Genomic DNA, 115,343 nt, shown 5'->3' on the forward strand with positions numbered 1-115,343 from the left:
AAGAACAAAACCACCGGTTTTGAGGATGTAGAACTTATTCACAGAGCTTTAGGTGAAGTAAATAAGAAAGAAATCGATATATCTGCTGAAATTTTAGGAAAGGAACTCCAATCACCCATAATTCTATCTGCAATTACCGGGGGCCATCCTGCTGCTCTGGCCATTAACCGGGAATTAGCCCGTGCTGCAGAAAAAATGGGAATTGGCATGGGTGTGGGAAGCCAGAGGGCGGCGGTTGAAAATCCAGAACTCTCCTCCACCTATACCATAGCCCGGGAAGAAGCACCTTCTGCCCTTTTAATAGGGAATATTGGTGCTCCTCAAATAGAATATGCACCGCAAGCAGTGGAAATGATTGATGCTGATGCCCTGGCGGTTCATTTAAATCCATTACAGGAATCCATACAACCAGAAGGGGATCTTGATGCAAGGGGTTATGCTAAATCTATTGGTGAAATTGTAAAAACCGTGGATGTGCCGGTGGTTGTTAAAGAAACAGGAACTGGCATTTCACAAGAAGATGCTTTAATCCTGGAAGGTAAAGGCATTGATGCTATTGATGTAGCAGGTTCAGGAGGAACCAGCTGGGCAGCAGTGGAAACCTACCGGGCAGATGATAGTTATCTGGGAGAACTTTACTGGGATTGGGGTATACCTACTGCCATAAGCACGGTTGAAGTATGCCAATCAGTCAATATTCAGGTTATATCCTCTGGGGGAATAAGAAGCGGTCTTGATGCTGCTAAAGCTATAGCCTTAGGTGCAGACGGAGTTGGAATTGCCCTGCCTGTTTTAAAAGAAGCATATATGGGATATAAAGAAGTAATTAAAGTCATTGAACGGTTTCAGGAATCTTTAAAGTCAGCCATGTTCCTGGTGGGAGCTTCCAATTTAGAGGAACTTCAAAACTCAAGTTTAGTTATTCGGGGAAAAACAAGAGAATGGCTCAAGGAAAGAGGATTCCATACTGAAGACTATGCCCGGAGGCTATAATTTTGAGTGTGGAAGTTATTGCCATGGGGGGATATGAGGAAGTTGGAAAAAACATGTCTGCGGTTCGGGTAGGTGATGAGGTTATCATATTCGATATGGGCATTCACCTGGATAGATTACATATCCATGAGGATACTGATATTTCAAGAATGCATAGCCTGGATTTAATTGAGAAGGGCATTATACCGGATGACACCCTTATGAAAGACGTGGATGGTAAGGTAAGGGCTATTGTATTTACCCATGGGCATCTGGATCATATAGGTGCGGTGGCTAAATTGGCTCATAGGTATGGGGCCCCTATTATTGCCACACCCTATACCATGGCTCTTATTGAAAGTACCATAAAAGGAGAAAAAAAATTTAAGGTTTCTAATCCTCTCCAATCACTCAAACCGGGAGAAAAATGTCAGATATCTCCTGATATAACTCTGGAATTTATTAACTCTACTCATAGTATTCCTCATGCGGTGATTGCTGCTTTACATACTTCTGAGGGAATAATAGTTTATGCCCTTGACTTTAAATTTGATAATCATCAGAAGATTTCTCCTCCCCCGGACTATAAAAGATTGAAGCAACTGGGTAAAAAAGGAGTCCTGGCCCTTATTGTAGAAACCACCCGGGCAACAGAAAAAGAGGAAGTTAAAACCCATTCTGAAAAGGTGGCCAAGATAGTACTGGAAGATGTTATGAAAGGCCCGCTACAGGAAAAGGAAGGAATGATTATAACCACTTTTTCTTCTCATATTGAACGTATTCAGGCCATAAGTGACATAGCTAAATACAGCGACCGTAAATTAATGCTTCTGGGTCGTTCTATGGAACGATATTGTAGTCTGGCCGAATCCATGGGGATTTTGAAACTTCCAAAAAATGCAGGTATGTATGGCAGCCCTAAATCAGTCAATAAGGCACTCTCCCGAGCAGAAGATAAGAGGGAAGAATACCTGCTGGTTACTACTGGCCATCAAGGTGAAGTGGATGCTCTTTTACCTAGAATAGCCAATGCTAAAACTCAATTTAATATTCAAAGAGGTGATAATGTGATAATATCAGCACCAATTATTCCCAGCCCGGTAAATTTCGCTAACCGGAATCTGATGGAGAGGAGAATGGTCTCCAGTGGAGCCCGGATATATGCTAATGCCCATGTCTCAGGGCATGCTGGTATAGAAGACCATAGAGACTTTATAAGAATGCTTAAGCCCATGCATATCATACCTGCCCATGGTGACTTGAATATGCTGGGGGCATATGCCGAACTGGCAGAAGAAGAAGGATATAAACTGGGTAATGATGTTCATGTTTTAAGAAATGGCCAGGCTCAAGTGTTTAATGGAGGGGTTTGATGGAAGTTATGGAAATTTTAAAAAAATATTCAGAAAGTATAGACCATGAAATTGAGGAAGCACTATCTACTATAACTCCTCTTAACCTTTATGAGTCTTCAAATCATCTTATTAAGGCAGGCGGGAAAAAAATAAGGCCTGCTCTGGCGGTACTTACTTGTGAAGTTGTAGGGGGAAAAGCAGAATATGCTCTTAAAACTGCTGCTGCTATAGAACTTATACATACTTTTTCACTTATCCATGATGATATCATGGATAAAGATGATATGAGGCGGGGTAAATCCTCGGTTCATGTTTTATGGGGGGAACCTATGGCCATCCTGGCGGGAGACACCCTTTTTTCCAAGGCTTTTGAAACAGTTATAAGGACCCGTATAGATGACTCATCCTATAAAAGAGTCATAAAAGCTTTAGATACGGTGGTTGATTCTTGTATTAAAATCTGCGAAGGTCAGGCCTGCGACATGAGCTTTGAAGGAAAATTTGAGGTAAGTGAAGCAGAATACATGAATATGATTTATAAAAAAACCGCGGCCCTTATTGCTGCTGCCACTAAAGGAGGGGCCATAATTGGCGGGGGAAACCCGGAAGAAGTAGCTGCATTGGAAGAGTATGGTAAACTAATTGGACTGGCCTTCCAGATCCAGGATGATTATCTGGATGTGGTAAGTGACGAGGAATCCCTGGGAAAACCAGTGGGAAGTGATATTGTTGAGGGTAAAATGACTTTAATGGTGGTTAAAGCCCTGGAAAAAGCTTCTCCTGAGGATAAAGAAAAACTAATCTCCATCCTTAAGGAAAATAATCCTGATGGAGTAGGTGAAGCAATAGCTATCTTTGAGAAATATGGCTCCTTGCAATATACTCATAAAGTTGCTCTGGATAACGTGAGAAAAGCTAAAGAACTACTCGATATCTTTGAAGACTCTGAAGCTAAAGATGCTTTAATTTTACTGGCAGATTATGTCCTGGAAAGACAAAATTAGATCATTATTTTCTATAATCAGGTGATTTTATATGAGCAACATGGAAAGGGTGGTATACCAACACGCCCTTATAAATGCAATTAAACATAAGGGAAAAGCCAACCAGGGTGCAGTAATAGGATCCATAATGAGTTCCCAGCCAGATTTAAGAAAAGAGGCTAAAGAAATTGCAAAAATTACCCGAACCATTTTAGATAAAGTTAATGCTATGGATCTAAAACAACAAACACTGGAACTGGAAAAAATTGGGGGTAAAATTGAAGAAAAAAAGAAGGTTGAACAAAAAGGACTCATTAACCTTCCCCAACCACACCGGGGTGTCGTTTTAAGGTTTGCACCTAACCCCAGTGGCCCATTACATATAGGACATGCCCGGGCAGCGGTATTAAATAGTGAATATGTGGATAGATACCAGGGAAAACTAATTTTAAGGATAGAAGATACTGATCCCCGCCGGGTTGATCCAGATGCTTACCAGATGATAAGTGAAGATTTAAGTTGGCTAGGGGTCGAATATCAAGAAACATTCATTCAGAGTGATAGGATCCCCATATATTATGACTATGCCGAAAAACTCATAAATAAAGGGGCCGCTTATATGTGTAATTGTCCCGGGGGAGAATTTAAGAAATTAAAAGACAATTCCCTACCCTGCCCCTGTCGGGATTTAACTGTGGATGAGAATTTAATTAAATGGGCTCAAATGGAGAATATGGCTGAAGGTGAAGCTGTATTAAGAGTAAAAACAGATATTGCTCATAAAAATCCAGCCATAAGAGATTGGGTGGCCATGAGGGTGGTGGAAGAAGATCACCCCCGTACCGGAACTCGCTATAAAATTTATCCTATGATGAACTTCTCGGTGGCGGTGGATGATCATTTAATGGGCGTAACCCATGTTTTAAGGGGTAAAGACCACCTGGCCAATTCTGAAAAACAAAAATATCTCTATGACCACATGGGATGGGAAGTACCGGCTTTTATACATTATGGAAGACTTAAAATGGATGATGTGGCCTTAAGTACATCTAAAGCCAGACAGGGAATAGAAGAGGGTAAATACAGTGGCTGGGATGATCCCCGGCTGGGTACCATCCGGGCCATAGCCCGAAGGGGTATAAATCCCCAGGCTATACATGAATTGATGCAAGAAATTGGGGTTAAGATATCAGATTCTATAATCAGCTGGAAAAAGATTTATGGACTCAACCGTAATATTCTGGAGGAAAAATCCAACCGTTACTTCTTTGTAGGAGATGCACAGGAAGTACAAATTAAAAATGTACCTGAAGAAGTCTTAGGAGTAGTAGAAAGACCACTGCACCCTGATTTTTTAAAAAGAGGGTACCGAAAAATCCCCTTCACGGGAAATGTTTATCTTAATGCCGATGACTTAGAACAAGATCAAATACTACGGTTAATGGATGCGGTAAATGTGGAGGTTAGAAATGGTAAAGTGGATTATCACAGCCACACCTTCGAGGAAGCTCGAGCTTTGAAGGCCCAAATTGTACAATGGGTGCCTTCTGATAGTAATATCTCCACTGAAGTGGTAATGCCCGATGCCAGCATCATAAAAGGATGGGTTGAACCGGATTGTGATAAATTAACTAAAGGCGATGTTATTCAAATGGAACGATTTGGATTTGCCCGACTTGATAAGATACTTAATGATAAATTAATATTCTATTATGCCCACCCCTGATTAATTAAATGTAAAATATAGAAGGTAGTAAACATGGTAGTAAAAATAAATGAAAACTATTTATTACTTAAAAGTAGTTATATATTTGCTGAAATTGCCCAGAGAGTAAATAAATTCCAGGAAGAAAACCCGAAAGCAGAAATAATTCGCCTGGGTATTGGTGATGTAACCAAACCATTACCTCCTACGGTTTTAAAGGAATTTAAAAATGCAGTGGATGAAATGGGACAACCGGATACCTTCCGGGGGTATGGACCAGAACAGGGTTACTCCTTTTTAATCCAGGAAATAATTAAAAATGACTTTCAATCCCGGGGTATAGAACTGGATTCAGACGAGGTTTTTATCAGTGACGGGGCCAAGTGCGATACCGGTAATATCCAGGAAATATTTGGTCTGGATAATGTGGTGGCTGTAACTGATCCGGTGTATCCTGTTTATGTGGAGACCAATGTAATGGCAGGTAGAACCGGACCTATGGATGAGGAAGGGCGCTACCAGAAACTGGTATACCTTCCCTGCACTGCTGAAAATGATTTTGTCCCCTCACTACCAGAAGAACCAGTGGATTTAATCTACCTCTGCCTACCTAACAATCCCACCGGGACGGTCTTAAACAAAGAAGAACTGAGTCGTTGGGTAAACTATGCCCGGGAAAATAAATCTATAATCCTCTTTGATGCGGCATATGAAGCCTACATTCAGGAAGATAATATACCTCACAGTATCTATGAAATCGAAGGTGCAAAAGAGGTGGCCATTGAATTCAGGAGCTTTTCCAAGAATGCCGGTTTTACTGGAACCCGGTGTGCCTACACCGTGGTACCAAAACAGGTAATGGCCTATGATTCAGAAGGTAAGGCCCAGGCCTTAAATCCACTATGGAACCGCAGACAAACCACAAAATTTAATGGGGTTTCCTATCCAATTCAGCGGGCTGCAGAAGCAGTATACACTCCGGAAGGACAATCTGAAATAAAAGAATACATTAACTATTATATGGAAAATGCCCGGATTATCAGGGATAGTCTGGAAAAAATAGGTTTGAATGTTTATGGTGGAGTTAACTCCCCTTACATCTGGATAAAAACACCAGAGGGTATGGACTCCTGGGAATTCTTTGATCTGCTATTAAATGAGGTCCATGTGGTGGGAACTCCCGGGTCAGGATTTGGACCTAGTGGGGAAGGTTATTTCAGGATAACTGCTTTCAACACCCTGGAAAATACTAAAAAAGCCATGGAAAGGATATCTAAATTATCCTTCTAATTTATTTTTAAATACATATCTTATTTTTTTAGGGTTTAAAAAAAATTATTTCTAATGATAAAATATCTTTTAAAAAAAATAAAAAAAAAATTTAATTTTTTTTATCAGGTGGCCGTTTCTGCACTCATATAATTATATGCTACTGCAGCCAGCACTGCTCCTACTAGGGGCCCTATGATGTAAATAGGGAAAAATTCCCATAAGTTGGCACCACCCAGTAACAGCTGTCCCAGATAAGGACCAAAGGTACGGGCGGGGTTAATGGATGCACCGGTAATATTACCTATAGTGGTAATTACTCCGGCCACAGTTAGACCTATAATCAGACCAGCAAATCCAGGAGTTGCTTTTCTATCCACGGCCACACCCATAATAGCAATCATGAGCAGGAATGTTCCGATGGCCTCCACCAGTATAGCTTGCATGTAACCTATACCTGGGAATGGTGCTGTGGCACCTAAACCTCCAATGGCCAGGGCATCTGGACCAACACTTGCAAAAAAGAGGAAACTGGCCAGTGAGGCACCTGCCAGCTGGGCAATTATGTAGGGTATAACATCACCTGATGGGAACTTCTTAATGGCCCACAGGGCAATGGTAACTGCCGGATTGATATGGCAACCCGATACCCGTCCAAATGCATAAATACATGCTGCTACTGTTATACCGAATGCTAGACCAATAGCTAACCAGTCTCCCAGACCACCCAGTACTCCTATCCCTATATTAAATTCATTAGGGGTGGGTTGCCCGGCACTGATCATTAAGGTTATAACCGCTGCTCCAGCACCAAAAAATACCAGCAGGAATGTTCCTATGAACTCTGCAAGCATCCTTTTAGAAAGTGAAACCATTTTAATCCCCTTTTAGTCCTTCATAACATGGTGGACAGAGTATTCGAGGTATGGTTTTTTCCATTTTCTCTGAAGGGAATGGATATCCTCCTTCCCATATGTCCACTTCTTCTCTTATGGCATGGTCCATGCAAAGTCCCATTCCACAGACTATACAAACGGCCACAGCATCAGTATCTTTTCCCATCTGGGCACATATGTAACATTTCATATTTTTTCACCTCAAAAAAATTATAAAAAAGTAGATTTTTATACCGCTTCTCTCCACTGGCAGTGGTTGTGACGGAAATCTACTAAAGAGGCTGCAGCACAGTTTTTACATGTTCGGGCTGGTGAAGCAGCACTTTCTTTGTGCAGAGCAATGATGTTGGTCATCAAGGTGGCGGTGACCGGTTCGCTGGTTAACAGACATGGATAGTCAGATAACCTCATCAGGGAGGAGTACCTTACGGTGATGGCACAGGCCGGGTAGGTGTAGCGTTGTGGGTTCATGATAACTTCATTTTGATGTATGGGCTCTAAATCCACTTTAAATCCACTTACCTTTGGTTCTAATGGACCTTCAACACCATTTCTTAATTTACGTGCTTCATCCAGGTGTTTCCATCCTCGGAAAATCATATCCATGAAGTCACTGTTGTGGAGTTCTGCGGCTGCTCCCCGGGTGGGGTAGAGCTGTACGTAATTGTGGAATCTTTTGGTGAGTAAATCTACCACCATAGGTGCATTGAATCCATCTAATTCCAGTATGTATTCTACTGCACAGGCTGAAGCTCCGGTAGCCAGGGTTAAAACATCATACTCGCTTTTGAAGTTATTTAAGTTATCATTTAGTGTTTTATCCATTACGGCAGTGGTTGCTTCTATTATGCCCATTATAACATCGTCTTTACACATATTAAAGGTGGACTGGGCGATGTGGTGAGATATATCACCTACACAGTAGGCCGGTACAGTTAAAATGTTTCCATAGTGTACTCCATCATCTACGGCCGCTTTTATGGTTTTTTCCATTTTAGTACGGTATTGGCTCATATATTTACGCACATCAAAGGAACTGTGTCCTAGAGAATCCATGAGTTCAGCCTGGGCAGTTACCGGTTCCTGGTATATCTTTTTAACCATGGCCACTTCTTTTTCCACTGCTTCTGCTGCGGTGGCACCTCCTTCTAATTCATTGGCAAATACTTCTCCAATACCATAAGAAGTGTTCATACCCCATGATTTGGCGGATAATATGGCCTGTTTGTGCATTTCTGGAATGTCTGTTTCTCTTAGAATTCTATTTACGGTGTTACTGGTACTACCTGGCATTAATGCAAAATCAACCACACAGGTGGGTCCATAAAATCCACCGTATCTTCTAACAGATTCTTTACCAATTAAAGCTTCTGCTTTTCCTATAGCCTCTATAAAGGCCTCCATACTTTTTTCAAAAGCAGAATCTTCATCAGATAATATCTCTAAAATCACTGGTGTTTGATAGTGTTCTACAAAAGGATCGTCTTCAGGTCTTATGGTGTCAGTTAGACCGTCTAAAATAGTGTAGTGAGCTTTAACAGAGTCAACATGTAAATCAATTACAGATTGGCTCTGGTCCCCCACGGCCTTCATACCCTGCACCACATCAAAGTAGGCCTTGGTGTCTTTTATTTTGAAATCAGAACCCCTTTTATTCTTTATTGTTTCAACATCTGCTTTTTGAGCCTGCATGGCTTCCTTTATCATTTTCTCATATATTTCAGACATTAAATCACCTCTTTAGTAGAACTTGCAGTCATATTTATTGGACTTTACAAATTCTACTTATATTTTTGTTTTTGATGACTATATAATATTTTGATTATTGACAAGTAGAGGGGTTTTTTAAGGCCATTTTATTTAATAATTCTGTTTTTGGTGAAAATAGCCTCATTTATATCGGGAATCTTAAAAAAATCGTAAAAATAAAAAAAAATAATGGGGGTTTAAAGTTTTCCTCTTTTAAATGTTTAGTTCAATTGATTACTTCTTAATCATATTATATGATTTTATTATTCAGAGAGGATAGGAACCATCTTCATCATGTACCTCCCCTCCTTCTAGAGGGGGATTGAAAACACATAACAGTTTCAGATCATTTTTAAAGGCCCGCAGATAATGACGGTCGTTTTTATCCAGAGCATACATGGTACCGGGTTTAATAGTATATATTTCGCCCTCCCTGGTGGTTTCTATCTCACCTTCTCCTTCAACACAGTATACTGCTTCTAAGTGGTTTTTGTACCATATTAAGGTTTCAGTACCGGCTTTAATTATAGTTTCATGAAGGGAAAAACCCATTTTATCTTCTTTTAAAAGAAGACGCTTGCTTACCCAGTTACCATTTTGGGCAAAAACCTCCCGGGAGGTTCCTTCAATATCTTTAATGGTTTTAACTATCATGATTGAGACCTTCCACCATGGCTTCTCTTCTTTCCAGAACAGAGGCAATAGAATCCTCAATAATTTGCAAACCTTCCTGCAGCAAGTCATTTTCAATGGTCAAAGGAGGCAATAATTTAAGCACATCATCCTGGGCTCCGGCCAGTTCAATTAACAAACCTCTGGAAAATGCTTCTTCAGATATATCTCCACAAAAACCTCTAAGAGGAACTTTAAGTCCACATATCATTCCTTTTCCCCGTACTTTAGAATCGATGGTGGGGAATTTGTTTGATATTTCATTTAATCTTTCTTTTATTATCTTTTCTTTATTTTGAACGGTTTGGGAGAGACTATCATTTTCCCAGTAACTTAAAAGTTCACGGGATGCTACAAAGGCCAGATTATTACCTCTAAATGTACCGGTATGTTCTCCTGGCTTCCACTGATCCAGTTCACCTTTTAAGAGTACCATGGAAAGGGGTAAACCTCCTCCTATAGACTTGGAAAGGGTTATAATATCCGGGTTGATTCCTGCATTTTCAAAACTAAAAAAAGTACCGGTTCTACCATTTCCCACCTGAATATCATCCACAATTAACAGAATATCAAAGTCACGGCAGATTTGTTCAATATCCTGCAACCATTTATCACTGGCCACATTGATTCCACCTTCAGCCTGTATGGTTTCCAGGATTATAGCCGCCGGCAGATCCACTCCACTGCTCTGGTCTTCTAAAAAGGTTCTTAAATACTCGGCTGTATTTACCTCTTCTCCAAAATACCCATCAAAAGGCATGAAACTCACATTGGTACGATTAATAAAGGCTTCATCCCGGTAAAATGCATTGGCAGTTACAGCCATGGAGCCCATGGTTAATCCATGGAAGGCATTGGTAAATGATATGACGTTAGACCTGCCCTTCACCATCCGGACTAATTTAAGGGCGGATTCAACAGCATTGGTCCCGGTAGGTCCGGTGAACTGGATTTTATATTCCATATGTCGTGGTTGAAGTATGGTGTCATAAAACTGATCCAGAAACTGCTTTTTGGCGGTGGTGGCCTTATCCAGGCCATGGATTATACCATCCTTATTAATGTAATCCACCAGTGCTTTGGATACCAGGGGATTATTATGCCCATAATTTAAGGTTCCAGCACCTGCAAAAAAGTCTATATATTCCTTTCCCTGCTCGTCACAAAGGATGGATCCTTTTGCCTTTTCAAATACAGCAGGGAAACTTCTAACATAACTTCTAACTTGAGATTCATGTTGTTTGAAAGTTTTCATCAAATCACTCTTATTTTATCACCAAGGGGTGATGTCATAATATATCTTAAACTAATCTCCTGATTTTTTAAGGGGTCCTATTATGAGGAGGGGTTCTTCTTCATGACCGGATTCACCAAAAAGGTCACTACTTAAGAATTCCACTTCTTTTAAATTAGCCTGCATTTTCCGGGCTAATTTTTCAAATAAAGCCCGGGATGCATGATTGGAAGGACTTACCGTTGTTTCCAAAAATCTTATATTTTCAAGTCCTTTTCTCTCTATTAATTTCATTAATAGCTTGTGGCCTAAACCCTTACCTCGCATAGAGGAGTCAACAGCAACCTGCCAGATAAAAAGAGTATCTTCTTTATGAGGATGGATATAGGCGGAAACATATCCTACTATTTTCCCCTGGTATTCAGCCACCACACTGCTTTTATTAAAATGTGTACATACCAGTAAATAACTGTACAAAGAATTAATATCCAGTGGGGGTGAATGGGATACCAGCTGGTAAATCGAGTTACCATCCCTTAGTTCTGGTTTTCTAATAATTATTGGCCGTATTTTCTCATTATCAGGACCCATATACTTATTTCCATTTTCATCTTATAAAAAGGATTCGATTAAAAATAGGCTTAAATATGGCTTTAATTAAAATTCTGGTCATAAATTTGGCTTATTTATATATTTTTCTATTAATTATAAAAAAAGATTTTTTTAAAATAAAAAAAGAAGAAAAAAGAAATTAATTCTTATTTTCCCCTTACATGTTCAGCTAAAGCTCCAGGATTGGTTTGCGCCAGGCCGCTTACAGCAGCACCAAAACCACTTCCACTTAAACCATGTGCTGCAGGCAATCCACCAGCTTTTGCACTTACATGGTCAGCTAAAGCTGCAGGATTGGTTTGCGCCAGGCCGCTTACAGCAGCACCGAATGTTTTACCATCTACACCATGTGCTGCAGGCATACCTCCTTTAGCTGCAGATGCGGCACCAGCCAACATCATCACTACTAAACTCAAAAGTAATATTTCTTTTATCAAATTAGTTCCCCCCCAAAAATTTGTATATAATAATTTGTATCCAATTTTATTAAAACTTTACCTTTCTATCTGGGGACAGGATTATCTAATTTTTTCGAAAAAAAACGTTTATCAAATTAAAGTCATAAAACAAGAGTAAATCTTTTTATTCAAATAGAATAAGTATAAAACGCTATTTTCATTAAAAAATTAAATAAATAAGTAGTAGATTATAGTTTTTACTTTCTTTTAGTAAAAACAGGTCATCTAACTGAAGGGGATATAATTACTAAAGAAATAGGAGGTATTTCATTTAGTCTCATTGGAATAGGGCCTTACTTTCTCAACCCTAATTCCACTACCATTTCTTCAGTTTTATCCATATCTGGAATGAGATAAACAATTCCATTAATGGTAACCCATTCTCCAGTAATTACCGCGGTTTTAGAATTTTCTATATCATATCCCTGAATCAGTGTATCAATCAAAGTGGCTTCTAGAGGGGGGATGTTGGTTCTTACATTTTTACGCAGCTGGTTTAAAATAGCAGGGGCATTACTGATATTTGATGGGTTTAATGTTTCCTGTATAATAGATTGTATTGCTTTTTGATGCCTTCTTACTCTTCCCGGGTCTGCATCTTCATCAAACCTAAAGCGAAGATATGCTAAAGCTTCTTCACCATTTAATCTACTTATACCAGATTTTCCATGTAATTCTGGAACAGCACTAGCAACATGGGGCTCCACATCCAGGGTGATACCTCCCAGGGTATCCACCATTTCTTTAAATTCTTTAAAATCTACCAGAATATAATAATCAATTCTTATATCCAGGAAGTTCTCCACAGTTTCTATGGTAGTATCAATATCTCCATAGGGATAGGCTGAATTTATTTTATCCACCCCTCTTCCAGGAATATCAACCCGGGTATCCCGTGGTATGGAAAGAAGAGAAACCTCTGTGGTGTTTTTATCAATGGATAAAACACTCATTGAATCTGTATTTCCCCTCATTTGCCCGGTACGGTCATCTGAACCTAATAATAATATATTTATTCTCTCACTGGACTCTGATTCATTAATAAATACTAAAAAGGATAAAGCTACTCCTATAATTATTATTAATGATAAAATTCCCAGTAATTTTTGCCAATTTTTCATCTAATAACTCACCTTAAAAATTTCTTTAAATGTAATACTTTAAAATTAAGATTTATTTTATTTAATTTACTAATTAATTATAGTTTTGGATATCAGAGATACATTAAAAAATATTATTACTTTATTAATTACAGAGTGAGTTTTTTTTCTGTGCCGGAAAAAATTGGGGGAGCTCTCCATTTAATGTTCAATGTTAATCTATTATTTATGCTAAACGGAATGACTTTTTGATATAACCGGAACTTAAGTATATTTTGAATAATATTTTATAGAATTAAGTAAATAATAGATCTTAGATTATTCAGGAATCTATTACCTCATATTAAGGCGAATGTTTTAAAAAATTTTCTGGGGGAGGAATTTTCAGTATGAATAAAAAGGATGATGAACACTTTGATCTGGTTTTTGATAATAGTTTCCGCATTAATTCCAGTATTTCCAGAATAAATCAAAAAATAGAAAGTTTAAGCGGGAATAAAAATATTAAATCAGATAAAAGAATCAGAATAAATGAAAAAATTATTGGAAAAGATGTTTTAAATAATTCTGGAATGGTGGTGGGGAAGGTAATAGATGTGGTCTTGGATGATGATACCCGGGAAATTAAATCTATAATTATGGGTCAGGGTGGAATGGCAAATATTTTCAAATTATCCACATCTGAAACCATAATCCCCTTTAAAATGGTCCATCAAATAGGGGATAATCTGATACTAAAAAATGATTAATCAAATAATAAATTATCCACTCTCCAGGAAATAGGTACTGGAATAAACCACTTCCACCTTTAAGGTTTTTCCATAAAGTTTTCCTTTTATCATTTCTTCTAGATCTGCAATAGGTGGTAACTCGCCCTCTCCTATAACTCTTAATATAACTTCTTCATTGGCTGATTCAGCATCAACTGAAATAACTTCAAATCCACTTCCACTTAACCAGTTGATAGAGGCCTCATTAACATTCTGGGTTATGCTATTGTTGATAAAAATATTATGGCCTGTATAACCCAGAGGTACTGCAATCAAAACCAGCATTACTATAGCTATGACAATACCGCTTCTTTTAGCACTTAAGGATTGTTTAAGAATGGCTACTTTTGGAAAGCTCATAATCCCAAAAAGCACTGCTCCGGTGAGGAGGATGGCAAAGTAGTTGGTCATAAAAAGTAGAAGACTGCCCAGAGCCAGCGAATAATTTGATGTTGCCATTAAAATACCCACATTGGCCAGTGGAGGCACCAGAGATATGGCAATGGCTACCCCGGGAAGGGTATCTGAAACATCATGGCGGGACATGGCAAAAGCCCCGGCAAAACCAGTTATAAGGGCAGCAAGAAGGTCTAAAAGACGGGGAGAAGTCCGAACCATCACCTGATCAATATTCTGGACTTGAAAAAAATTACTTAAAGGCCAGGCTAAAATAAAACCCACTGCTATGGCAGTTAGTATGCCTCCTATGCTTATAAGTAATGAATGCTTAATGGCAAGACGATCAGCAATACTTATACTAAAAGCAAGTCCCATTATGGGTAACATCAGGGGTGCGACAATCATGGCCCCGATAACCACCGCTACAGAATCTCCTAAAAGCCCATAAGTAGCAATACCTGAAGAGAGAATAAGGAGGCAGAAAAATTTTACCAGCTTTTTTTTAGTCTCTGGGCCCTCAAATAATACCAGATCCCTCATTCGGTTTACTTCTTTTTTATCAACCGGATCACCATGCAGAATGGTGCCAATAGATTCCCACATTAATTATTCACCTTTTTTTTTTAGTTTTATGAAAATTAAATTCATCTGGATCTAATCAGAGGACATATATGACTTAAGCTCAGTAATTACTTTATCTTTTTAGAATCAGGGACCAGAAACTCTGCCACACCATAACCTTCTTTATTATCCCAGGTGCAATGGGAAAGAGTCTCCATAAGTATCATATCCCCTTCAACAGGAATAAGGCTCATTCTAATAACCTTCCCTTCAACCGGATACTCCCCACCTTTATTATCTTTTAATAGCATGGAAAATTTAGAAGGCACTCCCTTATCCATTTTTAAATCTATATCTGCTTTTATAAGGGTATTATTAACTCCGTCCTGATAAAAATATCCAGCATCTATCTCTCCTTCTGCTACAGAAAGTTTGGTGATATTAAATGCTTCTGCGCTGGAAAACTGTGAATTTATCCACATCCACATCCGGGGTGATCCCCACTGGCGTATACCCCGGCTAAGATCCCTTTCACCCAGGGCCTCAATCTCCCATGCTTTTCCATCAACTATAATCGTACCCTCTGCTTTTCCAAACTGTTCATAATGCTCTGATGCAACTTTAGATGATAATTGGGTTTCTTTTTCATCCACACAGTTACTATAATCCATCAGAGGGTTTAAAGATTCCCATATAACATCCATTTTAACTTTAAATTCTGATTTATCCTGAGGATTAAAAAGGGGACCATCATACTGCAGTCTCCATTTCCAGGGACCTGTTTCCTGGTACTCTAAACCGGCAATGCTCCAGGGTCTATCATCACAGGGAACTTCCAATTTAATTCCAGCCATAATTTCAGAAGACATCAAATAAAAGAACATGGACTTTTCATTTTTATTAACTTTATTCCCAATACGCATAAAGACCGTTAAATCATTATTTTGGTCATGAAAATTAAAATAATAGCTTTCATTCCATTCTTCATGCTTTTTTAGTGTTTCTAAATCCATACCATCACCTACCCTCTATTTTTTTTTTAAAGAATTCGTTTCATTTATATAAACTACTCCCTCATTACCATCCACCACCAACTCATCACCGGTTTTAAAAATCTTAGTAGCTCCTTTAACTGCAGTAACAGCAGGTATCCTATATTCACGAGAAATTACCGCTCCGTGGGATAATATGCCCCCTGTTTCGGTAATAAGACCTCCTAATTTTGAAAATATGGCAGTCCAGGCAGGATCGGTATTGCTGGTAATGAGGATTTCATTTTCTTCCAGCTGTGACAATTCTCCAATAGATTCCACCACCCGGGCCACCCCCTGGAATATTCCGGGACTAGCAGCAGCCCCATAAATGGCACTAGGCTTATATTCCATAACGGTATCATCAAATTCAATCCCGTTTTTTAAGAATTTTGGAGGTAGAGATGATTTATAACGGAAAAATTCCTTTTTTCTTTTTAGAATTTTCTCTTTTAAGGAAGAAATAATCCTCTTATCTGGTGAGGATTTATTAAAAAAAGAAAATAACTCTTTTTCATAGAAAAAGAAAACATCATCCCCTTCCGATATTACACCTTTTTGTATTAATCTCCTTCCCATTTCCTGCAACATCAATCTTTGCCGGAAAAGCAAATGATCTAAATAAAAACGCTGATTTTCCCGGAAGGTTAAATAGGTCTGGGCTAAATTTAGCACTATTTTAAATATTCTGGCTTTGAAAAAACCGAAGTTTTGCTTTTTTATTCTTTTTAAAACTTCTTTTTCAGTTTCAAACCTATTTTTTTTACTCTCTACTTCTTTTTTTCGCAAATCCAAATCTGATGATGATAATAATTTTATTACCTCTAAAATGTAAGCTTTATCTTCCCTCCAGCGGGGATAAAGTATTTCCCTGGTATTGGAACGGTGACCATAGTCCTTAATAAATTGATTAAAACTTTCTTCAAATTCGGAATTAGAAGAAATTAATTCAGTTAGCTGGGTTTGAGTTAAATAACTTAAATCAGAAATTGAATTTATCATGCCCTGTAAATTTGAATCCTCTCTTAAAATTTTAGCCATATCTGAAAATCGGATATTCATTTCTATTGTTTTATTATCCTCTAAACCAGATATCAAACCAGCATAAAGGGAGCCATCTTTATCTTCCAACCAATCAACCAGCCAGTTTTTTATCATTAAATTGGTGGCTATGGAATGGGAGACCATACCGTACCTTATCAGCTGGTAGTGTTTTATTCCTGCATTTTCAATGTCATTATAAAGCTTCATAAGCTGGGCGCTATTTAATACTCCTAAATCAATCTCATCAAAATCTTCACATTTTTTCAGGAATCCATGGGCCCATTTTCTATAGGCTTTATCGGTCCGGTGCATCATACCATCTGGATCCCTGATGGCTACTAAAATCTGGGAAAGCAAGGTTTTATGTAAAATAGAAGGATATTTTGATATTCGTTCCTGATCATCCAGGGGGAAATAATTTAATAATTCTTTGGACCGGGCAAATTTAGGGTAATAAGAAAAAGCTTTTTCTAAAACCCAGCTATTAAAATAAACCCTGGATTTATGGAGTTTTAGCAGTTTGGAGTCTGTTATCTCAGCATAACCCATTATCCGGGCCCCTTCATGGTTCACATAATCAGTGAGCATTTTACCCATCACATCAAAAAAAAGCGGGGTGGTGGCATCGGCCCAGTATTCATCTCCATAAGCCCGGGTCCATAAAATATCATCCTTATCCCTGCTGAGGGTGGTCACGGGCCTTGATTGGAGTATATATATGTCCTTTTTTCCATCTTCCAGGGCCCATTCAATATCCTGAGGAGCCCCAAAAAAGCTTTCCAATTCCAGAGCTCTTTTTAATAATTTTTTAAGAACTTCTCCATCAAGACTAGGTTTTTCCTGATCCTCTTTTTTTAGTTTCACTAAAGTATTTTCACCATTTTTAAGGAAATATCCCTTGTTTTTGGATTTAATCTTCCTTTCCAGCACTTCACCATTTCTACTTAAAACAAAAGTATCCGGGGTGACCAAACCAGAGGCAATAGCTTCACCCAGACCCCAGGTGGATTCAATAACTATATCTTCACTTCCATTTACCGGGTTGGCGGTGAAGGTTACTCCACTTACGGTGGCATTCACCATCTTTTGTACCAGTACTGCTATACCAGCAGAGGATTGTGCCGTATCCAGGTGTTCAATAGAGGAGTCGTGCCGGTATTTAACTGCCCGGTTATTCCAGTAAGATGCCCAGCAATCACTAATTTTTTCTAAAATATCTTCTTTTCTTATATTTAAGAAAGTATCCAGTTGTCCAGCAAAACTGGCATCATCCAGGTCTTCTGATGTTGCAGATGATCTTACCGCATAGTAACCTGGTGGAAGACTTTCTATTTTATTATTAATTTCTACCAGTATGGCATCTGGCACTCTTTCTGTCTTAATTAAATTTCTAATGGAGGCACATCCCTCAGACAAGGATTTATCATTATTAAAATCAATAGATGCAAGTATTTTCGATATTTCAGCTTCTAACTTCTGCTTAATAAAAAAATCATAGGCATCCACCCCTACTACAAATGCGGGTGGAATATTAAAACCAGCTTTTGACATTTTACTTAAATTGAGTGCCTTTCCTCCAATTTTTTCCAGAGGAATATCCTTTGCTTTAAGTTCCATGACGTAGTTCTTCTTATTAACCATATTATCGCTGCCTGAAGTTATCCGTAAGCCCTCTATATTATTCTAAGATAAAATTACTTTTAAATAGTATTAAAGTGATTGGTTATGGTTTTGTTAAATCAAATTTGATTCACTGGAAATTAGTTCATTAAATTAAACTAATTGAAGCCTTTAAATAACTAAATAATTTAAGTCGGTATTTATTTCTTATTAATAATTATTAGGTTTTATTCTGGATTAATAATACCCTTTTTAAATTTTAAGGTCTTCTGAGGTTTCTTTATAGTTAATCTTATATACTACCTCCACCTTATTTAAGTTAAATTTAATATTATTCAAATAAAATTGATATTTGGAAATGGAGGTTTATAATGCATTTACCTGATGGAATCCTGCCTCTAGGGCAGTCATTGATTTACTGGATAATAACCGGAATAACCCTGATCATATATCTCTATAAACTATCTAAAGTTGAAGATAAACATAAACTAATGATAACCACTTCACTTCTGGCTGCTGCTGCCTTTGCACTTTCTTCCCTTTCCATACCCACTCCCCTGGGCATACCCATCCACTTTTTCATGATACCTCTGGTGGCTCTAATAGTAGGGCCATTTAGCGCCGCTACAGTAGCAGTAATAATACTTTTAATTCAGGCTTTTTTCCTGGGAATGGGCGGTATTGTTGCTTTAGGTGCTAATGCGGTGACTATTGGTTTACCCCTGACTCTGGCCACCTGTGCATTTTATAGAGTATTGAGGAGTATTGATTTTAGGCTGGGAGTCTTCTCAGGTACTTTCATGGGGGTTATTATGGCCACCTTCATTCAGACTGTGATTTTATTAATTGCAGGAATATTCAGCTTAGAAGTTATATTAGCCACTTTAATACCATTCTACTTACTGGTGGCCGTTTTAGAGGGATTAGCCAACGCAGCCATATTATCTTTATTATCCCGGGTACGTCCGGAACTATTAAAACTGGAAAAAATATAGATGATGAGATGAGAATGATTAATTTATGTAGAGATAAATGTTTTAAAGTTACAATTCTCTTTTTTTTTATTTTGATAAATTCATTTTAAAAAAATAAATTATTTATTTCCCCTCCATACTAATGTATTAATGATAGGTTTACATAAAATTTTAAAAGTTACCTAAAAGTTGATAATATGGCCAAAGAAATAAAACAATTAGTAGTGGGTATAACCCGAGAAGGAGAAATAGTGGTTAAAAGTGGAAGAGGTAAAATGTATCCGGTAAAAAAATCTGCGGATTTGAAATTCGACTGCGAGGATCTCTTCCAGGACTTAGATAAAGAGCTATTTGCCACCATAGATACAGAAAACCAGCCATGGGAATGTATATCCATTGAATAAATTAACAAACAATTTAAGGGTATCCACCCTTAACCTGGTTTATTTTTGATATTCCTATATTTAGGCAGTTGGAGCTGGATGATTTAGTGATTTTTTAAAACCATTTTATTTTTTTAAAGGACTTATCTAAATAAAAAGAAAAAAAGAAGGAATTTAAACCGTTATGGTTACAGTGGCTGACGGATAGGAGTTGGATTGCTCTCCCAGGGTTTCATCACCTCTAGTTATTTTAAGACTCATAGGCCCTGTTCCTGCTGTTGTCCAGGTACTGACAGTTAAAATACCGGATATTTTTCCTAAATTAACTGTTTGTTCACCATTACCAGATAATTCCTTGTATCCAAATTCACCACTTGCAGATCCACCCCAGTTACCATTATAATTTACCGTGACTAAAACATCCTCTGTGCTGGAAGCATTTGTACCTGATGTATCAGAAGTAGTTGTATTTTCAGTGGTGGTACACCCGGATACAGCCACAATACAACAAAGTAACATAACTAATCCTATTTGCCATATCTTGTTATTTTTCACCATATCACCTCCTTTATTAGAATATTAATCAGATTAATATGATTTATATTATTTAAGAATATATTTTTTTGTATTAACTGGAATAATCAGTACGACTGATTAAATACCTACTGGTATTTCTGCAAATATTAGGAGGATTTATTTTTTTTATTCTTTTTGGTAATATCATCCATGGACACCTCTAACAGATTGGAGGTGGCTACATAAAAGTAAATTACAGCCAGGATTGAAATCACCACCACCGGTACCATAATAACCGGGAATGATATAAAATTCATTCTTCCTAACTCTTCTAAGAATGCAGCACTCTGGGGTGGGCTCTGCAGTATGATAACGGCCAAAACAAAATTCAAAATAGCACTAAGGCTAAAGGAAGCCACAAAAAATAAGTTGGTACATAAAACAATATTATTAAATTTCCGATACAAAGATTTCTCATATACTTTTTCTTCAATAAGATTAACATTCAATAACTTTTCATTTAAAAAAAGAGATATTATTAATGGTTTTTTAGTTTTCATGCTAATTAGGAATGCTAAAGCAAAAATAGTTGGAATTAGGGCTTCTTTAAAGGCAAAATACAGTGCACTGGCCCCAAATAAACCCAGAATCCCGGTTAATATTACACTGCTAAACCCGAGTATAGCAAATAGATTCATTTTCCGGGTTTTCAAATACCGGTACATTCCCAGACCTAGAGGGAATCCCAGGGCCATAAAAAGGGCCAGATAATAACCCAGCATATCCGGACCAGATAGCTTCATTAAAATAATGGAGGGAATTACTACTCCCAGTATTATATCTGCCAGGGGGTTACGGGAACTTAAGTTATCTTCCTCTTCTTTTAATTTTAGTGATATCATTTCTCCTGATTCTAACATGATCTAAAACCTATAATTTTTTAATAAATACGTTTAATTTAAGACATCTGGATTTTTTAGATGCCTCCTAAAATCAAAACACCTGCTAAACTGACAATTCCCAAAACCAAAAATATTAATTGGTACTTCCAGTGCTGATAAGCACTCTTAACATTTTTTATATCCTTTTCCAGATGCAACCATCCAGCAATAGAATCTATCAGACTTTTAAATAAAAAAGAAACCCAGAAAAAGAAGTAACTGCCTTCCTGGACGGCGATGAATATTAAAGCACAGGTGAATATGTGTATAAATAAGGTGGATATTCTCTCTACAATCCCCAATGGTATGGTTAACAGGTTGTTACGATTAAGCTCATATCTTTCCAGGGTATCTGGGGTGATATTTTGGGGTTTAATCAGGGTCAGGATACTTATTATTCCTATAAAAAGGCTTTCAATTGCTCCAAATCCAATCCCAAAGGCTAAAACATCTATCCATGTAGCCTGGTATAATAGGGGTGTAAATAATACCAGTATCAGTACAAAACCGCACTCAAATACTCCGGTTAACAATCCAATATAACTCCAGGATAAGGGACCTGACAGTTCAGGGGATAAATGGTCATTTAAATATTCCAGAACTTTTTTATTGGTTTTGCTGGCCCATAAAAACTTCATGGCCACAGATATTATCCAGGATAACCCTCCTAAAAAGAGGATAAAAGGGGAAGCGTTCTGGTTTAAAATGTATAAAATGGCTATAATGGCCACAGCTACCATACCCAACCCACTAATGTAAAATAGGGGATTTATATTAACTACTTTTTCCATAAATTCACCGTATTATTTAAATTACCTTAGAGAGCATTATACTTAAATTTTACGTCTTCAAGCGGGGGTTTGGTTCAAAATAACCAAATTAAACAATATTTAAATAACATAAACTATACAATAAAAGTCCATTATACCTTAACTTAAGGATTCTAATTATTCTGGTGATTAAATGGGTTATTTGATTTGTGGTAAATGCAAAAGCTACTATAAACTACAAAAAGGTGAAAAAACCAAAGATTTTAGGGATAAATGCCCTTGTGGTGGAAACGTTAGATATGTAGAAAATCTGGATATTGTGGATCCCCGCTGGAAGCCTATCATCCTGGCTAAAAAACCTACTAACAGGGAAATAATAAAAAATAAAATAAATAACTTGCTTTCTATCCCGGCCCATTTAAAAAACAGGCTTTCTAGATTTGCTAATGATTTTAAAAACCGGTTCCAGAGACCATCCTATGGGAATACCTACTATAATTCCCCTTATGGTAGGGGTTTAAGTCTGGAGTCTATAAAAAATGAGTTTAATCTGAATAATATCCAATGGTCGGTGGTCATACCGGTAACTGTAGCCATAACCATCATATATGCTTTTACTCCCGGTATATTCACATTACTGATTTTTGCACTTTTAATCATGGCGGGGTACTTATTTAAAGATCAGGTGCTGGGTATTAAGAATGCTCTTATTACCGGAGCTATTTCCTTCTTTTTAGGCGGTCTTTTAACCGGAGCATATCTCTTTTTAATCCCTCTAACTTTAGTGGGGGCTATTAATGGGGCGGTTTGTGGTTGGATTGGGGGTTATTTAAGGATGAGGAGATGATGGGATATTTATTCGGAATAAATTCTCCTGATTTTTTTAACTTTGTCAAAGTCAGAGTCAAATGAAACTATTTTTTCTATTTGCAAATCTTTCATTATTTGCACTGATACAGAATCAGCAAAGGATAAGGTTCCATCATATTTCAGGAATATTTCCATTGCATCAAAAATCAGATTTTTATCTAAATAGTGAATCTCATGATTATCTAAGATGTAATTAAACAGTTTTATACCTGTTTTACCCCCAAAAAGACTTCCAATAAGTGTCACGGATTCAGATAAAATTAACTCTGAAATAATTTTTTCTTCATTCTTAATTATGGGAAGAATTTCACCAGCCTTTTGGTGCCACTGATCTTTTTTATTAATTGCGGCAATAAAAAAAGAAGAATCAATAAATATCAAAGCTTTTCTCCTCTTTGTATTTTCTTTTTAAGCTTTACAGCATTGGTTTTTGGCCCATCGCATATTCCATAAATGTCATCTATAGTTACTTTCTTACGGAATTTGATTTCTGCCCCCTTTTCGGTGGGTTTCCATTCTAAAATGTCTCCCGGGCCAACATCAAATTTTTTTCTTATATGTGATGGAACCACAGTTTGAAAACCTTTTGAAATTTTAGTTTCTGAAGTCATAGCAATACCATTTGAAATATTCTTTTTCAAAGTATTTAAATTTTTCAAATAATTTTTTATTTTAATTATCTGCACTGTTTATCAAGCTAATATTTAAAAAAACTTCGTTAAATCAGAATATGGCCAGAGCATTATACTAACATGAGGATTTTAAGATCTCCGTATCTTTTTTTTCTAAAATCTTCTTTTAATTGTTGAGCTACAATGACACCTTTTGCACTTAAACCATAATTTTTGTGCCGGTATTTAAAAACCAATCCTTCAGTGTGCAAGGTTTGGAGAGCTTTATTAACATGTTTCTCATACTTATTAGGTAATTCATCTTTGATGGTCTCTAATCGGATATTTTTATGTTTTGATATGCATTTTTTGCCCAAATAAGTCAATACCTTTTTTTCGTAGATATTTAACCTATAGTCTCTTCAACTGAAAGTTCTGGACGGGGCATGTTTAATAATTCAACATTAAACTACTTTTAAAAATATTGGGGCTGGGGAAAAAAATGACAAGTGTTCTAAAAGGAATTTTTGGTGATACTAAAAGGATTAGTATTCTAGAAGAGCTTGTTGAGAATTGGGGAGAATTTTTAACAATTGATGAAATAGCTAGAATTTCTAATACATCTCCTAAAACCGCTTACCGTCATATTAATGAACTAAATCACATAGGCATTCTGGAACAAAGTGGATTAAAACCAAAACAATTTAAATTAAAAGAAGATGATAAAAGGGCAGTGGCATTATCTATTCTTGAGAGTGAGGAATACCTTTCGTAAAATGGAAATTTCATTAGAAAAAGCTGAAAAGGAAGAAAAAATCAATAATCGAGAATCTTTTGTTGATTTTTATCAAATGGATGGAACTGATTTTGATTCACCTGAAAAAATTTCTTATTCTTTTATTGGGGTTGATTTGAAATGAATGAAAAACAAAATAAAGCAGAAAAAAGAATCCCGGTTGTAATTCCTTCAGAATCCCCAAAAATTTATGCTACAGGGGCTTTTGGAGGCCATAGTGCCCATGATTTTAGAATTTTATTTTTTTCTGAAGAACCACTGGAGCAAGATGAACCATTAAATTCAGGATCATTCAATGTTATGAGGGAAGTGAAGGCTCAATTAGTTCTACCTCCCTTAGCTGCAAAACAATTAGCAACATGGCTGACTAAACAGGTAGATAAATTTGAAAATCAAGTGGGCGTTATACCAGATCCGACAGATAAAAAAAAAGATGGGGATAATAAATAGTGATGAACATTACTGGCAATACCCGGGGGATATGTACAAAATGAATTTCAATCTATAGTCTAATTTTATCCCAGGGGGCTGATTTTCCTTAAATTCTCCACCACACTGGCCACGGCATCAGCAGCACGATTCACATCATCCATGGTGGTGAAGCGACTAAGTGTAAATCTTACTGAACCATGAGCCCTTTCATGATCTCCTCCTATACCCAGAATAACATGGCTGGGATCCAGGGAACGACTAAAACAGGCCGACCCGGTACTTACTGCAAACCCTCGCATATCAAGGTGCAGGGTTATGGATTCTCCTTCTACAAATTCAAAGGTTATATTAACATTTTGAGGTGTTCTATTAGTTTTATGACCGTTTAGAATAGATTGGGGCACTTCTGAGAGAATCCTATCCATTAAGTGGTCACGCATTTTTTTCAAAGCCTGGTTTTCTTCTACTGTGACCAGATGGGCTGCTTTTGCAAAGCCAACTGCACCGGGAATATTTTCCAGACCAGCACGACGGTTGAATTCCTGAAAACCACCATCCATCCACTTTTTAAGGGGAGTTCCTTTCCGGATATAAAGACCACCAATACCTGAAGGGCCATGGATCGTGTGTGCAGACATGGTAATTAAATCTACTGGAATTTTTTTAACATCTAAGGGTATTCTCTTGAAGCTGTGGGTAGCATCAGTATGAAAAATAACTTCTTTTTCCTGACACAGTTCTCCTATGGCTTTAATATTCTGAATAGTTCCAATTTCTTGATTAGCATGCTGAATAGAAACCAGAATGGTTTTTGAGGTGATGGAATCTTTTAAAACTTCCGGATCTACCCTCCCTGTGTTATCAACATCAAGATAGGTAACCTTAAAGCCCTCTTTTTCCAGAGCTTTAGCCGTATTTAAAACAGAATAATCTTCAATTTTTGACAGGATGATATGTGAACCTTTTCTTTTTAATGCCCCTACCACACCTTTAAGAGCTATGTTACTTGATTCGGTGAATCCTGATGTGAAAATAAATTCAGAACTTTCAGCACCTAAAATTTTAGCAATATTCTCCCTGCTTTTTTCCAGCACCTCTTTAGCTTCAACTCCCATTGAATATCCTGATTCTGAGGTGGGTAGGGCATATGTATCAAAAAAATAGGGTTTCATTTTTTCAAAAACCCTCTCATCCAGACGGGTCATGGAAGCATTATCCAGATAGATGTAGTCTTCAAACATTCATACCAACTCTCCTTATATGAACAGGGTTATTTTTGAATCCCGAGCTTCCTGGATGTAAGTACCCACTGCTCCGTACTCATCTATTAGATCCTGGCGCATTTCATCTTTTTCAACCCCCATGATTTCCATGGTCATCTCACAGGCTATTATTTTACCGCCAAGTTCTTTATAATCTGTCATTAATCTTTCCAATGATGCTACATTGGCTTTTTCCATGCGGCTGTTGATCATTTTTTTGCCAAGACCACCCATATTCATCTTAGAGAGAGGTCCTTTTTCCAGTCCATCTTTTTTTAAGCGTTCTAATCCCCAGAAAGTAAAGTATAATGAAGCTTCCATACCCATGGATAGGGCCCCATTACCAATAATAAGTGCACTGTACACTTTGTCCATATCGCCGCTGTGAACAATAATGGTTGTTTTATCCGTCATAATATCCACTCCACTATTTACGGATTTTGATGGTCCATATCCCATTTTTTTCTTTTACATCCACTAATTCCAGACCCAGTGCTTCAACAGCCATGGGAATTTCTTTTTTTGAAGCAGGATGGTTACCGGTTATCTCTATCACATCTCCAGGGGATGCTTTTTTCAGGGCCTTTCTTGCTTCGACTAAGGGCACCGGGCAGGTTTCACCGGTTACATCTATTTTTTGCTTACTCATCAGTTCACCAACTTTTTATTTTTAAGTTGAGTTAATAATGCTTTTTTTATGTTCAATTATAATTTTCTTAAGATAATTATAAGGATTTTAAGTATGGGGGAATAGGTTATTTTATTCCATAAATTAAATTATAACTATAGTTATGTCCTGGTAAACTTTATGGTTGTAATCTTTTTTTGATTTAAAAATTAATACGATTAATTAGAGTTTAATAGGCCCGTAAATTGATCTTAAACCCTCAATGACACATAATCTCAGAATATAATCAACAGATTGGTCATTTTTTTCTGAAATTTCTTTTATTTTATCCAGGTATCCTTTTTCAAGTTTAAAGGTAACTGAGTTTAATTTTTCTGTCATATTAACACCATTGATATTATTATGTAATTACATGCATATAACATTTTAATATCTGATTTTAACAAATCTCTCCGCCTGCACTGGGTTAAGTCGAGAGGGATTTCAATCCTAAAATAGTCTGATTTTAACCAGGTAGCAATTCATCTAATTCTAATGTGTCTTTAAATATTTCAATCCTAAAATAGTCTGATTTTAACAGGTTTAACCGAAGTTGGTAATGCCATGAATACAATATTTCAATCCTAAAATAGTCTGATTTTAACTAGATTTAATCCGGTTTATGAATTATTATATAAGAAATTTCAATCCTAAAATAGTCTGATTTTAACGGGCCTACACCAGCAATGAACGGAGTAGGTAGTTTAATTTCAATCCTAAAATAGTCTGATTTTAACACAACATATCAACCTGATCATCATGAATACCCTTAGTCATTTCAATCCTAAAATAGTCTGATTTTAACCCTACTAGACAAAGGAGATTATTATGAAGTAATAAGATTTCAATCCTAAAATAGTCTGATTTTAACAAATATATGAAAGAATTTAAGGAGGCCTAATATTTTAATTTCAATCCTAAAATAGTCTGATTTTAACAGATTTTTCCAGGGCCGGCCATTAGATGATTATGGTATTTCAATCCTAAAATAGTCTGATTTTAACTTAAGTATGAGTATGTTGCCTGTTGAAGGAGTTCATATTTCAATCCTAAAATAGTCTGATTTTAACGAAGAAATAATCAAACACAATTCTAAATCTTTTTTTATTTCAATCCTAAAATAGTCTGATTTTAACGCTATTAAAAACATTTGCATACGATTAACCAGTAATAATTTCAATCCTAAAATAGTCTGATTTTAACTCTTCCACGCATTTAGCATGATAAGTGTTGATTTCAATTTCAATCCTAAAATAGTCTGATTTTAACTTAGGTAGTTTAAACCATGATCCTTGCATTTTACCCATTTCAATCCTAAAATAGTCTGATTTTAACTGCAATGCCACTGCTTCAGGACTTACCGGACTAACAGATTTCAATCCTAAAATAGTCTGATTTTAACCTTTTTGATTAATAAAAGGATTATGCCTCCAATCCAAATTTCAATCCTAAAATAGTCTGATTTTAACTAATCCCTGGACAATCATTTCTTCATTATACCATGATTTCAATCCTAAAATAGTCTGATTTTAACTGTTGAACTATCCTGATTATTTTTTTTTAATATTTTATTTCAATCCTAAAATAGTCTGATTTTAACAGCTTCGGGGGTGGAGGCTATGACTTTCCATTCTAGATTTCAATCCTAAAATAGTCTGATTTTAACCCATTATTTTCATATCCCAATCAAAAGCATCTATTATTTCAATCCTAAAATAGTCTGATTTTAACTAATACTTTAATCCCGGATGGTGAAGTGCAAATCAGATTTCAATCCTAAAATAGTCTGATTTTAACATGTCTTTTTTTCTCAACTCGTATACGGATGTTTTGATTTCAATCCTAAAATAGTCTGATTTTAACACTCTGGTGATGAATGTGTTGATGCTGCTGTTTTTTATTTCAATCCTAAAATAGTCTGATTTTAACTTTGAAACCAGTGAAGAACACCCCATTAATATTTATATTTCAATCCTAAAATAGTCTGATTTTAACTCAATATTAGTTATAACGTACTCCGGGGGTTTTTGTATTTCAATCCTAAAATAGTCTGATTTTAACTGCTGATGTAGATAAAATACTTAAGAACTTAACCGATTTCAATCCTAAAATAGTCTGATTTTAACATGTTCCGGAATCAATTTATTTGGGTTTAATGTCTGCATTTCAATCCTAAAATAGTCTGATTTTAACTAATGGGTAAAAGTACAGGTGAAGCTCAAGAATTAAATTTCAATCCTAAAATAGTCTGATTTTAACTCACCGTCAAGGACGCTATATAACCAATGATACTGTTATTTCAATCCTAAAATAGTCTGATTTTAACGTAAAGATTCAACAGTAATGTTACACCTTGTTTTACATTTCAATCCTAAAATAGTCTGATTTTAACTTCCATATTAGTCACCGTGACAATCACACCATCCAAATTTCAATCCTAAAATAGTCTGATTTTAACTCCCTTATCATCTCCGTTAAGGGTACTATTTGATTAATTTCAATCCTAAAATAGTCTGATTTTAACGTACCTGGGGGCAGTAGATACCCGACTACCTAAAAAATTTCAATCCTAAAATAGTCTGATTTTAACACTTACAGAGAATTACCATTTTAGTAAGGTTTATATATTTCAATCCTAAAATAGTCTGATTTTAACGAGTCACATCCATAATAACCCCTTCATTTTCTTTTTTATTTCAATCCTAAAATAGTCTGATTTTAACAACAATTCAATCACCACAAAGGGGATTGTGTTCTTTGATTTCAATCCTAAAATAGTCTGATTTTAACAAACCTCCTATCAGAAATACATGGCGCCACAGAAGAATTTCAATCCTAAAATAGTCTGATTTTAACAAGAGGGTAATGAGTTTAGACTTATACAGTTACCTAATTTCAATCCTAAAATAGTCTGATTTTAACTTTACCAGTTGTTAAAGCTAATTTTTACTTATACCAATTTCAATCCTAAAATAGTCTGATTTTAACATGATAACATAAATTATTATCCCTCCATTTTATCTTTATTTCAATCCTAAAATAGTCTGATTTTAACTCGAATAGGTTGTCTAAGTCCCATTCTCTGATTTTTTATTTCAATCCTAAAATAGTCTGATTTTAACCGGGTTAGTAGTGTCTTGATTTGTAGGGGGGGTTGTATTTCAATCCTAAAATAGTCTGATTTTAACTGATTTAACTTTTTGTTTACTATCCTCTTCATCAAAATTTCAATCCTAAAATAGTCTGATTTTAACTGATTTAACTTTTTGTTTACTATCCTCTTCATCAAAATTTCAATCCTAAAATAGTCTGATTTTAACATTATTTAATCAGATTTATGAATTATTATATAAGAAATTTCAATCCTAAAATAGTCTGATTTTAACCCATCCGGACCATTCGCCCCGCCCCAGTATAATTTGATTTCAATCCTAAAATAGTCTGATTTTAACTTTTAAGTCTTTGGTAGTCTTCAGGGAACAAATAGGCATTTCAATCCTAAAATAGTCTGATTTTAACTCTGATAAGGATAAACATAATCAGGTTTGGGTTTCCATTTCAATCCTAAAATAGTCTGATTTTAACTGGCTTTATCATATTTATCAGATAGTTTTTAAAATAATTTCAATCCTAAAATAGTCTGATTTTAACCTCCACCTGTATTATTGTTCCCAGTGCAGGAAGTGAATTTCAATCCTAAAATAGTCTGATTTTAACGTATAAGATACACTTAACACATTACCATCCACATTTAAATTTCAATCCTAAAATAGTCTGATTTTAACATCTCCATATCCACAGGCACATCCACTTTCATTTCCATTTCAATCCTAAAATAGTCTGATTTTAACATAAATACGGTTGATAATAACCTGGTTTTCACTTGTGATTTCAATCCTAAAATAGTCTGATTTTAACTTAAATTGATTATACAAAAAGAAGACGGTGAAGTATATTTCAATCCTAAAATAGTCTGATTTTAACAGGCCCCAAAAATGCCTTTTTTCACCCTAATATAGGCTCTACTTTAACCTTTTCACTACTTAAAATTGTCGATTAGCAATATACTAATTCTTTTATGTGGTTAAACGACTTTCTAAGAAAGGGATTTTTAAGAAAATTAGTAATAAAATAGATCTATTTTCATTTTTTAAGCCAATTAATCTGGAAAATAGATAAAGAATTACTTAGAAATAGTTTAAAAGAGCAGAGACTTAAAATAACAAGAGGTTATTTTAAGTTTATCCTAATAAATCATAGAATAAACGATCTTCTCCTATGGTGTTAAAGGTAAAAAAATCTTTAGTAGGAGTTTATATTTAGATAATACCATCAATGGGTGCTTTTTCAATTCCCAGTACTTTTCTATCAAATGCGTCTTGTGTTCTAAGTCGATAGATTATAACTGAATCTTCTTCTTTATTGATTATATCCATGAGGCCTGATTTTATTTCTGCCAGTTCACTTCTGGTGACTTCTCCTTCAAATACTGAGTTTTGGATCCAGTATAAATGTTTCCTGAGAAAGCCTTTAACCTTATTTACCCGTTCCACATTTATGTCATAAACAATAATCACATACATAAAATCATTTCCTTAAGCATTACCACCACATTACGAATGGTTTATATTCTTTGGTTCCTAGAAGATGTTTAATAAGTTTATATGATTCTAAACGGATTAATCTCTTATAAGAAACTTTCCTATTAAGTTCTCTATGTTTTATAGTTTTTTTTAGCCTTTCATCATATTGTTTGATGAAGGTTTTCCTACCTTTATCATTCAAAAGGCAATAATTGAGATCTTTCTCAAAATCATCTGCATTAATCATCTTCTTATTTACCAGATAAAATATCAGCCTGTCGACTAGGATGGGTTTGAATATCTCACTCAAGTCTAGTGCTAGGGAAAATCTTCTTTGGGAAGGCTCATGTAGATAGGAAATGGTGGGGTTTAGTTGGGTATTATATATTTCAGATAAAACAGTAGAGTAAAGCAAGGAATTTCCAAAGCTTATAAGAGCATTAACCATATTCTCCGGGGGCCTTTTAACTCTTTTTTCAAACTCAAAATCTTCTGGTAATATCTGGTTCATTTTCTGATAGTAATCTGCACGTATTCTACCTTCAACATTCATTACTTCAGTTATCTTGTTGCAACCATCTAAATCATTTAATATGCTGCTTATATGGTTTTCAAGGCTATAATACTTTAAAACCTTGTCCATATTCTTAGCAGCACCTTCTACAAACTTTTTCGCAATGAAAATTCTCTTTTCATGATCAAGATAATGCTCAGCCTGCTTTATAATGAGATCCCCTGATAATAATTTCTCTCGGGGATAAAAACTACCATCATAATAACCATAATAATTAAAAAAATGTACTGCTATGCCCTCTTTGGCCAGAAGATGTATGGCCTGGGAAGAGAAAGTTAATGAACCATAGGCATATATAGCATAAATTTTGTTTATAGGGATTGGCTTTTTAACATCTTTATTAACAAAATAAACTGTATTTTCCTTTCTCTTAAGCAGACCATCTGACATTAAATAATAGTTCTTTTTCATTGCTTCACCAACAAATTAGATTCACCATAATCAAATTTTATACCCAACAAAACTCAAAATAGGCACATTTCCTGCAAATCTTTATTTTTTGAGGTTTTGGAGTTTCATTATTAATAATATTGCCAATATCTTCAATTATGTCCATTAGATCCTTCTCTTTAGACTTATCTAAATTAATAGTGGCTTTTTTCCTTATTTTAGGATAGTTGAGTATACCTTTGATATTTTTAATGCCTTTTTTATTTTTTAGATAATACGTGTAATAGAGAAGCTGATATTCATGTGACTTTTTCATTTTATTGCTTTTTTTAACCTCGTGTAGCTCTAAATAATCTCTTTTTTTAATAAAATCAATACTGATTAGATTATCAATGGTGTATTCTTTTTCATCCTTATAGCTTTTAGAATGAAGTAATTTACCTAAAGATACCAGGTCCGATTCCTGTTCCATCTGTATGTGGTGGGAAAAAAGCCATAGCTTAGTCTTGCAGATGAAGTAGTAGTTGATTTGAGTTCCTATTATTCGGAGTTGCTTTTCGGAGTCTGAAATCATTCTAATTCCTTTTTCAAAATAATAGCTTAATTAATTTATGATATTATGTTTTACATCATCTAAAGATATTTCGGCACCACCTATTATACTTCCAGCCTCATTTTTATCCATTTCTATAAATAATCCATAATCAGCTTCTTCTAGATCTTCTTGAGCTCTTGTGAGTAAATCGAAGAGATCATTTTTGAATTCTCCATTTTTGACAAATTCGAGACCAAACTGTGAAATTAAACCCCTATGTGTTCTTGGATAAATGCCTTTTTGGGATAAAAGTGCTTTGGCAGCAAAAAACATTTCATAATACGCTCTGCTCACGGTATCACCCTTGAAATCATTTTCAAAAATGGTTTTAGTAGCTTAATCATAATTATTCAAATTATTTCAACCATATCATTTTCATTTTTTTTAAAGTCAAAATTAAATCCCTTTTCAATAGAATAAATGCACTTTTCTCCATTTCCAATTTTATCTTTAGGAATTACAAAAAAGAAACCTTTTTTATCAAGTCCTTGAGATTCAACAAAATCTTCAGGATTATTGATCGTTACTTGGAAAATGAATTTATATAGAATAGATGAAAACTCTTTTTGAATTATTTTTTTAGCCCCAATATCCTTTTTAAGTTTTGCTATACATTTAGAGTAACATTCAATTAGTTTAGTCCCATCAACAATATTATTTTTAATTAATTTAACATTGTATCTAGATTCATGATCTTTCAAATATTTTAATTCATTTAAAGTAAAAATAAAGTTATTTTTGTTTCTTTCATAAACTTTTTCAGTTTTATCAATAGATAAGTACTCTATAGATTTATTTTGAAATTCTTTATCATCAATTAAGATATTTAGTCCTGTAGCAATAAAAAATGAACATTGATTGTTCTTTTTTTGAATAATATGGATACCATAATTCTTATCAAGGAGTTCAGAGAACTTTAGTTTATTCCAAGAAATCATATTATCTCTATCTTTAAAAACAAAATTTAGTTCTTTATCATCTTGTATTTTATTTATATTATTAGAAATTAGCCCATAATAATCTAAAATATTCTGATAATTGTAATTTACATTATTATCAAGCAATAATTCAGTTTCTTTGATTTTTGTGTCTATTTCTTCTTTATCATAAATATATCTGTGATCTAATCTATCATTTCGTTTTATATTAGTTATATACACATTTCCTTTTTTATTTTCATCATCAAATCGCTTGTTCAATTCTCTACTTCTATTACATCTTCCACGAATCTGTTCAATTGAATCAAGAGTAGCAAAATCCCGTATAACAAAATCAAAACTAACATCTACCCCTGCTTCCACGCTTTGCGTACTAACTAAAATATATCTTGCATTATTAGAATCCATATTTTTGATTTTATGAATTATTTTTCTCTTCTCTGATGGGATTATACTGGAGTTTAATAAGTCCATTTCAAATCCATAGCTATCTTTTAGCTCATAAAGTTCATCATAAACTAATTTTGACATTTTTATGGTGTTTAAAACTATTAAACCTTTAGTATAACCTATATCAAAGTTTTCTTCTATAATATCTTTAAAATAAAAGGAAAAATCTTCATTTTCACTGTTTAATTCAGTTATTTCATTTTTAAGTTCAGTCCTATCAAATAAGTAATGTGAAAAATACTTTTGGGGTTCATTTATTAAATGAACAGTTTCATAATCGAATGGAACTTCCTTATTTAACTTTAATTCATCAAAATTAGGTAATGTTGCGCTCATTATAATAAAATAGATGTTATAATTCTTTGATATCTCATTAATCAAATAATACAGACTTGTCCAGTTTTTCAATGGAAGAGATTGAATTTCATCCAGAATTATAACAGAATTAGCCAAAGAAGAAAGAGTATACTTATATTTTTTCTTATTTTTAATTATAGAATTAAAAAGAGTCACAAATGTTGTGCAAAGCACGGGATAATCAAAAAAACTGTCTTTTAATATTATTTCAGATTTATCATCATCTGAAATATCTGAAAAAATACTTTCAGAAGCAGAATATATTTTCCTGATTTCTCCTTTATCCTCGCTTAAACCAAAATTATCCTTTATTACATAATAATTTTGCTCTATTATGTTTATAAAAGGCATTGCATAAATTAAACGATCAGCATCAGTATTTTTTAAAATATCCAAGGCTAACTTCATTGAAGTATTTGTTTTTCCGCCACCCGTGGGCATGTTCAGATAAAAAATTTTTTTATTTGGATCCGCTTTTAATGACTTTTTGAGATTAAAAGAAGCTTCTTTAAGCATTTTTGTTCTTAAAATATTAATATCCTTTAAAGAATTGATTTCATCTTTAGAGAATAACTCTTCATTTGAAATCTCTTTGCATTCTTTATTATAACTTAATTCATAGAATTCTTGTCCCATTATATTTGCTAGTTCATCTTTAATTCGATTATTCCAGTTTTTAGAGTATTCTTTCACATATTCAACAGTTTTATTAGAATAAGAACTCCCAATGACATCTGAAGAAACTAAAATTGAATAAATATATGAATAAAAAAAAGCTATCTTAGAATCTCCGTCAATTTCATCTAAAAAAGTATAAAATGAATCTTGTAAATCTTGGTAATCCCTTGAATTTGCAGCATTTTCATTAATATAAACAGAAAATAAATCAAAAGTATCACTGTATTTATCTATATTATACATAAATTTACTTTCAAATAAAATATCTTTTAAAGAAGTGTGGTGACCATAAATTACATAAGAAAGCAGAACAAGCAGTTTATTCTTTTCAGGATCAATTTTTTGGTTTAATAAATAAGACATGTACAATAAAGAACTAATAAACGAGTGTTTAGGTTCAATTAACCCTATAAATTTATCTAAGCCATATTTTTTAAGAACTTTTACTACCTCATCATTTTTTAGTCTATCTACTTGAAAATTGAAAGATATTTTAGCAATGTCATGGAAATCTATCATTTTATATAAATATTTTTTAAAATTAACATATGAAATATCGAGATATTTTTGATGGTAAAAATAATCATAAAAATCCTTTAAAAGAGTTATATCTACTAATCTATTAAAAATAATCTTTGTTTTTATTATATGCTCATTTAAAAGTTCGTTATTATGAGCTAAAATCTTAATTTTATCGCCATTTGCATAAAAGTAAGAATTATTTAAGTCATACTTTAAATCAGTGATATCCATTCGTTTTCACCTATTTCATATAGCTCAAACTTTTCATTTTCATTTAAACTTAATTTACTGAAATAAGCAGTGTCATTTTGATGCATAGAGTAAAAAGATACTGGAATATAGTTAAAATTCACGAAATTATATCTCTTTACAGGATAATCTCTAATTATGTATTCATAATAACTTGCAAGTTTCTTTATATCTTGTTTTAATGTTCCGAATATTGTTGTTTCAGTTATTTTAGAAAATAATTTAACATTATTAATTTTTGTCTTATCCAATGTTCCATATACCTTCTGATCTTTTTTATCTTCAAAAAAATCATTTTCATTGCTATTATCTAATACATAAGGCTTCAATCCTTCAAAATAATTTTTAAATTCATAATTCATGAAAAATTCATTTCTTCCCATGTACAAATTATAAACTGTTTCATTAGCCATTACTCTCTCTAAAAATATTTTTTCTTTATCTTTTAATTCGCTTGGAAAACTTAAATAGACTTTATAAAATGGATTTATAAGAACATCTTCGTGTACATTGAGCATATGTGGTTCATTTCCATAATGAGAATTAAAAGTAACTCTTTTAATTTTCAAATCAAAAAGTGCCTGTATTGAAACTTTAATGTCATACAATTCTTCTATTTTATATTTTCTAGTTTTGTCCTCTAATTCTTCATAATCATCGAATTCGTAACCTAAGATTGCTGCAATCATGCCAATAATTGACGTTTTTGGAGGAATTAAATATGTTAATAGTCCTCCTGTATTTGAAAATGGTTTTGTGAAGCAGCCGAAACTGCTCCATATGTCTATTTCAATTATATTCTTATAATTATTCATTTCAATCGCCATTTAACAAAACAGTAGGCTCTTCTAATGAAATTTGATGTTCATTAATTCCATTAACATCTAAATTAATATCTACATCTGCTGAATCCCTGTATATCATAATTTTTTCAATGAAATCTTTGTATTTTTCTAATTTTTGATTTAATTGTGTAGTATCTATTTCTATTTTTTTTATAGGTGTATCTACATTTTTTCTCTCGTTTCCATTTTTAATTGCAATTAATTCTTTTAATTCTCCAATATTTAAGGCAGTTACTTTTTCTCCTTCCCTTTCATTTTTAAATTTTATCAAAATCAATAATTTAGAATCTGTTTTTTTGCTTGTAGACTTTCTTAGATTTGTACCGTACCAAAGAGATTCTTTAAACATTTTTAAATCACTTTCTTTAAGGAGACCTGGATAATTGTTTGGATTAATTGTAATATCATAGCTTATGATTGCATCATCAACAACAGCTTCTGAACCAGTTGTAGTTTGTTGTCCATCCATTGTTGCAAAAGGTGCACCGATTTGTAGACGCTTTATTTGAGCATTATTAATGTCTTTACCATAGCTTAATTGTATAGGTCCATAAATTTGTTTTGAACCGGTTTCTGTGAAACTAAAAGTTCCTCCAAACATCCTAACATCTGGAGAATTCATTTTCAATGCATCAAAATCATTCCCAAAAATTTCTTTGAAAATATCATCTTTAGTTTGATACTTTGCATCATCTTTTTCAGCATCTTTAGATAATCTAGGATAAAAAAACACGATATCCTTCTTATCTTTAATATTTTCCATAGTTTCATTTATATATCTTCTAACGTTGAATTTTATACATTTATCTGTTGTAAAGACTTTCCCATCAAAATTTCTAGGTGAATTATCAACAAAATCCCCATTAGGATTTCCCATAATGGTTTCTGTCAAATATATTCCCTGATAGTAGTTTTTCACAATTTTTTCACTCATCTTTATCATCCTCCATTTTTTCGGTACCGTATACTGAAGACAAAGCATTTTCAGTGTAATAACCTGTGAAAATTAGTAGAAGGTAATCTTCAAAAGAAAATCCATCCGATTCGTTAAAAAGGGAATTCATATCCTTTTCAAATAATTTAAACATAAATTTACCTTTTTTATTCATTTTTTCGATGTAATAATTGTTTTTTTGTAAAACTTCAGTTACAAATAAATTGCGGACATTATTTCTATTTGCATTAGTAACGAAATTAGAAAAAACTTCAGCTTTTTTATTTTTTGTTCGCTTAGAACCATCAATAAGCCCTAAAAATTGCCCAATAATATAATACTTTAAGGCAGGATCATTTTCAATGGTTTCTAATATAAAATTAGAATCGTCAACAGCAATCTTTTCTAATTCAGAATCCATATTATACTTCAAGCCGATTTCTTTTAACTTTTTAACACTTCCTTCTTTTAGCATTTCATCACCCAAAAGTTCTTTTTTTAACATGAAATAGTAATTTAATCTCCTTAAAATATCAAAATAAAATGAACCCCTTGGATTTTTCTTATTTAAGTTATTATGCTTCTGTAATTTAATTAGAGAGTTAAAAACTATTTCATTTAACATGTTTTTATTTAAAGCGTCCTCATTTAATTCATAAATCAGATTAAATATATTGTGCATATATTTAGCAAAAATAGAAACAGTTTTAGTATCAAAACGATATAATATGCCTGTTTTGCCAGTTAATTTATTAGTATATATTTCATAAAAATGATAAAATTTCTTAGATAAATCGATTTTTTCATCTTCGATTTTGATAAAAAATTGTTTAAAAATAAATTCTAGGTCAAAAATATCCTTAATTTCTGATTTTTCATTTTTGCCTTTCTTAAATGGTTGATCTAGAAGATAAGGTAATTTATTATTTTCATATAAGTTTATATTCTTAAATTTAGCTCTATATGCATTATAATTCTCAATATATTTCTTAATATCGTATCTATCACCCTGTTCTAAAGTATATACAACTAAATCATAGTTAAAACCGTCAGTTTTATCCATAAATTCATTGATTTTCTCGAAAGAATTAATTTCTTTATTTGATATCATTAAAAAATCTTTATAATTACCATTAATCCTTTTAGGGATAATAAATATATTATTTGCTTGAATTTTCTTTAATTTATCTTCAGCAAACATAGAATAAGTTGCACATATTTTACAGAATCTTAACCTTGAATTTTTAACTGCAGTTTTTTCATTTTTGTCATAGTTAAAAGAATAAGAAGGGTTTCCAATAGAATAACTACCAATAGAAGGATAAACTATCCCTATATTGTTACAAAACGCGCAAATTCCGTTTTCATACTCCTGAAAAGATTCTTTTCGTTTTTTTATGAATTTAGAATAATAATATAAAACATCATTAATTAAATCAACATTTAAATTTGAATAGCAAGCTAAATAAAAATTTCCGCCGGACTTTTTAGCATATTTATCTGTTCCTTTGAATTCATTAATTATATTTAAAATAATATTCTTATTCTGAAATAAAAAACTGTAATAATCATTTATTATTTTTTCAATATATTCAAAAGGATATTCCATGAAAAAAGATTCTAATAAAATCCGTTGATTATCATTAATGCCTATACTACCTAAATATTTTTCAATATCATCATAAATTTTCTTAATTACTGCATTAAACTCTTTTAAACCTTCATTAGATTTTTTAGAACGTTCTATTTTACCATAAAACCTCTTTAATTTCTTTTCATCAATTTCACCCCTTGTTTTAAAATCATGATCAATTTTAATAAAAAATGGAGTTAAACCAAGTAAATTAGATTTAGAAGGTATCATAAACTTCTGATCGGTGGTAATAAAAAATACATCATGAAAAATTGAATTTTTGGAGTAATGAGGTTCATATTCTTTCATTTGAGTTATTTTCCCTAAATTAAAACTATTTAGTTCCTTATCAAAATTAATATCTAAAATATAATCATTTTCTTTAACATTTTTTCCAAAGTCATCCTGCTTATTATCATTAAGCCATTTTCCAAATTCTATAAGATCAGAAATCATTTAATCACCCTTATTCTGGTTTCCAAATGTTTCAATCATTCCAAACCCCATACTATTCTTCTCTCCCAATCCACAATCATATGCAAACTCTAAAAGCCTCAAATCTGCCTCAATCTCAAAATTCATCATAAATCCTCTATGAAAATTCCCTTTAATATCAATCCTGCGTCTCTTAGCAGATCTCATATCTGGCCTTATTCTAACCCACCTTTCACCATCAAAATCTCCATAAAAACTAATATACTTATTAATCAAATTCTTCTGAATGCTCTCATAAAATCGCTCATCTCCAGGCCCTAAATCCCATATTTTAAGCTTTCCATCTACTTCACGCTTTATACGGGCCATAACGGGGGACATGGTTTTCATTTTCATGGATTCTTTAAATATTGGCTTCTTTAAAAGCTCAATCTGTTCAACAAGCAGTTTATGGCCTTTAAAATCAACTTCAGAATTTTCAAGATGGCCTTCAACCAGACTTTTTATAAGTTCATTATTGGGAGAACTAACATAAAACTCAAGTTTTCCATCCCTTGAAAGAACCCCTCTTTTTGTGAGCTTAAATTCAGGAACATAAATCTGTGAAAAAGTAAAAAACTTAAAATCCTTTGAAAAATGAAGTTTAGCAGCTAAATCAAGGTCAGATATCTTACGATAAATAATAGCAGAAAGAATATGGTTGTAATTATAAGGAATTAAATAATTACTCCCGGGCGATGCTAGGCTGATTTTTAATCTCATTTTTCTATATTTAATATTCCTATTTTTTGTATCCAAATTTCCATATCTTCATCGTCTGAATCATCTTCTAACTTATCATAAATAGAATTCGACGCAATACTATATAAATGTATATGTTTATTATTCATTAGATAGTTTCAATATTAAATTATAATATAATCTATTGATTATTATGATTATTTACTTAATTTTTAACTTGAGGAATTTTTTTCTACATTTATCTTCGTTAAACTATCCTATAACGAACTTCCATCTAAAATCTATATTTTAATCTTTAGAAAATATAAAAAACAACAATTTTTCCTAAAACGTCATTGTTTTTAGATGATAATTACAAAATTTCCTAAATAACCATTTTTTAATGATTGGGTATAGATGGCCGGAGTGATTTAGGGTAGTTTTTCTATTTTTTTTAGAAAATCTCTTAAGATACCGAATTTATAGCGAAAAAACAAAATTTACAAAAAAAAATTGAATAAGTTAATGAGTCAGGGGGTAATCTTTTAAAAAAAATTATTATTCGTATAATACTGCGGTTCCAGTAGCAGTTACAATTAATGCACTACCCTGCAACCCGCCCATAGAAACATAATCCATCTTAAATTCTATCACTGCATTTGCGCCCCGGGATTTAGCATCATCCATCATTCTAGACAGGGCTAATTTTCTTGCTTCTCCCAGGTTCATATCCTCCAAAGGGGTGGGTTCAATAATTCGGGTAAGTTTATCCAGTTTACCTTCTGATTCATTTTCCTGGGCTACTGCTTCCCCGGTAACTAAACCAATATATTTTTTTATTTTACCTCCCTTAATGGAGGGAACAGATGTTAGGGGTGTATCCAGATTATCCAGGAAAATCTCATCTGCTTCTTTTTCAGATGGTTTTACTTCCTCTTTGGGGGGAATTCTCAGGATCTTAGATGGTAAAAATATTAGAAATCCAATAAACTTCCGGACTATACCTAAACTGGTAACAAAAAGAAGATAATTTACGAATATGGGGAATGCTGCTTGAATGGTGAGTATTATGGCAATTATGGTAATTAAACTAAGGCTTACTGGTTCTTTAGGGAATATTCTCCCGGGAGCAAACCAACCATAACCATTTATGATAAGGAAGGTTAAAAGAGCACTGATAGCCCCGGTAGTTTTACCATATTTCTTGCGGGCTATTATTGTTTCAATAAACCCGGCCAGTAAGGGAGATACAATATACATTATATTAAATCCGAATATAACTAAATTGAAGGCTATACAGATAAGTGCTGAACCAAATCCTGCTATAACTCCCAGGGATATGGCAATTAGTGCCCAGCGTTTTTCTATAAAAAAATTTGTCCCGGAACTAACCATGGCTATCATAATTCCACCACCCTAATTTAAATTTATTAATCCTGATAAGAAACTGCAGTTCCAAATACAGTGACCATGATGGTGTTTCCCATGGTCCCTCCCAGGTTATGATAAGCTACCCGGACTCCTATTATGGCATTGGCTCCTTTTTTTTTAGCTTTTTCCTGCATACTCTCCAGAGCCACTTCCCGGGCATGGGTAAGTTCTTCCTCATATTTAGAAGTCCTTCCTCCCACCACATCCCTTACTCCTGAGAACATATCCTTATACAGATTCGCCCCCAGGAGGGAATCTCCGGTTACAAACCCCAGATATTCATTTATTTTCTTTCCTTCAATAGTCTGTGTAGTTAAAATCAGCATTCAATTTTCTCCCCTTTTTTTTTATTAGTATATATCCGAATAGCATTAAATAGTCATCTATCTGGAGCTATAATTGTACATTTAAATCAATAATTATTTATATAATTTTTATACACTTATAATTAGTCATGAGTTCAGTAACAGGAGAAATTAGTGATTAAAATGGAACATGAAAGTCAATACAAATGGGGTGTGGTTTTAGTTGCATGTATGGCAATTTTTATTATTGTACTGGATTCATCTGCCATGAATGTGGCTATAACCAATTTAGTAGTGGAATTGAATACCACTCTATCTGTTATTCAATCCATAATTGCCTTATATGCCCTGATAATTGCATCCTTTATGCTTTTAGGGAGTAAAATTCAGGATATTCTGGGTAGAAAGAAAACTTTCCTTTTAGGATTACTTATTTATGGGTCTGGAACAATTATTGCCACTTTAAGTATTAATGCTGCCATGCTTATGGTGGGATGGGCTATTTTAGAGGGTATAGGTGCTGCTTTGATGTTACCGGCCACCACTACTCTGGTAAGCTCCAGTTATGAAGGCAAGGATAAAGTAACTGCCTTTGGAATATGGGGCGGTATTGCTGCTATGGGCGCTGCCATAGGACCAATAGTAGGAGGAATTTTCACCACTTACCTCTCCTGGAGATTGGTTTTTGGATCTGAACTTATATTTATTGGGGCCATTTTATTTTTCAGACACTATCTATCAGAATCTAAACCAACGCTGCAATGGAAAGATCTGGATATTATAGGGGCAATTCTATCCATAATTTCTCTTATTCTAATCGTGGTGGGTATTTTATTTCTTAGCCGTCCAGAAAACTGGGGATACGTAGGAATTTTAATTGTTTCTGGATCTATATTGTTTGTGTTATTCTTGCTATGGGAGAAAAGAAGAATTAATAAGGGCTTAGAACCACTAACCGACATATCTCTTTTAAAAAATCGTCTCTTTGGTCTGGGAAACTTGAATTCCGTTATTACTCAGATACCTTTAGCCGGGTTTCTTTTTATCATACCTGTATTTTTACAGCAGGTTACCAAAACTAATGCATTTTATACTGGACTGGCCCTTCTACCGGCTTCAATTGCCATTTTACTTTTCTCTATACTGGGTGCCAGATTCTCCTCATTTTTAGAGTCTAAACACATTATAATGATTGGATTTATAGTTTCTGCTGCAGGAACATTCATTTTAAGCTCGGTATTTAATTTAAATACTCAAATAATGGACATAATACCGGGTACTATAGTTTTTGGGATAGGAATTGGACTTTTACTCTCCCAGCTAACCAATCTAACCATGGCTGCAGCTGGAACTCATCAGGAAACTGATGCCTCTGGATTTTTAAACTCCTTTAAAAATCTGGGTTATTCCATGGGAACTGCTTTAATAGGGGTTCTATTATTGATTGGAATATTTGGAGGGCTTACAGCAGGTATTGAATCTTCTAATCTGGCAGAAAATAGGACCACCTCTCAAATCCAGGATGAATTGATTAACTATGTGGAAAATATGCAGACTGATACACCCCAAATACCTCCTGAATTAGTACCACAAGCTACCCAAATAGTAGACTCTGCTATTAGTTCTGCCATGAATCGAACATTCGATGTATTAGGATTAATAATGATTTTAGGCTTCATTACATCTATTTTTTTACCAAAAACTAAAAAAAGTCTTAATAAACTAAAAAAAGACTAATCAGTTATTTAAATTAATCTTATTATTTTTATAATTGGGGCAGGGATTATGAGTAGTTAGAGAGGGCCATAACTAAAAAGGGACCAGTGACTTACAAATTAAGAGACTGTAAAGTTTATGGGTGTTGAGGGTTTGCGGAAAAAAATTTTAAAATCTTATTTTCTAGATCCTCTGACCCCATAATTCAAAATTAAAGAGGTTAAATATAAGTATTAAGTGAGAGTAGATATATTATCATGCGAAATCAAATATTAACTACTCTCAATTGTAATATTGACTCCATACAACTTAAACTTTCCGATTTTTTCACAGGAAAAAATGATTTTGAAACAATTCTCAATGATAGATTAAAACCGGTTAAAAACACTCAAAATATTAATCAGAAACTTTATCTCCATGAAAATAATCATTTCGAATATATTAACCTACTTTGCCCATATTGTGGTTCAAAAAATGTTATTAAACAAGAATATCGTCAAAGAAAACTGTTAATTGACGATAAAGAACCTTTAAATGTTTATTTAAGAAGATATCTGTGTAAAACTTGTGGGCGAAAATTCACCACAAACATTAAATCGATTATAAAACCTTATAAACGATATATTAACTTATTTAAAGATAAATTAGAATGTTTTTTGGAGACAGGTTACCGTTCGCTTCGAAAAACTCAGAAAGATCTGCAGAACTTCCTGGAAAATTCACCATCACACCAAACCATCAGAAATTGGCTTACCATAAACAATAAAAACATGATCAAAAACACTGAACGCTTTTATTCAGGATATTACACTTATGATGAGCAATTTTTACGAATTAATGGCCATAGAATGTACAGATTAACATTATACGATCAAATACGCAACATTCCAATAGCCGAACAAATAGTCCCTAAAAGAACACCACAAGCCATTACACAGTTTATAGAAGAATCAACTATTAATCAACCATTAATATCAGTCACCACCGACCATATGCCACTTTATAAAAATATAATGGATTATATTGGTGTTAAACACCAATTATGCGTATTTCACTTGTTTAAAATGATTGGTGACAAATTATACAAAAAATTACGCAGTAAAAAAGTCACAGAACGTGAAAAAATCAGTTTATGCCTATATTTCACCGATATCAAAAACATATTCCGCACATACAACTCAAAAACCAGTCAAAAAAGACTAGAAAAACTATTAAACGATTTCAATAGAATTCCACGTTTATTACAGCGTTTTATTAAACAAAAAATCATTCCAGACTATAAAAGACTCACCACGTTCATGGAAAACAATAAAATACCACGAACATCTAATACTGTGGAAAATTACTACAGACAAACAGAACCAGAACAAATAAAAAAGAAATACAAAACCAAAAAAGGAATACTCACTTATCTACACTACAAAATGAAAAATTGGACAAAAAAGCACATAAAAAAATAACAACACCCACAAACTTTACAAACCCCAAATTAAAAAAAATAAAAATATTAGTTTATGATTTTCCCTACTTCATCCGCCACTTTCCAGTGCTCACCTTTTTTCTCATTTCTACGGATTAACCATACTCCCAGGGCAGCTCCCACTATTCCTCCGGCGGTATCAGTGAAAAAATCGTTCATGGTATCATCCAGTGGACCCTGGGTAGGGGATCCCTGCATCTGGGTGTTACCGGTAATCGTTCCTATAGGCCCGTCTGCTAAATAGGTGTCGTAGGTGTATTCTCCCATTTCCAGTATTGCTCCAAAACCAATGGTCATAATTACAATGATAAAGGCCATAACTCCATATGATGCCTGGAGTTTACCATAGAAGTACATGGTGTAAACCACCATCATACCAATTAAAGCAATAAATAGGGGCAGCATGAAATGCATAAAATTGTCATAGAAGGGAATCCTTACATATAATCCCAGTGCATCTCCACCCACCAGTTCAAAAAGAACCATGGCCAGTAATATTAGTTCAATTTCCACTGGTATAGCCCGTAAGCGTCCACGGGTAAAAAATGCAGGGGCATTGATTATAACCAGCGCTACCAGGATCAATAAACCAAAAATCCTTTCTGCACCATTAGCACCACCAAAAATCAGTATATAAACACCAGAAACCAACAAAAATACCCTTAATAATCGGAGCAGATTTCGTTGCAAAGGACTCATTTTGTCCTTGTCAGGATTTAAATAGCTCATTTTTTTCACCTCTTAAAATTTATTCCATATGCATTGTTAACCCTCATTATTATTTAAAGCTTTAATTGTACATTTAAATCAATAATTATATTTATTTGTACAGTAATAGTAATAACAATGGGGTTTGTTAGAATTATTAGAGGAGGTGTATTAACATGGCAGAGGGAAGTAATGTTTTATTAGGTATTTTAGCAATTATTTTAGGTCTTTTAGTGATTGCTTTCCCCTTATTTAGTGTATTTACCGCCAGTGTATTGGCTGGTTTTGCTATTATATTGTTAGGAATCTGGTTACTGGTACAGAGTTTTGGAGTATGGAGTACCAGTAAAGGAATAAGTATTGTCTATTTAATTCTGGGGCTTATTGCATTGGTAGGTGGAATTGGATTATTTGGAAGCATACTTGCCTTTAGTTTCTTAGCTAGCTTCTGGCTGTATTTTGCAGGATTCTTTTTGATAATTTCAGGTATAATGTCTTTATTTGCCAAGGAAGGAACTATGGGTAAAGGAGCAGGGGGCGCAGGTGTTATATTGGGTATTTTATACATAATACTGGCATCATATGCATGGAACCCATATTACCTGGCTTTATTAATTGGTATCTGGTTAATAATTGATGGTGTGGCTTTATTCTTTATAAGTCCATCAGATATGGTTAAAACCCCGGTTCCACCAGAATAAATTTATAATCCAAACAAACCCCTATAATGTATTTATTTAACAAAGGATAAGGTATTAAGAATCATTAGTGAAGAATAAACTCTTCATGGTCTTTTTAAAAGAATTTAGGGGTGAATTATATGCAGCAAAAACAGGGTTCTTTGATTTTAATATTACTGGGAATTATTATATTGGCTTTTCCAGTTATAGGAGTTATACCCTTTAGTTTTTTAACAGGAGTAATAGTGTCACTTTTAGGTGCCGGCCTGCTGGTGGGTGGAATAATAATGCTAAGAGAAAAGGTGGGCTGGGCAATAGTAGGGATAATCTCTGGAATTTTAGTCCTGATTCTAGGTATTGGATTCATAGTCAATCCCTCACTTTTTAGCTTTGTGGCTTCTTTATTTGTAATTTTAGCCGGGCTCATGTTTATTGCAGCAGGAATTGCCACCATCGCCGGTATTATAGATGGAGATAACCGAGCAGGAATAGTCACTTTAGTTATTGGTATAATCTACCTGATTATTGGCTCCTGGATAGCTGATCCTGAACTTCTAGGTACTCTAATTGGAATATGGCTTTTAATCACTGGATTTATAATGCTGTTTAGAAATAACTAATCCCCTTAAAAACTTTTTTTTATAGATAGTGGGGAGATAATCATAAGGAGAATTCATAATGAAAGAATCAAAAAATGTTCTAGTGGGTATTTTAGCAATATTATTAGGTTTAATTGTAATTTTATTTCCATTAATCAGTGTTTTTACAATTAATGTTATTTTAGGGGTGGGAATAATATTTTTAGGTATCTGGATTATAATTCAGGGCTTAAAATCAGGAAGTATAGCTGCGGGAATTGCCACCCTGCTACTGGCCATTTTTGCCATAATGATGGGAATAGTATTTATTGCTGATATTAAAGCCTTTGAATTTTTTACCTTCTTTGCATTATATGTGGTGGGATTTTTTATTATACTGGCCGGATTCACAGCACTGCTTTCTGGAAAGGGAATTAAAGAGAAATCTATAGGAGCTTCAGGTATTATAATTGGGATAGTACTGATTTTTATAGGATCTTATATGGATAATCCCTTAGTATTAGCAGCCATAATGGGGGCTTTCTTGATAATAGCCGGCATAATGGAAATATTTGATCTATTTAGTGCTAACGAAATTAAAGAGCTAAAAGAATAATAAAATGAATGTTTTTATTTAAAACATTCTTCATTTCTTTTTATAACCCGGTATTTATTATAAATTTTAAATTCTAGTTTTTATCAGTTTTTACAATTGAAGTTTTTAGATAATTAGCATAATAGGTAATATCTATTTTTGAATATGATCTAAAATTGATTTTGCCAGATTAATAGTTAAATCCGATCAATTAAAAATGAAACCTCAAAAAATAGTAGCAACAATTAATTTTATATACTGCTGAAATATATTATTGTGAATAAATGTTTGATTTAAGGTTTTATTATGGATAATGCATCTTTACATATCAATAACGACCCCTACTTTAAAAATTTCATTAAAAGAAGAAACGTCTCTTCAGCAACTGAAATAGTATATTCTGGAAGGTTAAGAGCATTTTGTGAGTTTTTAGGTAAAAATCCTTCTGAATTAATTAAAGAAGCCCAGAAAGAAAGGAGTAAGAACTTAGATAAGTATCTTCAGGATTACATAGAAAACTTAAAAAAAAGTGGTAAATCCTCCAATACTATTATAAACCGCTTAGATACTGTTAAAGCCTTTTATAAAGAGTACGATATTGACACGGATTTTATAAATGGTATCATACGGCCTGGAACAGATAAACTGGTTCCTGACGAAATTGTATCTCCAGATCAGATTAAAGAAGCATTACAATTAAGCAGTTTAAGAGATAAGGCTATTATTTTACTGCATACATCTTCCGGGATGGAAGCTACTGAATTAAGAAATTTAACTTATGGCGATTTTATTAATTCCATTAGAGAATATCTTGATTTAAAACAGGAAGACGAATTTAAAGTTAGATACATTGCAGATGAACTGTGTAAAAGGAATGAAACCATAGGCACCTGGAAAATAAAAAAATACAGAACCGGAAGGAATTATGTTACTTTCAATACTCCTGAATGCACCCGAGCCATTTTAAGTTATTTAATTGATAGAAACCGTAAAAATAAACCTGTAAAATCATTAAATGATCCACTTTTTGTTAATTCCAGCAATAATGCACTTAATGTTTCTGCTCATGGCTCTATTTTTAAACGTGTAAATGATCGGGCTAATTTTGGATATATAACTGAAAAAAGAAGATTTTTTTCTTCCACCATGCTCCGCAAATATTTTAAAACAAAATTATATGAATCTGGAGCAGATGATACTCTGATAAAGACTATTTTGGGCCAGAAGCTGGATGAGGATATCAATTACTCTGATTCTGAAATTGAAGACCTTAAAAATAAATATAGACATGCACTGGCTAATTTATCCCTGGAAGAACCTGAAATAGAGCATGTAACTCCAGAAGGATATAAAAATCTTCTTAAAAAACTTGATGAGAAAGATAAAGAACTGAAGAAAATTAAAACCCATCTGGAATACATTAAAGAAATTATTGAATGATAATAAGTAATTTGACAATGCTTTCACTTATTAAATCTCTTAATATTCCCTCCCTTCTTCTATTTTAATTTAATACTAAACTTTACTATTATCCTGTAATTAAAAATATTTCTATTTTATAAGTTTTTACTCTTCATCTGCTCTCCCATAACTTAGACCCACACCCCTATCATAATATCTCACCAGGCACCTGTAAAGGAATTGATAAAAATGAGAACTGAAGAAGCCAAAGTTACCCTGGGTGTAGAGGAAGTAAAACTGATTGACAAAAAATTGAGAACCAAAATAATTAAGATAGAAAAGCCTTTGATTATCCTGGAGGAGAAAACCATTTTTTCTACAGGACATAAGGTGAAGGTGGTGGATGCGGATGACTTTGAAAAACTGGGAAAAATAATTAAAGATTTCCGGGAGGATAAAAAAACTCTTATTCAGCAGTTAACCATTATGGAGGATATTTTAGAGGATAAAAAGAATTATATTCACCAGCTGGAAATTGAAAAGGAGAGATTAAAAGAAACAACCTCTGGTGGGAGATTAGGGAGGATAAAAAATATACTGTAGCACCGGGGGTTAGTGGTTAATATGGACAAGCTGGATGATTTTAAAAAATGGCTAAAAAAATCAGATCCTGTTGATCTAGATTATATATTATCCCTGATTGAAGCCTATGAATCAGAAAAAGATGATAATTGAAAATTATATTATTAATATTCTTCCCATTTAATTATAGGTAATCTAAAAGGGGTAACTAAGCATATATTAGCACTTGACTAATAGATAAACTTCAATTTATATTATTTTTAAGTTTTTATAATTGGTAAAAATTTTACTAATTTTAGTTTTTTTTTTGGGGATATTAAATAAATGAAATAAAAAAAATATTGTGAGGAACTAAAAAATAAAAAAATTATTTTCCCCTGAAATTAAGGGAAAATAACTTAAAGATTTATGCTCCTGCCCCTCCTGCCAGGGAGTTATTACCCATTTCCATGAATAATGGTTTGGGAAGATCCAGGCCCAGGGTTTCTTTCAAGACATCTTCCACCGTTTCCACGAGGAGGAACTCCATTTCAGATTTAACGTCTTCTGGCACATCATCCAGGTCCTTTTCATTATCCTGTGGCAGGATAACCTTTTTTATTCCGGCGCGATGAGCTGCCAGTACCTTTTCTTTTATTCCACCTACGGGTAAAACTGCACCCCGCAGGGATATTTCACCGGTCATGGCCAGTTCAGGATCCACTTCATGCCCGGTTACCAGTGAAGCAATGGTAGTTAAAAGAGCCACACCGGCAGATGGTCCATCCTTGGGAATGGATCCAGATGGTACATGGATGTGCAGATCTTTTTTATCAAATTCCACCTGCTTCAAATTGAAGGCCAGTCTGGATCGAATCAGACTCTGGGATATCTTGGCAGATTCCTTCATTACATCACCTAATTGTCCGGTGAGCATTAGCTTACCTGTTCCGGGCATGAAGGCTCCTTCAATAAAGAGGATGTCTCCACCAACAGGAGTCCAGGCCAGTCCGGTTACTACTCCTGGAGGATTATTTTCACTTATGCGATCATGGCGGGTTATTTCATGGCCCAGGAGATCATATAACATGTCTTCTTTAACCACGTAGGGTAGTTCCACCTTACCCAGCACAATCTTTTCTGAGGCCACCCGGGCTACTGCAGATAGCTGGCGTTTAACTCCTCTTACTCCGGCTTCCCTGGTGTATTTTTCAATGATGGTTTCCAGGGCCTGATCATCTATCTGCAGCTGGGTTTCATCCAGTCCGTGATCTTCTAAGACCTCCTTAATTAAGTGGTACTTGGCTATATGGAATTTTTCATGGCTGGTGTAGCTACCGATTTCTATAATTTCCATACGGTCTCTTAAAGGCCCGGGTATATCTCGCAGGGAGTTGGCAGTGGCTATGAAGAACACATCAGATAAATCATAGGGTACTTCCAGGTAGTGGTCAGAGAAGCTATCATTTTGTTCTGGATCCAGTACTTCTAAAAGGGCGCTGGCTGGATCTCCATTATATGACTCTCTTATTTTATCCACTTCATCCAGTATGAACACCGGGTTTACTTCACCGGCCCGTTTCATCCCCTGGATGATTCTACCAGGTAAGGCACCCAGATAGGTTCGGCGGTGACCTCTTATTTCAGATTCATCTTTTACCCCACCCAGACTGATTCTAACGTACTTGCGGCCTAAAGCCTCAGCTATACTTTTACCCAGGCTGGTTTTACCAGTTCCTGGAGGCCCTACCAGTAATAGAATGGATCCCTGTTTGTTTTTCTTGAGCTTCATTACGGTTAGGTGCTGTATTATACGGTCTTTTACTTTATCCAGTCCGTAGTGCTGTTCATTTAATAATTCCCGGGCAGCTTCAATATCAATATCTTTGGCATCAGTTTTGCCCCAGGGTAAGCTGGTTAGTAAATCCAGGTAGTTTCTAATTACATTTTCTTCAGAACTGTGCGGTCCCTGGCGGTCCAATTTATTAACTTCTTCCAGGGCTACTTCTCTTACTTCCGGAGGCATCTGGGATTCTTCAATCATCTCCCGGTAATCTTTTCTACCGGAACCCCCTTCTGAATCATTTAATTCTTCCTGAATAGCCTTCAACTGTTCTTTGAGCATATTTTCCCGATGTTTTTTGTTCATTTCATCATTGAACTTGGCAGCCATTTCCATCTGGAATTGTATGGATTCTTTCTGCTCAATTAGAATATCCAGAAACTTTAAACTTCTTTTCTTCAAGGAACGTATTTCCAAAAATTCCTGTTGCTCTTCCAGGTTTAATCTTACATAGGGGAATACAAATGCAATTACCTGGGCAATATCCTTGAATTTATTAACCTGTTCTACATACCCTTTTGAACCTTTAAAGTTTTTACTTATCTCTGCCACCAGACCTCTTACATACTTTAAGATTTCTGCATGGTTTTCTGTGTCCAGATCGTTAATATCCGGGATTAATTCATAGGTGGCTTTATAATCTGCTTCATCAGGGATAAGCTCTTTTACTTTAACCCTTTCTATTATTTCCACACTTAATTGATAGAAATCTCTCATCTCTTTTATGTTTTTAACCTTGATTAAGGTCCCTATCTGGTAAAAATCAGATTCTATATATAACCCGTTACTATTGGACTCTTTTACTGCCAATGCAATTCCATAAAAATCATCTTTGGCAACCCGGGAATATATTTCACTACCTGTGGTTTTCCCAATTTTTAATTTCATATTATTTTCAGGCAATAATATGGTATCAGGTATAACTACTACGGGCAATTCTTTATTGAGGTTCATTTCTTTCATTATATCACACCAATGGATAGGATACTGATTGCAGGGCCCATTAAATTGGGATTATACAATTCATATTCTATTTATCTGCTTTTCCTACCGTGGTCAGGATCAGTATGCTTCTTAAAAATTCTTTTTTTTTAGATTCAGTCAAGGACTATTCTACTTATTCTAAATCACTGCACTTGGACAAAACACATTCAAATAAAAAATCAATCTTTTTTTTATGTTTTATAAGTGCTCTCTGGTTGAAGGTATAGTAGATGTGGTTTCCCTTTTTTTTAGCATCCAGTATTTTAGCAGTTTTAAGTACTTTCAAATGCTGTGATGCTGCAGGTTGGGTTAACTCCATCATCTGTGCTATTTCACTAACACTGATTTTTTCTATTTCACTAGAGGAGAGGGAATAAATTAATAACAGCCGGTTAATATTTCCCAGTGCTTTGAATAGCTCTTCTAATTCTTGAGATATATCCGAACTATATTCAGAATTTATCCTCAACATATTCCATTAGTATATAAGTATATACTTATATACTTATCGGTTCGCTGGAGAAAAACCTTTTTATAAAATGTCATTAATAACCCTAAAACTAATTTAACAAATTATAACTTAATTTATAAATAATCAGGACTACTAAATCTCTCAGTTAACTAAATTAAACTATTTAATACTAATTTTCAGTGTTAGATATCTGATTAAATTTTCTAAAATTATATTTTTTTTAGAATATCTCCTGGGCGCAGTACACTAAGGCCGGTGTTTTCCCCTACTACTTCCAGCTGAACTACCCAGTCGGGATCATTTTCATCAATTATCCCATTTAATTTTTCCACTAGCTCTGTTGAAACCATCTCTATTACATCTTGAGGAGAGTTAATATATTTCCTCCCTCTTAAATCACATATCACTCGAAAAGAGTTTTCTGGACTCAATTTTTCACCAGCCAGAAGCAATATTTTCTCTAAAATAGTATCCAATCTGGTTCTAACCACGGCTTCTATAGGAACTACCTTGGATATAACAGTGGTAGGGCTTTTTCTTACTAAATCAACTGCCTGATAGGGATCCATATTCAAATCAATTAAAATTACATTAGGAAATCCTGATTCTTTAAAATTCAACTCTCTCTCCTGGGCCTGGAGCGCCATTGACATTTCTTCTTGACCTAAAAATTCTTCCCCGGCAATGGCATCCTTCTGTCCCTGAAGGGTTATAAGTAAGTTGAATATTTCTGTTGGCTTTATTAGCCCACCCCCTTATAATATATTATGTGGCGAAATGATATTAAAATTATTTATTAAATTATTGGCCATATCCTGCTAGATTGGTAGAAAAGTCTATTTATGCAAATAACATATAACTTGTTGGGGGATAAGTATCCTAATCCAGGAGTGGTTAAATGGATTATTATCACGATGACACAATGAAGAAACTATTTGAATTACTTACTCAACCTAAATCAATGGATGATATGGATTTATCTTCTAGTTTTATAAAGCATCTGGTCTTAAAGGTCCTGGCGACCCATGGTAATATTAAGGTAAGCAGAATAATTGAAATAACCGGTATACATGTTGATATATTAGAGGTCATCCTCCGGGAAATGGAAAAAGAAGATTTATGTGCTGCTATTAGTGGAGGTTTCCTTTTTCCCAGTGTGGAATTTACTATAAAAAAGGTGGGCCGCAAACAGGCTTCTAAACTTATGGGTGAAAACCCTTATGTGGGTATGGCTCCGGTAACCTATGATTATTATTTCAATGTAATGAAAGCCCAAATAAAGGGCAGGTTTCCCTTACAAATACCAAAAGATGTGATAGAAAAAACATTTAAGGATGTAGTTGGAAACGAAGATGCCAAAAAAACCCTGGTGGAGTCGGCTATTGGAGGTAAAGGTTTATTTATTTATGGATTACCTGGAACAGGTAAAACATTCCTTACCAGCAAAATGTCAGATTTATTACCTCCTTTAATTATTCCGCGCTATATTGAGTTTTCAGATCAGATCATTCAACTTTACGACCCTGATTTCCATAGAGAAGCTCCAGAACAACCTGAAGATCCCCGGTGGGTTAAAATTTACGCACCCTTTGTTTTCACCGGTTCTGAATTAAGCACCCAAAAACTGGAAACCAACTACGATCCTAATAAAGGTGTATATGAGACCTCTCCCATTATAAAGGCTAATGGTGGAGTTTTATTACTGGATGATTTAGGAAGACAAAAAGAAGACCATAATGCTCTTTTAAACCGTTTAATTGTCCCTATGGAAAACAATAAGGACCTTATATATATTAAAGGTGCTCCGATTATAGTCCACTCTCATTTTATACCTGCTTTTTCAACTAACCTGGATATAACTATCATGGATGAAGCCCATCTTAGAAGAGCTCCTTTACATGTACTTTTAGAAAATCCATCAATTGAAGATATTTTAAAGGTATTTAAAAAGAATCTGGATGAAATGGGAGAGAAATATGATCCCGTTATTATGGAACAATACAAAATGGTATATCTACCTCCTAGTCAAGGTGGTGAAGGCCTGCAACCTACCTTTGCCCATGCCCGGGATTTAGCTCAAATAGCACAGGCCATACGCATTAGAAAAGGAGAAGATATAATCACCAGGGAGACCATGGAAAATGCTTTGCAACAACATGTACTTATTGCACTGCAAAGAAGATTTACTCCCACCCTTTTTGATAGAATCATCCGTAAAAAAAGAAAGGAATGAGTTTCAACTTATAATAATATCTTTAATAAAATAATAGTATTAAGATTTAAATAATTTTAAAAATAAATTTTTTAGGGAAAAGCTTTTATTATCTCTACTTTAATATATGAGAGGCAACAAGATAAGGAGATTATAACAATGACATGCAGTGTTTTAGTTGGTGGAGGATGGGGTGATGAAGGTAAAGGCAAGTGTATTACTTACCTTTGCTATAATGATAAACCGGATATCATAGCCCGGGCTGGAGTAGGCCCTAATGCAGGACATTCGGTAGAATTCAATGGAGAAAAATATGGGTTGAGGCTCACTCCTTCCGGATTTATGCATGAAGATGCCCGGCTTTTAATTGGAGCAGGAGTACTGGTGGACCCTAATGTATTCCATCATGAACTTGATTATTTAAATAAATATAATGTTAAAAATAGAACTTTCGCTGATTACCGCTGTGCAATCATAGAAGAAAAACATAAAGAGAGAGATCAAGCCTCTGATTATCTATCCAAAAAAATTGGAAGTACTGGAACAGGCTGTGGCCCGGCTAACTCTGATAGAGTAATGAGGGTGGCTAAAATGGCAGGTCAAGTCCCAGAAATGGAGGGATATACGGCGGATGTTCCACTGGAAATAAATAAAGCACTGGATGATGAAAAAGATGTTTTTATTGAAGGTTCCCAGGGCTTTGGATTATCTCTCTACTATGGTACCTATCCTTTTGTAACCAGTAAGGATACCACCGCCAGCACTGCTGCAGCTGATGTAGGGGTGGGACCCACCCGTATTGATGAAGTTATTGTGGTATTCAAATCATACATAACCAGGGTAGGCGAAGGACCATTTAAAACTGAGATTAATCAAGAAAAAGCAGAAAAAATGGGATTAGAGGAATATGGTACCGTCACCGGACGAAGAAGAAGAGTGGGACTATTTGATATGGATATGGCCCGGGAATCATGCATGATAAATGGGGCTACTCAGATTGCTTTAACCTGCGTGGACAGACTATTTCCGCAATGTGAGAGGACCCGGGATTATTCCAGCCTTTCTCCAGAAATTAAGAAATTTATTGATGAAATTGAAGGAGAAACTGGAGTTCCAGTTACCATTGTTTCCACTGGACCTGATTTAGTGGATACTATAGATTTAAGGGACGAACTCCTTTAAATTTATTTTAATTCTTTTTAATTTTTCAGGTAATTATATCTTTTTTTTTAAACCTTTATTATTAAAAATAATATTTAAATTTCATGATTCCAGAACTGATTCAAGGTGCCGTATTGTCCCTGGCGGATGCTCTCTTTTACAAAACTATCTGCTTGTTTTAGGGCTTTTTCTAAATCAAATCCCTTAACCAGGTAAGCTGTTACAGCTGCTGAAAAAGAACAACCACTGCCATGGGTGTTATTACTTTCTATTAATTCTCCCTGGAAAATTTCCACTTTACCATTAAAAAAAATGTTATTTCCTTCCAGATGCCCCCCGGTTACTACCACGTCACAATATTTACCTATCTTCCGGGCGGCTTTAATAGCATCATCTTTATTTTTAATAGGGGTTCCGGATAATATTTCTGCTTCAGGAATGTTAGGGGTTACCAGGATTGATTTTTTTAAAAGATATTTTTTCAGAGAATCTGCCAAACCCTGCCGGGATAGTTTACCCCCTGATCCGGCCACCATAACCGGATCCACCACCATTTTAAGCTGGTATTCTTTTACCTTTTTAGCTAGAGAACGAATTATATCCGGTGAATAAAGCATTCCCGTTTTTCCAAAAATAATATCTGCATCTTCCATAACCAGGTCTATCTGCTCTTCTATAAATTCAGGGCTAATGGGATATATCCCGGATACTCTTTTAGCATTTTGAGCAGTAAGGGCAGTTATAACCCCGGTTCCATATACTCCTAATGCAGAAAAAGTTTTAATATCATTTAATATTCCCGCACCAGCTGAAGGGTCATATCCTGCTATAGAAATGGCAATCATAATATCTCACGACGAATTTCTAATCTATCTGATCCCCGGTGGGGATTAACACTTAAGGGGATTTTATTTAAGAATTCCCGGGTATGGGTACCTTCCCCATGCAATATAATTTCACCTAAATCTTCGGCAGTATTAACATCCAGAGATAAATAAAAGGAGTCATAGATCTCATAACTCAAATCCTTCCTATTTGCTTCTTTAATGTGCTCAAAGAAGCTGTAATCCCCAAATTTTAATTCCATATCTCCTGGCTTGAAAAGTAATGCATTTGTTCCTCCGCCTTTTGCAGGGGCAATTACCATGTCATACTTATTAGACTGGTTAATAAAATTTTGGGGCTGAGCTTTTCCTATAAGGGGGATGTCTGAAGGAGTGATTAGCACCTTATGACATTCAGGGGCACACCATTCCATAGCCTGGTTTAGAGCACCATTCAAATCAGTCTGACCTTTTTCCTGCAGTATACTGATTCCTAAATCATAGGCAAAATCCAGAACATCCTCATCTGCACTTATAACCACTACCTCACTAACCAGGTCCTTTAAACTATTACTCACATCGGTTAGCATGGCTTTTAGAATACCTTCTCGTTCTGAAGGGGATAAAGTAGGGGATAAACGTGTTTTCGCATGAGAAAATCGTGATACTGGTATTATGGCATACAATTTTTCCATATTAGATCTCCTGCATAATAAAAGTTAATATATTTAATTTTTTCATTAATTTCAAATTCCAATGAATTCACTTATTATTCCTGAAATCTGATCCCACCAACTTTTAGGGGGATTCATAAGGTTTGTATTGGTACTTATATTGCCCATATCGTTTTCTGTAAGATTAAACTGAGTCATAACTTCTATTTTGGATGTTGATATATTATTCTGGAGTTCAAAAGAAGATATGCCTTGTTTTCTACTCAGGGAAAGAGCTTCCCCTTCATAAATATTCACTTCACCATCACTTACCAAAATCCATATTTTTAACTGGGTTTTAAAGGCTTCAGCAGGGTTTTGTGGATTGGAATTACTTATTAAATCCATAATCAGTTGAGGGGCTTTTGTAGAAACTGCCAGCTCTGCTTCTTCCTGAGCATTGGTTTCTGGTTCAATGCAGTAAGCCAAGACAGTCCCGTTATTTTGGGGTGATATAATTTCTTCTCTGGCAATAACCAGATCTTCTGAAGAATTACTGATTAGAGTATAACCTTTTTCAACTTTAATGGCCTCTTCACCTTTATTAACAATGGTCACTTCATGGGGAACAGATCCCGCTGGTGTTTTTTGGATTATGGTAATAGTGCCAGCAGCATAAGCTTGCTCAATATCTAATTCTTGATTAGATAAAAAATTTAAGGATCCAAAGACCCCGGCAAATAAAAATATGGCCATTACCACTAAAACTACCCTGAAATTCATAATTTTCCTCTAATAGGTTCTTGCCAGTAAAGCTCGACAGGTTGCTTTACTGCTGCAGTGGAAACAGACACCACCGTCTTCTTCTTTTTGAACACCTAATATGTCTACTCTAATTTTCTCTTCGATTTCTTTACCGCATTCTTCATTACCGCACCAGTCAAAGGAGATAACTCCTTTATTATTTTCTATTTCGTCCCGGGCTTCTTCCAATCCTTCAACCGGACGGATATTAGAATTCATTTTGGCCCAGGCTTTTTCTTTCATATGGGATGTGATGGATTTAAGGGTGTTTTCTACTTCATCACAGATATTATCTAAATTAGCACTGAATTTTTCCCCATTATCTCTTCTGGATAGTACTGCACTATTTTTTTCTAGATCTCTAGGCCCTATTTCAATCCGGAGGGGCACTCCCCTCATTTCCCACTCATAATATTTTTTACCTGCCCGGATATCCCTATCATCCAGGTGAACCCGGAATCCTTCTTTTTCCAGTGAAGATTTTAAACTTCTGCATTTTTCTAAAACTTCCTCACCCTTCTTTTTGAAGATTATAGGCACAATAACTATTTGTTTTGGGGAAACAGCAGGAGGTAAACAAAGTCCTGAGTCGTCTCCATGAATACCAATAACAGAGGCTATAACTCTATCAGATAGCCCATAACAGGTCTGATATCCCAATTTGTGATCCCCTTCTGGATTTTCAAAAGTTATTTCAAAGGTTTTAGCAAAGGTCTGTCCCAGATTATGCACCGTTCCAATTTGCAGGCTTTTACCATCAGGCATTATGGTGTCAAAGGCCATGGTGTAATCTGCTCCCGGGAACTTATCCCACACCGGGCGCCGGGTAATTACATAGGGCAGGGCCAGCATATCAAAATATTCTTTATATATTTCAATTGCTTTTTCAACCTGCTCTTCTGCTTCCTTCCGGGTTGAATGAACAGTATGGGCCTCAGTAAAGGTAGTTATTTCCCTTACCCTGATTAGGGGGCGGGTGTGCTTGGTCTCATAACGGAAGGTATTAACGGTCTGATAAACTTTAAGGGGTAAATCAGTATGGGAACGTACCCACAAGGCGAACATGGGATACATTGCAGTTTCACTGGTTGGCCTTAAAGCGAGTTTTTGATTAAGTTCAGTTAAACCTCCGTGGGTAATCCAATAAACTTCATCCTCAAATCCCTTAACATGAATTCCTTCTTTAGCCAATTCACCTTCAGGGATTAAAAGAGGGAATAATACTTCATCATGATCTCTATCTAAAATGTTTTTTAGAATATTCAAAATTTCTTTCCTTAATTGGAATCCATGGGGAAGCCAAACATGCATACCTTTAACTGGATAACGGGAGTCTATTATTTCTGCTTCCTCTAAAATATCGTGAAACCATTCACTGAAATCTGTCATTTTTTCACCGTGATTTGCTGTAATAAACTTGTAAATATAACTAATTGATTTATAGGGTTTTAATAATAAATATTTATAATATAAATTTATTTAAAACAAGACTTTTTTCTTTACTATTTTTCTATTTGAAATATGGATAAATGTAGAGGTCTGTACTTAATATTATTCTACAAATTAACCAGATTTAATCATTATAATTAGTTAAATGATATTCAAATATATAATCTACTAATTTGATTAAATCTATAAATTTATGGGCATAGAAAAATTTTAAATCCAAAATTACTTTATTCAGGGTATTTAAAAATATATTGATATTTATTAAGATATTTACTTCAGGAAAGATAAAATGGATTCTAAGAAAATTCAACTACCACGGGAAATTCATACCGGAGCGGGGGTCATAGGCAAGACAGGAGAAATATGCCGTGATTTAAGATTCAAAGGTAAAGTTCTGGTGGTTAGCGGACCAAAAACCCTTAAAATTGGCGGAGAAAAGGCTATTGAAAGTTTACAAAATGCAGGTTTTGAGGTAGATGCCTTTAAAATTAGTGAAGCATCTCAAAAATCAGTAAGGGAAATACAAAACCAATTAGATGGAGCATCACTGGTTTTAGGTGTCGGTGGAGGCAAGGTGATTGATGTGGCCAAACTAGCCTCCACTAAATCAAATTTGCATTTTATAAGCATCCCCACGGCTGCTTCCCACGATGGAATTGCTTCTCCCCGTGCTTCTATAAAAGATAAAAATGGAACCGTCTCTCTTGAAGCACAATCCCCTATTGGGGTAATTGCAGATACTGAAATTATAAGTAAGGCTCCCTTTAAATTATTGGCTGCAGGATGTGGGGATATTGTATCCAATTATACTGCTATTCTTGATTGGAAATTAGCTAATCGCCTTTTAAATGAAAATTATAGTGAATCTGCCTCAGCTTTATCTTTAATGACTGCTAAACTAATAATTGAATCGGCTGATGCAATTAAAGAAGGTCTGGAGAAAAGTGCCAAGCTGGTGGCTAAATCCCTGATAAGTAGCGGGATTGCCATATCCATTGCTGGAACTAGTAGGCCTGCTAGCGGATCTGAACATAAATTCAGCCATGCTCTGGATGAAGTGGCCCCTAAACCAGCTTTACATGGAGAACAGTGTGGAGTGGGCACCATAATGATGATGCACCTCCATGGAGGAGACTGGGAATTTATACGGGACACTCTAAAAAAAATGAAGGCCCCCACCACTGCTTATGAATTGGGAATTGATCCAGAACACATTATAGATGCTTTAACCACAGCTCACAAAATCCGGGAAGATAGATATACTATTTTAGGTGACAGGGGTTTAACCCGGGAAGCAGCAGAGAGTCTGGCTACTAAAACGGAAGTGATTTAATGATAACACTTATTGGTGATAAACTTGCACAAAAGGGATTGATTTTTCAGTACATAGGGCCAGCAGAAGAATGTCTTAAATGTAGATTTAAAGGAACCTGTACAGATTCTCTGGAAAAAGGAAGGATGTATATCATTAAAGATGTTAAAAATGCACAACAAAAGTGCAATATACATGAGACGAATAAAGTAAAGGTTGTAGAAGTAGAAAAAGCCCATATAAAATCACTGGTTGATACAAAAAGTGCTTTTGAAGGATCAATAGTTTCTTTAAACCCTCCTATGTGTGATGAAGATTGTCAAATGCATGAATTATGTTTTCCTGAAGGATTAAAGGTTAATGATAAGTGCAAAATTATAAAAAATTTAGGAAAAGCAGATAAAAAATGCTTAAAAGGATATAATCTAAGTAAAGTCCTTTTAAAATGCTAGCTAATTTTTAAAATATTTAATATTATAATAGATCGGAGATTATAACATGAATTTAAAACAGATGGCAGGCTATGAAGCCGCCCTTGAAATAAAAAATGGACAGATTGTAGGCCTGGGAACCGGCTCCACCACCCATTACTTTATTGAAAAATTAGGTATTAGAATAAAAGAAGAAGAACTGGACATAATGGGCATACCCACCTCTTATCAATCCTTTTTTTTAGCAAGAGATTCCCATATACCCATCACTACCTTAGATGAACATGATGTGGATATTGCCGTGGATGGAGCAGATGAAGTTGATCCTGATTTAAATTTAATAAAGGGAGGGGGCGCTGCCCACACCCTGGAAAAGATAGTGGATTATGCAGCAGATAAATTCCTGGTCATTGTAGATGATTCCAAGATGGTTACTAAGCTGGGCCAAACGCCGGTACCCCTGGAAGTGATACCCTCCTCCAGTCGCATGGTTCTAAATATTTTAAAAGAATCAGGTGCTTCACCTCAAATCAGGATGGCCCAGATGAAAGATGGCCCGGTGGTCACAGACCACGGTAACTTTGTTATTGATGCGGATTTTGGCCTCTTGGAGGATGCTTCTAAATTAGAAAAAGAACTAAACTCCATACCGGGTGTGGTGGAAAACGGGATTTTTTCCAATGTGGTGGATATGGTAATAGTCGGTAGTGATGAGGGTGTTAAGAAAATAAGACCAGTATAGGGATATTCAGCATAAAATACATTTAAACAAACTGGTAGTTAAAAATCTCAATAATTATTTTTTTATTTATTTTAACCTGGCTTTTAAACATATTTTATAATACAGAAATAATTTATATGGTAACAGTAACGATGTGTAGCTGAGGTATAATCACTGAAGTTTTACCTTTCCCACCTCTTAATTTTAGTTCTAAAAGTAAATAATCAGTTTCCACTCTTTTTAACTCACCATAATAAGTTTTACCGGTAATAAGAGTTATGCTTAAATAATCCCCTTGAGCAGATTTCAGGGTTTCTCTTAGATCAGAGCCGCACTTCATTCAGGTCCTCCTATAAATTAAGTAAATGTTAGTTTTTTCACTTATTAATTATTTTTCTATGGGGATGAAAAACTAATAAAATTACCAGAAAATACTTTCATAATTTTAGTTTTCTAGAGCATCTATATAGTGATTAAATGAATCAAATAACCGGTTAGAGCGGTTATTGCATTTAAAATAAATGATATAATAAATGCCCGGGTATATTTAATTTCAAATAATTTTTTTATTAAAAATCCCTCTCCTGTAAAAACCATCAACTCTACCATAAACCAGTTTTTTATAAAATAAATGTATAGCAAATTTGCCAAAGGCCAGGTGATACAGTTTATAAGGATTATGTACAGAAGACTTTTTTTAAGAGGAATTTTTATCATAAACTGGATTAAAATAAATTCCAGAGCTATGGTTAAAAAAAATAAAAATAAATTGGGCATGATTACCTGAAATTTATTTTCTTTTCCAGATAATGAATATTATCGCTCCTAAAGCCAAAAGAGGCAACAATATATATAATAAATATTCACTAACTTCTGGGGCATTTAAGGGTTGGGGTATGTTTTCCTGGTTTTGGAAATCCATAACCTGCTGGGTACCATCAGTAAAGTAATATTTCATCTGTTTTTTAGAAATAATTAATTCAGTATCATTTAGAGAATCTATTTCCAGAATCATAACTGCTTTTTCTAATTTATCTGACTCAGGAACTGTATCAAAAGTACCAGAAAGCTCCAGATTGGACTTTATTAATCGACTGTCATTTTGGAATAATGCATTAATCTGGGAATCATCCTCATTTTCCAGTTCCACCGGATTAAATTCAGATTCAGGTAGGGCATAAATATAAACCATGCTTAATTTATAAAAACTAAATTCGCTGGAATTTAGAACTTCAAAAGAAGGGGAGGGAATACCATGGGCAAGGAAAAAATACTCCGGATAATTATCAATATTCTCGATTTGATAGTAAAGGGGAATCTCTTTAGTTCCCGGTTCAATAACATCCCCCCAACAGGGATTAGCAGCTAAAAGAAGTATACATAATAAACTAAAAACTAGAATTCTTTTCATGAATATTAATATTGCTCTGATGATTAATATATTTTTTCCTGGTTTCTGTGTCGGGACTTTTTACTTCAGGGGAACTTAAACTGAGTAGCAGGAACCATTAACTAGTCATACCATATTTTTTTTAAAATAGCACTGACAAAAAATGCCACCCCTAATACCAGGACGATGGTGGCCCCTGATGCTAAATTAAATAAATAGGATAACCACAGTCCTATGCTGGTTAGTATGATGCCCAGTATCACAGAAGTCATCATTAATTTAGGAATATTGTGAGTAAATTGGCGGCTTATTGCGGCGGGAATGGTTAAAAGAGCTATTATGAGTATAATTCCCACGGCTTTAATTAATACCACCACACTTAAAGCCACCAGCCCCAGCAGAATTATATAAATTAAGTGGGAAGGCACTCCCATTACTTCTGCAAATTCTTCATCAAAAGATATTGCGGCAAATTCCCGATAAAATAGTCCCACTGTTCCCAGAATAATTAAATCCAGCACCACCATTATTAATAGATCCTGATAGGGAACCGTTAATATACTGCCAAAAAGGTAGCTGAAAAGATCAGGCGCATATCCTGGACTTAAATTGATAAAAATAATACCCAGGGCCATTCCCACCGACCATAAAATCCCTATGGCAGTGTCTTCACTAATTTCTACCTTTTTACCTAAAGAACCCATCAATACAGCAGAAAACACACTAAATGGTATGGCACTCAAAACAGGGTTAATTCCCAGCAGATACCCCAGACCTATTCCTCCAAAAGCAGCGTGAGATATTCCTCCACTTATAAAAACTATTTTTTTAATCACCACATAAGTGCCCACCACACCACAGGATATACTTACCAGTATGGCGGCAATAAATGCATTTTGCATGAACTGATACTGCAAAAATTCCAGCATCATTCCCCACCTTTTTTAAAATAGTCCCGGCAGGGAAGCTTATGGTCATTATTCCTGCTTTTTTTCATAGGAGGTTTTCCTTTTAGTTAGTTTTTAGATTATAAAATCATTTTTATCAAATTATTCATGCTCTCTTAAAACTCTGTGTGGAAATCCATGTGCTATAAGGTCAATAGGACATTTATAAGCTTTTTCCAGGCCCTCAATTGATTCTTCCACCGGCCCATGACAGTAAATTTTCTGATTTAAACAGGCTATACTATCCACATAAGAGGAAACTACCCCTATATCATGTGAAACCATAACCACTGCCATTTTTTTTCTTAGTTTAGATAGTATTTCATAGAACTTGCCCTGAAAATGAGGATCTATACTGGCGGTGGGTTCATCCAGTAAAAGTAATTCCGGGTTCCTGCTCAGGGCACGGGCAATAAAAACCCGCTGTAATTGACCGCCAGATAGTTTTTCTATTTGCTCATTCTTTAAATGCAACATTTCCACTTTTTTAAGTGAATCCAAAGCAGATTTTCTGTCTTCTTTGTTGTAACCCTTTAATAATTGTTTATAACGTCCCATGAGCACCACTTCCAGTACACTTATGGGAAAATTTGACTGGTAACTGGACTTCTGGGGCAGATAACCTATATTTTTTGATTTACCGGGAGCCATTCCCAGAACTTCAATATTTCCCTTATATGGATTTAAAAGGCCCAGAATTAATTTTAAAAGGGTGGTCTTTCCTCCGCCATTGGGTCCGATAAGGGCCATGAAATCATTTTTCTTAATGGTAAGATTAACATCTTCCAGGATGTAATGATCCTTTAATTTGTAATAAACTCCTTCCATATTAACTGCATTTGCCATAAAAATGATTCCTTTTTATGATTTTTTGAAGGCTTCTAAAACTATCAACATATTTTCCAGATAATTAGGTGCTAAGGGGTCTATTAAAACCACTTCCGCATCCAGTTCTCCTGCAATAAAATCTGCATTTTTCCGGGAAAACTGGGGTGAAACAAATATTATCCTTATATTATTTTTCCGGGCCTGTTCTATAACATTAGCTATGGACTGAGGGGTGGGTTCTTTACCTCCTTTTTCAATGGCAATCTGCTCGAAACCGTAATCTCTGGTGAAATATCCCCACGAAGGATGGTAAACCAGTATCTTCCTATTTTCTTTACCAGATATCTCCTGAATAATTTTCCCATCCAGTTCTTCCAACTCCAAGATATATTCCTCTTTATTTTTTTGATAGAACTCCTTATTTTCAGGATCCGCTTTTATTAATTCCTGATAAATATTTTCAACCATCACCTTCACATTTCGAGGAGAAGTCCACACGTGAGGGTCTGCTTCATTTTCGGCATGAACATGGCCTTGAGCATCATCAAAGTGCTCAGGATTAGGGATAAAGTCCAATCCTTTAGAACTATTCACCACTTTCATATCGGGATTAACGGATTTAATTTTGTCCATGTAATTTAATTCAAACTCCAGCCCGGAACCTACTTCAAAGTAAAGTGGAGATTGGGAAACCTCCTGCAGGGTACGGGGTTCAATTTCATAAGTATGGGGGTCCGCCCCGGAAGGCACCATTATCACCACATGGACTTTTTCTTTTCCAATCCTTTCTATAAATTCTTTTTGAGGCATTATAGATGCGGCTACAATGAGCCTATCCTCTTCATTGGCGGGATCGGAACTACTATATATGCTGGAGAAAATAAAAACCGAGGCTATTATTAATATTATCAGTACTGGAACTATAATTTTAAGTCTTTTTTCCATTATTACACCACTATATTATCTGTTTTTAACTAATATGGGTAAATACAGCTATTCATTTTAAGATATTTTAGTGGATAAAGCAGATATTCTTATCAATATTCTGGGTTTATTAATACTTAAACATTATCTTAATAAAATTTATGCAAATATATATAAACTATTATTAAAAAAAATAGATCTATGGCCATTATTAGTATTTCATTAAATGACAAGCTTTTAGCAGAAATAGATGCACTAAAAGATGAAATGGGTTTTTCAGGGAGATCTGATGTTATCCGTGCTGCTGCAAGGGTCTTAATTGATGAAAATAAAACTGAAGATAATATTAAAGGAAAGGTTAATGCTCTTTTATTTTTAATCCACAGCCAAAAGGTGGAAGGTGCAGTTACCACCATAAAACACGACTTCGAAGACATCATCAATACTCAAATTCACAGTCATTTAAAAGAAGAAAACTGTTTGGAGATATTTATTTTAGAGGGCGAAACTTCAAGAATAAAGGGCCTGACCCGAAAGTTCCGCAACTGTGGCAAAATGGAGCATCTCAAATTAATTGTATTTTAGGCCAAATACTTTTTCTATTGAAATAGATTATTATTCTAAAAAAATAAGGCATATACAATATAAATTACATCTGATATTAACTAAAAAATCCTAAATATCTCTAATTAAGTTAGCTGATTCTGGTGCTGATATGTCGTTTATTATAAAAAGCTCTAATTTAACCAAAATATTTCCAGAAAGGGTAGCAGTAAAGGATCTTTCTTTAAATGTTAAAAAAGGAGAATTATTAGGACTACTGGGCCCTAATGGGGCAGGAAAGACCACCACCATACGAATGCTATCTGGTATAATTTCTCCCACCAGTGGCAGTGCCCAGGTAGCAGGTTATGATATTGAAAATGAAGTGGAAGATTTACATGAAGTTATTGGACTTTTAACTGAAACTCCAGGGTTTTATGAATCACTAAGTGCCTGGAAAAATCTGGAATTTTTTGCCAACTTCTATGCCCATCTGGATGTGGAATATCAAATAGAAAAATACCTAAAAATAATGGGTCTATGGGAGCGTAGAGATGAAAAAGTCTCAGGATTTTCTAAAGGTATGAAACAAAAACTGGCCTTAGCCAGATCCTTGATACATGAACCGGAAATACTATTTTTTGATGAACCAACAGCTGGTCTGGATCCCCAGGCTTCCCGTGAAGTCAGGGACCTTTTAATGAAACTAAAAAAAGAAGGAAGGACCATATTTTTGTGCACCCATAACCTGGAGGAAGCTGAAATCTTAGCAGATCGAATTGCATTGATAGATACAAATCTGGTTGCACTGGATACTAGTTCCAATTTAAAATCTCAAATCTTCAATAAAACGGTGATTGTTGATCTGGAAAAAGTAAATAATCCTATTTTAGATACTGTTAAAAAACTAAAATTTGTAGAAAGGGTTAAACAAATTGATAACCAGTTACAAATAGAATTAATTGACCTTGACCGGTATGTCCCTGATTTAATTAAAGCTCTCGTGGAATCTGATGCTAGAATTAAAGGTGTTTTTGAAACTAAGCATTCCATGGAAGATATTTATTTAGCTTTAATTAAATCAAATGAAGGTGAAAGGCTATGAATCACAATTCACCACACCGCATCAAGAATGTAATTGTAAAAGAATGGAGAAATACCTTTTTTAATCTGAATTCTGCGGCACTTATAATATTTTTACCTCTTTTAATCACCCTGCAGGCATTATTTGTAGTATATATGGTTATAAGGTTTGCCAGCGCTGACTCTCTAAACAGCACCCTGCTTGAACGTGGTCTGAATTTATTGCAAAGTTCCATACCTTCCTTATCTTCACTTTCTACCATTGATCAATTTCAGGTACTCTTCTACTCTCAGTTCCCACTTTACATACTCTTGATTCCAATTATGATTTCCCTAATCTTTGCCACTTTTTCTATTATTGAAGAAAAACAGGCAGGGGCTTTAGAACCATTGCTTGCTACGCCGGTAAGGACCTGGGAATTACTTTTGGGTAAAGCAACAGCAGGAGCGGTCCCTACACTAATCATAACCTGGATATGTGCTCTGGTATTTTTAACTGGCGTAAACTGGATTGGATCCCCTGATATATTGAACTATGTACTATCTCCTTCCTGGTGGATATCCTTGTTCCTATTTGTTCCTTTAGTAACTATTTTAAGTTTTATGTTAGGAGTCATAGCTTCTTCAAGAACTGATGATCCTAAAAGTGCTCAGAACATGGGGGTTATAATTATCATACCCCTTCTCTTATTGATTGGAATGCAGGTAACAGGTATCATCGCCCTGAATACATTTAATATGCTGATAATGGCGATTATAATGGCTATATCCAATTTAATTATTTTAAAAGCAGCAGTTTATTTATTCCAGAGGGAATCCATTGTTATAAAATGGAAATAATTCCTCACATCATAGAAAAGGAATAGATGATTTAATAATATCTAAACAGATAAAAAAAATATTTTTAAAAAATTTTATTTCAATTTATGGGCATTCCGGTACTCATGGGTAAAATCAGCGTCATATAGTTTAGATGCTTTGAAATCTCCCGGATCCAGAATGTTTCCCACCACAATAAGCGCAGTTTTAGTTATACCTGCTTTTTCTATTTTTTGAGCAATATTCTCCAGATTCCCCCTGACTACGAATTCATCCTCCCATGAAGCTTTTTTAACCACTCCTACTGGAGTATGTGGGGGATAATACTCTAATAAGTCCTTAACTACATCTTTAATCATATGAACACCTAAAAAAATGCACATGGTAGCCTGATGACGGGCTAAACTGGATATATGTTCTTTATCTGGTTTGGGGGTTCTCCCTTCTGGACGGGTGATAATAACCGTTTGTGAAATCTCAGGTAAAGTTAATTCTGCTTCTAAGGCAGCAGCTGTTGCAAATAATGAACTGACTCCGGGTATTATCTCATAAGATATTTTTCTATTTTTTAATTCCCTGATCTGTTCCCCGATAGCACCATAAATGGATGGATCTCCAGTATGGACCCGGGCTACAGTAAGTCCGTTATTAGTTTCTTTTTCCATTAAATCGATTATTTCTCTTAAATCCATGGATGCACTATTATATATACGAGCTGATTTTTTAGAACAATTCAAAATTTCTTTATTAACCAGAGAACCAGCATATATGATAATATCTGCGGCTTTAATTACATTATAAGCTTTTATAGTTAAAAGTTCAGGGTCTCCGGGACCCCCTCCAATGAAAACAACCTTTCCCTTCATTTTGAATACCTTTTAAATTTTATTCAGTAAAGTCACTTCAATTTTATACAGTCTTTATTCTTTTTTGCAGGATATTTTTTCTTCAACAATCTCTATAGCACCGTAGGGACACTCTGGAATGCATATTTCACATACCCCGCAAGAAGCAGGGTTTATATCTACCTTTTCGTCATCTCTTAATTTTATGGTACTATCTCCAGATAGAACATTAGGGCAGACTTCCCGACAGAGGTGTTCGCAATCTTCTCCCCCCTGACAGACTTCCAGATCAACCACTGCTGATTTATAAGTAAATCCCAGAGCCCTTTTGATAGCTTCCTTAGTTTTATATCCGGCTAAATGTAGTATAGTATCTCCTGTGGCAGAATCTTTATTCATGGAGGCCAAACAGGGATAATTGTGGAATTTATCTCCTCCCTCAAATTCTGCTTCTTCTACAGGAACTCCTAATAGCTTTTTAGCAACAAAATCTGTAGATCCACAGGGTGCTCCCCTTTTCACCTGAACATTTTTTATATATTCGTCTGCTTCAATTTCCAGTTCAGGTTTACCAAATTTTTCCACAAATTTATCAATATATCTATCCCCCTGGGAGGTGAGTGAACAGAAAGGCTTGGGGAATACTATGGTAGCTTCTTGAAGGGAATCTTTTATTTCCTGTTTTAAACCTGCAGGAATCTGTTGAGGGTGGTGAATAGGCATTATAACTGATTTTGCACCTGTTTCTTTAACTATGGAGGATATGAGTAAATTAATATCACCAAAAAGACCAACTGCTATAATTAAATCACATTCTGGAAGATTTTCAGGCATATATTCAGTTAAATCATCAATAAATTCTGGTAAATTATCTTCAAATTCTTCTAAACCCACAATGGAAGATGATAATCCGTGGGTGGCCAGATGATTAACTATTCTAGAACCGTATTCTCCCGAACTAAGTATTAATACTCTCATATTTCTCTCTTCTTTTTTTATTTATTATATACTTACCTTATTATAATTGGTTTTACTATTTACGATAAAACAGATAATAGTAAGCTACCATTAAAATCAGGGCCATCACAACACCGGTAATGGCCATTCGTTTATCTGATCCAAAAATAATTGGTATGGGTCCTATTAGAATAACTCCTCCGGTTTTTATTTCTGCAGAAGAATCATTTTCCCGGGAATTATTGCCGGATCCAGACTGAATTATAGTGCCTATAATAATAAGGCTAATTCCTAGTAGAACAACTAAAAAACCAGATAATATCAAAGTATTCCCTTTTATCATATTTTTAACCTGAAGATATTAAATCTATATTTTTCCGGCCTATCCAGATATATGTCCATAAGCCGTTAGGTGTTATAAAAAAATGGTTATTTGCTCCTTTTCTTGAGGATGTATTTTATTGTATTGCTGGTGTTTTTCATTTCCAGAAATTCCATTTCCACCATTCCATCCAGCACTTCATCCAGATAATCTAAATAACAGTTCTTTTCACTTTCATTGCAAATTTGGACCGGGCAAGGACATTTTAAATATTCCTGAATTTCTGTTTTTTCCATTCCCTCTGGAAACTGCCCTAAACAATCATAAATGGCCAGGCAGGATAGAATTTTCTTTTTTTCTTTAAATTTCATATCTGGCTTTTCCATACTCCCCTTAAGTTTTCTTGCCATTAATTCCGCTTCTTTTTCTTCCCCGGGAGGGATTATGGTCAAGACCCTGATTTCTTCTGAGAGGTAGTACTGCCCCCGGCTAATATGAAAACTATCTTTTTTAAGGACCAGGCCTCCTAAATCTTCCACAAATTCCACAAACTCGTCAAATTTATAAATTCCTCCTGAATAGACCCGGATTAGATACATTTTAATCTTATTCCCTTATTGAATTACAGCTAATTTATTTTCTATATTTATGTTGTATATTTAAGAAGTAAAATTTTTTTCGATAAGCTCTAATTCACTTTCAGGAGTGGCTATCTATAATTACCCGAATTTTTATCATGAAAATAAGTAATACTTTTTATATTATGAATAATATAATATGTGCATGGATGAACAGGGACATCTAACAGTGGATTTCTTAATTACTATGCTCCTTATGATTATTCTGGGAATGGGAATGGTGACTATCATTTCCGAACGCATGGACATGGTTTATGAAACAGAAAAATTATCTGAAGCAAGATTTCTAGCTGAAAAAGTTGCCAGTACCATTAATAAAGTAAATGCAGGCGGTAATGGACATGAAATCAGGATAACACTTCCCGAAAACCTGGGAAAATCCAGTTATTTACTATGGGTTAATTCCTCAGGGGTATATGTAGAGCAAGGTGGAAGAAAAGGAAAGGCGGCTATTTATCCTGTAAATATATGGTTCAACTCTTCTTACGGGCCAGGCTATAGAATGATGCCTGGAAAGACATACAGGCTATTAAATAAAAGAAATAATGGAAAAACAGTTATATACATCGTTAATGTTAAATAAAATTTTTATCCAGTGCCTATATACTGGGAGAACAATATGATACTATCAAATGACTTTAAAGGGCAATTAGCAATTGAATATATATTTTGGTTAGGTATCTCTTTTATTTTAATTCTTAACATGGTTAACATGGCCACAGATTCTGATGAATTAAATAGGGCGATTACTGCAGCCCGCAGTGGGGCCATAGAAGGGGCCAATATGAATAGTTTTGCAGTTTTTCCTGAAAAATCATTTGATGAATATGAAAGCAATAAAGAAAGGATAAATTTTCCCTCATCCATTCGCATATTAAGAATAGATGCTATTAATTGTGGATTTAATGTTAGTTACCAAAAAACTAAAATACAGCTTATAGCCTATGTTTCAGCCCCAGGAATAAGTCAGAAAACCTATAGGGATTCATTAGGTAGTAGAATAAATTATTTCATGAGAAGGAGTATCTCTAAAAGTTTTGGAACGGAAAATATTACTAATAGTCTTTATAACCCTGCTTTTTCTCCAAAATATGTATTTACAACCGCAGATGTCAGGTGGGTTTGACCGGCATATCCTCTATTTCCTATTTCAGAGGGGTATTAATTTAGTCCCATAAAAGCAAAAATAAATAGGGCAAATCATAATCTAATTTATATGTTAAATGAAATTATAGTATAGTCAAAGATATTATAATTATATGAAAAATATTAATGTATAGTTGTCATGGGGGATCAAATGGATTATTCTATCGGTATAAGCAATTTGAAATGGTTAATACCTTCTGGAACAAATATAATCCTCTCAGGTGATCTTTTTTCCGGAAAAGATCTTTTTTACAAATATTTTATTGAAAAAGGCCTGGAAGAAGGGGAAGCCTGCATACTGGTATCCACCAATGAGACTGCCCAAAAAATTCTGGAGAATTTTGATGGAATCAAAATGGACAATTTCTGTATAATTGACTGTGTTTCCAGTAGATTTGGTGCTACAGTTGAAATGCCTTTTTTTGAGCAAATCAGATACATTGAAAGTCCTATGGATCTTACAATGATTATGGTGGCTTTAAATGAGTTTATTGATAATGTATCCCGGGAAAAAAATATAAAAAAATTAAGAATAGTATTTGATTCTGTTTCAACTCTGTTGATGTATTCCAATTTAAGGACGGTTTTTAAGTTTTTGCATGTGGTATCCACCCGGGTCAGGTCCGGGGGAGGGGTATCTTTACTTTTAATTGAAGAGCAGGCCCACGATGATATGGAAATAAAAACTATTCAACAGATATCACAGGGTATCATAAATATGGATAGCAACGAAATTATAATAAGAGGTTTTAAAACTGACAGGGTCAGATATGAGATTGTAAATCAACATATTCAGATTAAACCATGATATTTAAGGATGTACTCGAAAAGAGAAGTATATTAACATCAATTATTCCTATAAAAATGTTCATTTTATATAACTTTAAGAATATAGAAATAATCAGGTAAAATAGTTTAGGTGAATGCATGACAAAAACAAAAAAGGAAAAGCTGGACGATGTGCTTTCTGCATTCATGCAAGTGGGACAAATAAAAGCCTGCGGCATTGTTTCTAAAGAGGGACTACTAATTAATTCTCGCACCCCCCCTGATGTTGATGCAAGAATTTTTTCTGCTCTTTGTTCCACCATAATGGGAGCGGCTGAAGCGGCATCAGGACAAATGAATACTGGTTCAGTGGATGAGATATCAGTAAAAACTGAAAAAGGAACCATTATTCTAAAACCTGCTGGAGAAAAAGCCATTTTTACAGCTTTAACAGAGCCAAGTGCTCAGCTGGGCCTCATACTGGTAGAGATGGAAAGCCGATCTTCCCAGGTGGACGACATCCTTAAGGAGATGTGATAATGAAAAGAACTCACATTCCTAAACTGGATGAACTCTTAGGTGGGGGAATATTAGATGGAATTTCAGTAATGTTCTGTGCTTATCCAGGAGTAGATTGTGAAGCATTTGGTTATCAGATGCTAAATGGTAGAGTCAATGAAGGGGATAATGGCTTTATTTTTACCAATGTATCAGAACCAGAAACCATCCAGTATGAGTTTGATTCATATGGCTGGGACTTAGAATCATTTATTCAGGAGGATAAGGTTTTTTTTGTGGATGGTAGTTCCAGTTTTCTGGGAACACCCTCCTCAGCAAAATATGTGGTACATAACTATAATGAAGTTGAAGACTTAATTTTAGATGCAATTAATGAGGTCCCAGGAGGTATAGGGGTCATAAATAACCTATCAGTATTAATTGATTATATGGAAATGGAGGAAACCCTGGCAACAATTAAAAAATGGAACCAGAAGGCCCGAGAAAATAAAACCACCCTGGTATATATATTCACAGAATGGGACTATCATCCTGATTTAATAGATGAAATAAATAATTCCATGGATTGTGTGGTGGATTTAAGAACCATAGAAGAAAGGGTAATTATAGGGCAGGGATTTATGGTGGCTCGTGCCACCTGGACTGAACCTAAAGAAACCATGGTTTTATTCTTTGTGGTTCAACCAGGAGGGGTAAAAGTTTATGTCCCTAAAATTTTAGTAACCGGTCCCTATAATTCTGGAAAATCAAGTTTTGTTAAATCCATATCTGAAGAATCAGTTTCAGTAGACCGAAAAGCTATGGGTGCTTTCCCCACGACAATTGCTATGGATATTGGTCATGTGGATTATAAAGGATTTTTAGCCGATGTATTTGGAACACCTGGACAGGAAAGATTTGATCTTATTTTAAGTGTATTATCTAAAGAAGCAGTAGGTGCCTTTATACTGGTTGATTCTACTGCTCCTCAGACATTTGCTCGTGCTAAAGAAATGATTAGAAAAACAAGGGCAGAATCAATCCCTAAAATAATCATAGCCAATAAACAAGATCTCCCTGACGCCTTATCTCCGGAAGACATAAGGAAAAAAATGAAGATAAGCAGGGATATACCTATAGTACCTGCGGTGGTTACTGAAAAAAAAGGTATTTACCATGCTATGGATGCTCTATTAAAACTTATATATGGTGATTAAATGATTTTACGTATTCCCTCAGGTATTCCTGGTTTGGATGTTCTGACTGCCGGTGATGGAGTAGGAGGCATTCCAGAAAATACTGTAACTCTAGTATATGGGCCCCCTAAGGTGGGTAAGTCTATTTTTTGTTATCAGTTCATGTATAATGGCTTATTACAGGGCGAACCCTGCTTATATATTACTGCAGACTATGGAATAAAACAATTTCAACAAAACACCCGTGATTTTGGATGGGAATTAGATACCTATTTCCATGAAGAATCTTTGTATCTAATTGATGCTATTTCCAGTGTTTCTGGAAATAAGATAATGGATACTCCCACCTATCTGTCTTCTTCTGTACACAATCCCACGGATATAATGGTTAAACTGGGGGTGGGCACCCGATTCATATCCGGTAAGTCCCCTCGATTCAGATCAGTTCTGGATTCACTTACTACTTTAATGGCTTTTAATCAAGAAATGCTCATTGTGAGAGTTTTAACTGCTTATATTATGCGCATTAAAGAAGATGGGGGTACGGCTGTAGTTACCTATACTCAGGGCACTGCAGACGATAAAGTTGAAACCATGTTAAAAGCTATTGTTGATAACATTATCCACTTAGATGGTGAAAAAATAGTTATTGAAGCTATGGTAGGCACCGGAAGAAAGGAATCAACCTACCAGATAACTGAACAGGGAATTGCTATTGACAAGTCTGAATAATTATATTATTAGATATGTGATATCATGAAAAACTTTTATGAATCTGGCATCCCTGGTTTTGATGCTCTGGCAGCTGATGATGGCGGTATCATGGAAAATACGGTTAGTCTTCTTTATGGGCCCCCTAAGGTGGGTAAGTCTATTTTTTGTTATCAGTTCATGTATAATGGCTTATTACAGGGCGAACCCTGCTTATATATTACTGCTGACTATGGCTGGAAACAATTACAACAAAGAACCATGGATTTTAACTGGTTCATCCAATCTTACCTTCAGGATCAAAATTTATATGTAATAGACCTGTTATCCCGCCTCTCAGGAGCTAAACTGGAAGAAAAAAATAATTATAAAATATCTTCTCTCCAGAACCCCACAGACATGATGGTTAAAGTGGGTATTGGCACCCGCAGTGTGTTTCAAAAGTCAAGTAAATTCCGATCAATTTTTGATTCTGCAACCACCGAATTTGCATTTAATCCACCTCAGTTAGTATTAAGGGTTTTAAAATCCTATATTTCCCGGATTAAAGAAGCTAATGGTGCGGCTATTATTATTCATACTGAAGGGTCTGTTGATAACCAAACAGATGAAAATTTGATAGAACTGGTTGACAATGTAATAAAGATGGATGGGGAAAAAATTACATTTGAATCATCCACTCATGAATCTGAATCAAATTATAAAATTAGCTCTTCTGGTATTTCTGTAGGTTGAATATAACCATATTTATAATTGCAATTATCAACAATAATATATAAAAATCTGGAAATTCATTTAATGGAATATTAGATATTTCTGGTATATTTCCTGATATTTATAAGGATATTAACTAAAATTATCTTTATTAATAATAACCACCATATCGGGAATATTTGCCTTTTAAACATTTAGAGGAAAAGAGATGTTTATTCAAATTTTAGGCGTATTTGATATTCTCAAGAAGAAGGAAATGTCTCTCCAATATTATCTGCAGAGGCTCTATGAAATTCAAGAGGAAGAACTGGATGTGCTCATAAGCATAGGGGCTTATTATCTGCAGGAGGATAATTTTGAGGATTCATTAAACTATTTTGAAAAGGCTTTGAGAATGGCCATTGATATGGATGACGAAGAAATGGAAGCATTTATCCTAGATTCCATTGGTGATGTATATTTAAATTCAAGAAATATTGATAAGGCCTTAGAATATTACAAAGAAGCAATGCGCATTTACTTTTCTATTAAATCTCCTTTAAAAGATGAAATTAAAGAAAAGATAAAAGAAGTAAAGAAGATCAAAGAAGCTATTGATATTACCGAAATCAGCCAGATTAAAGAGAGAAAAGTCCCAGAACCAGAAGAACCTCCCGAATTAAACCTGGAAAAACTAAACTCCAAACTTGATTTTGTGGTGAATATGGTTGATTCTACCAGCATTTACAGTTCTTATTCCAATGATAAAGAAGCCGTATCTCATTTGAAAGATGCTTTCAGGATATCACGGGATATTGGTGATGAAGCTGGAGAAGCAGCATTGCTACTCATGCTGGGTAATATTGCCTTAAAACAAAAAGAATATACTGATGCTAAAAAATATTTAGAAGATTCCAAAACTTTTTTTAGACGATTAGGTGATGAAAAAGGAACTGGAGTGACGATGGTTCTTTTAGGAACATTAAATTTTGCTTTAGGGGATATGCAAGAAGTTTCAGATAATTTTAGAAATGCGGTGGAAAAATTCCAAAAAATTGGAAATAAAGATGCTGAATCAGCGGCTATAGATCTTTTAAATACGTTATATGAAGACTGATTCACCTATTTTTTTTAAAATTATACCGGATCTAAAGGGAGTATGAAGGCCAGCAGGATTCCTAAAGCACCAAATAAAATCCCAATAATCCATATTATAATTACCACGTTCTTTTCTTTCATAGGCCTTTTTAAAATCCAGCGAATCAAGGACTTAAATCCATTGGGGGGTACGAGCAACCTTCCATCTTCTCTTACTTCAGTAGGAGCATGGTTTTGTCTCTCCACCACTCCTGCACTGTAAAATTTTAGAATTCCATCAATGATGTTGGGTAAAAGTACAATCAGTGCTATGATTTTTATCCGGCCAATAAAGGCCACTGCGGCTATGGTAGCACCAATAATCAGAGTCCCCACATCCCCGGGAAAAACGCGTGAGGGGTGTCTATTATAAATTAAGAATGCCAGAAGAGCCCCTAACATGGCCATGGTGATAATAGAAACATCATTTTTTCCCATTATTATACATGAAGCTGTAAGGGATATCATGGCAATAGCACCTAAACCTGATTCAATCCCATTAAGCCCCGCCAGCATATTGGTCAAATTAGATGCAATAGAAACGGATATGGGCATTAGTATCAGGTATAATATACCCACTTCTGGAGGAGCAACCCAGATTAAAGGTAAACCAGCTAAAAATAGTAATAATAGTTTTTCTTTAGAAGACAACATTACCAGGTCATCTACCATACCCACTATACCCACCAGGAGAATAACCAGTAAAGTCACAATCAGTTCATATTGCAGCTCCGGGAAAAGATAGATACCAATGAACATACCTATGGTAAATCCAAAAAGTATTCCAATGCCTCCCATTTCTGCTACCAAAGGCCTTGATACCTTATGAATATCTTTACCCACTACATTAGCTTCTTTAAGTTTATTTATAAGTCGGGGCATCATTGAATAAGTTGAAATAAATGCCACCAGTGCACATAAAACTGCTACAATCAGTATGTTCTGGTATCCTGCTGATAACTCAAATCCCATTAGATCACCGTTTCAGTATATAATAAATCGTTCTCAAAGGTATGTTTAATTTGTTAGATATCTCCCTTGCGGAGTGCCCCTTTTCGGCCATATTCTTAATATTTAATCTTATTTTATTATCATATTTAAACTTCCGTCCTTTTTTTAGCTCCATTCCCTTTTTTAGATAGTAAACTGTCTTTAGAGGAATTTGCATTTGTCCTGAAATCTGTTGCGGTGTTTTACCTTCTTTTAATAGTTTATTAACTTTATAACGATGTTCATCGTTGTATTTTCGAGGCCGGCCTTTATTTTTAAGGGGCAGGACTTCAATTCCTAATTCTTCCAGGGCTTCTAAATATTTAGGGGATATTCTGTTATAAAGACTATGGGGGCAGCGTATTCTTTTCAAATCCGGATTTTGATCAAGTAACTCCATAATTTTCCGGGAAGTCAGGGGCTGGTTAACATATACATCCTCAGAAGACATTAAATCACATTTTAAATCTTATTAAATATTCTTAAATGGAAATTTCAGATAATAATCAAGTCTCTTTATAATCAGGATTAATGAAGTTATATGTAAACATTCTCCAGGGAATTCTACTTTTTTATCATTTCCAAAAACTTTTTAGCTTTGGTGGTGCTGGGTTTTCCAAAAGTTTCAATATTCCTCTTTTCCATATTTAACTCTTCCAGGGAAACAGAAAATAGCTCAGCACATCTATTTATTGGAATTTCAGATTCCAGGCTTAAAACTGCCGCTCCAAATGCTGGAGGGTTTGATTTCATATGCAAACCTTTCATTTTTTGTTCCATATCAAATTTTTTGGCCACTATATTCTGTATATGGGGAATATATTCAATATTCTCGTTATTGAAAATTTTTAGTATATCCACCACTTCTTTATCAAATTCTTGAAATACTTTTATCTGATTTCTGTCCATATTAGGACGTAAATAAGGAAAAGGACCTGAAAATTTGTTTCTACGGTCATAGGAAGTACTTAAATAATATTTTATTATATCCCACATTATCATGGTCAGGGAGATACCTGGAAAAATTTTTTTTTCTAAGCGGGCTCTAGAATTAAGGTCTTGCTGCAACTCCCTTTTAAAATCACCATAAGAAGTCATTAAACCATTTTCAATAAGTAGTTTATTGAGTTTTTCTTCCTGGATATCCTCTAAGTTTTCAAATTCTCCTAAAGGGTCTTCTGCTATTGATTTAGATTCTAAAACCAGATCATCATATAACTGGAGTTTGGCAGGGTTTTTAATATAATGTGAAATTACCTTTTCTTCTATCTCCTCTACAATTTTCTCGGCAAATTGCACATAGGATAAAGCCAGGGCGGTTCTGGTATGCCGGTCATTAAGTATGGCTGGTTTTTTACGATGAAACTGTAAAAATTCAATGCGCATATTTGAACCATATTTATTCCTTAAATCTCTTTCATAATTTTCATTATCCTCTGCATCAATGGTTATCCTCTTCCGGATCCATCTGCCAGATTCCATTACTTTTATAACTAAAGATATGGTTTTGACTACGCCTTTCCTTTCTTGTTTAAGAACTTTGATTATTTTTTTAAATGATTCCCGGCCCCAGGCAGTTAAATGAGACATTTTAACCATATAATCTCCAGATAAGGGAAGATGAGGTATAATGCCCAGCTGCCAGACCCCCTGTTTATTTACTTCTAACTCAAAGTTAGATGAATTACAGGAACAGGGTGAAAAAGAATTATTTTGATAGTATATTTCAAAAACACGATATTTTTTAGAACATGACTTACATTTAATCAATCCGTACTCTTCCAGATTACCCATGGCAATTTTATGGGAGGAAATAGATGACTTAACCCGGTCCAGAATATTTTTTTTTGCAGCCGCTTTCATTCTAAAATACTGGGAATGGCGGTTGCTATCATGCATTTCTTCCACCATAACCTCAGCAGTTGGAGATGAACCGTAACGGGCAAGAGAACGATAAGGGGCTTTATAACCCTTATTTTCCATAGTTTCTCTTAAATCCTGGAGTTCTTCCAGGTTATGGTTAAGGTTTTGATAAATCTCAAGAAATCCCTCCAGATGGCAGACCTCCTTAAAGCTTAATTCCTGCTTTTGAAGGTAGTCCAGAAATTTCTCGGATTTACCAATTAGAACAGATTCATTCATTTTATTATTTCACCAATATCTGCGGTTTCAGCACTTAAGAGGGAGAGACTCTCTGAAGTGGCCAGGATCATACCTTCTGATTTAACACCAAACAACTTGGCAGGTTCCAGATTTACCAGCACCACCACTTTTTTATTCAAAATATCCTCAGGAGAATATTTTTGAGATAGACCCGCAACTACCTGAATTTTTTTATCTTTTAAATCTACCTGCAGCTTCAGTAGATTACTGGAACCTTTAACTGTTTCAGCAGCAATTACTTTACCTATTTTAAATTCCATTTTTGCAAAATCATCAATACTAATTAATTTTTTCATAGTTTCTTCCTCTTTAGTTTCTTCCAGGCTGTGGTAAAGTTTTTCTTTTTCAATTTTAATTATATCATCATCTATTTTGAGGAATAATGGCTTGGATTGGTTAATGGTGTGTCCCGGTACCATAAATTTACTGGCATCCTTCCATGATAATTCTTCATCTTCTAAATTCAATATTTTTCTAATTTCTTCAGATTTAGAAGGCATATAGGGATAAATCAGCATGGAAATTGTTTTGGCCAGCTGATTACATAAGAAAAGGCAGTTGCCAGCCTTTTCAGGGTTATCTTTCACTGCTTTCCAGGGTTCCTGATCATTAAAATATTTATTTCCCTTCTTGGCCAGCTTAATTATAGCCACCAGCGCTTCCCGGAATTTATAATTTTCCAGAAGATCTCCTATGTGGGTGGGGGCATCTGTTATGATTTTTTCAAATTCTTCATCCTCTCTATCCGGTGAAGTTAGTTCTGGTAATTTACCCTGGAAAAAACGGGTGGTGAAAGAGAAAGTGCGGTGTAAAAAGTTTCCTAAAACATCGGCTAGCTCATCATTAACTCTTCTCTGGAAATCATCCCATGAAAAATCAGTGTCCCGTGTTAAAGGAGCATTTATGGTTAAATAATACCTTAAGATATCTACTTCGAAGTTTTTAATAAAATCAGAAGTCCATATAACCCAGTTTTTACTGGTAGACATCTTTTGGCCCTCTAGAGATAGGTATTCTCCTGCAATTATATTCTGGGGCAGAGTACACCCATAAGCCATCAGCAAAGCTGGCCAAAATATGGAATGGTGGTAAATAATATCTTTCCCAATAAAGTGGATTGCTTTATCATCCCAGTAATTTTTCCAGGGGGTACCGGTTTTTTGTGACCATTTCACTGCTGAAGATATGTATCCCAGGAATGCCTCTCCCCATACATATATTATTTTACCCCCTGCATCCTCCAGAGGTACGGGCACCCCCCAATCCATATCTCTGGTGAGTATCCAATCCTTCAAACCCTCTTTAATCCATTGGAGAGCATAATTTTTAACATTAGCAGGCATTTCATCATTAGAAACAATCCAATTTTTAATATCGTCCTGAAAATAGCTTAATTTGAAGAAATAGTGTTGAGATTCTTTTATTAGAGGTTCGCCTTCACAGATTAAACAGCGAGGATCCACCAGCTGGGTGGGTTCCAGATGCCGACCACAGGATTCGCAATGATCTCCCCGGGCACCCTCTACACCGCATTGGGGACAGGTTCCTTCCACATATCTATCTGGAAGAAACCTGACACATTCCTTACAGTAGGGCTGTTTTATCTCTTTTTCATAGATGAAACCCTTTTTATAAAGATCTAAAAAGAAGTTCTGAGCAATATCATAATGGACTTTATCTGTGGTCCGACTAAAATTATCAAATGATATATTACACTCATCCAGATCTTTTTTTATCATTCCATAATATCTACTGGCAATATCAAAAGGTTTTTTACCTTCTTTTTCAGCTTTTACAGCTATGGGGGTACCATGCTCGTCAGTTGCACAGACAAAAAGAACATCTCTGCCTTTCATCCGGTTATAACGAGCATAAATATCTGCAGGTATATAAGTGGACCTTAAATGACCTAAATGAGTAGGGCCATTAGCATAAGGTAGTGCACATGTGATGAATATTTTACTCAAATTTTAATCCTCCTTACACAAAAATTGGGATATAATGTCCTTTAAGCCATCGGTTCAATTTAAAAAAAATGAGCCAATTAAGCACGAATTTAATTATGATTAGTTAAAGGAAAGTTACTTTATAAAATATTAGAAATATATCCTATTTTAAGTTATTTCTATATATAAATATGATGATTTAAGATTAGTGAACTACTTATTAACTTTTAATAGACTTATTTTTTTATTATAAAGTTTCTGCATCTTTTAATTAACTAAAATAGTCTAATAAACTCTATTTAATATTTCTAAGGCATAAAACAGGGACATCATTTTTTGAATTTTTTTATAATAGCAGCCTTATTATAATCAACTTTATTATTGGTAGTACCAAAATAGAACTATGGTTTTGTTATCATTTTTAAATCCATTTTCTGAGGAAGCAGAACAGATTGTCAGGGAAAAAAGTTCATTAGAAGAATTATTCAATAAAAATAAAGATTTAATTGATATCATAGCCCATACCAATTCTCAAAATATTTCTAATGATGAGCTAATACCCCATACTCTGGCTGAATTAGCGGTGAAAAGGTTGGAATGGTTTGTAAGGAAAAAAAATGATAAGAAATATGATCATAATGACTACTCATTTTTGATGAACCCTGATATGGCCATCTATGATATTATATCTTTTTATATAGCTGCTCAATCTATCGGGATAAGATTTAATCCTAATTCCAGGGAAAGCAGAGTTTTTATTGAATCCCAGGGACAATTAGTCCAGGAAAGACTGGAAAAATTAAGCACATCTTTGAGAAAGGAGGTGGTGGCTAAACTTCTAAACCAGCTCATTCCTCTGGATAATATTTCCTGGACTTCCCTGGGCGAACTTTTTGGTTCTAGAAAAATCAATTTAACTGACCTGATAATTGATCAAGGAGAGGTTATTTTAGATAAAGAGGATTTCATATATCGATTTTCAGATAAAATCATAGGAAGAGTCCCGGAAAAGATGTACGATATTTTGATTGGGGATCAAATAAAAGAACTTATAATTAACCGGATGATAATGCAGAATACAGAAAACTATCTACTTAAAGTCCATGAAATGGCATCCAATATTGAAGCCCATCCCTCTTTAATTGTGATTGCAGATGAAATCTCTAAAATGTTAAAGGAGAGGACTTCTATTTTTTCAGGAAGTGGTGATATCCAGGCCTCTAAATTAGTAGGAGAAGCTTTCCCACCGTGTATAAAAAATACTATTGATGGAGTTAGTTCTGGAAACCGTAATGATGCCATTGTACTCCTTTTAACCTCATTTATATCTTATGCAAGATTATACCCCTCAGTTTTTAAAAATGAAACTAATTTAAAAATCTCAGATCTGGATAAAGGACTTAAAATAACTAATAACGAGATATTGCCTGTAATTTATGAAGCGGCTGGGCGCTGCACTCCCCCTCTTTTTGAAGATGACCCTCAGGAAAAACTGAATATAACGGCTAAATTAGGTTTTGGTGTACATAGGGTGCCTGATTTAAATAATGAAGGCGAAAGTAAATGGTATACTCCCATGAGTTGTGAAAAGATAAAGATACACCTCCCGGTTTTATGTAAACCAGATAAAGACTGTAAAAAGATCAGCAATCCCCTTTCTTATTACAACCGGCGAAAATGGATAATGAATCAATCCCCTGATTCAAAATCTCCTGAAGAAAAAGATAAATCCACTAAAAAGGAAGATTAGCAGGAAAATAGATTAAATGATTTCATGATAACCTCAGAAATGATAAATTTATAATTATAACTCCCAGGTGATTTGAATTTTTGAAGCAGCCAGCTTAGAGGAACGTAAAAGATATTATCGGGAAGAATGGAAGGTGGATGACTTACCTGAATTTATAACTGAGGAATTAAATAAAAGGGAATTTGGGTTTGATCATCTGGGAAAAGGCCCTAATGACCGTTATAAGATTTTTAAAAATAAGGATCAATTAAGAAAATTTCTAAGGTACCGATCACCATTTGCAGCTTATTGCTCGGTGGCTTTTTATAATAAACCATGGAAAAGAGGGGACTGGCAAAAATCAGAACTGGTTTTTGATGTTGATGCCAAAGATTTGCCAGTAAGATCCTGTAACTGTGAGGGTGTCTGTGAAATATGTCTAAATGAAGCTCTTCTTATTGTAAAAGATATACTGGATACTTTGAAGGGTGATTTAGGTTTAAAAAATATTCATGTAATTTATTCCGGGAGAGGATACCATATCCGGGTACTGGACCCGGAAATAATGCAGTTTGATAGTGATGTTAGAGCCCAGGTACTTAAATATGTTAGTGGTGCGGAAAATCCGAAAAATAAATATTTTCTGGGCCCCGAGCAGGGACAAAAACCCTATGAATTGGAACATTTTACCATACCTCTGGGATATCCTTCAGTTTTCACCAGCAGGATGAAATATGTTATTCTTCACCTTACCGGGGAGGAAAGTATTGAAAATGTAAATCCTAGATTATTAAAAGATGTTATAAAAAACCGCCATCTTCTGGAAGAAGATCAATGGGGTTTATTTAAAAATAAAATCGGACCTATACGCTATAAGAAGTTAGTGGAAGGTATTTCAAAACTTAATATGGGCTTAATTGATGCCAAGGTATCAATTGACCTGAAAAGGATTTTAAGATTGCCTTCCTCACTACACTCCAAGGTCTCCATGCGGTGTATGGAGGTTCAAAATCTAGAAAAGTTCGATCCAATAAAAAAAGCAGTTCCTAAGTTTGTATTAGAACGAAAAGAAGTTTAATATTTATTTAAATTATACTCCCTTATTTTTTATCTCCATAAATGCACTCCTGGATTTAAAAATCTAAATAGAAACTCTAAAATTTCTGGATGGGTAGTTTTCCCCATAAAATCAGATATATTCTGAATTTCATAATGCTCTAATATTTTCTTTTTAAGATGTTTTCCTGTTTTTAAATGATGTATATTTTCCTTTTGCAGATAATAATTCAGGAAACGGTAAACATCTCTTTGTTTTCGGGGAATATCCACTACCCAGCGATCTTTTTCCAGATAGGCCTTATTGCCATATTTTTCCAGAAACTTGGTACTATGGAACTCATTCCATAACTCTGGCCCCACATTTTTTTTATATTCCGGAAGACTCCCTGAACTTAATTCCAGAATCAGTACTGCCAAATCAACTTCATCTGTCCAGTATCCCTTATTTTCCACTATAAAACCTTCATCAGACAATTTTTGGGAAATAGAATCCGATGTTTTTTTTAACTGAGGATAAATTGCATCAGAGGGAATTTCCGGAGGTTTAAAAGAAATTAAAATGGTTTCGGTACCTCTGTTTGTTAAAAGTTTCTCAACTAATTTGAAATTCCCCTTTAAGTTTATTTTTGAAAAATAATCTTCTTTAGGATTACCCAGGAAATTTCTAGAGGCTGCTACAAATTCTGACATCTTTTGGAGTGTTAAAGCAGCAGCAACATTCCGGTTTTTATCCACCGGATCCACCACCACCAGGGGTTCTGTAAAATTTTCTCCAGTATGGTAATCTTCCAGATCAATAATCAAGCCGGGTTTCCATAAATGGGCAGCAGCTTTTAATACCCCTTCAAAAGTACCATATTCTAATATAAGTAACTCACATAGATAACCAGCAAATCCTCCAACTTTAAATTCAGATCCATATGTTTCCACACCATACATGAACTTTTTAAGAAGTAAGACCTCATTTAACTGGTCTTTTTTCAAGTTCTCTTGGATGTAGATGTTATGGAGATTGGTTCTATCAACGGCTGATTTTAGCTCGCTGGAGTTTTTGATAGCATAACATGGTACAAAATCTATTTCATATCCCTCAATGGTACCGGTAACATAGGGATGGGAGGCGTAACGTTCTTCAGCTACACCACCCATTTTTTTAATACATTCATGGCCTAAAAGTAGACCATTTTTTTTTAAATCCTGCAGTGAAGTATCCAGTGGGAAATTTAAAAATATATCAATATCTGCCTTTCCAGAAAGCCAGGTACCCTTGGCTACTGAACCTACCAGAACCGCTTTAGATGGAATATCTTTTTCTAAGGACAGACTATCCAGCAAATTTATGATTTTATTAGATAATTCTTCCACTTCAGTTTTTTCTTTTTTATCTGGTTTGATATAACTTAAAATAGAATCGTAATTCATCTGATGCCTCATCAATAAATTAAGTTGATGTTCGAATAATATAAAAGATTAAAGTGTATTTAAAAAAATATTAAAGTTTGAATACTTCCAGATTAGTGTATATGGGACCTTCAGGTGTTAGTTCGCTTTTTTTAAGGACTAACTGATCAATTTTCATATTACCTATTTTAACTTCTTTTAGTTCTTCAATTTTCTCCACTAAAAGTTCTTTATTGGCAGAACCTTTCAAACGTCCAATGGTAAGGTGGGGCAGGTAACTTCTTTCTTTAGAAAATCCCATTTTAATAAATTCATCATCCAGATCTTTTTGCATGCTGGAAAATGAATCAGTATCTTTAGTACCAATCCACAATACTCTTATGTATCTTAAACTTGGAAAAACTCCCATTCCTTCAATAGAAATAGAGAATGGATCATGATTTTTTAGTTTTTCTTCAGTTACAGATGATATTTCATTTATTTTATCTTTAGAAATATCTCCAAAAAATTTAAGGGTGAAGTGCAAATTCTCACTTTCAACAAACTTAACCGGGGCTTCTACCGATTTAAGTTTTTCCTGAACATCCACTATACCTGCATTTAAAGATTTATCAATATCTGCTGCTAAAAAGGTTCTTATAACTGAAGAATCACTCATATCCTCACCTTCTCTTTAATTTTTTTCTTAAGAGAAATGGATTCTCAAAAACGATCCGGGTAGAAACCCGGTACTTATTTATAAGTTTTTCATTCTATCTATAAGTTCTGATGGATTTAAAAAAAATTTTTAATTTAGTCTAAAAAAGAATTTAATAAGAGGAGCAGGCTTTAATAATAATTACTTAAAATTAAAAAACAGGAATAGAAATTATTTTTCTATTATGCTCTCCTCAATGGACATACCAAAATGTCGGGCTCCTTTATCCAGATAAACCATAACTTTGTCACCTTCTTTCAAATCTGAAACAGAAACTGTTTCACCTTCATCACTTACCAGTCTTATTGTTTCTGCATTTTGAAGTAGAGTTTTAATCTTAGTGTCTTCATATTCTGCTTCTAATAATATCAAAGGTCTTTTTTCTATTTTTACCCGACCCACAATGGCGTTTTTAGTTTTTCCCTTATCATCTACAATAAGTACTTCATCACCCGTTTCAATTTCAGAGAGGTACTTGGTTTTATTATCAGGGGTCATGACATAGGCCTGTACCGGACCGGCATTCACTCTAAAAGGCCTCGAGGCAACATACTCACTTTCTAGTGATTCACTATGGACCAGGAAAAGTCCTTTAGAATAGGAACCAATAAGCATACCTTCCCCTACATTCATTATAGAACAGGTATCAATACATACCCGGTCTCCAGAACCAACTGGCTCTACACGGGTTAGAGTGGCTACTTTTAAGTCATAATTTTCTGATTTGATTTTATCCAGTAATTCTGCAATTTTTTTAATTTCCGAGTAATGCTGGGGTTGGATAAGAATACCATCAGTGCCATGTTCCAGTGTTTCTAAAGCTAATCTGGCCTCTTCGTAATCAGAAACTGCAGCAATTACTTTTACTTTTTCTTTTTGCAAATCGGCAATAATATTTTCCAGAGGAATAACTTTCCAGTCACTACCTACTAAAATGAGGTAATCTACAACTCTACCTAATTTTCTGGCCAGTTCTTCATGTTTTTTACTGTCAATTTCTACATAGGCCGCCACAATTTTAGATTTTCTTTTAAAACTGGAAGCAACGGCTAAATCTTTTGAATCATCTAAATCTATAGGCAGATGGAGGGTCCCGTCACCTTCACCATTTTTTCCCACTAAAATTATATCTGCATCGTCCTGATTTGATATAACATTTATACTTCCTAATTTCCTGATATTTTCAACATCAGACAAATCCAGAACGTGATCAATTCCTGATTCCAGTGCAGTGGTAATGTAACTCTTTTTTTCTTCCCATTCTGTTTCAGGGGCCATAATCCAAGCGAATTTCATAGATTTACCTTCTAAGTTATTTTCTTATAATATTTCAACCTTTAATTATTTTTAAAGCTTCATCCACATCTAATTTATTATGAACAATCTCTGAGATTGCTCGAGTGGTCCTTTGAGGAGATTTTGCCTGGAAAACATTTCTTCCTATGGCCACACCTGCCCCACCAACCTCAATTGAATTTTTCACCATTTCCAGTAATTCCTGTTCAGTTTCCACTTTAGGACCACCGGCAATTACTACTGGAACAGGACATCCATCAATTACTTCCTTAAATGTATCTGGATCTCCGGTGTAATTTGTTTTAACAATATCTGCACCTAATTCAGCACCAGCCCGGGCAGCTAATTTTACCACATCTGCATTGTGTTCATCGGAAATCTTCTTTCCCCGGGGGTACATCATAGCAATTAAGGGCATGCCCCAATCATCACAGATTTCAGAAATTGTTCCCAATTTAATTAACATTTCTGGCTCTCTTTCTGAACCTACATTTACATGTACTGAAACTGCATCAGCACCTAATTTAATGGCCTTTTCTACAGAAGTAACCAGAACTTTATGGTCTGGATCTGATCCCAGAGATGTACTGGCTGAAAGATGTATTATGAGTCCTATGTCACTACCATATCCTCTATGTCCACAGTCTACCATTCCTTTATGCATTAAAACTGCATTTGCACCGCCACTGGCAACTTCATCAATGGTTTCAGTCATATCGATGATACCTGGTACCGGGCCAATGGAAACACCATGGTCCATGGGAACTATTACGCTTTTTCCGGTTTTCCGGTCAATGATCCTTTCAATTCTGATTGTTTTACCTATCATGCACACCCCTCCAAATATATTATTGCCATTAATGATATTAATTTTTTATAATTTTAGTCTTAAATTTATGAAAGATAGACACTAACTATAGCTTATTTGACCATAGCTTAAATTCCTTTATACTGGGGGGAATGCCAGCATCACCACTGGATTCCAACCACCCCTCAGTTGAACTTATTATTTCCTCTGTTTGGGAGGAAAGAACAAAATCTACCAGTCCCCTATTTCTTATTATGGTCTTTTTTGGTTTTAATGCAGAAGACCATATGAAATAAACTTTGAATGTGGTATCCGGATGGTATCCGCCTCCTAAATCAATCAATAATACATCGCATCTTTTGATTTTCTTAAATACATACTCCAGAGTTTCATGAAGTCTCACATCTGCATTTATGAATTCTAAGTAAGGATAATCTACCATTAACTTATTCATACAGGGTAATGCTTCTGGACTGTTATCTATAGCTATTAATTTACCCTGAAATGCTTTTTCAGCTATCATTCTGGTGGAATTACCAACATGGCACCCTAATTCTACCACAACATCGTCTTTTTCGATGATTCGCTTTATATTTTCACGATAGATTTTAATATCATATACAATTTTTATCATAGAATCCACAAATCTGTTCATCATGCTTTTAGGGCTTTTAAAAGCTTCCAATATTCTATTTGATATAATGGGCAATATATAATTTGTTAAAAACAATTTTTTAGATTTATAATTTTTTTAAATTTCCCTAAACCGGCTTCCACAAAAATCAATTTTTCCTACAATAGGATTTTCAATACTTGAATCAGGAGTTTTGGATAGTGCAAATGCAGTATTTCCCAGCATGGCCATAGAAGCACCTATGGTTTCATCATCTAAAAGGTCCACCATTTCTTTTATTTCCTTATTCATCAAAGAAGTTTTTTCTGCAAACTGACGGGATAAAGACATGAACTTTTCAGGCCGGGGTTCCTTTAACAATGATTTAAGCATACCTGATCCGGTTTGATTAATTCTTTTCTGGTGCACTGGATTTTGAATAATGGAAGAAGTATCCATATCTCCCTTAGTATGGGCAATTACATACAGTGGTTCGGTGATTATCTGGTTTAATTTTCCAAATCCCGGGGGTCCTTCTTTAATCCTTAATACAATACCTCCGCATGTTTCTGCAATTAAATCACCTAAACCTGTACCTAAAATTACTTCTGCATTATGAGCAATCTCTGCTGCTTTATTATGGTTAAAAGGCAAATTAAAAAGGTGAGATAATCCTAAAGAAGTTCCCAAAGCACAGGCAGCCGATGTACCAAAACCACATCCTATGGGAACCTGTACTTCATGCTCTATTTTAAAACCAGAATCCAGACTAAATTTTTGTTGTATTAATTCTATGGTCTGGTGAGTTATGGAGTCGGGTAATCTGTCAATTTTTCCATTTATTTTTACGGTGATTTTTTCATCTTTTCTTGAAGATTTCAGTGTGGTTATGACTCCTTTATCCATCACTACTCCTGCTCCCCGGGATCCTTTTTTAACTGGATTAGGATTGTCAATTATTTGAAAAAAACCGGTTATATGTGATGGTACAAATATGGAACACTTCATTAGATCACAACTTTTAGATTATCAATTAATTAGTATATCTAATGAGAAACTTAAAATAATTAGTTCCCAATATTATTCTATAACCCTTACGGGATTTATAAAAAATTATTTTTTTAACCATCAGGAGGATTTAGAATTACTCAAAGAATAGATCTGCACATTCATAGCCTTTTTAGTGATGGAGAATTATTGCCCTCTGAAATTGCAAGAAGGGCCTGTGTATTGGATCACAAAGCTATTGCTATTACTGATCATGTGGATGCCACCAACATGGATTGTGTGGGCCGTATAATTGATGCGGTAGATGACATTAATGATAACTGGGGCATCAAAGTAATCCCTGGTGCAGAAATAACTCATGCCCCTGCAGAAATAATTGATAAATTAGCTAATAATGCCCGGGATATAGGGGCAGAAATTATCGTGGTTCATGGTGAAACTCTGGTAGAACCAGTAATAGAGGGAACCAACTGGGCAGCGGTAAACTGTCCTGAAGTGGATATATTGGCTCATCCAGGGCTTATAACTTATGAAGAAGCTGAAATAGCCAGGGAAAATGATATTTGTCTGGAGATAACCTCTCGAAGGGGACATTCCCTGGGTAATGGGCATGTGGGTAAAGTGGCCCTGGATGTAGGGGCACTTTTGGTGATCGATACAGATACCCATGCACCTGGAGACTTGATTTCTTATGAAACTGCCTACAGTTATGGCCTGGGGGCAGGACTGCCTGAAAAGGAAGTTGAAAAAGCATTAACTAAAAATCCAGAAATATTATTAAAGAAAAGGGGTTTGATCTAAATTTTAAATTCATTTTAAAAAATTTTTTCAGGATTTTTAACAGAATACTCTACAACTAAATCATTACCAAGCAGATAACTCTTATTTAATTTCAATTTTAAGGCATCTTTCATTAAATCAAATCCCTCCCCATCTACCAGAGTTTTTGCCTGACTTCCACCTGCAATCATAGGGGCTATGGCCACTCTAACTTCATCCACCAGACCAGAGGATAACATGGAAAAATTAAGGGTTGATCCTCCTTCTAACATCAAATTATCCAATCCTCTTAATTTTAATTCTTCCATTAAACAAACAAGATCCACCCTTTTTTCTCCACAAATGATGACTTCAGCTTTCTTTTTTAGCTTTTCAACCTTTTCAAGAGGAGCTATTTTAGAAACAGCAATTATAGTAGGGGCATCCTTATTTAAAATCCGGGAGGAAAGGGGGGTACGACCCTGACTATCCACTACAATACGGGTGGGATTATCTTTTACTGTTGATGGGATTTTATGAACAGTTAAGCGAGGATCATCTATTAAGAGGGTATTAATTCCCACCATGATAGCATCCATCTCTTTTCTCATGCCATGGACTCTTTCTAAATCTTCAGATCCGGATATTTCCGAGCTGCCACTGGCTGTGGCAATTTTACCATCAAGGGTCATGGCTGCATTCAGGATAACATGAGGTCGCAAAATCTATCACCTTTATCATATATTTATAGCTCTGTAATTAAAGGGCTGTTATATCTATCCGATTAATCAGAATAAAAATTTATTATCCTCATTTGTTGATAATTGATTATGACGGGATTAATTATAATAATTTATCTAATATTTTTTTATTACATAGATTTTAATTGGTTAAAACTAATTTTTTTTATAGAAAGGATAATAATTATTGATGGTCTAATCACTTAGAATATATATCTCATTAATGATTTACTAAAAAAACAAATAGATATTATAAATACATTTAAAACAAATTTAAGCACGGAATTATAAGAGGAGATTATAATGTCGGAACGATATCAAAAAGGATTAAAACAACTTCAATTAATGAATGAAGACTCTTATGAACTATTAAAGAAAAATTTAGATGATATAGCTCCTGATCTTGCTCGTTTCGTGGCTGAGTTTCCCTATGGAGAAATATATACTCGGAAAAACCTTGATTTAAAATCAAGAGAAATAGCAACTGTAGCCGCACTTACTGCCATGGGAACTGCCCCATTACAACTAAAAAGTCATATAAATGGCGCATTAAATGTGGGATGTAGTAAAGAAGAAATCATAGAAGTTATAATTCAAATGGCAGTATATGCGGGCTTTCCTGCTGCTATAAATGGTATCATGATAGCTAAAGAGGTCTTTGAAAATAAAGAGGATTAAAATCTATTTAAAATTAATTAATCTGGATTATAATTAGTCTTTCAGGAATATAATTTTTTTAACATTTTTTATTGTTATACCTGGACTGGAAATGGATTGCAGGTTACTTAGAAATTCTTCGCCAGTATTCTGGTCCATGAGAAGGTCTGACTATTGGATATGTAAATAGGGTGTAAAATAATTTCAGCATCACCCTTTTTAATCTTAAATTCAACCACCATGGATTTTGTTGCTGCAGGAGTTACCGCATCGAATATACGGTTTCCTAAACTATAAAATATTAATTTACCTTGTCGAACCATTTTTTTTTCTACATAGGTGGGCCTTATGGCTTCTTCAAGGTTACTTCCGGCTCCAACATAGGAAATATTATTTTTTTGTAGAGTAGCATACATTCATCTAAGCTTTCTTCTCCATAATCCCTAATATGATTGTTGGCCAAAAAAGTAACTTTAATATTGTTTTCTGTTAATAATTTAGCATATTCTGGTTTTACTTTAAAGAAATAACTGCTTTGGTAGGAGTAGTAACCCGGGTAAAGGGGCCTTCCAGATTAACTACTACCATATCTGAACTTTTAAAAAGAGGTGTTAAATCATTGAATACATTAACATTAGATTCTAATGCACTATTTACTCCTCTACTTAACATCACATCCCCGGTAAACATCATGGTTAAATTAGAAGAATTAAGGGAGGATACCTTTTCAGTTTCATAAGTACTGAAATTACCTGATAGAACAAATATAAGGGTACCTGATGAAATCATTAAAAATAGTATAAAAAATATTTTTTTAGGCATAATCCACCTAGATTTTGAACACATATTTCGCATTATTTTCTGTAATTTTATCCACCTTTTTAAAAGGCAATGATTGTAATTTAGCTAATTTATTAACAGCTTCATATAAAAAAGAAGGCTCATTTTTTTCTCCTTTAAATGGAGATAGGTAAGGACTATCGGTTTCAGTTAAAATGGATTTTAAAGGGATTTTGGCAGCTAAGTCCTGGTGATGTTTAGAAAAACATATCATGGTTGAAAAGGACACATAATACTCTTCTTCTATAATTTTTTGAGCAGTTTGGTAGTCCCCACTGTAACAGTGGAATACAACTTCAGGTATGGAATTAAATTTTTTTACTATATTCAAGGCCTTCTCTTCGCATTCCCGAGCATGAATAACCAGTGGAAGTTCATACTCTGCAGCCAGATTAGCAAATAACTTAAATACTTTTTCCTGCTTACGACGCCCTTCCAGGTCTTTAACATGATAGTAATCCATACCGGCTTCCCCAATACCCACCGCCTTTTCGATATTATCTTCAATTAAATCAATAACTTCTTCTACTACTTTGAATTCGGCTTTGGAAGAATTAACTGGATGAAAACCTAAGGTGGGATATATAAAACCTTTATGTTTTTTGGAGAGTTCTAAAGCACGCCTATTACCTCCTAACGTAGCTCCAGAGTTAATTAAAGCCATTAATTTATCTTTAGCTCTTTTTATAACCTCTTCCCGGTTTTTATTAAAATCTTTAAAATCCACATGAGCATGGGTATCAATCATTTTTTTTCCACCAACTTATCTTAACCGGATTATCCTGACTTTAAAAAAATCAAAATCATGCCTATACTCCAAAACGTCTTTCACGTTGTTGATATGATCTTAATGCCCTTAAAAAATCTACTTTACGTAGTTGTGGCCATAAACTATCGCAGAAGTAAAGTTCGGAATATGATGATTGCCATAATAGGAAGCCACTTAATCTTTCTTCTCCACTTGTTCTTATTATCAGGTTAGGATCCTCTAAACCAGCAGTGTAAAGATTATCATTAACCATATCTTCATTTATGCCTTCTATACTTAATTCTCCATCTTTAACCTTTTGTGCAATTTTCTGGATGGCATCAATAATTTCTAAACGCCCATCATATCCAATGGCTATATTTACTCTTCTTTTCTGGTAAGAAGATGTGGATTCTTCGGCTATTTGGATGGCTTTTCTTACATTTTCCGGGAGTAATTCCAGTTTACCTACTGCTTTTACCTGGACTTCATTCTGGTGAATTTTTTTATTCTGGGCAATTGCTTCAAAATTTTCCTGGAATAATTTCATCAATCCTTTAACTTCCTCTGGACTGCGATTGAAATTTTCTGTAGAAAATGCATAGGCGGTGACAATTTCTATTCCTAAATCTACACACCAGTCCAGCACTCTTTCCAGAGTAGCTATCCCTTTTTTATGGCCTTCGATTATCTTATTATTTCCCTGAATCTTTGAAAATCGACGGTTACCATCCATTATTATGGCAACGTGTTTGGGCATATTTTCCTGTGTTAAATTACGTGAAATATACCATTCATAAATTCTATAAATTGGTTTTAAAGGGTACATTTATCTCTCCTGGCTAGATGATGAGCAAAATTCAAAGCACGGATATAACCACTTTTACTTTGATCCCGGGATGTATCAATGAATATTTTATTCATTCCTAAGGTTACAGCACCATAACTCTTAAGGGATCCAATTAAAACCAGGGAACGAAAAATTAAATTTCCAGAAATACCATCCGGGGCTAAAATTAAATTACATCTATCTTGCAATGCTTTTTCTATTAATATGTAATAGTGCTTTACCCTGTATTTATCTTTTATGATGGAGGTTAGATGTTTTCCTTCCTCAATAGATTGGTCAATCTGGGGACTTCTACCCACGTCCTGTGATCTTCCACCAGATATAATGGCCACCTGGGGTCTTTTACCCATTGATTTTAAAAATTCACAGCACAGTTCCACCATAAGGGCCTTTTCTTCCAGATTTTTCCCCTCATCAATACCCACCGGGGCTAAGAGGAATTCATGGTCTTTAATTTTAATAAGAGAAGCTCTAATAATGTTATTACCATATTCTTTTTTTATAGATGAAATTATTGAGGAATCAAGGGAACCTCTAACCACTGCTTTAACCTGGGGATTAGAAATCATTTCCATAAGCTGTTTTTCATTATCAAATAGCTTCACTGGAAATTTAACACTTTGAGCGGCTTCAATAATTTTTTGGTTTTTCCCTACACCTGCGGCTATTAACTTCATTAAATTCACTTTAATTAATTATCAATTATTTAATTTTAATATAAATTTCAAATTTTAATAATTTTTTCATTAAATTTATAATTTAAACCTTAAATTCGATTTCAAAATAGGGTATTAATAGTAATGCATTAACTTATTCTAGTTTAAATCTTCTAAAATAGGGCAATTTTTCTAATATTTTGTAATTATATTTAAAAATTTCTTAATCAATTTTATCATTTTAACTGGTAGGTAAATTATAAGTTTATATATTAATAAGAACATTTAATATGTATCTTATCCCGGATTATTTAAAATTAAGACTAATCAAATTTAATATTAAATTAGCTTATTATTCGTTATTGCATTTTATACCATTGGTTGCAAATAATGAACCCTTAAAAATTTTTTAAAATTAATGAAAATAAGGTTAAAGTATGGAAAAAAAGGATTATGTTATAATATTTTTATTTTTAGCCATAGTAGGCCTTTCTATATTGGCTTTTCAAGCGTATGCATCAAGCTCATACGATGTGACTAAAGGTGAAACTAAAATACTACTTTTAGCTGTTGACCCGGGTGAACCCCGGCCAGGACCAGGAGCAGTGGACATGGCATTTGTACTAACCATGAATGAGGGAGACATAACTAATGTATTATCGGTCTATCCCTTCCAAATGGCTCACCCCACTGCTACACCCCCTCCTGAATTGAGAAGCATGGGTTTGGATAAACATTTACTCCATGATGCACTCTGGGACGCAGATGTAGAAAAAGGTGCAAAATTAGCTCAAGAAATTGTGGAAGCCAATACTGGTGAAAAAACAGATATTGTGGTTATGATGACACCTGAAGCTGTTGATAGCTTTTTAAATATTGCCGGTCCGGTTATTATACCTGGCTATGGTGAGGTTTCTGGAAATTCTCTAACTTTCTTACGAGAAGCTCAATCTGCAGGGGCATCAAGGGGAGCTGTCTTAGAAGCCCTAATGAAAGCAGTAGCCAGTACTGCCAATGATGAAAGTAAATATCTAACACTGGTTCATGTGGGAATTACCCAGTATGCCCAGGGAAACATTATTGTTGTTCCCCAGGGTGCATTTATTCAGTTCTTAATTTCCACTGGACTGGATCCTAAAAATATTTAATATTTCTTTTCTTTTTTAATTCTTTTTTTTAATATAAATCATATATTTTCAATAGAAAATAGTTAAATATTAATAGTAAAAATGTAATATTATCTAATAGATTTATAAAACTGATAATGTTGTTTTTATTAAATGGAAATGTATCTGCATTTTCAGTTTTCTGATAAAGGGGGCCTTGGGGGGATTTTTGTGGTCTCAAATGAGATAAACCAGATTCTATCAAATTATAATGGGTATGAACTATCTGCCGGTGGATATTTAGTATGTGAAGACTGTGGAGGTTATTATCAGCTTCAGCCTGCTGAATCTCCATCTGATTTTGATTTTTGTGAATGTGGAGGGCAGCTGTTTTACTATGCAGATAGGGGAGAATTCAGTAATTTTGGGCAGGAGGATGAAGCAGTTTCAACTTCTTTAGAATCTGAAGAAGTTAATAAACTTATTTCTAATCTAAAAAATAAGGCTGAAAAACGGAAGAAATTATTTGAAGAGCTATCTAAAAAAGTTGAAATTCAGGAAGAACTTTTAAATGAAATCCAGGAAGGAAAATGGCATTTATGGGAGGGAATAGCTCAAAAAAATATTCAAAATGATGTGCAGGATCAAAAAAGGTTAATAAGGGACATCATTGAACAGGAAAATACGGATTTATATGATGAGGAAGACTTGATCGATACTATTATGACTGAAGAAGCTAAATTGATGGGTCATATTAAAAATAAAAGACAAAGTATTCGTAGTTCAAGATCCTGGAGTGGTAAAAACCAATTTAAAGGCCAGGACTTTATTAAAAAGTGGGATAATGATTATGTGGGAGTAAATCTAAATATTATTCGTTTAATATCCCTATTTATAATATCTTTAATTATACTGGGGTTCGTATATCTGTTTTTTATCTGGATATGGACTTAGAATTCATTAAATAATAAACTCCTTTTTTTTAATATTTCTTTTATAATTAACAAATTAAGACAGGGATAATATTTCCTGTAAAAAAAGATAATTAATTAAAAAATAAATACTAATCCGCAACTGTTTTCAAAGCGAATTCTATCTTTTCTAGTGTTTCATCCAGATCTTCTTTTTGGTGCGCTTGGGAGAGGAAACAACACTCAAATTGAGAAGGAGGAATGAAAACACCATTTGAGAGCAGATTGTTGAAATAAACCCTGAATTTTTCAATATCTGAATTTTTTGCATCCTGGTAATCATAAACTCTTTTAGAATTAAAGTATATCTGAAACATGGATCCTAAACCTACCAGACTAAAGTCCAGGTTATTATCTTCCAGTATGCCCTGAATTCCATCACGCAAATATTTGCCTTTACTATTTAAATCCCTGTAAAAAGTGCTATCTAATTCTTTTAAAGTATTTAAACCGGCTGTAATTGAAATAGGATTACCATTAAATGTACCTGCTTGATAAACGCTTCCACAGGGAGAAATAAATTCCATTATTTCTCTAGATCCAGCAAAAGCACCCATGGGGAAACCACCACCAATTATTTTACCCATGGTAACTAAATCTGGATTTATTCCATAATATTCCTGAGCCCCTCCTTCAGAAAGCCTGAAACCAGTGATAACTTCATCAAAGATAAGAAGTATATCATTTTCAGCAGTTATTTCTCTTAAAAATTTTAAATATCCTTTGCGAGGTTCTATACAACCAATATTGGCCATAACCGGCTCCATGATGATGGCGGCAATGTCTGAGCCATTACTGGCAATTAACTCACTTACATATTCTTCATTATTAAATGGGGCAGATAGAGTATTTTTAGTAGTATCTTCTGGAACACCTGGAGAATCAGGTAAACATGCTGCTCCGGATCCTGATTTTACCAGAACATAATCATGAGCACCATGATAAGATCCTTCAAATTTAACAATCTTATTTTTACCAGTAAATCCCCTTGCTAATCGGATAGCGCTCATGGTAGCTTCTGTACCGGAATTCACAAATCTTACCATATCGGCACAGGGTACCTTATCAACCACCATCCGGGCTAGATCAATTTCTTTTTTTGTGGGAACCCCGTAAGTGGTACCTTTTTGCATCTGACTGTAAACGGCATTAATTATCTTTTCCGGGCTATGGCCTAAAATCAGAGGACCATATCCCAGACAGTAGTCCAGGTATTCATTTCCATCCACGTCCCATAAACGTGATCCTTCACCCTTTTTGGCAAAAAAGGGGTAAGGTTGAAATGCCCTTACTGGAGAACTAACACCTCCTGGTAAAAAATTTTGTGACTCATTAAATAATTTTTCAGATTTCATCAGGCTTCCTCCTTTTATTATCCTTACTTAACTGTATTAAAGAATTTGCTGCAGCTACGGCTACAGGAGTTCCTCCTTTAGGTCCTTTTGTAATGATATGGGGGATTTGACTACTTTTTAAGGCATATTTGGACTCTGTAGCTCCTACAAAGCCAACTGGAACTCCTATGACAGATTCAATATCCATTTTTCCTTTTTCAAATAGTTCAATCACTTTATAAAGTGCCGTGGGTGCATTGCCAATGACCACTATTCCTTTAAATCCATTTTCTGCAGCATACTCCATAGCCGCCGCTGCCCGGGTAATGCCCTCTTTTTTAGCCATTTTAATAGTTTCAGGATGGTTAATAAAGCATTTAACTTCTCCAGAATATTTATTTATCCCGGCACGTACCATATTTATATCAGTTAGAATGTCTTTGCCATTTTTAATTGATTCAATACTGCATTTAACAAAATCAGAACTTATGTGACAAATTTCTGCATATTCCACATCAGCGGTGGAGTGGACTATCCTTTCTACAATAGATTGTTCTTCCAAAGATAAGTGCTCTATTTTATCACTTATCAACGATCTTACTATCTCTCTGCTTTTCAGGGCAATATCCTGGCCCTGTTTAGTGGATGCACCCATAAACATTATATCACTTTTATTAATTTACAATCAGAAAGTGTAGTTAATATCTTAAAATTTCCTTTATAGAATTAACAACCTACTGCTTTATATTTTTTTCATATATCCTATTACACTTTAAATCTAAGTGCCTTAAATAATAAAAAATCCAGGGGCAGGATATGCATTCTAAAAGCCTTTTTTTAATTAAAAACATCTGAATTTTTAAAAATTTAAAAGGAAGTCATGAACATAGGAGAATTTATAATTTTTTAGTTTTTTTTAAAAAAAGTTTCAGTTTATTATCCATAAATAAAAAAAAGGGCGGAAAGTTTTTTAAAAAAAGTGTTTTCTCCTGATTTAAGGAGTCAATCTGCGCCTATCTCTGGGGAATAAAACAGTTTCTCTAATATTATTTACACCAGTTAGGGTCATATTGAATCTTTCTGCACCTAAACCCCATCCTGCATGAGGTGGCATTCCATATTCGAATGCAGCCAAATATTTTTCAAATGATGCTGGATTTAGTCCCTGATTTTTTATTCTCTCCAGTAGTAAATCAGGGGTATGCACTCGCATGGCTCCTGATGAAATTTCAAGATCCTTATACATCAAATCAAAAGCAAAACTTTTCTCAGGATTTTTTTCATCAGGCATTACATAGAAGGGTTTTATGGCAGTGGGCCAATCCGTTATGAAATAGTATCCTTCCATAATTTCACCCATGGCCTTTTCAGATGCCCGGGACATATCTTCACCATACTCCAGAGCCACTCCCTGGGAATTGACCATATCCACCATATCATCATAACTTACCCTTTCAAATGGAAGAGAAGGTATTTCCAGTTCACGTCCTAAAACATCTAGATCGTCCTGGCAATGGGTTTTAACATCAGTTATGGATTGGACTACCAGTTTTTCTAGAATTTCCATTACATCTTCATGATTCATAAAAGAAGCCTCTATATCAATGGATATTACTTCATTGAGGTGTCTTAGAGTGTCATGCTCTTCTGCACGGAATATAGGGGCAATCTCATAAACCCGATCAAAACCAGCAGACATCATTATCTGTTTATACAGCTGGGGGCTTTGCCCTAAAAAGGCTTCTCTTTCAAAGTAAGTAATGGGGAAAAGTTCAGTACCACCTTCTGTTGCAGATGCCACTAATTTAGGAGTATTTATTTCTAAAAACTCATTTTGTTCCAGAAAAACCCGTATAGAATGCAACATCCTGCTTTTAATCTTAAATATGGCACTAACTGCCGGTTTACGTATATCTAAGAACCGGGAATCAAGGCGAGTATCTATCTCGGCCCTTACCTTTTCAGTGGGATCCAAAGGTAAAGGCTGTTTAGATTCATTTAAAAGATTTAAAGAGGTGGGTATAAGTTCCACACCACCTGGTGCTTTAGGTGATTCCTGTATGGTTCCTTTTACTGCAATGACCGATTCTTTTTTAATCTTTCTTAAATCTTCAAAGATTTCTTTTTCAATTTTTTTGCTGGGGGCAGTAATCTGGATGGTTCCGTCTCGATCTCTTAATAATACGAATATTATTCCACCTAAATCCCTTATTTCATGAGTCCATCCCATTACCGTTATTTCCTCTCCATCCATTTCAGGGTTCACATCACGGGAATAATGGGTTCTTCTCCAATCTAATGAGTTTATCAATGTTATTCACCTCAGGTATTTGATTAATTTTTAATTAATTTTATTATTTAAAATAAAAAAACTCTGGAATTATTTTTTATTTAATCTTCTTTTAAATGATTCAGAGTGAGCATAAAGGCCTTCATATTCTGCTAATGGTATAACCACATCTTCCAGGTTGCTTAGTCCTTCCGGACTTATTGTTTGCACCGTTGGTTTTTTAATGAAAGATTCGGTTGAAAGACCAGAATACATTTTGGCACATCCTGCCGTGGGTAAAACATGGTTGGTTCCAGAACCGTAATCCCCTGCAGAAACTGGTGTTAGTTCACCTAAGAATATGGACCCTGCATTATTAATCTCAGCTAAAACACTCTCTGGATTTGAAGTCATTATAATCAGGTGTTCTGGAGCGTATTCATTGGAGAAATAGATAGATTCTTCCAGTGAATTGGTAATAATTATTTTTCCATACTTCTCCAGAGATTCTTCTATTATATTGCTTCTTTCCATGTATTTAATGTTTGTGTGAATCATTTCCTGTACTTTTTTAGCCAGGCTACTGTCAGTGGTTACCAGTACACAGGGAGAGTCAGGATCGTGTTCTGCCTGGGCTAGAAGATCATAAGTAATATATTCTGGATTTGAATTTTCATCGGCTATAATCAATACTTCCGAAGGACCTGCTGGAAAATCAATATCCACTTCACCATAAACCAGCTTCTTGGCGGCTGTTACAAAAATATTTCCCGGACCTACAATTTTATCCACAGGTTTAATACTACTTGTTCCATAGGCTAAAGCAGCAATGGCCTGGGCACCTCCTACTTTATATATTTCATCTGCCCCGGCGATATCAGCTGCAACCAGCACAGCATCACTTACAGTACCATCACCCTGTGGTGGTGTACAGCAAACAATCCTTTTTACACCGGCTATTTTAGCCGGAATAACTGTCATTAATATGGAGGAGGCATAAACTGCTCTACCTCCCGGTATATAACAACCTGCACTTCCAATAGGCCTTATTATTTGCCCGGCTTTAATTCCAGAATCCACTTCCATGGACCATTCGGATGGGACCTGCCTCTGGTGGAATTTTTTTATGTTCCGGCCTGCTTTTTTCAATGATTCAATAATTTCAGGGTCCAGATTATTGTAACTGTAATCTATTTCTTTTTTAGATACCCTGAAATTTTTTAGATCCACCTTATCAAATTTACTGGTGTAATACTCTAAAGCAAGGTCCCCTTCTTTTTTAACCTTATTGATTATGGATTGAACATCATTTATGATATGATTAACATCTATTTGGGATCTTTTAACCAGTTCACTGATTTTTTCTTTTTTAAATTCTATAATCTCCATTTAATCCCCTCAGATAGTTATTTAATATTATTAATTATTTTTTTAGTTTTTATAATCTTAAGTTAAGAATAGATGCCGGGTTTTTTAATAAAAACAGGAAAATAATTTTTTTATATTTATTTTTACAAGGTGGGTAAATTATATTGATATTATTTTAGTACAGTTAGTTATAATTATTTTTCTTATAAACACTCCTCTTATTTTTAATTTTTTCAATATATTACTTAATTTTAATCGTTTTTAATAGTATTATTTTTCATAAGTGATTAATATGTGTTTAATATGTTATTGGAGAAAAATTAAAACCCCATTTATTTTTTTAAGAATTATAGAATCTAATTTTAATTATTAACTATTACTGTATATTTAGTAAGAGAAAAACTTATCTTATGGTGTTTACATAAAGCATGGATAGCCAAGTATAGACTATAACTTTTAAAAAAATTCAGGAATATGTGCGATTTAATTTTTAATTATTCAAAACTTAGATATATATGCGATAGGATTTAATTTCTATTTAGGAGAAGAGGTTGGTACCCATGTATAAGGATGAAATGATACAACTCCATCAATTTTTGGTATATGTTTTAAAATATCTGGAAAATGGTTATGAAATTAAAAGTGAATGTGAAGAATATATTTCTCTAAATATTAGTCCTCATCATATTCATAGAACTAAAGCAGAGCATAAATACGCTATTTTTGTTTTATCCAGCGCTATATCTGAAATTATTGCTAAAGAAAATGCTGGAACTCTTCCTTCTAATGTGGTAAACGGCTTATCAGAATTGGCTAAAAGATCACGAAAAGAGTTAATAAAAGTTGATCTTCAAATAGAAGCTAAATAAAATCCTTATAAATATTAAAACATTTCATCCGCACAATATTTAGTTTTTATGTTACATTATATTAATTATCTTTTTTAATTATTTTAACGGATATATATTTCCTTATTTTGAAGCTCTAAATTAAATTCTACCATAAAATATTAATTACATACTGATCTAACTTTCATTATACAAGAAAATGATTATGGTGCATATTAATTTCTATTAAAGGAGCAATTAAAATGACAAGTTTAAAAAAAGTAGTATGTCTGGTGGATGGTGAACATTATTTGCCAGTAACCAAATCGGCTATTGATTTACTAGACAGTATAGAACATATGGAAGTTGTTTCTGTAATTTTTATTGGAGGCACAGAAAAATTAAGATCTGGCTCTGAAGAAGAATATGCTGAACTCATGGGACGACCGGTATATTTTGGACCACATACTGATGAAATACCTTATGATCTTATTCGAGATATGGTGGAAAAGTATCAACCTGATTTAGTAATGGATTTGAGTGATGAACCGGTGCTGGATTATACTAAAAGATTTAAAATTGCTTCAGTGGTATTGGGTCTGGGAGTTACTTATGAGGGCCCGGACTTTAAATTCGACCCATTAACTCAATACGATGTACTTAAAAAACCATCTCTAAAAATTTTAGGAACAGGAAAAAGAATAGGTAAAACAGCAGTTTCAGCATATGCTGCCCGGGTAATCAATAATAATAATTATAACCCCTGTGTAGTGGCCATGGGTCGGGGAGGACCAGAAGAACCGGAAATTGTCCAGGGAGATGAAATTGAAATCACACCACAATTTTTGATGGAGCAATCCGATAAAGGAGTTCATGCCGCTTCAGATCATTGGGAAGGTGCATTAATGAGTCGTATATTGACTATTGGATGCCGTAGATGTGGAGGTGGTATGGGTGGGGATGTATTCATCACTAACATGAAAAAAGGAGCTGAACTTGCCAATACTGTGAATGCGGAATTCTTAATTATGGAGGGCAGTGGTGCTGCTATTCCCCCTATAAAAACAGATAAAGAAATAGTTCTGGTGGGTGTAAATCAACCACTTATGAATATAGAAAACTTCCTGGGTCCATTTAGAATAGGTCTGGCCGACCTGGTGGTATTGACCATGTGTGAAGAGCCTATGGCCAGTGAAGAAAAAATTAACCATGTTATAGAGCTGGTTAAAGAAATTAATCCTGATGCTAAAATAATCCCTACCGTATTTAGACCAAAACCATTGGGGGACATCCAGAATAAAAATGTATTATTTGCAACTACTGCACCAGATTCTGTAAAAAAGGTTTTAGTAGACCATTTAGAATCAGAATATGGATGTAAAGTAATTGGAACCACTCCTCATCTTTCCAACCGGCCCCTTCTCCAGAAGGACATTCAAAAATATATAGATGAAGTGGATGTAATGCTCACCGAACTAAAAGCTGCTGCCGTGGATGTGGCTACTAAAGATGCACTTGAAGCCGGCTTAGAAGTTGTTTATTGTGATAACATACCTCTGGTGATTTCCAAAGAATATGGCAGCCTTTCAGAATCAATTATTGAATTGGTTGATGCGGCAATTGGCAGTTTTAAATCTAAATCTACCAATTAATATTTTCTTTTTTAATATTTTTTTTAATACTCATAACCATGGTCAGTAACTTTCGGTTCTGATACAACAGGTGATTAATTGGAATACGAAGACCTTAAAAAACTCTTGAAATTTAGTTTTAATGAAAAAAAAATACTCCAAAAACTGGAATTACCGGAAGATGCTTTTTTACCCCTCATATTCTCCATACGTTTTGGTGGAGATTGGAGTGTTAAAAAAAATTCTCGAAGATTAATGTCCATAAAAGAAAAAATAACCAAATATGATGATGAAAAAAAGTCGGGATGCACATTAGAACGGATTTATTTGTTTTTAAACCCCCAAATTCTTTCTCAAGAAGGTACTGTCCATCGACTGGAAAAATGCAGTACTAAAAATGAAAGAGAACTGGTTAAAAGACCCTATAAAGTTTCGGTTAATGCCGATTATATATTACAAGCCGAGCTTGATCCTGTCGATTTGAAAATACATTTAAAAAAAATCAACACCCCCTTAGAATTTACAGGCCCCACTGCTTACGGAGTTTCACATGAAATGGAACATCTGGACCAGGGGGTAGTTAAGGGGAAACCTTTCTGGGAATTTCAGTATGTAATTGATTATGAGGATAAATTAGATTATTTTTAAGATCTATAATCACTTTCCAGTCTGAGTTTTATTTCTTCATTTTTTGCTTCAATCTTTTTAAATAGTTCCTGAAACATATCTTCCAGTTTACTATCCATGATATCTATTCCTTCTTGAGTAATTCCTCCTTTAGTAGCCACCCGGTCTACTATCTCTTCAAAGTGGTAACCCTGGCACAATAAGTGGGACGTACCATCTAAAACATTTTTTACCATATCCTGTGCTTCTTCCAGGGAAATTTCACTGTAAAGGGTGGCCATATAGGCGTACCTGGCCATAATAAATGATATAAAAGCAGGACCACTACTGGTAATGGCGGTGGCTACTTCAAAATTTTCTTCATCAATAATTTTTACCTGACTTATAACTCCAAATAAATCCTCCACAAATTTTTTTTCATTCTCCTTAACCAGTTCATTGTGGTGCATCAGGGATATCCCTTTTTTACCAAGGGAGGTTACAGAGGGAATTACCCGGGTAACCTTACCTTTAAATATCAGTGCCAGGGTAGGCAGGGTCAAACCCGCTGCTATGTGTATAATATGCATATTAGAACTTTCATGAGAGCTAATTTCTTCTACTACTTTTTTTACCAAACCAGTATTTACAAAAATAAATATTCTATCTGCTTTTTTCCCCACTAATTTATTATCATCAGTTATTTCGATTAAAGGATATTTTAACTTTAATTTAGTAAGTTTTTCCAGGCTTCGATTGGATATAATAACATTCTCTTCTTTAAGAGCCTGGGATTCTAACAATCCATTAATTATCATGCTTCCCATACTCCCATAACCTATAAAACCGATTTTCATGATATCATCCTCTTCAGCCAGTAAGGCCTTTATTTCATCATCAATCTAATTTAATTAATTTTTTGACTATTCAACGGGAATAAGATCTTCCGGTAATTTTCTAGCAGCTATCCAGTTTTTTATAATTAGATTAAAATAATCCGGGGAAGTCAAATTCCACATATGTACCATTTCCGGCACAATATAACCCTTTGAATGAGGTATAGTCTTTACCAGGGATTTAATTGAGCTTTTTATAATACCATATTCTTTTTCTCCCCCTAAAACCAGGACCGGGTTATCTACTTTGTTTAGATGAGGTGGGATTTCAAATAACATATTCGCTTTAAATATCCTTTTAATTTCTTCAGGAGGAATGATGGCGGTGGATGATTTTAATAATTCAAAATAATCTTTTGAAATATTATAATTCCGGATATAAGCTTTTATTAAAAAATCTCTGTTTTTTTGGGATGCATATTCCTGTAGAACATATTCCACTAGTTTTTCAAAGTTATCAGTTTTCTCCGGGGTACGGATAGGTACACCGGTTATTATAACATTACCCAGCACTTCAGGGGAATTATTTAACATTTCCAGAGCTATTTGCCCTCCTAAAGATAAACCAACTACATGGGTAGTTTTTCCATGCTCTTTTATAAGTTCCAGGATTTTTTCAGAAGCAGTTTGCAACTGGAAAGGGTTGGCTTGGTTTTTCCCATGCCCGGGAAGATCAATCACAACACAGTGGAAGTCAGTTAGTTTTAAGCACTGATTTTTCCATATCCAGCTTCCCAGTCCAGCACCATGGAGAAATAATATGCTTTCTTTATTTTTTTTCCCGATTTCATCATATTCTAAATCCATAGTGGACCTCCTGAATTATTATTTTATAAAATCAAAAATAATTTCTTAGTTACTTTAATTTTTTCATTATCCGTAAGGTACTAAACAAATATAATAGTTTGAATTAACATACTATTATTAATATAATTTTTCAGATAATTCAGGTGATAAAAAATGAAGGCAAATGCAAAAAAACTGGCTGATGGTGTTTACTGGACAGGTGTACTGGACTGGGATATTCGTAGTTATCATGGTTATACTCTGGGAGGTACCACCTACAATGTTTATCTGGTTTTTGGTGAAGATAAAGTAGCCTTAATAGACAATACTTATCCCGGTACATCGGCTCAAATGTTGGGTCGTATTGAAGATGCTTTTAAAAAAGAGGGAAGAGAACTGAATATTGACGTTATAATACAAAACCACATTGAAAGAGACCACAGCGGTTCCCTAACAGAAGTTGTAAAAAAATTCCCTGAGGCAGCTATTTACTGTTCTGATAAAGCGGCCAGTGGTCTGGTGGAACATTATCCTGTTTTAAAAGATTCAAAAATGGAAATTGTTAAAACCGGTGATACGTTGGATCTAGGTGGTAAAACCATAGCCTTTTTGGAAGCCCCCATGCTGCACTGGCCAGATAGCATGTTTTCTTTACTAGTTGAGGAGGGAATTCTATTTTCTAATGATGCCTTTGGCCAGCACCTATGTTTTTCCCAGAGGTATGATAATGAAGTCCCGGAATACGTGGTAATGGATGCTGCTCAAAAATTCTATGCCAATTTAGTAACCCCACTATCTCCCCTGGTTCTGCGGAAGTTTGCAGAAGTAAAAGAACTTGATCTACTGGATAAAATCAAAGTCATTGCACCATCCCATGGCCAGATATGGACTGATCCTCTGAAAATCATCGGGGCCTATAGTGACTGGGCCACTGGAAAATGCAAAGATAAGGTAACCATTGTTTATGATACCATGCATTACTCCACTCAAAAAATGGCCCATGCATTGGCTGAAGGAGTAATGGGTCAGGATGTGGAGGTGGTAACTTACTTCCTTCATCAAGATGAGCGCAGCGAAATTGTAAAAGATATTCTGGATAGTAAAGCGGTTTTCTTTGGAAGCCCCACGATATTCAATGGCCCATTCCCCAGCCTGGGGGACTTGATGTATTATCTATCTGGTCTGAGCTTTGATAGAACTGGCTTTAAGAAACTTGCGGTGGTATTTGGTTCCAAAGGTTGGGGAGGAGGAGCCAGTAGAAAACTTTCCCAGGATTTATCTAACTGCGGATTTGAAGTGGAGGAATCATTTGATGTTAAATATGTACCTGGAGAAGAGGATCTGGATAAATGTTATGAAGTAGGTAAAACTGTGGCTGAAAAAATAAAGAGTATGTAAATATACATACTTTTAAATTTTTAGCTCATAGGGGGATTTTTTTTGAAGTCAATGGCTATAGAAAGTGATATGGAATCCAAACAGAAAATGATACTGGGACTATTTTGGACCACCAGGAAGACCATCAGGACGGAAGGATGCGCACCACTTAGAATAAATAAAATTACCACATCCACTTCCGAATTTGAACCTGAAGGAAGGAAACTCCTTAAATTAACTGATGAAATAATGGAAGACATCCTGGAAAATATGGAAAAAGGCAGTAAAGTAAAATTTGATTTGACCATGGGGGGAGAAAAGTTAGAGGCAGTAATAAGTGATGATTTCTTTTCCATTAATGCCACCAAAACTCCTGACCTGGAGGATGACATCATAGGCAAAATGGAACATGAAATGCAAAGGGAAACTCCTGATTTTTGTAAAACCTTTATTCCACGTGTTTTCCCTCAAAAGAAATAACTATTTACTATTTTTTTTAAATTTTGAAACTTCCCTCTATTATTCGTTTTAGTTTTCCTGAAATTTTCTAAAATAAGAAACTATTTATAGAACCTCTAACCCATCGATAAATTAGCATAAACATGAGGTGATTTTTTTGGCACAATTAGGTGGCGCAGGCCAACCAATAATAATATTACCTGAAGGAACAAGTCGTTTCCAGGGTAAAGACGCTCAAAGATTGAATATATTAGCAGGAAAAATATTAGCAGAGACTATAAGGACTACTCTTGGCCCTAAAGGTATGGATAAAATGTTAGTTGACTCCCTGGGAGATATTGTGGTTACCAACGATGGGGTAACTATCTTAAGGGAAATGGATATTGCTCACCCTGCAGCTAAAATGCTGGTGGAAGTAGCTAAAACCCAGGAAGATGAAGTGGGTGATGGTACAACCACTGCAGTCATAATAGCTGGTGAGTTACTTAAAAAAGCTGAAGAACTATTGGATATTAATGTCCACCCTACCATTATTGCCATGGGATACAGGCAAGCTGCACTAAAAGCTCAGGAAATCTTAGAAGATATTTCCATTGAGGCTAATGATAAAGAAACTTTACTAAATGTGGCTATGACTGCTATGACTGGAAAAGGATCAGAAAAGGCTAAAGAACCATTAGCTGACTTAATAGTATCAGCAGTAATGCAGGTGGAGGAAGATGGGGAAGTCAATAAGAAAAACATCAACATCCAGCGTATACAGGGTGCAAGTGTGGATGAATCTCACATCGTGAATGGTATTGTTGTTGATAAGAGCAGGGCTGATAATTCAATGCCTAAAAATATTGAAAACGCGAAAATTGCTCTTTTAAAATACCCAATCGAAGTTAAAGATTTGGAAACCGATGCTAAGATTAAATTGACCGATCCTAATCAAATGCAGGCTTTCATTGAAAACGAAGAGCAAATGATAAAAGATATGGTACAAAAAGTCATAGACTCTGGGGCAAATGTCATATTCTGTCAGAAGGGAATTGATGATCTGGCCGTCCACTACTTATCAAGGGCTGGAATATTGGCCGTTAAAAGAGCTAAAAAGTCTGACATGGAAAGATTGGAAAAAGCTACCGGTGCTCAACTGGTGACCAATATCGAGGATTTAAGTGCTGCTGAACTTGGTGAAGCTGGAAAAGTTTATGAGAAAAAGATATTTGATGATGTCTTGATCTTTGTGGAAGAATGTAAGGATCCTAAAGCAATCTCCATCATATTAAGGGGCAGTACCCGGCATGTGGCTGAAGAAGTAGAAAGAGCTTTAGATGATGCTATAGGTGTTGTAGCTTCTACTATGGAAGATAAACAGGTTGTTATTGGAGGAGGCGCTCCTGAGATTGAGATTTCTCGAAAATTAAGAGAATATGCTGACACCATCAGTGGAAGGGAACAACTGGCTGTAAATGCATTTGCAGAAGCATTAGAAGTTGTACCCAAGACCCTGGCTGAAAACGCCGGTTTGGATAGTATAGATGCCATTGTGGATTTAAGGGCTGCTCACGAAGATTCTCCTTACATGGGACTGGACGTTTTCCAGGGTGAAGTAATGGATATGAGAGAATCTGGAGTAGTAGAACCTCAAAGAGTTAAAAAACAGGCTATTCAATCCGCAGCTGAAGCAGCAGAAATGATTCTAAGAATCGATGATATGATTGCTGCTAAAGGTGGTTTAGAAGCTACTGGCGATGACATGGGAGACATGGGTGGTATGCCTGGCGGTATGCCTGGCGGTATGCCTCCTATGATGTAATGGGATTTAAATAACACTTTAGTGTTCTTTAAAAACATTACTTATTTTTTTTATTTATTTTTGCTGATTATTTTTGATTCTATCTGCATTTATTGATCCTCAGGAACTTTCACGGATTCTAAAATATTTTCAAAACTTAATATATTTATCATTATTAATTATTATTTATAATGATTAATTATAGTAATCTATATATATCATTTGCAACTTACTTATCATAATTATTTAAATTATTGTTAGGAGACGCAAAATGCTAAAAGACACCTCAGTTCTTCTCGATGAGAGAAGAATATTTAAGCCTAACTATGAGTTAGTTGAAGAGGCACATGTAAAAAACTGGGAAGCAGAGCTGGAAAAGGGTAAAGACCTGGAAAAATACTGGGCAGAAAAATCTGAACAGTTTGAATGGTTTAAACCCTGGGATAAAGTTCTGGATGAAAGTAATAAACCCTTCTACAAGTGGTTTGTAAATGGAAAAATTAACCTGGCTTACAATGCAGTGGATCGCTGGATTTCAACTGACAAAAGAAATCAGGTGGCTATTTTATATGTTAATGAGAGGGGTGAGGAAAAAAAATTAACTTACTTTGAACTTTACCGCGAAGTAAATAAAATGGCCAATGCCCTTAAAAATCTGGGTATTAAAAAGGGAGAAACAGTTTCCATGTACCTCCCCATGTGCCCGGAGCTTCTAATTTCCATGTTGGCCTGCAATAAAATTGGCGCCATGCACAGTGTGGTTTATTCCGGTTTAAGTGTGGGTGCATTTGTAGAGAGAATGAATGATGCCAAGGCCAAAGTGCTAATTACCGCCGATGGTACTTACCGTAGAGGTAAAATAATTAATTTAAAAAATATTGTGGATGAAGCAGTTCTGCAATGCCCCACCATTGAAACCATAGTGGTGGTAAATCACACCGGATCGGATATAGAAGTTTCTGATTTAAGTGGGCGGGAAATTTTCTATGATCGACTAATTGAAGGTGAGAGCGATGAATGTGAAGCAGAAGAAATGGATGCTGAAGATCCGCTTTTCATTCTTTACACTTCTGGTAGTACCGGTAAACCTAAAGGTGTTCTCCATACTACTGCCGGATATATGGTAGGGGTGGCCACTACTTTGAAATATGTTTTTGATATTCATGATGGGGATTTGTGGTGGTGTACTGCAGATATTGGTTGGATAACGGGACATAGCTATGTTATATATGCTCCTCTTCTTTTGGGAACCACCACTCTGGTTTATGAAGGAGCACCTGATTTCCCTGATCCAGGGGCCTGGTGGAACATAGTGGAAAAATATGGTGTAACTAAATTTTACACCGCACCTACCGCCATCAGACACCTGATGCGATTTGGAGAAAAATATCCTCAGATATACAATCTGTCTTCTTTGAAGGTTCTGGGAAGTGTGGGAGAACCTATAAATCCAGAAGCATGGATGTGGTTCTACAAAAACATTGGAAAAGAAAAAACACCGATCATGGACACCTGGTGGCAAACTGAAACAGGAATGCATTTGATTTCGCCATTACCTGTTGCTAATTTAAAACCAGGGTCTGCTACTCTGCCCCTACCGGGTATTGATGCCGATGTGGTGGATGAAAAAGGTAATTCGGTTCCTCTAGGTAAAGGTGGATATCTGGTTATCAAAAAACCATGGCCGGCCATGTTCCGAACACTTTATGAAGATGAAGAAAGATTTGTAAATGTTTACTGGAAGGAGTTTCCGCAAGGATTTTACCGGGCAGGTGACATGGCCCGTAAAGATGAAGATGGATATTACTGGATTCAGGGCCGGTCCGATGATGTACTTAAAATTGCCGGGCACCGGGTTGGTACTTCTGAAGTTGAATCTTCATTTGTTAGTCACTCTGCAGTGGCTGAAGCGGCGGTTATTGGAAAATCAGACCCTATAAAAGGTCAGGTTATCAAAGCTTTCCTCATACTTCGGGAAGGATATGAACTAAATACTTCCTTAATTGAAGATTTGAAAAAACATGTGCGCTATGAACTGGGACCCGTAGCAGTTTTAGGGGAAATTGAACAGGTGGATAAGCTCCCTAAAACTAGAAGTGGTAAAATTATGAGAAGAATTCTAAGAGCACAGGAAGAAGGCGAAGAATTAGGAGATACTTCAACTCTAGAAGAATGATTTAACTATTGTTTAGTAAGTATTAATTGAATCATAGAAAATTAGAGGTATTAAAATGTCTATAGAAAACGATAAAACCTTATCTTTAAGGGACATGACAGCCAATCCTGCACCACTGGGTCTTTTAGGTTTCGGTATAACTACCGTTCTTTTAAATATCCATAACGCAGGATTTTTCCCTATAAATAGTATGATTCTGGCAATGGGTTTTGCTTATGGGGGTTTAGCCCAAATATTTGCATGTTTCATGGAATATAAAAAAGGCAATACCTTTGCCACCGTAGCATTTGGATCTTACGGGCTTTTCTGGTGGTCTCTGGTGATTTTACTGGTACTGCCTCAGGTTGGGTTCTTAAATACCGGTGGAAATTCTCCTATTCAAGCAGCGGATCCAACTTCCTTCGCAGCTTACCTATTTATGTGGGGAGTATTTACTCTGGTAATGTTCATAGCTACCCTGAAATTAATAAGAG

At 34.8% G+C, this 115,343-nt stretch carries 118 protein-coding genes, 2 pseudogenes and 1 CRISPR repeat array (2 of these 121 running past the window's edge); of the genes and pseudogenes, 49 read left to right on the plus strand and 71 right to left on the minus strand.

Annotation, left to right across the window (positions count from 1 at the left end; genetic code table 11):
• The 5 genes in view from fni to HYG87_RS09395 are tightly spaced (at most 33 nt apart) and all read left to right on the plus strand, a layout consistent with a single transcriptional unit that may run on beyond the window.
• A protein-coding gene (fni, locus tag HYG87_RS09375) for a type 2 isopentenyl-diphosphate Delta-isomerase (protein ID WP_211532905.1) crosses the window boundary here: on the plus strand, positions 1-993 show its 3' portion. The gene continues 60 nt to the left of window position 1, outside the view; only the last 993 of its 1,053 coding nucleotides appear in the window; its start codon lies beyond the left edge, outside the window; the stop codon is at positions 991-993.
• Between the two features lie 2 nt (positions 994-995).
• Complete coding sequence (locus HYG87_RS09380; RefSeq protein ID WP_211532906.1) at positions 996-2,345, plus strand: RNase J family beta-CASP ribonuclease; 1,350 nt, start codon at positions 996-998, stop codon at positions 2,343-2,345.
• Complete coding sequence (gene idsA, locus HYG87_RS09385) at positions 2,345-3,331, plus strand: short chain isoprenyl diphosphate synthase IdsA (protein ID WP_211532907.1); 987 nt, start codon at positions 2,345-2,347, stop codon at positions 3,329-3,331. The genes HYG87_RS09380 and idsA overlap by 1 nt, the downstream gene beginning before the upstream one ends.
• Positions 3,332-3,362: 31 nt before the next feature.
• Entirely contained in the window at positions 3,363-5,036 is a 1,674-nt protein-coding gene (locus HYG87_RS09390; RefSeq protein ID WP_211532908.1) for a glutamate--tRNA ligase, read from the plus strand.
• A gap of 33 nt (positions 5,037-5,069) precedes the next feature.
• A complete protein-coding gene (locus HYG87_RS09395; RefSeq protein WP_211532909.1) occupies positions 5,070-6,305 on the plus strand; it encodes an LL-diaminopimelate aminotransferase in 1,236 nt (411 codons plus the stop codon).
• Between the two features lie 104 nt (positions 6,306-6,409).
• Here the strand turns inward: HYG87_RS09395 and HYG87_RS09400 are convergent, their stop codons facing one another.
• From HYG87_RS09400 to HYG87_RS09435, 8 genes are all read right to left on the minus strand, one after another.
• A complete protein-coding gene (locus HYG87_RS09400) occupies positions 6,410-7,159 on the minus strand; it encodes an MIP/aquaporin family protein (RefSeq protein ID WP_211532910.1) in 750 nt (249 codons plus the stop codon).
• A gap of 1 nt (position 7,160) precedes the next feature.
• Positions 7,161-7,370, minus strand: coding sequence for a DUF2180 family protein (locus HYG87_RS09405; protein ID WP_211532911.1), 210 nt, complete (start codon positions 7,368-7,370; stop codon positions 7,161-7,163).
• Between the two features lie 38 nt (positions 7,371-7,408).
• On the minus strand, positions 7,409-8,908 hold the full coding sequence (locus tag HYG87_RS09410; RefSeq protein ID WP_211532912.1) for a DUF2193 domain-containing protein: 1,500 nt from the start codon (positions 8,906-8,908) through the stop codon (positions 7,409-7,411).
• 288 nt (positions 8,909-9,196) lie between these two features.
• Positions 9,197-9,583, minus strand: coding sequence for an ectoine synthase (locus tag HYG87_RS09415; RefSeq protein ID WP_211532913.1), 387 nt, complete (start codon positions 9,581-9,583; stop codon positions 9,197-9,199).
• Complete coding sequence (gene ectB, locus HYG87_RS09420) at positions 9,573-10,856, minus strand: diaminobutyrate--2-oxoglutarate transaminase (protein WP_211532914.1); 1,284 nt, start codon at positions 10,854-10,856, stop codon at positions 9,573-9,575. The genes HYG87_RS09415 and ectB overlap by 11 nt, the downstream gene beginning before the upstream one ends.
• A gap of 51 nt (positions 10,857-10,907) precedes the next feature.
• Positions 10,908-11,426 (minus strand): diaminobutyrate acetyltransferase, encoded by a 519-nt coding sequence (gene ectA, locus HYG87_RS09425; RefSeq protein WP_211532915.1) that lies wholly within the window; start codon positions 11,424-11,426, stop codon positions 10,908-10,910.
• A 167-nt stretch (positions 11,427-11,593) separates the two neighbouring features.
• Positions 11,594-11,884 carry a hypothetical protein gene (locus HYG87_RS09430; RefSeq protein ID WP_211532916.1) on the minus strand — a complete coding sequence of 97 codons (291 nt, stop codon included), beginning with the start codon at positions 11,882-11,884 and terminating at the stop codon, positions 11,594-11,596.
• Between the two features lie 314 nt (positions 11,885-12,198).
• A complete protein-coding gene (locus tag HYG87_RS09435) occupies positions 12,199-13,026 on the minus strand; it encodes an LCP family protein (RefSeq protein WP_211532917.1) in 828 nt (275 codons plus the stop codon).
• Positions 13,027-13,394: 368 nt separating this feature from the next.
• Here HYG87_RS09435 and HYG87_RS09440 point away from each other — a divergent pair, with 368 nt between their 5' ends.
• Positions 13,395-13,754: a PRC-barrel domain-containing protein gene (locus tag HYG87_RS09440; RefSeq protein ID WP_211532918.1), complete on the plus strand. Its 360-nt coding sequence runs from the start codon at positions 13,395-13,397 to the stop codon at positions 13,752-13,754.
• 12 nt (positions 13,755-13,766) lie between these two features.
• Here the strand turns inward: HYG87_RS09440 and HYG87_RS09445 are convergent, their stop codons facing one another.
• The 3 genes from HYG87_RS09445 to HYG87_RS09455 all read right to left on the minus strand — a co-directional run bounded on the left by HYG87_RS09445 (position 13,767) and on the right by HYG87_RS09455 (position 18,451).
• Positions 13,767-14,777 carry a DUF389 domain-containing protein gene (locus HYG87_RS09445; RefSeq protein ID WP_211532919.1) on the minus strand — a complete coding sequence of 337 codons (1,011 nt, stop codon included), beginning with the start codon at positions 14,775-14,777 and terminating at the stop codon, positions 13,767-13,769.
• A gap of 86 nt (positions 14,778-14,863) precedes the next feature.
• Positions 14,864-15,748: a DUF7065 domain-containing protein gene (locus HYG87_RS09450; protein ID WP_211532920.1), complete on the minus strand. Its 885-nt coding sequence runs from the start codon at positions 15,746-15,748 to the stop codon at positions 14,864-14,866.
• Between the two features lie 15 nt (positions 15,749-15,763).
• Positions 15,764-18,451, minus strand: coding sequence for a PEP/pyruvate-binding domain-containing protein (locus HYG87_RS09455; protein WP_211532921.1), 2,688 nt, complete (start codon positions 18,449-18,451; stop codon positions 15,764-15,766).
• 350 nt (positions 18,452-18,801) lie between these two features.
• Between HYG87_RS09455 and HYG87_RS09460 the strand changes: the two genes are divergently transcribed.
• Both HYG87_RS09460 and HYG87_RS09465 read left to right on the plus strand, forming a co-directional pair.
• Positions 18,802-19,425 carry an energy-coupling factor ABC transporter permease gene (locus HYG87_RS09460; protein WP_211532922.1) on the plus strand — a complete coding sequence of 208 codons (624 nt, stop codon included), beginning with the start codon at positions 18,802-18,804 and terminating at the stop codon, positions 19,423-19,425.
• A gap of 176 nt (positions 19,426-19,601) precedes the next feature.
• Complete coding sequence (locus HYG87_RS09465) at positions 19,602-19,808, plus strand: hypothetical protein (RefSeq protein WP_211532923.1); 207 nt, start codon at positions 19,602-19,604, stop codon at positions 19,806-19,808.
• 153 nt (positions 19,809-19,961) lie between these two features.
• Here the strand turns inward: HYG87_RS09465 and HYG87_RS09470 are convergent, their stop codons facing one another.
• The 3 genes from HYG87_RS09470 to HYG87_RS09480 form a co-directional block, all read right to left on the minus strand.
• Positions 19,962-20,345, minus strand: coding sequence for a hypothetical protein (locus HYG87_RS09470; protein WP_211532924.1), 384 nt, complete (start codon positions 20,343-20,345; stop codon positions 19,962-19,964).
• 125 nt (positions 20,346-20,470) lie between these two features.
• On the minus strand, positions 20,471-21,223 hold the full coding sequence (locus HYG87_RS09475) for a VC0807 family protein (RefSeq protein ID WP_211532925.1): 753 nt from the start codon (positions 21,221-21,223) through the stop codon (positions 20,471-20,473).
• A 56-nt stretch (positions 21,224-21,279) separates the two neighbouring features.
• On the minus strand, positions 21,280-22,035 hold the full coding sequence (locus tag HYG87_RS09480) for a YhfC family glutamic-type intramembrane protease (protein WP_211532926.1): 756 nt from the start codon (positions 22,033-22,035) through the stop codon (positions 21,280-21,282).
• A gap of 172 nt (positions 22,036-22,207) precedes the next feature.
• Here HYG87_RS09480 and HYG87_RS09485 point away from each other — a divergent pair, with 172 nt between their 5' ends.
• On the plus strand, positions 22,208-22,861 hold the full coding sequence (locus HYG87_RS09485) for an MFS transporter (protein ID WP_211532927.1): 654 nt from the start codon (positions 22,208-22,210) through the stop codon (positions 22,859-22,861).
• Positions 22,862-22,869: 8 nt separating this feature from the next.
• Here HYG87_RS09485 and HYG87_RS09490 read toward each other — a convergent pair whose 3' ends face one another.
• From HYG87_RS09490 to HYG87_RS09500, 3 genes are all read right to left on the minus strand, one after another.
• On the minus strand, positions 22,870-23,265 hold the full coding sequence (locus tag HYG87_RS09490; RefSeq protein WP_211532928.1) for a type II toxin-antitoxin system VapC family toxin: 396 nt from the start codon (positions 23,263-23,265) through the stop codon (positions 22,870-22,872).
• Entirely contained in the window at positions 23,262-23,495 is a 234-nt protein-coding gene (locus HYG87_RS09495; RefSeq protein ID WP_211532929.1) for an AbrB/MazE/SpoVT family DNA-binding domain-containing protein, read from the minus strand. Before HYG87_RS09495 ends, HYG87_RS09490 begins: the two co-directional genes overlap by 4 nt.
• Positions 23,496-23,626: 131 nt before the next feature.
• A complete protein-coding gene (locus HYG87_RS09500) occupies positions 23,627-23,872 on the minus strand; it encodes a hypothetical protein (RefSeq protein WP_211532930.1) in 246 nt (81 codons plus the stop codon).
• Positions 23,873-23,997: 125 nt separating this feature from the next.
• Between HYG87_RS09500 and HYG87_RS09505 the strand changes: the two genes are divergently transcribed.
• Genes HYG87_RS09505 through HYG87_RS09515 form a run of 3 tightly spaced genes read left to right on the plus strand, consistent with a single transcriptional unit; the run spans position 23,998 to position 24,741 of the window.
• Positions 23,998-24,270: a helix-turn-helix domain-containing protein gene (locus HYG87_RS09505; RefSeq protein ID WP_211532931.1), complete on the plus strand. Its 273-nt coding sequence runs from the start codon at positions 23,998-24,000 to the stop codon at positions 24,268-24,270.
• A gap of 1 nt (position 24,271) precedes the next feature.
• Positions 24,272-24,415: a hypothetical protein gene (locus HYG87_RS09510; RefSeq protein ID WP_211532932.1), complete on the plus strand. Its 144-nt coding sequence runs from the start codon at positions 24,272-24,274 to the stop codon at positions 24,413-24,415.
• Positions 24,412-24,741 carry a DUF3467 domain-containing protein gene (locus HYG87_RS09515; protein ID WP_211532933.1) on the plus strand — a complete coding sequence of 110 codons (330 nt, stop codon included), beginning with the start codon at positions 24,412-24,414 and terminating at the stop codon, positions 24,739-24,741. The genes HYG87_RS09510 and HYG87_RS09515 overlap by 4 nt, the downstream gene beginning before the upstream one ends.
• A 65-nt stretch (positions 24,742-24,806) precedes the next feature.
• Here the strand turns inward: HYG87_RS09515 and HYG87_RS09520 are convergent, their stop codons facing one another.
• From HYG87_RS09520 to HYG87_RS09590, 15 genes are all read right to left on the minus strand, one after another.
• Positions 24,807-25,964, minus strand: a complete 1,158-nt coding sequence (locus tag HYG87_RS09520; RefSeq protein WP_211532934.1) for a cysteine desulfurase family protein — start codon at positions 25,962-25,964, stop codon at positions 24,807-24,809.
• A 15-nt stretch (positions 25,965-25,979) separates the two neighbouring features.
• The gene (locus HYG87_RS09525; protein WP_211532935.1) at positions 25,980-26,399 is read right to left on the minus strand and encodes a DsrE/DsrF/DrsH-like family protein; all 420 of its coding nucleotides are present in this window, start codon (positions 26,397-26,399) and stop codon (positions 25,980-25,982) included.
• A 13-nt stretch (positions 26,400-26,412) separates the two neighbouring features.
• Positions 26,413-26,634: a sulfurtransferase TusA family protein gene (locus tag HYG87_RS09530; protein ID WP_211532936.1), complete on the minus strand. Its 222-nt coding sequence runs from the start codon at positions 26,632-26,634 to the stop codon at positions 26,413-26,415.
• Between the two features lie 201 nt (positions 26,635-26,835).
• The gene (locus HYG87_RS09535; protein ID WP_211532937.1) at positions 26,836-26,994 is read right to left on the minus strand and encodes a hypothetical protein; all 159 of its coding nucleotides are present in this window, start codon (positions 26,992-26,994) and stop codon (positions 26,836-26,838) included.
• Positions 26,995-27,093: 99 nt separating this feature from the next.
• Positions 27,094-30,636: a CRISPR direct-repeat array (repeat unit 30 nt; unit sequence ATTTCAATCCTAAAATAGTCTGATTTTAAC).
• A 335-nt stretch (positions 30,637-30,971) separates the two neighbouring features.
• Complete coding sequence (cas2, locus tag HYG87_RS09540; protein ID WP_211532938.1) at positions 30,972-31,235, minus strand: CRISPR-associated endonuclease Cas2; 264 nt, start codon at positions 31,233-31,235, stop codon at positions 30,972-30,974.
• A gap of 19 nt (positions 31,236-31,254) precedes the next feature.
• A complete protein-coding gene (cas1b, locus tag HYG87_RS09545; RefSeq protein WP_211532939.1) occupies positions 31,255-32,220 on the minus strand; it encodes a type I-B CRISPR-associated endonuclease Cas1b in 966 nt (321 codons plus the stop codon).
• Between the two features lie 37 nt (positions 32,221-32,257).
• Entirely contained in the window at positions 32,258-32,773 is a 516-nt protein-coding gene (gene cas4 / locus HYG87_RS09550) for a CRISPR-associated protein Cas4 (protein ID WP_211532940.1), read from the minus strand.
• Between the two features lie 30 nt (positions 32,774-32,803).
• On the minus strand, positions 32,804-33,118 hold the full coding sequence (locus HYG87_RS09555) for a HEPN domain-containing protein (RefSeq protein ID WP_256438704.1): 315 nt from the start codon (positions 33,116-33,118) through the stop codon (positions 32,804-32,806).
• Positions 33,119-33,144: 26 nt separating this feature from the next.
• Entirely contained in the window at positions 33,145-35,970 is a 2,826-nt protein-coding gene (gene cas3 / locus HYG87_RS09560; RefSeq protein WP_211532942.1) for a CRISPR-associated helicase Cas3', read from the minus strand.
• Entirely contained in the window at positions 35,952-36,815 is an 864-nt protein-coding gene (gene cas5, locus HYG87_RS09565; protein WP_249164846.1) for a CRISPR-associated protein Cas5, read from the minus strand. Before cas5 ends, cas3 begins: the two co-directional genes overlap by 19 nt.
• Positions 36,805-37,767, minus strand: a complete 963-nt coding sequence (locus HYG87_RS09570) for a type I CRISPR-associated protein Cas7 (protein WP_211532943.1) — start codon at positions 37,765-37,767, stop codon at positions 36,805-36,807. The genes cas5 and HYG87_RS09570 overlap by 11 nt, the downstream gene beginning before the upstream one ends.
• On the minus strand, positions 37,760-39,856 hold the full coding sequence (locus HYG87_RS09575) for a hypothetical protein (RefSeq protein WP_211532944.1): 2,097 nt from the start codon (positions 39,854-39,856) through the stop codon (positions 37,760-37,762). Before HYG87_RS09575 ends, HYG87_RS09570 begins: the two co-directional genes overlap by 8 nt.
• Positions 39,857-40,633, minus strand: coding sequence for a CRISPR-associated endoribonuclease Cas6 (cas6, locus tag HYG87_RS09580; RefSeq protein ID WP_249164847.1), 777 nt, complete (start codon positions 40,631-40,633; stop codon positions 39,857-39,859).
• A 480-nt stretch (positions 40,634-41,113) separates the two neighbouring features.
• The gene (locus HYG87_RS09585; protein WP_249164848.1) at positions 41,114-41,959 is read right to left on the minus strand and encodes a YbjQ family protein; all 846 of its coding nucleotides are present in this window, start codon (positions 41,957-41,959) and stop codon (positions 41,114-41,116) included.
• Between the two features lie 26 nt (positions 41,960-41,985).
• Positions 41,986-42,312, minus strand: a complete 327-nt coding sequence (locus HYG87_RS09590) for a YbjQ family protein (RefSeq protein WP_211532945.1) — start codon at positions 42,310-42,312, stop codon at positions 41,986-41,988.
• Positions 42,313-42,474: 162 nt separating this feature from the next.
• On the opposite strand from HYG87_RS09590, the gene HYG87_RS09595 reads away from it, so the two are divergent.
• Both HYG87_RS09595 and HYG87_RS11110 read left to right on the plus strand, forming a co-directional pair.
• Entirely contained in the window at positions 42,475-44,028 is a 1,554-nt protein-coding gene (locus HYG87_RS09595) for an MFS transporter (protein WP_211534297.1), read from the plus strand.
• A 1,292-nt stretch (positions 44,029-45,320) separates the two neighbouring features.
• Positions 45,321-45,467 (plus strand): annotated as a pseudogene (locus HYG87_RS11110) (ISNCY-like element ISM1 family transposase); the annotation flags it as partial.
• Positions 45,468-45,514: 47 nt separating this feature from the next.
• Here HYG87_RS11110 and HYG87_RS09605 read toward each other — a convergent pair.
• Positions 45,515-46,216, minus strand: a complete 702-nt coding sequence (locus tag HYG87_RS09605; RefSeq protein WP_211532946.1) for a hypothetical protein — start codon at positions 46,214-46,216, stop codon at positions 45,515-45,517.
• 155 nt (positions 46,217-46,371) lie between these two features.
• On the opposite strand from HYG87_RS09605, the gene HYG87_RS09610 reads away from it, so the two are divergent.
• The 5 genes from HYG87_RS09610 to HYG87_RS09630 all read left to right on the plus strand — a co-directional run bounded on the left by HYG87_RS09610 (position 46,372) and on the right by HYG87_RS09630 (position 50,052).
• Positions 46,372-46,896, plus strand: coding sequence for a DUF308 domain-containing protein (locus tag HYG87_RS09610; RefSeq protein ID WP_211532947.1), 525 nt, complete (start codon positions 46,372-46,374; stop codon positions 46,894-46,896).
• Between the two features lie 119 nt (positions 46,897-47,015).
• A complete protein-coding gene (locus tag HYG87_RS09615) occupies positions 47,016-47,495 on the plus strand; it encodes a DUF308 domain-containing protein (protein WP_211532948.1) in 480 nt (159 codons plus the stop codon).
• Between the two features lie 58 nt (positions 47,496-47,553).
• Entirely contained in the window at positions 47,554-48,069 is a 516-nt protein-coding gene (locus HYG87_RS09620; RefSeq protein ID WP_211532949.1) for a DUF308 domain-containing protein, read from the plus strand.
• A gap of 285 nt (positions 48,070-48,354) precedes the next feature.
• Positions 48,355-49,488, plus strand: coding sequence for a tyrosine-type recombinase/integrase (locus HYG87_RS09625; RefSeq protein WP_211532950.1), 1,134 nt, complete (start codon positions 48,355-48,357; stop codon positions 49,486-49,488).
• A gap of 210 nt (positions 49,489-49,698) precedes the next feature.
• Positions 49,699-50,052 carry a hypothetical protein gene (locus tag HYG87_RS09630; protein ID WP_211532951.1) on the plus strand — a complete coding sequence of 118 codons (354 nt, stop codon included), beginning with the start codon at positions 49,699-49,701 and terminating at the stop codon, positions 50,050-50,052.
• Positions 50,053-50,437: 385 nt separating this feature from the next.
• Here HYG87_RS09630 and lon read toward each other — a convergent pair whose 3' ends face one another.
• The 3 genes from lon to HYG87_RS09645 form a co-directional block, all read right to left on the minus strand.
• A complete protein-coding gene (lon, locus tag HYG87_RS09635; RefSeq protein WP_211532952.1) occupies positions 50,438-52,816 on the minus strand; it encodes an endopeptidase La in 2,379 nt (792 codons plus the stop codon).
• A gap of 154 nt (positions 52,817-52,970) precedes the next feature.
• The gene (locus tag HYG87_RS09640; RefSeq protein WP_211532953.1) at positions 52,971-53,309 is read right to left on the minus strand and encodes an ArsR/SmtB family transcription factor; all 339 of its coding nucleotides are present in this window, start codon (positions 53,307-53,309) and stop codon (positions 52,971-52,973) included.
• Positions 53,310-53,518: 209 nt separating this feature from the next.
• On the minus strand, positions 53,519-53,962 hold the full coding sequence (locus HYG87_RS09645; RefSeq protein WP_211532954.1) for a THUMP domain-containing protein: 444 nt from the start codon (positions 53,960-53,962) through the stop codon (positions 53,519-53,521).
• 245 nt (positions 53,963-54,207) lie between these two features.
• Between HYG87_RS09645 and HYG87_RS09650 the strand changes: the two genes are divergently transcribed.
• Together HYG87_RS09650 and HYG87_RS09655 are read left to right on the plus strand one after the other, a co-directional pair.
• Positions 54,208-55,542, plus strand: a complete 1,335-nt coding sequence (locus HYG87_RS09650) for an ATP-binding protein (protein WP_211532955.1) — start codon at positions 54,208-54,210, stop codon at positions 55,540-55,542.
• Between the two features lie 138 nt (positions 55,543-55,680).
• Entirely contained in the window at positions 55,681-56,703 is a 1,023-nt protein-coding gene (locus tag HYG87_RS09655) for an adenylosuccinate synthetase (protein WP_211532956.1), read from the plus strand.
• 74 nt (positions 56,704-56,777) lie between these two features.
• Here HYG87_RS09655 and thiD read toward each other — a convergent pair whose 3' ends face one another.
• From thiD to proS, 4 genes are read right to left on the minus strand one after another with little or no spacing between them, the layout of a single operon-like run.
• Positions 56,778-57,527 (minus strand): bifunctional hydroxymethylpyrimidine kinase/phosphomethylpyrimidine kinase, encoded by a 750-nt coding sequence (thiD, locus tag HYG87_RS09660; RefSeq protein WP_211532957.1) that lies wholly within the window; start codon positions 57,525-57,527, stop codon positions 56,778-56,780.
• Positions 57,524-58,201: a 2-phospho-L-lactate guanylyltransferase gene (gene cofC / locus HYG87_RS09665; protein WP_211532958.1), complete on the minus strand. Its 678-nt coding sequence runs from the start codon at positions 58,199-58,201 to the stop codon at positions 57,524-57,526. The genes thiD and cofC overlap by 4 nt, the downstream gene beginning before the upstream one ends.
• Before the next feature lie 51 nt (positions 58,202-58,252).
• A complete protein-coding gene (locus HYG87_RS09670) occupies positions 58,253-58,942 on the minus strand; it encodes a hypothetical protein (RefSeq protein WP_211532959.1) in 690 nt (229 codons plus the stop codon).
• A 9-nt stretch (positions 58,943-58,951) separates the two neighbouring features.
• Positions 58,952-60,352: a proline--tRNA ligase gene (proS, locus tag HYG87_RS09675; protein WP_211532960.1), complete on the minus strand. Its 1,401-nt coding sequence runs from the start codon at positions 60,350-60,352 to the stop codon at positions 58,952-58,954.
• A gap of 349 nt (positions 60,353-60,701) precedes the next feature.
• Between proS and HYG87_RS09680 the strand changes: the two genes are divergently transcribed.
• From HYG87_RS09680 to rpiA, 3 genes are read left to right on the plus strand one after another with little or no spacing between them, the layout of a single operon-like run.
• Positions 60,702-61,745: an NAD(P)-dependent glycerol-1-phosphate dehydrogenase gene (locus HYG87_RS09680; RefSeq protein ID WP_211532961.1), complete on the plus strand. Its 1,044-nt coding sequence runs from the start codon at positions 60,702-60,704 to the stop codon at positions 61,743-61,745.
• The gene (locus HYG87_RS09685) at positions 61,745-62,176 is read left to right on the plus strand and encodes a UPF0179 family protein (RefSeq protein WP_211532962.1); all 432 of its coding nucleotides are present in this window, start codon (positions 61,745-61,747) and stop codon (positions 62,174-62,176) included. The genes HYG87_RS09680 and HYG87_RS09685 overlap by 1 nt, the downstream gene beginning before the upstream one ends.
• Before the next feature lie 46 nt (positions 62,177-62,222).
• Positions 62,223-62,897 (plus strand): ribose-5-phosphate isomerase RpiA, encoded by a 675-nt coding sequence (gene rpiA, locus HYG87_RS09690; RefSeq protein ID WP_211532963.1) that lies wholly within the window; start codon positions 62,223-62,225, stop codon positions 62,895-62,897.
• Between the two features lie 112 nt (positions 62,898-63,009).
• On the opposite strand, the gene HYG87_RS09695 is transcribed toward rpiA, so the two are convergent.
• From HYG87_RS09695 to HYG87_RS09715, 5 genes are all read right to left on the minus strand, one after another.
• Positions 63,010-63,216, minus strand: a complete 207-nt coding sequence (locus tag HYG87_RS09695; RefSeq protein WP_211532964.1) for a hypothetical protein — start codon at positions 63,214-63,216, stop codon at positions 63,010-63,012.
• A gap of 450 nt (positions 63,217-63,666) precedes the next feature.
• A complete protein-coding gene (locus HYG87_RS09700; RefSeq protein ID WP_211532965.1) occupies positions 63,667-64,287 on the minus strand; it encodes a hypothetical protein in 621 nt (206 codons plus the stop codon).
• Between the two features lie 101 nt (positions 64,288-64,388).
• Positions 64,389-65,195, minus strand: a complete 807-nt coding sequence (locus tag HYG87_RS09705) for a metal ABC transporter permease (RefSeq protein ID WP_211532966.1) — start codon at positions 65,193-65,195, stop codon at positions 64,389-64,391.
• A gap of 120 nt (positions 65,196-65,315) precedes the next feature.
• Positions 65,316-66,059 carry a metal ABC transporter ATP-binding protein gene (locus tag HYG87_RS09710; protein ID WP_211532967.1) on the minus strand — a complete coding sequence of 248 codons (744 nt, stop codon included), beginning with the start codon at positions 66,057-66,059 and terminating at the stop codon, positions 65,316-65,318.
• A gap of 15 nt (positions 66,060-66,074) precedes the next feature.
• Complete coding sequence (locus HYG87_RS09715) at positions 66,075-66,986, minus strand: metal ABC transporter solute-binding protein, Zn/Mn family (RefSeq protein ID WP_211532968.1); 912 nt, start codon at positions 66,984-66,986, stop codon at positions 66,075-66,077.
• Positions 66,987-67,166: 180 nt separating this feature from the next.
• Between HYG87_RS09715 and HYG87_RS09720 the strand changes: the two genes are divergently transcribed.
• The 3 genes from HYG87_RS09720 to HYG87_RS09730 all read left to right on the plus strand — a co-directional run bounded on the left by HYG87_RS09720 (position 67,167) and on the right by HYG87_RS09730 (position 69,431).
• Entirely contained in the window at positions 67,167-67,550 is a 384-nt protein-coding gene (locus tag HYG87_RS09720) for a CopG family ribbon-helix-helix protein (RefSeq protein ID WP_211532969.1), read from the plus strand.
• A 130-nt stretch (positions 67,551-67,680) separates the two neighbouring features.
• Positions 67,681-68,613, plus strand: a complete 933-nt coding sequence (locus HYG87_RS09725; RefSeq protein ID WP_211532970.1) for an ABC transporter ATP-binding protein — start codon at positions 67,681-67,683, stop codon at positions 68,611-68,613.
• Positions 68,610-69,431 carry an ABC transporter permease gene (locus HYG87_RS09730; RefSeq protein WP_211532971.1) on the plus strand — a complete coding sequence of 274 codons (822 nt, stop codon included), beginning with the start codon at positions 68,610-68,612 and terminating at the stop codon, positions 69,429-69,431. Before HYG87_RS09725 ends, HYG87_RS09730 begins: the two co-directional genes overlap by 4 nt.
• A 74-nt stretch (positions 69,432-69,505) precedes the next feature.
• On the opposite strand, the gene cobM is transcribed toward HYG87_RS09730, so the two are convergent.
• From cobM to HYG87_RS09750, 4 genes are all read right to left on the minus strand, one after another.
• On the minus strand, positions 69,506-70,276 hold the full coding sequence (cobM, locus tag HYG87_RS09735) for a precorrin-4 C(11)-methyltransferase (RefSeq protein ID WP_211532972.1): 771 nt from the start codon (positions 70,274-70,276) through the stop codon (positions 69,506-69,508).
• A gap of 54 nt (positions 70,277-70,330) precedes the next feature.
• Positions 70,331-71,233 carry a DUF166 domain-containing protein gene (locus HYG87_RS09740; protein WP_211532973.1) on the minus strand — a complete coding sequence of 301 codons (903 nt, stop codon included), beginning with the start codon at positions 71,231-71,233 and terminating at the stop codon, positions 70,331-70,333.
• Positions 71,234-71,288: 55 nt separating this feature from the next.
• A complete protein-coding gene (locus HYG87_RS09745; protein WP_211532974.1) occupies positions 71,289-71,555 on the minus strand; it encodes a TIGR00304 family membrane protein in 267 nt (88 codons plus the stop codon).
• 86 nt (positions 71,556-71,641) lie between these two features.
• Positions 71,642-72,133 carry a methyl-coenzyme M reductase family protein gene (locus tag HYG87_RS09750; protein WP_211532975.1) on the minus strand — a complete coding sequence of 164 codons (492 nt, stop codon included), beginning with the start codon at positions 72,131-72,133 and terminating at the stop codon, positions 71,642-71,644.
• Between the two features lie 178 nt (positions 72,134-72,311).
• On the opposite strand from HYG87_RS09750, the gene HYG87_RS09755 reads away from it, so the two are divergent.
• The 8 genes from HYG87_RS09755 (at position 72,312) to HYG87_RS09790 (ending at position 78,301) form a co-directional block, all read left to right on the plus strand.
• Positions 72,312-72,755 carry a hypothetical protein gene (locus HYG87_RS09755; protein WP_211532976.1) on the plus strand — a complete coding sequence of 148 codons (444 nt, stop codon included), beginning with the start codon at positions 72,312-72,314 and terminating at the stop codon, positions 72,753-72,755.
• A 36-nt stretch (positions 72,756-72,791) separates the two neighbouring features.
• On the plus strand, positions 72,792-73,298 hold the full coding sequence (locus HYG87_RS09760; RefSeq protein WP_211532977.1) for a hypothetical protein: 507 nt from the start codon (positions 72,792-72,794) through the stop codon (positions 73,296-73,298).
• A 171-nt stretch (positions 73,299-73,469) separates the two neighbouring features.
• Positions 73,470-74,126 (plus strand): RAD55 family ATPase, encoded by a 657-nt coding sequence (locus HYG87_RS09765; protein WP_211532978.1) that lies wholly within the window; start codon positions 73,470-73,472, stop codon positions 74,124-74,126.
• Positions 74,127-74,245: 119 nt separating this feature from the next.
• Positions 74,246-74,623, plus strand: coding sequence for a roadblock/LC7 domain-containing protein (locus HYG87_RS09770; protein ID WP_211532979.1), 378 nt, complete (start codon positions 74,246-74,248; stop codon positions 74,621-74,623).
• 2 nt (positions 74,624-74,625) lie between these two features.
• The gene (locus HYG87_RS09775; RefSeq protein ID WP_211532980.1) at positions 74,626-75,801 is read left to right on the plus strand and encodes an ATPase domain-containing protein; all 1,176 of its coding nucleotides are present in this window, start codon (positions 74,626-74,628) and stop codon (positions 75,799-75,801) included.
• Positions 75,802-76,512, plus strand: coding sequence for an RAD55 family ATPase (locus HYG87_RS09780; RefSeq protein ID WP_211532981.1), 711 nt, complete (start codon positions 75,802-75,804; stop codon positions 76,510-76,512).
• A 24-nt stretch (positions 76,513-76,536) separates the two neighbouring features.
• On the plus strand, positions 76,537-77,226 hold the full coding sequence (locus HYG87_RS09785; RefSeq protein WP_211532982.1) for an RAD55 family ATPase: 690 nt from the start codon (positions 76,537-76,539) through the stop codon (positions 77,224-77,226).
• Between the two features lie 187 nt (positions 77,227-77,413).
• Entirely contained in the window at positions 77,414-78,301 is an 888-nt protein-coding gene (locus tag HYG87_RS09790) for a tetratricopeptide repeat protein (RefSeq protein ID WP_211532983.1), read from the plus strand.
• A gap of 20 nt (positions 78,302-78,321) precedes the next feature.
• Here HYG87_RS09790 and HYG87_RS09795 read toward each other — a convergent pair whose 3' ends face one another.
• The 4 genes from HYG87_RS09795 to metG form a co-directional block, all read right to left on the minus strand.
• Complete coding sequence (locus HYG87_RS09795; RefSeq protein ID WP_394357455.1) at positions 78,322-79,206, minus strand: MraY family glycosyltransferase; 885 nt, start codon at positions 79,204-79,206, stop codon at positions 78,322-78,324.
• 91 nt (positions 79,207-79,297) lie between these two features.
• The gene (locus HYG87_RS09800; RefSeq protein ID WP_211532985.1) at positions 79,298-79,762 is read right to left on the minus strand and encodes a helix-turn-helix domain-containing protein; all 465 of its coding nucleotides are present in this window, start codon (positions 79,760-79,762) and stop codon (positions 79,298-79,300) included.
• Between the two features lie 113 nt (positions 79,763-79,875).
• Positions 79,876-81,453: a DUF530 domain-containing protein gene (locus tag HYG87_RS09805; RefSeq protein ID WP_211532986.1), complete on the minus strand. Its 1,578-nt coding sequence runs from the start codon at positions 81,451-81,453 to the stop codon at positions 79,876-79,878.
• The gene (metG, locus tag HYG87_RS09810) at positions 81,450-83,441 is read right to left on the minus strand and encodes a methionine--tRNA ligase (protein WP_211532987.1); all 1,992 of its coding nucleotides are present in this window, start codon (positions 83,439-83,441) and stop codon (positions 81,450-81,452) included. Before metG ends, HYG87_RS09805 begins: the two co-directional genes overlap by 4 nt.
• A 382-nt stretch (positions 83,442-83,823) precedes the next feature.
• Here metG and priL point away from each other — a divergent pair, with 382 nt between their 5' ends.
• Together priL and priS are read left to right on the plus strand one after the other, a co-directional pair.
• Positions 83,824-85,170 (plus strand): DNA primase large subunit PriL, encoded by a 1,347-nt coding sequence (gene priL / locus HYG87_RS09815; RefSeq protein WP_211532988.1) that lies wholly within the window; start codon positions 83,824-83,826, stop codon positions 85,168-85,170.
• 76 nt (positions 85,171-85,246) lie between these two features.
• Entirely contained in the window at positions 85,247-86,227 is a 981-nt protein-coding gene (priS, locus tag HYG87_RS09820) for a DNA primase catalytic subunit PriS (RefSeq protein WP_211534299.1), read from the plus strand.
• A gap of 29 nt (positions 86,228-86,256) precedes the next feature.
• Here priS and cca read toward each other — a convergent pair whose 3' ends face one another.
• The 6 genes from cca to HYG87_RS09850 all read right to left on the minus strand — a co-directional run bounded on the left by cca (position 86,257) and on the right by HYG87_RS09850 (position 92,031).
• A complete protein-coding gene (cca, locus tag HYG87_RS09825; RefSeq protein WP_211532989.1) occupies positions 86,257-87,630 on the minus strand; it encodes a CCA tRNA nucleotidyltransferase in 1,374 nt (457 codons plus the stop codon).
• A gap of 70 nt (positions 87,631-87,700) precedes the next feature.
• The gene (gene thpR, locus HYG87_RS09830; protein ID WP_249164849.1) at positions 87,701-88,267 is read right to left on the minus strand and encodes an RNA 2',3'-cyclic phosphodiesterase; all 567 of its coding nucleotides are present in this window, start codon (positions 88,265-88,267) and stop codon (positions 87,701-87,703) included.
• 210 nt (positions 88,268-88,477) lie between these two features.
• Positions 88,478-89,602 (minus strand): 3-dehydroquinate synthase II, encoded by a 1,125-nt coding sequence (locus HYG87_RS09835; RefSeq protein WP_211532990.1) that lies wholly within the window; start codon positions 89,600-89,602, stop codon positions 88,478-88,480.
• A gap of 34 nt (positions 89,603-89,636) precedes the next feature.
• Entirely contained in the window at positions 89,637-90,431 is a 795-nt protein-coding gene (locus HYG87_RS09840) for a 2-amino-3,7-dideoxy-D-threo-hept-6-ulosonate synthase (protein WP_211532991.1), read from the minus strand.
• A gap of 85 nt (positions 90,432-90,516) precedes the next feature.
• A complete protein-coding gene (locus tag HYG87_RS09845; RefSeq protein WP_211534303.1) occupies positions 90,517-91,044 on the minus strand; it encodes a class I SAM-dependent methyltransferase in 528 nt (175 codons plus the stop codon).
• 117 nt (positions 91,045-91,161) lie between these two features.
• Entirely contained in the window at positions 91,162-92,031 is an 870-nt protein-coding gene (locus HYG87_RS09850) for a pantoate kinase (protein WP_211532992.1), read from the minus strand.
• Positions 92,032-92,166: 135 nt separating this feature from the next.
• Between HYG87_RS09850 and HYG87_RS09855 the strand changes: the two genes are divergently transcribed.
• On the plus strand, positions 92,167-92,832 hold the full coding sequence (locus HYG87_RS09855) for a histidinol phosphate phosphatase domain-containing protein (protein WP_211534305.1): 666 nt from the start codon (positions 92,167-92,169) through the stop codon (positions 92,830-92,832).
• A 14-nt stretch (positions 92,833-92,846) separates the two neighbouring features.
• On the opposite strand, the gene HYG87_RS09860 is transcribed toward HYG87_RS09855, so the two are convergent.
• Positions 92,847-93,512: a 2,5-diamino-6-(ribosylamino)-4(3H)-pyrimidinone 5'-phosphate reductase gene (locus HYG87_RS09860; protein ID WP_211532993.1), complete on the minus strand. Its 666-nt coding sequence runs from the start codon at positions 93,510-93,512 to the stop codon at positions 92,847-92,849.
• Between the two features lie 321 nt (positions 93,513-93,833).
• Here HYG87_RS09860 and HYG87_RS09865 point away from each other — a divergent pair, with 321 nt between their 5' ends.
• Positions 93,834-94,208 (plus strand): carboxymuconolactone decarboxylase family protein, encoded by a 375-nt coding sequence (locus HYG87_RS09865; RefSeq protein WP_211532994.1) that lies wholly within the window; start codon positions 93,834-93,836, stop codon positions 94,206-94,208.
• Between the two features lie 107 nt (positions 94,209-94,315).
• Here the strand turns inward: HYG87_RS09865 and HYG87_RS09870 are convergent, their stop codons facing one another.
• The 5 genes and pseudogenes from HYG87_RS09870 to mtxX all read right to left on the minus strand — a co-directional run bounded on the left by HYG87_RS09870 (position 94,316) and on the right by mtxX (position 97,302).
• Positions 94,316-94,603, minus strand: a complete 288-nt coding sequence (locus HYG87_RS09870; protein ID WP_211532995.1) for a hypothetical protein — start codon at positions 94,601-94,603, stop codon at positions 94,316-94,318.
• Positions 94,534-95,042, minus strand: a pseudogene (locus HYG87_RS11100) (CapA family protein). The gene HYG87_RS09870 and the pseudogene HYG87_RS11100 overlap by 70 nt, the downstream one beginning before the upstream one ends.
• Positions 95,017-95,775 carry a TatD family hydrolase gene (locus tag HYG87_RS09885; protein ID WP_211532997.1) on the minus strand — a complete coding sequence of 253 codons (759 nt, stop codon included), beginning with the start codon at positions 95,773-95,775 and terminating at the stop codon, positions 95,017-95,019. The pseudogene HYG87_RS11100 and the gene HYG87_RS09885 overlap by 26 nt, the downstream one beginning before the upstream one ends.
• Before the next feature lie 61 nt (positions 95,776-95,836).
• The gene (gene uppS, locus HYG87_RS09890) at positions 95,837-96,604 is read right to left on the minus strand and encodes a polyprenyl diphosphate synthase (RefSeq protein ID WP_211532998.1); all 768 of its coding nucleotides are present in this window, start codon (positions 96,602-96,604) and stop codon (positions 95,837-95,839) included.
• A complete protein-coding gene (gene mtxX, locus HYG87_RS09895; RefSeq protein ID WP_211532999.1) occupies positions 96,592-97,302 on the minus strand; it encodes a methanogenesis marker protein Mmp4/MtxX in 711 nt (236 codons plus the stop codon). Before mtxX ends, uppS begins: the two co-directional genes overlap by 13 nt.
• A 416-nt stretch (positions 97,303-97,718) precedes the next feature.
• Here mtxX and HYG87_RS09900 point away from each other — a divergent pair, with 416 nt between their 5' ends.
• Positions 97,719-98,429 (plus strand): DUF4012 domain-containing protein, encoded by a 711-nt coding sequence (locus HYG87_RS09900; protein WP_211533000.1) that lies wholly within the window; start codon positions 97,719-97,721, stop codon positions 98,427-98,429.
• 189 nt (positions 98,430-98,618) lie between these two features.
• A complete protein-coding gene (locus tag HYG87_RS09905; RefSeq protein WP_211534329.1) occupies positions 98,619-99,341 on the plus strand; it encodes a hypothetical protein in 723 nt (240 codons plus the stop codon).
• A gap of 109 nt (positions 99,342-99,450) precedes the next feature.
• On the opposite strand, the gene hemL is transcribed toward HYG87_RS09905, so the two are convergent.
• From hemL to hisD, 4 genes are all read right to left on the minus strand, one after another.
• Positions 99,451-100,713: a glutamate-1-semialdehyde 2,1-aminomutase gene (gene hemL / locus HYG87_RS09910; RefSeq protein WP_211533001.1), complete on the minus strand. Its 1,263-nt coding sequence runs from the start codon at positions 100,711-100,713 to the stop codon at positions 99,451-99,453.
• Positions 100,703-101,353 carry a cobalt-precorrin-8 methylmutase gene (locus tag HYG87_RS09915; RefSeq protein ID WP_211533002.1) on the minus strand — a complete coding sequence of 217 codons (651 nt, stop codon included), beginning with the start codon at positions 101,351-101,353 and terminating at the stop codon, positions 100,703-100,705. Before HYG87_RS09915 ends, hemL begins: the two co-directional genes overlap by 11 nt.
• 333 nt (positions 101,354-101,686) lie before the next feature.
• A complete protein-coding gene (gene aspS, locus HYG87_RS09920; protein ID WP_211533003.1) occupies positions 101,687-103,003 on the minus strand; it encodes an aspartate--tRNA(Asn) ligase in 1,317 nt (438 codons plus the stop codon).
• Positions 103,004-103,072: 69 nt separating this feature from the next.
• The gene (hisD, locus tag HYG87_RS09925) at positions 103,073-104,350 is read right to left on the minus strand and encodes a histidinol dehydrogenase (protein WP_211533004.1); all 1,278 of its coding nucleotides are present in this window, start codon (positions 104,348-104,350) and stop codon (positions 103,073-103,075) included.
• Between the two features lie 539 nt (positions 104,351-104,889).
• On the opposite strand from hisD, the gene HYG87_RS09930 reads away from it, so the two are divergent.
• The 3 genes from HYG87_RS09930 to HYG87_RS09940 all read left to right on the plus strand — a co-directional run bounded on the left by HYG87_RS09930 (position 104,890) and on the right by HYG87_RS09940 (position 107,435).
• Positions 104,890-105,198 (plus strand): UPF0058 family protein, encoded by a 309-nt coding sequence (locus tag HYG87_RS09930; RefSeq protein ID WP_211533005.1) that lies wholly within the window; start codon positions 104,890-104,892, stop codon positions 105,196-105,198.
• 221 nt (positions 105,199-105,419) lie between these two features.
• Complete coding sequence (locus HYG87_RS09935) at positions 105,420-106,808, plus strand: P-loop NTPase family protein (protein ID WP_211533006.1); 1,389 nt, start codon at positions 105,420-105,422, stop codon at positions 106,806-106,808.
• Between the two features lie 78 nt (positions 106,809-106,886).
• Entirely contained in the window at positions 106,887-107,435 is a 549-nt protein-coding gene (locus HYG87_RS09940) for a putative ATP-dependent zinc protease (protein WP_211533007.1), read from the plus strand.
• Here HYG87_RS09940 and HYG87_RS09945 read toward each other — a convergent pair.
• Together HYG87_RS09945 and HYG87_RS09950 are read right to left on the minus strand one after the other, a co-directional pair.
• A complete protein-coding gene (locus HYG87_RS09945) occupies positions 107,432-108,250 on the minus strand; it encodes a pyrroline-5-carboxylate reductase dimerization domain-containing protein (protein ID WP_211533008.1) in 819 nt (272 codons plus the stop codon). The genes HYG87_RS09940 and HYG87_RS09945 overlap by 4 nt on opposite strands.
• 66 nt (positions 108,251-108,316) lie before the next feature.
• Positions 108,317-109,096: an alpha/beta fold hydrolase gene (locus HYG87_RS09950; RefSeq protein WP_211533009.1), complete on the minus strand. Its 780-nt coding sequence runs from the start codon at positions 109,094-109,096 to the stop codon at positions 108,317-108,319.
• Between the two features lie 153 nt (positions 109,097-109,249).
• Here HYG87_RS09950 and HYG87_RS09955 point away from each other — a divergent pair, with 153 nt between their 5' ends.
• From HYG87_RS09955 to HYG87_RS09975, 5 genes are all read left to right on the plus strand, one after another.
• Positions 109,250-110,473, plus strand: a complete 1,224-nt coding sequence (locus tag HYG87_RS09955; protein WP_211533010.1) for an FprA family A-type flavoprotein — start codon at positions 109,250-109,252, stop codon at positions 110,471-110,473.
• A 51-nt stretch (positions 110,474-110,524) separates the two neighbouring features.
• Positions 110,525-110,932, plus strand: coding sequence for a hypothetical protein (locus HYG87_RS09960; RefSeq protein ID WP_249164906.1), 408 nt, complete (start codon positions 110,525-110,527; stop codon positions 110,930-110,932).
• Positions 110,933-111,068: 136 nt separating this feature from the next.
• A complete protein-coding gene (gene thsA / locus HYG87_RS09965) occupies positions 111,069-112,715 on the plus strand; it encodes a thermosome subunit alpha (RefSeq protein ID WP_211533012.1) in 1,647 nt (548 codons plus the stop codon).
• A gap of 250 nt (positions 112,716-112,965) precedes the next feature.
• Entirely contained in the window at positions 112,966-114,870 is a 1,905-nt protein-coding gene (acs, locus tag HYG87_RS09970) for an acetate--CoA ligase (protein WP_211533013.1), read from the plus strand.
• Between the two features lie 55 nt (positions 114,871-114,925).
• On the plus strand, positions 114,926-115,343 hold the 5' portion of the coding sequence (locus HYG87_RS09975) for an acetate uptake transporter (RefSeq protein ID WP_211533014.1). Its footprint extends 188 nt past the window's final position; the window shows 418 of its 606 coding nt (coding positions 1-418); the start codon lies at positions 114,926-114,928; its stop codon lies beyond the right edge, outside the window.

The organism is Methanobacterium alkalithermotolerans (assembly GCF_018141185.1).
Taxonomy (GTDB): domain Archaea; phylum Methanobacteriota; class Methanobacteria; order Methanobacteriales; family Methanobacteriaceae; genus Methanobacterium_F; species Methanobacterium_F alkalithermotolerans.

Bases quoted from the DNA above. Each gene is read 5' to 3' on its own strand.
- HYG87_RS09495 (WP_211532929.1), bottom strand. From the start codon at position 23,495: ATGACTTCAGAAACTAAAATTTCAAAAGGTTTTCAAACTGTGGTTCCA.
- acs (WP_211533013.1), top strand. From the start codon at position 112,966: ATGCTAAAAGACACCTCAGTTCTTCTCGATGAGAGAAGAATATTTAAG.
- HYG87_RS09785 (WP_211532982.1), top strand. From the start codon at position 76,537: ATGAAAAACTTTTATGAATCTGGCATCCCTGGTTTTGATGCTCTGGCA.
- cas2 (WP_211532938.1), bottom strand. From the start codon at position 31,235: ATGTATGTGATTATTGTTTATGACATAAATGTGGAACGGGTAAATAAG.
- priL (WP_211532988.1), top strand. From the start codon at position 83,824: ATGGTTTTGTTATCATTTTTAAATCCATTTTCTGAGGAAGCAGAACAG.
- HYG87_RS09705 (WP_211532966.1), bottom strand. From the start codon at position 65,195: ATGCTGGAATTTTTGCAGTATCAGTTCATGCAAAATGCATTTATTGCC.
- HYG87_RS09530 (WP_211532936.1), bottom strand. From the start codon at position 26,634: ATGAGTAAGCAAAAAATAGATGTAACCGGTGAAACCTGCCCGGTGCCC.
- cas4 (WP_211532940.1), bottom strand. From the start codon at position 32,773: ATGATTTCAGACTCCGAAAAGCAACTCCGAATAATAGGAACTCAAATC.
- HYG87_RS09935 (WP_211533006.1), top strand. From the start codon at position 105,420: ATGACAAGTTTAAAAAAAGTAGTATGTCTGGTGGATGGTGAACATTAT.
- HYG87_RS09795 (WP_394357455.1), bottom strand. From the start codon at position 79,206: ATGATGCCCCGACTTATAAATAAACTTAAAGAAGCTAATGTAGTGGGT.
- HYG87_RS09440 (WP_211532918.1), top strand. From the start codon at position 13,395: ATGAATAAAAAGGATGATGAACACTTTGATCTGGTTTTTGATAATAGT.
- thpR (WP_249164849.1), bottom strand. From the start codon at position 88,267: ATGAGTGATTCTTCAGTTATAAGAACCTTTTTAGCAGCAGATATTGAT.
- HYG87_RS09915 (WP_211533002.1), bottom strand. From the start codon at position 101,353: ATGTTTATGGGTGCATCCACTAAACAGGGCCAGGATATTGCCCTGAAA.
- HYG87_RS09520 (WP_211532934.1), bottom strand. From the start codon at position 25,964: ATGTTTGAAGACTACATCTATCTGGATAATGCTTCCATGACCCGTCTG.
- HYG87_RS09400 (WP_211532910.1), bottom strand. From the start codon at position 7,159: ATGGTTTCACTTTCTAAAAGGATGCTTGCAGAGTTCATAGGAACATTC.
- HYG87_RS09755 (WP_211532976.1), top strand. From the start codon at position 72,312: ATGTGCATGGATGAACAGGGACATCTAACAGTGGATTTCTTAATTACT.
- HYG87_RS09790 (WP_211532983.1), top strand. From the start codon at position 77,414: ATGTTTATTCAAATTTTAGGCGTATTTGATATTCTCAAGAAGAAGGAA.
- HYG87_RS09455 (WP_211532921.1), bottom strand. From the start codon at position 18,451: ATGGTTAATAAGAAGAACTACGTCATGGAACTTAAAGCAAAGGATATT.
- HYG87_RS09775 (WP_211532980.1), top strand. From the start codon at position 74,626: ATGAAAAGAACTCACATTCCTAAACTGGATGAACTCTTAGGTGGGGGA.
- HYG87_RS09570 (WP_211532943.1), bottom strand. From the start codon at position 37,767: ATGAGTGAAAAAATTGTGAAAAACTACTATCAGGGAATATATTTGACA.
- HYG87_RS09870 (WP_211532995.1), bottom strand. From the start codon at position 94,603: ATGTATGCTACTCTACAAAAAAATAATATTTCCTATGTTGGAGCCGGA.
- HYG87_RS09625 (WP_211532950.1), top strand. From the start codon at position 48,355: ATGGATAATGCATCTTTACATATCAATAACGACCCCTACTTTAAAAAT.
- HYG87_RS09605 (WP_211532946.1), bottom strand. From the start codon at position 46,216: ATGAGCTATTTAAATCCTGACAAGGACAAAATGAGTCCTTTGCAACGA.
- cofC (WP_211532958.1), bottom strand. From the start codon at position 58,201: ATGGAAAAATTGTATGCCATAATACCAGTATCACGATTTTCTCATGCG.
- HYG87_RS09475 (WP_211532925.1), bottom strand. From the start codon at position 21,223: ATGTTAGAATCAGGAGAAATGATATCACTAAAATTAAAAGAAGAGGAA.
- ectB (WP_211532914.1), bottom strand. From the start codon at position 10,856: ATGAAAACTTTCAAACAACATGAATCTCAAGTTAGAAGTTATGTTAGA.
- HYG87_RS09745 (WP_211532974.1), bottom strand. From the start codon at position 71,555: ATGATAAAAGGGAATACTTTGATATTATCTGGTTTTTTAGTTGTTCTA.
- HYG87_RS09760 (WP_211532977.1), top strand. From the start codon at position 72,792: ATGATACTATCAAATGACTTTAAAGGGCAATTAGCAATTGAATATATA.
- HYG87_RS09770 (WP_211532979.1), top strand. From the start codon at position 74,246: ATGACAAAAACAAAAAAGGAAAAGCTGGACGATGTGCTTTCTGCATTC.
- HYG87_RS09465 (WP_211532923.1), top strand. From the start codon at position 19,602: ATGGCCAAAGAAATAAAACAATTAGTAGTGGGTATAACCCGAGAAGGA.
- HYG87_RS09620 (WP_211532949.1), top strand. From the start codon at position 47,554: ATGAAAGAATCAAAAAATGTTCTAGTGGGTATTTTAGCAATATTATTA.
- HYG87_RS09390 (WP_211532908.1), top strand. From the start codon at position 3,363: ATGAGCAACATGGAAAGGGTGGTATACCAACACGCCCTTATAAATGCA.
- HYG87_RS09710 (WP_211532967.1), bottom strand. From the start codon at position 66,059: ATGGCAAATGCAGTTAATATGGAAGGAGTTTATTACAAATTAAAGGAT.
- HYG87_RS09715 (WP_211532968.1), bottom strand. From the start codon at position 66,986: ATGGAAAAAAGACTTAAAATTATAGTTCCAGTACTGATAATATTAATA.
- HYG87_RS09395 (WP_211532909.1), top strand. From the start codon at position 5,070: ATGGTAGTAAAAATAAATGAAAACTATTTATTACTTAAAAGTAGTTAT.
- HYG87_RS09470 (WP_211532924.1), bottom strand. From the start codon at position 20,345: ATGGTGAAAAATAACAAGATATGGCAAATAGGATTAGTTATGTTACTT.
- HYG87_RS09685 (WP_211532962.1), top strand. From the start codon at position 61,745: ATGATAACACTTATTGGTGATAAACTTGCACAAAAGGGATTGATTTTT.
- HYG87_RS09835 (WP_211532990.1), bottom strand. From the start codon at position 89,602: ATGAAATTCGCTTGGATTATGGCCCCTGAAACAGAATGGGAAGAAAAA.
- HYG87_RS09850 (WP_211532992.1), bottom strand. From the start codon at position 92,031: ATGAAGTGTTCCATATTTGTACCATCACATATAACCGGTTTTTTTCAA.
- hisD (WP_211533004.1), bottom strand. From the start codon at position 104,350: ATGGAGATTATAGAATTTAAAAAAGAAAAAATCAGTGAACTGGTTAAA.
- rpiA (WP_211532963.1), top strand. From the start codon at position 62,223: ATGAATTTAAAACAGATGGCAGGCTATGAAGCCGCCCTTGAAATAAAA.
- cas3 (WP_211532942.1), bottom strand. From the start codon at position 35,970: ATGGATATCACTGATTTAAAGTATGACTTAAATAATTCTTACTTTTAT.
- cobM (WP_211532972.1), bottom strand. From the start codon at position 70,276: ATGAAGGGAAAGGTTGTTTTCATTGGAGGGGGTCCCGGAGACCCTGAA.
- HYG87_RS09645 (WP_211532954.1), bottom strand. From the start codon at position 53,962: ATGTCAATGGCGCTCCAGGCCCAGGAGAGAGAGTTGAATTTTAAAGAA.
- HYG87_RS09865 (WP_211532994.1), top strand. From the start codon at position 93,834: ATGTCGGAACGATATCAAAAAGGATTAAAACAACTTCAATTAATGAAT.
- HYG87_RS09595 (WP_211534297.1), top strand. From the start codon at position 42,475: ATGGAACATGAAAGTCAATACAAATGGGGTGTGGTTTTAGTTGCATGT.
- HYG87_RS09650 (WP_211532955.1), top strand. From the start codon at position 54,208: ATGGATTATTATCACGATGACACAATGAAGAAACTATTTGAATTACTT.
- thiD (WP_211532957.1), bottom strand. From the start codon at position 57,527: ATGATTGCCATTTCTATAGCAGGATATGACCCTTCAGCTGGTGCGGGA.
- HYG87_RS09515 (WP_211532933.1), top strand. From the start codon at position 24,412: ATGAATGAAAAACAAAATAAAGCAGAAAAAAGAATCCCGGTTGTAATT.
- HYG87_RS09485 (WP_211532927.1), top strand. From the start codon at position 22,208: ATGGGTTATTTGATTTGTGGTAAATGCAAAAGCTACTATAAACTACAA.
- HYG87_RS09750 (WP_211532975.1), bottom strand. From the start codon at position 72,133: ATGTATCTAATCCGGGTCTATTCAGGAGGAATTTATAAATTTGACGAG.
- HYG87_RS09960 (WP_249164906.1), top strand. From the start codon at position 110,525: ATGGCTATAGAAAGTGATATGGAATCCAAACAGAAAATGATACTGGGA.
- HYG87_RS09780 (WP_211532981.1), top strand. From the start codon at position 75,802: ATGATTTTACGTATTCCCTCAGGTATTCCTGGTTTGGATGTTCTGACT.
- HYG87_RS09415 (WP_211532913.1), bottom strand. From the start codon at position 9,583: ATGATAGTTAAAACCATTAAAGATATTGAAGGAACCTCCCGGGAGGTT.
- HYG87_RS09730 (WP_211532971.1), top strand. From the start codon at position 68,610: ATGAATCACAATTCACCACACCGCATCAAGAATGTAATTGTAAAAGAA.
- HYG87_RS09800 (WP_211532985.1), bottom strand. From the start codon at position 79,762: ATGTCTTCTGAGGATGTATATGTTAACCAGCCCCTGACTTCCCGGAAA.
- cca (WP_211532989.1), bottom strand. From the start codon at position 87,630: ATGAATTACGATTCTATTTTAAGTTATATCAAACCAGATAAAAAAGAA.
- uppS (WP_211532998.1), bottom strand. From the start codon at position 96,604: ATGTACCCTTTAAAACCAATTTATAGAATTTATGAATGGTATATTTCA.
- HYG87_RS09510 (WP_211532932.1), top strand. From the start codon at position 24,272: ATGGAAATTTCATTAGAAAAAGCTGAAAAGGAAGAAAAAATCAATAAT.
- HYG87_RS09450 (WP_211532920.1), bottom strand. From the start codon at position 15,748: ATGGATTTAGAAACACTAAAAAAGCATGAAGAATGGAATGAAAGCTAT.
- HYG87_RS09720 (WP_211532969.1), top strand. From the start codon at position 67,167: ATGGCCATTATTAGTATTTCATTAAATGACAAGCTTTTAGCAGAAATA.
- HYG87_RS09885 (WP_211532997.1), bottom strand. From the start codon at position 95,775: ATGATTGATACCCATGCTCATGTGGATTTTAAAGATTTTAATAAAAAC.
- HYG87_RS09740 (WP_211532973.1), bottom strand. From the start codon at position 71,233: ATGAGAGTATTAATACTTAGTTCGGGAGAATACGGTTCTAGAATAGTT.
- HYG87_RS09460 (WP_211532922.1), top strand. From the start codon at position 18,802: ATGCATTTACCTGATGGAATCCTGCCTCTAGGGCAGTCATTGATTTAC.
- ectA (WP_211532915.1), bottom strand. From the start codon at position 11,426: ATGGGTCCTGATAATGAGAAAATACGGCCAATAATTATTAGAAAACCA.
- HYG87_RS09930 (WP_211533005.1), top strand. From the start codon at position 104,890: ATGTATAAGGATGAAATGATACAACTCCATCAATTTTTGGTATATGTT.
- HYG87_RS09955 (WP_211533010.1), top strand. From the start codon at position 109,250: ATGAAGGCAAATGCAAAAAAACTGGCTGATGGTGTTTACTGGACAGGT.
- HYG87_RS09505 (WP_211532931.1), top strand. From the start codon at position 23,998: ATGACAAGTGTTCTAAAAGGAATTTTTGGTGATACTAAAAGGATTAGT.
- lon (WP_211532952.1), bottom strand. From the start codon at position 52,816: ATGAAAGAAATGAACCTCAATAAAGAATTGCCCGTAGTAGTTATACCT.
- HYG87_RS09805 (WP_211532986.1), bottom strand. From the start codon at position 81,453: ATGAATGAATCTGTTCTAATTGGTAAATCCGAGAAATTTCTGGACTAC.
- idsA (WP_211532907.1), top strand. From the start codon at position 2,345: ATGGAAGTTATGGAAATTTTAAAAAAATATTCAGAAAGTATAGACCAT.
- HYG87_RS09840 (WP_211532991.1), bottom strand. From the start codon at position 90,431: ATGATAGGTAAAACAATCAGAATTGAAAGGATCATTGACCGGAAAACC.
- HYG87_RS09845 (WP_211534303.1), bottom strand. From the start codon at position 91,044: ATGATAAAAATTGTATATGATATTAAAATCTATCGTGAAAATATAAAG.
- HYG87_RS09615 (WP_211532948.1), top strand. From the start codon at position 47,016: ATGCAGCAAAAACAGGGTTCTTTGATTTTAATATTACTGGGAATTATT.
- HYG87_RS09945 (WP_211533008.1), bottom strand. From the start codon at position 108,250: ATGAAAATCGGTTTTATAGGTTATGGGAGTATGGGAAGCATGATAATT.
- proS (WP_211532960.1), bottom strand. From the start codon at position 60,352: ATGACAGATTTCAGTGAATGGTTTCACGATATTTTAGAGGAAGCAGAA.
- HYG87_RS09575 (WP_211532944.1), bottom strand. From the start codon at position 39,856: ATGATTTCTGATCTTATAGAATTTGGAAAATGGCTTAATGATAATAAG.
- HYG87_RS09405 (WP_211532911.1), bottom strand. From the start codon at position 7,370: ATGAAATGTTACATATGTGCCCAGATGGGAAAAGATACTGATGCTGTG.
- HYG87_RS09695 (WP_211532964.1), bottom strand. From the start codon at position 63,216: ATGAAGTGCGGCTCTGATCTAAGAGAAACCCTGAAATCTGCTCAAGGG.
- HYG87_RS09585 (WP_249164848.1), bottom strand. From the start codon at position 41,959: ATGATAGCCATGGTTAGTTCCGGGACAAATTTTTTTATAGAAAAACGC.
- HYG87_RS09680 (WP_211532961.1), top strand. From the start codon at position 60,702: ATGGATTCTAAGAAAATTCAACTACCACGGGAAATTCATACCGGAGCG.
- HYG87_RS09590 (WP_211532945.1), bottom strand. From the start codon at position 42,312: ATGCTGATTTTAACTACACAGACTATTGAAGGAAAGAAAATAAATGAA.
- HYG87_RS09765 (WP_211532978.1), top strand. From the start codon at position 73,470: ATGGATTATTCTATCGGTATAAGCAATTTGAAATGGTTAATACCTTCT.
- HYG87_RS09630 (WP_211532951.1), top strand. From the start codon at position 49,699: ATGAGAACTGAAGAAGCCAAAGTTACCCTGGGTGTAGAGGAAGTAAAA.
- HYG87_RS09535 (WP_211532937.1), bottom strand. From the start codon at position 26,994: ATGACAGAAAAATTAAACTCAGTTACCTTTAAACTTGAAAAAGGATAC.
- HYG87_RS09900 (WP_211533000.1), top strand. From the start codon at position 97,719: ATGGAAAAAAAGGATTATGTTATAATATTTTTATTTTTAGCCATAGTA.
- HYG87_RS09435 (WP_211532917.1), bottom strand. From the start codon at position 13,026: ATGAAAAATTGGCAAAAATTACTGGGAATTTTATCATTAATAATAATT.
- HYG87_RS09410 (WP_211532912.1), bottom strand. From the start codon at position 8,908: ATGTCTGAAATATATGAGAAAATGATAAAGGAAGCCATGCAGGCTCAA.
- HYG87_RS09480 (WP_211532926.1), bottom strand. From the start codon at position 22,035: ATGGAAAAAGTAGTTAATATAAATCCCCTATTTTACATTAGTGGGTTG.
- HYG87_RS09640 (WP_211532953.1), bottom strand. From the start codon at position 53,309: ATGTTGAGGATAAATTCTGAATATAGTTCGGATATATCTCAAGAATTA.
- cas5 (WP_249164846.1), bottom strand. From the start codon at position 36,815: ATGGCGATTGAAATGAATAATTATAAGAATATAATTGAAATAGACATA.
- HYG87_RS09655 (WP_211532956.1), top strand. From the start codon at position 55,681: ATGACATGCAGTGTTTTAGTTGGTGGAGGATGGGGTGATGAAGGTAAA.
- HYG87_RS09525 (WP_211532935.1), bottom strand. From the start codon at position 26,399: ATGACGGATAAAACAACCATTATTGTTCACAGCGGCGATATGGACAAA.
- HYG87_RS09445 (WP_211532919.1), bottom strand. From the start codon at position 14,777: ATGTGGGAATCTATTGGCACCATTCTGCATGGTGATCCGGTTGATAAA.
- HYG87_RS09670 (WP_211532959.1), bottom strand. From the start codon at position 58,942: ATGAATTTCAGGGTAGTTTTAGTGGTAATGGCCATATTTTTATTTGCC.
- mtxX (WP_211532999.1), bottom strand. From the start codon at position 97,302: ATGAAGTTAATAGCCGCAGGTGTAGGGAAAAACCAAAAAATTATTGAA.
- HYG87_RS09610 (WP_211532947.1), top strand. From the start codon at position 46,372: ATGGCAGAGGGAAGTAATGTTTTATTAGGTATTTTAGCAATTATTTTA.
- HYG87_RS09950 (WP_211533009.1), bottom strand. From the start codon at position 109,096: ATGGATTTAGAATATGATGAAATCGGGAAAAAAAATAAAGAAAGCATA.
- HYG87_RS09725 (WP_211532970.1), top strand. From the start codon at position 67,681: ATGTCGTTTATTATAAAAAGCTCTAATTTAACCAAAATATTTCCAGAA.
- hemL (WP_211533001.1), bottom strand. From the start codon at position 100,713: ATGAAATCTGAAAAATTATTTAATGAGTCACAAAATTTTTTACCAGGA.
- cas1b (WP_211532939.1), bottom strand. From the start codon at position 32,220: ATGAAAAAGAACTATTATTTAATGTCAGATGGTCTGCTTAAGAGAAAG.
- HYG87_RS09700 (WP_211532965.1), bottom strand. From the start codon at position 64,287: ATGAAAAGAATTCTAGTTTTTAGTTTATTATGTATACTTCTTTTAGCT.